The following is a 99947-nucleotide window of genomic DNA, read 5'->3' as shown; positions in this document are numbered from 1 at the left end:
ATACATCGACTGACATTATGACGACCGCCAGGAAGTGATTCGATCAGCGGCCGGAGGATCAAAATAGACAGGGCCGCTTCGCCGGATCAAGGGCGCGTCGCTTCAAAAAACTGAAATAAAGACGTTGACTCGGGAATCCCGCAGAAAACCGCAGATTCACAAATTATGGCTATTTTTCAGTGAATTACTTGGCGACGATTCTGGCGATCTGGCTCGAATCGTGAGAAATTCGCGGGTCAGGGAAATGACTATTCCGTGACTCCAGCAGAAAAAGCCCGCTCCGGCGATCCGGAGCGGGCTTTTCAGATAAGCGGGTAGCTTAACGTAAGGCTTAGGCGATCGCGCCGACGGCCTTGGTCAGACGACCGAACTTACGAGCGGCGGTGTTCTTGTGCAGAACGCCACGGGCAACGCCGCGGGCCAGTTCGGGCTGGACAGTCTGAAGCGCGGTCGCAGCAGCATCCTTGTCACCGGCGAGGATGGCGGCTTCCACCTTCTTCACCAGGGTGCGGATCCGGCTGATGCGGGCGCCATTGATCGCGGCGCGACGCTCATTGCGACGGATGCGCTTCTTGGCTTGCGGCGTATTGGCCATTCTATTCCTCGGTTCTCATCAAATCTCGGGAAGAGGCCCGTCGGATTCGCCAACCAGCCTCGTGAAGGTGCGCCCCTTACAGCTGTTCCGGGGTGCCGTCAACCAGCGAGCCCCCCGCTATTTCTGGCATTTGGGGCAATGGAAGGTCGATCGCCCCCCATCGACTCGGCGTTGCACGGTGCCGCCACAGGGACAAATCTGTCCCTCGCGCCCATAGACTCGCCATTGGTTGGAGAAATAGCCCAATTCGCCATCCGGCCGCGCATAATCGCGCAGGGTGGAACCGCCGGCGACGATGGCGGCGGACAGAACCGTGCGAATCGCCTCCACCAGCGAGCCGAGCCGGGGCTTCGAGATGCGCCCCGCCGCTCGAGTCGGGGCGATGCCCGCCATGTTCAGCGCTTCGCATACATAGATATTGCCCAGCCCCGCGACGATGCGCTGGTCGAGCAGCGCCGCCTTGATCGACGTCGCCTTGCCATCCAGCACCTTCGCCAGATAGGCCGCGTCGAAATCCGGCCCCAATGGCTCCGGCCCCATGCGGGTGAAGGGGGCATAGCCCTGCCAGACATCACTGCGCACCAGATCCAGCGAGCCGAAGCGGCGCGGGTCGTTGAGCGAGAGAAGATGCCCGTTGCCCGTCTCCAGCAACAGATGGTCATGCGCCCCGATTTCCGCCGGATCGATTCGCCATCGCCCCGACATGCCGAGGTGGAAGATCATCATGTCGCCGCGATCGGTTTCGATGAGGCCATATTTGGCCCGGCGCGACAGTCCCGTGACGGTGGCGCCGGTCATACGCTGACGCAGGTCCACCGGAATCGGGAAGCGCAGATCGGCGCGGCGCGGCTCGACCCGTGTGAGGGTCGCGCCCTGCAAGACGGATCGCAGGCCGGAAACGGTGGTTTCGACTTCGGGAAGCTCTGGCATGGCCCCTATGTAGGATGCCGGATAGCGGAACGACAGGGGCGTTTACACCCAGCGCCCAACCCATGCCTTCGCGCCGGACTGACGCTGAAACTGCGTAATCACACAAGAGCGGGATTCGCCGCATCGCGTGAGCGCGCATAGCGCTTCCATCTGGCACGATCAGGCTCTAGAGCGAACCGCATGAGCGAAACAGCATCTTTCGGCTATCGCGACGTCGATGCCGCCGAGAAGGCCGGCATGGTCCGCGCCGTATTCTCCAATGTCGCCGCCAAATATGACCTGATGAACGACGCCATGTCGGGCGGCGCCCATCGGCTGTGGAAGGACCAGTTCGTCAAGCGAGTGAAGCCGCAGCCGGGCGAACAGATATTGGACATGGCCGGCGGCACCGGCGACATCGCCTTTCGCATGCACAAGCTGGGCGCGCACATCACCGTGTCCGACATCAATCCCGAGATGCTGGCCGTTGGCGTCGAGCGGGCGCAGAAGAAGGGCTATGAGGGCCTCATCTGGTCGGAACAAAATGCCGAGACGCTGACCTTTGGCGACCGGGAGTTCGACGCCTATACGATCGCCTTCGGCATCCGCAACGTCACCCATATCGACATGGCGCTGCGCGAGGCTCACCGCGTGCTGAAGTTTGGCGGCCGTTTCTTCTGCCTGGAATTTTCGACCACCACCTGGCCCGGCTTTTCCGACGTGTATGACAGCTATTCGCACAAGCTGGTGCCACAGCTGGGCAAACTGTTCGCCAATGATGCCGACAGCTATCGCTATCTGATCGAATCGATCCGCCGCTTCCCGCCCATGCCCAAGTTCGAGGGCATGATCCGCGACGCCGGTTTCGTGAACACCAAGGTCGAGCCGATCCTGGGCGGGCTGGTGGCGATCCATTCGGGCTGGAAGATCTGACGCCCGCATGACCACCCACGCGACTCATATCTGGCGGCTCCTGAAATGGGGCCGGACACTCGCACGCCATGGCGCCCTCACTGGCATCGAACGCGATCCGCTGACGCCGACGCCGGTGCGCCGGCTGGTGCGCCTTGCCCGTTTTGGCGCGCGCGTGCCCAAGCAGCCACGCTATGCCGATGCGTTCCAGTCGATCGGCCCGGCGGCGATCAAGCTGGGCCAGACGCTGGCGACCCGCCCCGACCTGGTCGGCGAGGAAGCGGCGAACGATTTGCTACGGCTGCAGGACGCCCTGCCCCCGGTTCCGTTCGACACGATCCGCGCGCAGGTCGAGCAGAGTTTCGGCCGGCCGCTGGAGCAGGTCTATGCCCGCTTCGACGAGCAGCCCGTCGGAGCCGCGTCAATCGCGCAGGTCCATCGCGCCGTTACCAGCGACGGCCGTGAGGTCGCGGTCAAGGTGATCCGGCCCGGCGTGATCGACCAGTTCAACCGCGACATCCAGACCTATGAATGGGCTGCCGCCCATGTCGAGATGCTGGGCGGCGAAGTCGCCCGCCTGCGCCCGCGCCTGGTCATCGCCAATATGAAGCGCTGGACCGCGCGCGAGCTGGACCTGCGGCGCGAAGCGGCATCGGCATCGGAACTGGCCGAAGCGATGGAAGCGATGCCCGGCTATCGCATTCCCGCCATCGACTGGGATCGCACGACCGGCAAGGTCATGACGATGGAATGGATCGACGGCATCAAGATCTCCGATCGCGATGCGCTGATCGCCGCCGGCCATGACCTCAAAGACATCGCCGCGCGACTGGTCAACGCCTTCCTGCGCCAGGCGATCGCCGAGGGGTTCTTCCACGCGGACATGCATCAGGGCAATTTGTTCGTGAAGGGCAATGGCGACATCGTCGCGATCGATTTCGGCATCATGGGCCGGATCGATCGGCGCGCCCGCATGTGGCTGGCCGAGATTCTCTATGGCCTGATCACCGGCAACTACAAGCGCGTCGCCGAAATCCATTTCGAGGCGCAATATGTGCCCGGCCATCATAATGTCGACGAGTTCGCTACCGCGTTGCGCGCCGTGGGCGAGCCGATGCGCGGCAAGCCGGCGAGCGAATTGTCGGTCGGCGGTATGCTGGACGGACTGTTCGCCATCACCCGCGATTTCGACATGCAGACCCAGCCGCATCTGCTGCTGCTGCAGAAGACGATGGTGATGGTCGAGGGCGTCGCCCATCAGCTCGATCCCGAAATCAACATGTGGGAGACGAGCGGCCCCTATGTGAAGGAATGGCTGCGCACCGAATTGGGGCCGGAAGCCAAGGCCGCTGATGCGCTGATCGAGAATTGGCGCCTGATTCAGCGGCTGCCGGCGCTGGTCCGCCGCATCGAAGACGCCTTCCCCGAAAAGGGCGGTGCCCCGCCGCCGCTGCCGCTGGGCGACGTGAAGCTGATCCAGGTGGGCGGCGGCTGGCGCTATGGGCTGGTTGCGCTGCTGGCGGCGGCGATCGGCGCCGGGGCGATGGCCGCCGCCACGACCTTCTTCTAAGTCGGCGACCGGGCTGGACAAGTCCCGGTCGCACGACCAAATGTTGGCCATGACCCAGCGTGTCCTTCTCATCGTCTCCGGCGGCATTGCGGCCTATAAGTCGCTGGAACTGGTGCGCCAGTTGCGCAAGCGCGGCATCGCCGTGCGGGCGGTGCTGACCCAAAGCGCGCAGCAGTTTGTCACGCCGCTGAGCCTGGGCGTGCTGACCGAGGATCATGTCTATGGCGACATGTTCGACCTCAAGGAGGAACGCGAGATCGGCCATATCCAGTTGTCGCGGCAGGCGGACCTGATCGTCGTCGCGCCGGCCACCGCCAATATCCTGGCGAAGATGGCGGCGGGCATCGCCGATGATCTTGCCACCACCATCCTGCTCGCTACCGACAAGCCGGTGCTGGCGGTACCGGCGATGAATGTGCGCATGTGGCACCACAAGGCAACGCAGCGGAACCTGGCGCAACTCCATGCCGATGGCGTCCACATCATGACGCCCGACGATGGCGAGATGGCCTGCGGCGAATATGGCAAGGGCCGCCTGCCCGAGCCGGAAGCGATTGCGGCGGAAATCGGGCGCCTGTTGGCTGCCCCTCCCCTGCCCGATCCGCTGGCGGTTCAGCCTGATTTCGCGGGCGCAGATGAACCGCTGACCGGACGGCATATATTGGTGACAGCCGGGCCGACCCATGAGCCGATCGATCCGGTGCGCTACATCGCCAATCGGTCTTCGGGCAAGCAGGGCTTTGCCATCGCCGCCGCCGCTGCGCGTGCCGGGGCGAAGGTGACTTTAGTGGCGGGCCCCGTGCATCTGCCGACGCCCGCAGGGGTCGACCGCATCGATGTCGAGACTGCATGCGAGATGTTGGCCGCAGTCGAGGACGCGCTGCCCGCCGATGTCGCGATCATGGTTGCCGCCGTCGCCGACTGGCGTACCGCCGACGCCGCCGAGCAGAAGCTGAAGAAGGATGGCTCCGGCCAGCCCGCGCCGCTCGCGCTGGTCGAGAATCCCGACATATTGGCAACGCTGGGCCATCATGCCCGCCGCCCCCGCCTGCTGATCGGCTTTGCCGCCGAGACGCAGAAGATCGCCGAACATGCGCAGGCCAAGCTGACCCGCAAGGGCGCCGACTGGATCGTCGCCAATGATGTGTCGGGCGACGTGATGGGTGGCGACAGCAACAGCGTCCAGATCGTCACATCCACCGGCATCGAAAGCTGGGCCGCCATGGCCAAGAGCGATGTCGCCACCAAACTCATCGAAAAGGTTGCCAATGCCCTCTCCGCTGCCGCCGATTGATATCCAGCTCATGCGCCTGCCCAATGGCGAGGGCCTGCCCGTCCCCGCCTATGCCACCGCGCACGCCGCCGGCATGGATGTGGTGTCAGCCGAGGAGATCATCCTCAACCCCGGCGATCGCCATCCGGTCGCGACCGGTTTCGCGCTGGCTATCCCCGAAGGCTATGAGATTCAGGTGCGGCCGCGGTCCGGCCTGGCGCTGAAACATGGCATCACCCTGCCCAACGCCCCCGGCACGATCGACGCCGATTATCGCGGCGAACTCAAGGTGCTGCTGATCAATCATGGCGCCGATCCCTTCCCGATCAAGCGGGGCGATCGCATCGCGCAACTGGTGGTCGCGCCGGTTCAGCTTGCGAGCTTCGTCGAGGTCGATATGCTCGATGATACCGTCCGGGGACAGGGCGGCTTCGGTTCTACGGGAGTGTGACCATCATGATGACGCCACTGCTTTCGCTGATGCTTGCCGCCGCCACGCCGCAGGCTGCGCAACCCATGCCGCAGGATCTGAGCGAAGTACCGGAAATTCCCGACTGGCTGGGGCGCAAGAATTCGCCGCAATGGTCCGAAGAGGTCGCCAAGCTCTATCGGCGTGGCGCGTGCAGCGGTGCGGTCAATCGCCAGGGATCGCAATATCTGGAAATGGACATGCTGTTCCTGCTGAGCGGGGACGGCAAGCTGATGAAGATCGCCCCTGTCAATGCCAGTTGCCCGGGCGTGGAAAAATTCGTCAGTAACCGCATTCTAAGTTCGCTCGGCCGCAGCTTCCCCAAGACCGGCTCGGCCGAACCGGTGTGGATGCGCTCGCAGGTACGCTTCCTCTGGTCGGATGCGCCGTGACGCTGAGCGACGACCAACTGGAGCGCTATGCCCGCCATATCGTGCTGAAGGAAATTGGCGGCGCCGGCCAGGCCAGGCTGCTGTCGGCCGATGTGGCGGTGATCGGCGCGGGCGGTATCGGCAGTCCGGCCATCCTCTATCTGGCGGCCGCCGGCGTCGGCACGATCCGGGTGATCGACGATGACGCCGTCGCCCTGTCCAATTTGCAGCGACAGATATTGTTCGGCACCGCCGAGATCGGCACGCCCAAAGCGGAAGCGGCGATGGCGGCGGTCGCCCGGATCAATCCCGATATCAAGCTGATCCCGATCAACGCGCGTATCAATGCGGACAATGCCGCGATGCTGCTGCGCGAGGCCGACGTCGTGCTGGACGGGTGCGACAGTTTCGCCACCCGGCTGGTGGTGGCCGATGCCGCGCAGGCGCTGCGCATGCCGCTGGTGTCGGCGGCGGTCGGCCCGTTCGAGGGACAACTCGCCACCTATCGCGGCTGGGAGAAGTACAAGCCCTGCTATCGCTGCCTGGTGGGCAGCCCGGTCGACGCGCCCGAGCGCAATTGTTCGGAAACCGGCGTGATCGGCGCGCTGACCGGGGTGATGGGCAGTCTGGCCGCGCTGGAGGTGATCCGGGCGCTGGTGCCCTTCGGCGCCGACATGGCGGGGCAATTGTTGATCGCGGACCTGCTGGCGATGCGGTTCCGCACGCTGGCCGTGCCCAAGGATCCGACCTGCCCAGGTTGCGCGGCGGAACTATGCGCGCACTGAGGATCGTCGTCATGACGGCCGATGCGGAGCGACTGCGCGGCGCATTGGTGATCGCGACGGCGCAGGCAGCGTTAGGCGGCGCGGCCAGCCTGTTCCTGCAACTGGATGCCGTCGGCCTATTAGCACGTCCAATGGCTGCACCACAGGATGATGCGCATCATGCGGCAGGCCTGCCTACGCTCGCCGAATTGGTGAACGAAGCGCTGGACATGGGCGTCGCAATGATCGCCTGCCAGAGCGGCCTTGCACTATCTGGGCTATCCGCCGACACCCTGCCCACAAGTGTAGAAGTCGGCGGCCCACTCTCCTTCCTGCAACAGATGGACGCAGAAGCCCGGCTGCTGATCGCCTGAGTCAGTCGCGCAGGAAGATATCCTCGATCTTCAGACCGAACAGGTCGGCGATGCGGAAGGCGAGCGGGAGCGAGGGGTCATATTTGCCGGTCTCGATCGCGTTGACGCTCTGGCGCGAAATGCCGAGCTGGGCGGCGAGATCGCTCTGGTTCCAGTCGCGTTCCGCCCGCAAGACCTTGAGCCGGTTCTTCATGCGCGGCCACCAGGCAGGATCGGCGCCAGCAACAGGCCCAGGTTCCACAGGATGAAGGCGGCATAGGCGGGCGCATGGGGGGCAAGGCCCGATCCTTCGAGTAGGCCCCAGACGGTGGTGATCACCAGCATGAAACCGGCCGCGATCAGAGCGCGCCGGGCATGGACCATGCGCAGATATTCGTCGCTCTCCTCCACCAGAAGGCGTCCCATCGCCCAGATGAAGCCGATCAGTGGCGGCGCCGGCAGCAAGGCGACGAGCACGGCCCAGATGCCCGCCGGATGCCATTCGCGCTGGATGGTGATGGCCGCGACCACGGTGACGATATTGGCGATCATCAGCGGCACGACCCGGCCGATATAGCGGGCGATCGCCGATCCGGGCACGCCCCGCGCCAGCCGCATCGCTTCCCAGATGAGCCAGCCCAGCGCCAGCAGGCCCGGCACCATCAGCGGCAATTTGCCGTTGCCGCTGATGGTGAAAATATTGGCGGCGACGGCAGCGGCGACCATCAGCACCGTGAACAGCGCGGCGGCCGCGCAGATGCGCCAGGGAAAGGGGTGGATGGGTTCCGGGGCGATCATGACTCGTGCCTCCTGCTCTGAAAGGGTCAAGTGTCCTTTACAGAAGCAGGAAGCAATGAGTCAACTTACCTTTACATTTTATCGTGTATCCTTGTCAGAACTGGCCATAGCGCTCATTACCGACAAAGCCGAGCTTGGTGACGCCGGAACGGCGGATGTCGGCCAGGGTCTGGTCGACCACCAGATAGCGGGCGGCAGCATCCGGCTGGAATTGCAGTTCCGGCTCGACCGGCAGAGCCAGCGTCTGGGCGAGATAGCGGCGCAGCGTCAGGGCATCGACCGCCATGCCGTTCCAGCGAACCACGCCCGATGCGTCGATCGTCACCTTGTTCTTGATCGGATCGGGTTGGGGCAGGCTGGTATCGACCGGCGCCTGGGGCAGGTTGATGCCCACGCTGTGGGTCTGGATCGGGATGGTGATGATGAACATGATCAGCAGCACGAGCATGACGTCGATCAGCGGCGTCGTGTTCATCTCGCCCATCGGCGCTTCATCCGGCGCGCCACGGGATTTTGCAAAGCTCAAAGCCATAAGTCCCTCCTGTGCTGATAATGATATATCAGCACATAAAACATGCGCCCCTGGGTGACTCTTGGCAAGAGGGCTTCTATTGACAGGGCAGACCGCCCATTTATGGGGAAGGCGCGGCTTTTTCGGCCGCGCAACCTGAACATTTCACAGAAAGACCCCCCGTGTCCGCCATGCTCAAGATCACCCTGCCCGATGGTTCCGTGCGTGAAGTCGCGCCCGGCACTACTCCGGCGGACATTGCAGCGGCGATCGGGCCGGGCCTGGCCAAGGCGGCGATCGCCGCAAAGGTAGACGGCGAGCTGCGCGACATCATGCGCCCGCTGGAACAGGATTCGCAGCTGGCGCTGGTGACGGCGAAGGACGAGGCCGACGCGCTGGAACTGGCGCGCCACGATTTCGCCCATGTGCTGGCCGAAGCGGTGCAGGCGCTGTTCCCCGGCACGCAGATCACCTTCGGCCCGGCGACCGACGATGGTTTCTATTATGATTTCGCGCCCAAGGATCGCCCTTTCACCGAGGAAGACCTGCCCGCGATCGAGGCGGAGATGCGCAAGATCATCGCCGCCAACAAGCCGCTGCGCCGCGAAGTGATCGCCCGCGACACGCTGATCGCTCAGTGGGAAGCCGCCGGCGAGACGTTCAAGGCGCAATGGGCCGCCGAACTGCCGCAGGGCGAGGAACTGACCGTCTATCATAGTGGCGACGGCTGGTACGACATGTGCCGCGGCCCGCACCTTGCCTCGACCGGCAAGCTGGATCCGGCCGCCTTCAAGCTGACCCGCGTGTCGGGCGCCTATTGGCGCGGCGACCAGAAGAATGCGATGCTGAGCCGCATCTATGGCACCGGCTGGCTCAACAAGAAGCAGCTCAACGAGCATCTGACGCGGCTGGAGGAAGCGGGCAAGCGCGACCATCGCAAGCTGGGCGCGGAGATGGACCTGTTCCACCTGCAGCAGGAAGCACATGGCAGCGTCTTCTGGCACCCCAAGGGCTATCTGATCTGGCGCGAGCTGGAAGCCTATATGCGCCGCGCGATCGACGATGCCGGCTATCGCGAGGTGAAGACCCCGCAGGTGATGGACGCGCGCCAGTGGGAGCAGTCGGGCCATTGGGGCAAATATCGCGAGAATATGTTCGTCATCCCCGACGAAGTGCCGAATGTGGCGGACGAAGGCCCGCTGGTGTCGGACGATGTCGACTGGATGGCGCTGAAGCCGATGAACTGCCCGGCGCACATCCTGATCTTCAAGCAGGGCATCAAGAGCTATCGCGACCTGCCCTTACGCTTCTACGAAAATGGCTGCTGCCACCGCAACGAGCCGCATGGCGCGCTGCACGGCCTGATGCGCGTGCGCCAGTTCACCCAGGATGACGCCCATATCTTCTGCCGCGAAGACCAGATCGTCGAGGAAGTGCGCGCCTTCTGTGCGCTGGCGGACCGGATCTACCGGGATTTCGGCTTCACCTACTCGATCAAGCTGGCGCTGCGCCCGGAAAAGCGCTTCGGCACCGAGGAAATGTGGGACAAGGCGGAAGAGGAACTGCGCAACGCGGTCGCCGCCGCCGGCCTCAACACGCCCGAATATGGCTGGGAAGAACTGCCCGGCGAAGGCGCCTTCTATGCGCCCAAGCTGGAATGGCACCTCACTGACGCGATCGGCCGCACCTGGCAGGTCGGCACGATCCAGTCGGACCGCGTGCTGCCCGAGCGGCTCGACGCCAGCTACATCGCCGAGGATGGCGAGCGTCACCGGCCGGTGATGCTGCACCGCGCGATCTTCGGCAGCTATGAGCGCTTCATCGGCATCCTGATCGAACATTATGCCGGCAAGTTCCCGCTGTGGCTGGCCCCCGTGCAGGCGGTGGTCGCGACGATCGTGTCGGATGCGGATACGTATGCGCTGGACGTGGTCGAGAAGCTGCGTGCCGCCGGCATTCGCGCCGAAGCCGATGTGCGCAACGAGAAGATCAACTACAAGGTGCGCGAACATTCGCTGGGCAAGGTGCCCAACCTGCTGGTCGTCGGCCGCCGCGAGGCGGAAGAAGGCACGGTCGCGCTGCGCGAACTGGGCAAGGATGGCCAGACCATGCTTTCGCTGAGCGAAGTGATTGCGCGCCTTGAAAAAGAAGGTCGCGCACCCGATATGGATTGAGGCAGCAATGCCACAGGGTGCGTGATTCCGTTACGACGGAGGCACGCACCCCTTTCGGTTTTGTAGAAAAGCCGCTAAGAGCCACTCGGTTTTAATAGACTCAGGAGAAGCTGCTATACGTCCCCCGATGATGCGCCGCCCACTGGCGCCGCCGCCGAAGTCCGGCCCCCGGTATAACGAATTCATCACCGTGCCCAAGGTGCGCGTGATCGATGACGAAGGCGAAAATCTGGGCGTGATGTTTACGCAGGAGGCGATCGAACAGGCCGCCGACGTTGGCCTGGACCTGGTCGAAGTGTCGCCCAACGCCGATCCGCCAGTCTGCAAGTTCCTGGACATCGGCAAGTTCAAGTACGAGGCCCAGAAGAAGGCGAACATCGCCCGCAAGACCCAGAAGACGCAGGAACTCAAAGAGATCAAGATGCGTCCGAACATCGACGATCATGATTATGATACGAAGATGAAGAAGGTCCATGATTTCATCGGCGATGGCGACAAGGTGAAGATCACCCTGCGCTTCCGTGGCCGCGAACTCAGCCACCAGCAGCTGGGCATGAACCTACTGCAGCGCGTGGCGGAAAATGTCGCCGAGATCGCCAAGGTCGAAGCCTATCCGCGCATGGAAGGCCGCCAGATGCTGATGGTGCTCTCGCCGAAATAAGCGGCGGGGCGACATCGAAGAACATGCGTATCGGGCGGGGTCTGGCGATAGACTCCGCCCGATACGCATTTGAGCGCGGCTTAGTCGATCAACGACGTGTCAGGCGTGGCGCGCGCATCCAGTGTCAGTTGCAGGAAGGCCAGGTCGAGCCATCGGCCGAATTTCATGCCGACCTGCGGCAGCAGGCCGACCTGGGTGAAGCCCAGTTGCTCGTGCAACCGGATCGACCCGATATTGCCGGCCTCTATGCCCGCGACCATGACATGTTTGCCGATCGTGCGGGCGCGATCGATCAGGGCGAGCATCAGCGTCTTGCCGATTCCCGCCCCACGCTGATCGGCGCGGACATAGACCGAATGTTCGACCGTGTTGCGATAGCCATCCCAGGCGCGCCAGTCGCCAAAGGCGGCATAGCCAACCACATCGCCCAGCGCATCGACCGCGACCAGCACCGGATAGCCCTGCCCCTGCCGCTCCGTCAGCCAGGCGCGGCGATTGGCGGCGTCGACCTGATGCTCGTTCCAGATCGCCGTCGTGTTGACGACCGCGTCATTATAGATGGCCGCGATGGCCGGCGCATCGGCCGGGCTGGCATCCCGAATGGTCATTGGCGCAGGTCACTCCTTGATGGGTTCATATAAGGGCTCAGGCCGGGTTCGGCACGATCAGATATTTCTCGCCGGTGCGGCGGGCATTATAGGCCAGCACCGCGTCGCGCGTCAGCGCATCCCTGAGCGACAGGCGCGCCTTATAGTGGCTGGCGAAGAGGCCGGTGAGATTGTCGCGGACGCGGGCGCGCATCCGCTCCACCGTTTCCGCCCCCGCCTGCGCCAGGAAGGGCGTCAGCAGCCAGCCGCCGACCCGCCAGCTGAAGCCGAAACTGCGCGTCAGCAAGGTCGGCGACAGGTCGAGCGCGCCGTAGATATAGGCCTGCTTCATGGTGGCGGAGCCATAGCGGCTATAGACAGCGCCCGCACTCGCCACCTGCTCCATCGCGCCCAATATCCGGCTGACCAGCGATCCGCCGCCAATCGCATCGAAGGCGATGGTCGCCCCCGTTTCGGTCAGCGCAGCGACCAACAGTTCGGCAAAATCATCGGCCGTGCTGTCGAGCACATGGCGCGCCCCCAAATCGCGCAGCAGGGCGACCTGCGCCGGGCTGCGGACGATATTGACCAGCGGGATGTCGTCCGCCTGGCAGATTTTGACGAGCATCTGGCCAAGGTTGGAGGCCGCCGCGGTATGGACCAGCGCCTTGTGCCCCTCCGCCCGCATGGTTTCGACGAAGCCGAGCGCCGTCATCGGATTGACGAAGGCCGATGCCCCCTGCTCCGCCGTGGCGCCATCCGGCAAGACCATGCAGGCACGTGCATCGACCAGCCGATATTGGGCATACATGCCGCCCGGCACGCAGGTGACGCGCCTGCCGAGCAGCGCCTGCGCTTCCGGCGCTTCGCCTGCTGCGATCACCGTGCCCGCCCCTTCATTGCCGACCGGCATCGCTTCACCCAAGCGCGAGGCCATGACGCGCATCGACGCCTCGGGCATCTGCGCCACCAGATAGCCATCGCCATATTCGGCATGTTCGACATCGGCCGACCCCAGCAGCAACCCGAGATCGGATGGATTGATCGGCGCCGCCTCGACCCGCAACACGACCTGAGATCCGGTCGGCGCTGGCAGGGTCTGTTCTGCCAATGCCACGGTCAGGCGGCCATCGGGCGCGAGGGTCGAGAGAAGGTGCAGGCCGGTGATGTCGGACATGAGGAGGCTCCCTTGGCGGCGATGACATTGGCGGCGATGATTGGGGCTTAGCCTGCCACACCGCCATCGACCAGCACCGGCGCGATCAGGCGGCGGGAACCACGCGGTAGAGCGTGGGATACATGGCGCGGAACGCCTTGAGCTTGGGCATGTCCCAGCGCTGGATATAGGGGTGGTAGGGATAGCGGGCCATGAAGTCCTGATGATCGGCCCCGGCATCCTGGAAGCCGGTGAAGGCCTCCACCTTGGTCACGATCGGGTCGCGCCACAGCCCGGCTTTCTGCAACTGCGCCAGATAGGCGCGCGCTGCCCTGTCCTGCTCGGCATTGAGCGGGAAGAGCGCGCTGCGATATTGGGTGCCGCTGTCGGGCCGCTGATAATTGAGCGTGGTAGGATCGGTGATGACCGAGAAGAAGATGCGCAGCAGCGTGCCATAGCTGACTAGCTTCGGATCATAGGTGACCCGGACCGACTCGGCGAAACCGGTATCGCCGCCGCTGACCATGTCATAATCGACCTTGCGGTCGCGCGGGCCGCCGGCGAACCCTGCCACGACGAGCCTGACGCCCTTCACATGGGAAAAGACGCCCTCCACGCCCCAATAGCAGCCGCCCGCGAAGATCGCGGTTTCCAGCGATCGGGTCGGCTGCGCATCCAGCGCCGGAATCGGCGCGGGGACGGCAGGTTCGGCATGCAATGGGGAAGACGCGGCGGCGAGCGCCGCAAGGGGGAGTAGGAAAAGGCCCTTAGAGCGCCGCACTGCCGACAGGGGTCGCGGTCGACGCGATCGCGGTCGAGGTCAGCGCCGGCGGCTCGTTATTGGGCTGAAGCGCGAACATCGCGACCGCCCCGATGGCAAAGCCACCCAGGAAGCGGAAGAACAGTTCGGATTTCAAAAACGCCAACATGGCCAAGCCTTTCTGTCGCGATATCTTCGCGATCGTCGCCCGGTAGGACATTGCGCCTTGCCCCTGTCTGAACATGATCGCGCCGAACAGCGGCTTTCGACCAAGGACGGGAGTGGAGCGACGAAATGCCACCGCACATAAGTTTCTTTACGCAACGGGCATATAGCGCCTGCGGCGTCAATCACAAGACGCTGCAGTGCGAAAAAGACCGTTTCAATTTCTGAGACAATGGAAAAATCCGGCCGCGATAGACAGTATAGCGACCGGATTTTCAAGAGCTTATTGCAGGCCGACGATCATCGGCTGGCGCTTATTTCAGCGCTGCGCAAGCTTCCTGGATGCGCACGCAGGCGGTCTTGAGCACCTCTTCCGAGGTCGCATAGCTGATGCGGAAGGCCGGCGAGAGGCCGAAGGCGGCGCCATGGACGGCCGCGACCTTCGCTTCGTCGAGGAAATAGCCGATCAGCGCTTCGTCGCTGTCGATCAGTTGGCCCTTGGGCGTCACCTTGCCGATCACGCCGCTGGCGTCGGGATAGACATAGAAGGCGCCTTCAGGCGTCGGGCAGTCGAGGCCCGGCGCGTCGTTCAGCATGGCGACGACCATGTCGCGGCGCTTCTTGAAGGCGGCATTGCGCTCTTCGAGGAAATCCTGCGGGCCGGTCAGCGCAGCCACGGCAGCGGCCTGGCTGATCGAGCAGGGATTGCTGGTCGACTGCGACTGCAGCTTGCCCATCGCCTTGATGATCCATTCGGGACCGCCGGCGAAACCGATGCGCCAGCCGGTCATCGAGAAGGCCTTGGAACAGCCGTTGACCGTCAGGGTGCGGTCATAAAGGTCCGGGCACACCTGGGCGATGGTGGCGAAGGGGGTCGGCGCGTACCAGACATGCTCATACATGTCGTCGGTCATCACCAGCACATGCGGGTGACGCAGCAGCACATCGCCCAGCGCCTTGAGTTCGGTCGCCGAATAGGCGGCACCCGACGGGTTGGACGGCGAGTTGAGCATCACCCACTTGGTGCGCGGGGTGATCGCGGCGTCGAGCTGCGCCGGGGTGATCTTGTAGCCCTGGCTGGCCGGGCCTTCGATGAACACGGGCGTGCCGCCAGCGAAGTTCACGATGTCGGGATAGCTGACCCAATAGGGCGCCGGGATGATGACTTCATCGCCCACGTCGACGGTGGCGACCAGCGCGTTGAACAGCGTGTGCTTGCCGCCCGAGTTCACGCTGATCTGGCTGCGCTTGTAGATCAGGCCATTGTCGCGCTTGAACTTGAAGGCGACGGCTTCCTTGACGTCGGCAGTGCCGTCGACATCGGTATAGCGGGTCAGATTCTTGCGAATGGCCTCGATCCCCGCCTCTTTCACGAAATCGGGCGTGTCGAAATCGGGTTCGCCGGCGGAAAGACCAATGACGTCCACGCCTTCGGCTTTAAGGGCATTCACGCGCGCGCTCATCGCCAGGGTGGCGGAGGGCTGGATGCGACCGAGGGCTGCGGAAGTCTGGCTCATGGCAATGATCTTTCTCCAGAGCGATGCCCAAACGGACAAAAGAGTCCGCGCTCGACGGCATCGCGACAAAAAATAATATTATCTCCTTGCCTGCCGCGCAGGCAGACGCGGCGGTCCTTAGTGCGCAAAGGACGCCGGAGCAACCGCCAGTTGCCGGTTATTGGCTTGTGCGCGTCCTAGGAAAACTATCGGACCAGCGAGGCCGCGACCATCCCGCGCGACGCATTGCCGATGAAGAAGCCGCGTTCCAGATCATGGATGCGCAGATCGCCCTCCACCGCCTCGCCTATGTCGAGCAGGCTCTGACGCAGGATTCCGCGCAGCAGCCCGCGCGAGGCCGGCGGCGTCACCAGCTTGTCGCCCCGCTCCACGAAGATGGAGGAGAAGCAGCCTTCGGTCAGATAGCCCTGTTCGTCGGTCATCAGCACCTCATAGGTGCCGCCGCGCTGCAGCGCGTCGCGATAGAGGGAACGGTCGGTGGTCTTGTGCTCCAGCCGGGGATCCGTGGCGGCGGCGAGTCGGGGCACGACCTTCACCTGCATGATCGCCTTGGGCCAGGTGCGATGTTCGCGCACCTCGATCGACACCGAACCCTGGCGCGACACCAGCAGCCGCACGCGGCTGAGTTCGCGCAGGCGGAAAGTGGCGGCCTGAAGCTCGTTGCGCACGCTGTGGCGGTCGAAGGCGAAGCCCAGCGCCTGCGCACTGTCCTTCAGCCGGCCCAGATGCAGTTCCAGCAGACGCACGCCTTCATGCGGATCGAAGGCCATGGTCTCGAGCAGATCATATCGTCCGTCAGCCACCGACATCGAACCTATTCACGCCCCACTGCAATCATCTTTCATCCCAGCGACAGGAAGCGCCCCTTGGCCAGGCATTCCGCCCATTCGGCCGACGCATCCGAATCCGCAACGATGCCGGAACCCAGGCCCAGGCGACCGATACCGCTTCCTTCTTCGACGCAAATGGTGCGAATGGCAACATTGAAAGCCGCGTCCCCCGCCGGATCCATCCAGCCCATCGCCCCGGTATAGACGCCGCGGGCGAAAGGCTCGACCATGTCGATGATCTCCATCGCCCGCACCTTGGGGGCGCCGGTGATCGATCCGCAGGGGAAAAGCACCCGCAACACGTCGACCGGCGCCAGCCCCGGCAGCACCCGACCGCGAATGGTCGAGACCATCTGATGGACGGTCGGATAGGTTTCGACCTTGAACAGGTCGGGGACCGTGACCGACCCGGCCCGTGCCACCCGCGACAGATCGTTGCGCAACAGGTCGACGATCATCAGATTTTCGGCGCGCTGCTTGGCATCGCGCGCCAGCTCGGTCGCCAGGGCGGCATCCCGTTCCGGATCATGATCGCGCACGGCGGTGCCCTTCATCGGCCGCGCCGTCAGTTGCCCGCGCACCTGGGTGAAGAAGAGTTCGGGCGAGAAGGACAATATCTGATGCCCGCCGATATTGATGATGCCGCCATAGCCAGCCTGCGCGCGCGGACGCAGCGCTGCATAGAGCGCCATCGGATCGCCGGCGAAGCGCAGTTCGCACGGGAAGGTCAGATTGACCTGATAGATGTCGCCGGCACGGATCAGTTCCTGCACCTGGTCGAACTGCGCGCGATAGTCGGCCTCGCTGACCAAAGGCCAGGGCGCATCGACGCTGATCGCCGCAGGATCGGGCAGCAGGTCCGCGACGCCATCGGCCGGGATGAAGCGGCACCCTTCGAACAGGCCGAACCAGAGCAAGGGCATGGCCTGCGGGCCGCCCTTGGGCGGGCGGTGCGCGATCGGCGCCAGCCGCTCCTCCAGCGCCAGCCCGGCTTCATAGCTGATATAGCCGGCGGCATGCAGGCCGGCCTCGCGCGCCTCGGCGATGCGGTCGAGCGCGGGCTGCACTTCCTCCATCCGCCAGGCCGCGATGACCGACACCGGATCGCGATACAGCCGCGCGGGCGCTGCCCCCTGGACGCGCGCATCGTCGAACAGGGCAAAGGCTTCGGTGGGACCAGGCAGGCGCATGGCGTCCTCTTAACAGGCTTTGGCGCGCACGAAAGAGCGATGCAGGTGGCGCCATCATTGCCCGGCGGGGCAAAGCTGGCCTAGACAGGGGTCATGTCCGACCAGCCCCCTGCCCCGACCAGCGAACCGCGTCCGTTCAAACCGGCCTTGCTGCTGGGGCTGCGCAGCCGCTGCCCGGCCTGTGGCGAGGGCAAGCTGTTCGCGCGCTTCCTGAAACCGGTGTCGGCGTGCAGCCATTGCGGCCAGCGCTGGGACGGGCATCAGGCCGATGATTTCCCGGCCTATATCGTCATCCTGCTGCTCGGCCATCTGCTGGTGCCGCTGATGATCGAGGTCAATGCCGCGCTGGCCATCCCATTGGGCTGGCAGGCGGTGCTATGGCCGACGCTGGCGGCGATATTGGGGCTGGCGATGATCCAGCCCGCCAAGGGGGCGGTGCTGGCCTTCCAATGGTCGCGCCGGATGCACGGCTTCGCCTGACGGCGCGCCGGGCCTTATTCCGCCGGCTTGCGGATGAAGTTGAGTTCCATCGCTTCGCGCAGCGTGTCGTCGATCGAGCGACGCCCCTCGGCGCCATGGGTGACGACGGTGGTGTCGCAGGTGGCGACGCATACGCCCTTCTGGAAGCCGGCCGAGCTGATCGTCCAGCTGGTGCGGCCGATATGGCCGATCGCGCAATGCACCTCGAACGGATAGGGGAAATGCGATTCCTCGATGAAGTTGAGGTTCACATTGGCCACCAGCCAGCGCACGCCCTGTTCCTGCGGGTGGCGGCCCATATGGTGATGAAAGCGGATACGGGCCGTTTCGAAGATACCGGAAATGGCCACATTGTTGATGTGCCCCATGGTATCGAGATCCTGGAAACGCGTATCGATGCTCGTGATGAAGCGATATGCGTCGGGACTGAACCGCCAGGATTCGGGTTTGGCCATGTCCTGCTTTCCTTGAAATTGTTTTTTTCGCTCTTAGCCCAGCGATCTTGCGATGCAATGTTCGCGGCGAAAATGCCGCGACTGCGACCTTTATGACACAGACAAAATCATAACGATATTGTCACGAAACTGACGCCGCAGCGTCGCGATAGTCACATTGCAGTGCAACATGCCCAGCCTAGAGCGCCCGCCAATCACATATGATTGGGGGATTTCACCATGCGCCACGCACTCAGCCTGCTGCTCGCTTCGACCGCCTGCATCGCCGCACCCGCCCTTGCCCAGGACATGGCGCCCGCCGCCGATGCCGCGGCCGACGCGGACAGCGCCGGCATCATCGTCTTTGGCCGGGGCGAAACCCGCCAGGTCCAGGAAATCACCACCCGCGACCTCGTCACCCTGACGCCCGGCACCAATGCGCTCAAAGCCATCGAGAAGCTGCCCAGCGTCAATTTCCAATCGTCCGATCCGTTCGGCAGCTATGAATGGTCGCAGCGCGTCAGCATCCGCAGCTTCAACCAGAACCAGCTCGGCTTCACTTTCGACGGCATTCCGCTGGGCGACATGAGCTATGGCAATCATAACGGCCTGCACATCACCCGCGCCATCAGCAGCGAGAATATCGGCACCGTCCGCGTGTCGCAGGGCTCGGGCTCGCTGGGCACCCAGTCGACCGGCAATCTGGGCGGCACGGTCGAGACCTTCTCGATGGATCCGGCCGATGCGCTGGGCGCACAGGGCAACCTCACCTATGGCAGCGACGAGACCTGGCGCGCCTTCGCCCGGCTGAACATGGGCAGTGCCGACGGCATTCGCGGCTATGTCTCTTATGCATACGGCTCGACCGACAAGTGGAAGGGCCAGGGCACGCAGGACCAGCATATGGTCAATGCCAAGGTCGTGATCCCGGTCGGCGACGGCAAGCTGGATGGCTGGCTGAGCTATTCGGACCGCCGCGAGCAGGATTATCAGGACATGTCGATGGAGATGATCAACCGCCTGGGCTGGAAATGGGACAATACGTCGCCCGACTATGCCAAGGCGGTCCTCTATGCCGACATCGGCAATAATCGCGGCGAAACCGGCGCGCCGGTCAGCAACGCCGCCGCCGGCACCGTCTATCCCGACAATGTGACGTCGGTCTGGGACGCCTATTATGACGCCGCCGGCCTGCGCGAGGACTGGCTGGGTGCGATCGGCTACAGCACGCCGCTGGGCGATCATGCCAATTTCAAGATCAAGGGCTATTATCACAGTAATAGCGGCATGGGCCTGTGGGCGACGCCGTCCGTCCCCAGCCCCACCGGCGGTTCGCCGCTGTCGATCCGCACCACCGAATATGACATGGATCGGATCGGCGCCTTCGGCAGCGTCGATGCGACGATCGGCGTCCAGACGCTGGAAGCCGGCGCCTGGTACGAGAATAACAAGTTCAACCAGGCCCGCCGCTTCTATGCGTTCAAGAGCCGCACCGAAGCCGGCCTGTCCTTCCGCGACTATCCCAAGAACCCGTTCGCGACCCAGTGGGAGTTCGACTTCACCACCGACACGATCCAATATTATGTCCGCGACAAAATCGATCTCGGCATGCTGACGATCAACCTGGGCTGGAAGGGCTTCAAGGTCACCAACGAGGCCGAGGCGGTCGTGTCGAGCAGCTTCCCCGAGGGCAAGATCAAGGCCGAGAACTGGTTCCAGCCGCATGCCGGCTTCGCCGTCGAACTGAGCCCCGAGGCGGAAATCTTCGGTGGCTTCACTCAGGTGACCAAGGCCTTTGCCAGCGCCACCACCACCGGCCCCTTCTCCACCAACCAGGCCGGCTTCGACCAGATCCGCGACGACCTGAAGCCGGAAAGTTCCGACACTTACGAACTGGGCCTGCGCTACAACACGTCGCGCTTCAACGGCACGCTGGGCGCCTATCTGGTCAATTTCCGCAACCGCCTGCTGGCGGTGCAGGTCGGCAGCCCGATCCTGGGCCTCGCCTCCGCGCTGCAGAATGTCGGCAATGTCCGCGCCGTCGGCATCGAGGCGGCGGGCGACCTGAAGCTGGGCCAGGGCTTCGGCCTCTATGCCAGCTACAGCTACACCGACGCCACCTATCGCGACGATGTGCTCAACAGCTCGGACGGCACGCTGGTCGCGGCGATCAAGGGCAAGACCGTGGTCGACAGCCCCAAGCATATGCTGCGCGGCGAACTCAATTATGACCAGGGGCCGCTGTTCGGCCGGATCGGCGCTAACTATATGTCGAAGCGCTATTACAGCTACACCAACGATGCGTCGGTCAATGGCCGGGTGATCGTGGACGCCTCGATCGGCTATCGCGTCACCGACCAGATCGAAGTGCAGCTCAACGCCAGCAACCTGTTCGACAAGAAATATATCAGCACGATCGGATCGGGCGGCTTTGGCAATAGCGGCGACGCGCAGACGCTGCTGATCGGTGCGCCGCAGCAATTCTTCGTCACCCTCAAGGCGGGCTTCTAAGATGAACAAGGCCGCGCTGCTTGCCTCCGCCCTGCTCGCCATCACGCCGCTCCCGGCGCTGGCCGAGCCGGTGCTGCTGATCTCGATCGACGGGCTGCGCCCCGGCGACGTGCTGGAGGCGGACAAGCGCGGCCTTGCCTTGCCCAATCTGCGCCGGTTCCTGACCGATGGCGCCCATGCCTCGGGCGTCACCGGCGTATTGCCGACCCTGACCTATCCCAGCCACACCACGCTGATGACCGGCGTGTCGCCGGCCAGACATGGCATCGTCAGCAACAACAGCTTCGACCCGATGCAGATCAACCAAGGCGGCTGGTACTGGTATGCGCAGGATGTGAAGGTGCCGATGCTGTGGGATGCGGCGGCAAAAGCCGGGCTTTCCACCGGCAATGTCCACTGGCCGGTCAGCGTCGCCGCCAGGGGCATAAGCTGGAACCTGCCGCAAATCTGGCGCACCGGCCATGCCGATGACGCGCGATTGCTGGACGCGCTGGCGACGCCGGGGCTGAAGGCGGAGCTGGAACGGGCGGTTGGCCAGCCCTATGCCATGGGGATCGATGAAAGCCTGTCCGGTGACCAGAACAGGGGTCGGTTCGCCACCGCCCTGATCGCCGCGCACCAGCCTGATTTCCTGACCGTCTACCTCACCGCACTGGACCATGAGCAGCATGGCAGCGGCCCGGATACGCCGGCCGCCAAAGGGGTGCTGGAAAAGATCGACGCGATCGTCGGCGACCTGGTCGCCGCCGAGCGCAAGGCCCATCCCGACGCGCTGATCGCGCTGGTCAGCGACCATGGGTTCGAGGCGACGCATAGCGGCCTCAACCTGTTCCGCCCCTTCATCGACGCCGGCCTCATCACCCTGGGCGCGGACGGCAAGGTCGCGGCCTGGCAGGCCATGCCCTGGATTGGCGGGGGATCGGCCGCGATCATGCTCGCCCGGCCCGACGACAAGATGCTGGCCGACAAGGTGAAGGCCTTGCTCGACAGGCTGGCCGCCAATCCCGCCAACGGCATCGAGTGCATCGTCGACCGGGCGGAAATGGCGAAGCTTGGTGGCAATCCGCAGGCTGCCTTCACGATCAACCTCAAGCCCGGCTTCGTCACCGACATCTTCCGCGGTGCCAATGCGCCGCTGGTCGCGCCGACACCGGTCAAGGGGATGCACGGCTATTTCCCCGGACCGGCCAATCTGCGCGCCACCTTCATGGCGATGGGACCGGGGGTGAAGCCGGGCAAGGATCTGGGCCTGATCGACATGCGCGCGATCGCGCCCACCCTGGCCAAGGCGATGGGCGCCAGCCTGCCCAACGCGGAGGCGGCGCCGATCGACCTGCACTGATCCACCCGGCAACGGATCGTTTCCGGCTGCGACGATGGACTTCATTACCCCCGCGACATAATTTTGCGCCCAATCCAACAGGGTCATTTTCGGGGTAGTCCATATGCCGCAGCGTTACAGCCTGGCCGCCATCACCTTGCACTGGGCGATCGCCGCCCTGCTCGCCTTCCAGATCGCCGTCGGCTGGGCGCTGGGCAGTTTGGGCGCGCGCGGCTTTGCGCTGTTCCAGTTGCACAAGTCGATCGGCATCACCGTGCTGCTGCTGACCCTGCTGCGCATTGCCGTGCGCTGGTGGAAGCCGCGTCCGGCCAAGCTGGAGGGCGGCTGGCAGGGCGCGCTCGCCTCCGGCGTTCATGTCGGCCTCTATGCCTTCATGCTGGGCGCGCCGCTGACCGGCTGGGCGCTGGTATCGACCGCCAAGGTCAAGGTGCCGACCCTGTTCTTCGGCGTCATTCCCCTGCCCCATCTGCCGCTGCCGATGGCGAGCCATGGCCTGGCCGAAGGCGGCCACAGCCTGCTCGCCTGGATCGGCATCGCGCTGGTCGCGCTGCATGTCGCGGGCGCGCTGCGCCATCATGTGCTGATGCGCGACGGGCTGATCTGGCGGATGGTGCCGGGCCGTTCGACAGCCTTGCTGCTGGGATTGCCAGCCTTGATTCTGGCGGGCTTCGCTCTGGGCCGGGCGATCCTGCCCGGCGCAGCGCCCGCTGTGCCCGTCACGCCTGCGGCCAATGCGGTCGAGGCAGACGCGGCGCCGGTCGAGGATGAAGCCGTCGAAGCCGCGAGCAATGCGAGCGCCAATGCCGCCGCCCCGGCTGCGAACGAGACCGCCGCCGTCGCCGAGGAACCGGCCGGCCCACCGCCCGCATGGGCCGTGCAACCCGGCGGCCGGATCGGCTTTTCGGTCGGCAACAGCGGCGAGACGATCAGCGGCAGTTTCTCGAAATGGACCGCGAAGATCGTGATGGACCCCGACCATCCCGAAAGCGCCGACATCAAGGTAACGATCGACATGGCATCGGCCAGCGTCGGCGACGCCTATAAGGACGGCATGTTGCCGGGCGACGAATTCTTTGGCAGCGCCGCCCACCCGACCGCGACCTTCGTTGCCAAAGGTGCGGAGAAGAGCGGTGCCAACGGCTATCGCGCCCATGGCACGCTGACGCTGAAGGGCGTGGCCAAGCCGCAGGCGATCCGCTTCACCCTGTCGGGCAGCGGCACAAGCCGCAAGGTCAGCGGATCGGCCAGCGTCGCCCGCCTGCCCTTTGGCGTGGGCAATGGCGACAGCAGCACCGGCCTTGATCCCAAAGTGATGGTGACCTTCAGCTTTGACGCCAAGGCGCAATAAGGCCATGCGATGCATGGATTAACATAACGGTTTCTGCCAAGAAGCGGACATGGAAAGACAGAGCCGGCATCGCCGAACGCAGATTGAGGATGGGGTGTTCGTCGCCCTGGTGGTGCTGGTTTCCATCGCCTTCGCGCTGGTGGTCGAGCCCTTTTTCGGGGCGATCCTCTGGGGCGTGATCGTCGCCATCCTGTTCATCCCGGTGAACCAGGGGCTGCTCAAGCTGATCCCCGGTCATCGCAACAGCGCCGCGCTGCTGACGCTGCTGCTGATCATCGCGATCGTCATCGTGCCGGCCATCATCCTGTCGATCGCGCTGGTGCAGGAAGCGACCGCGCTCTACGCCCAGATCAATGTGGGGAAGATCAACATTCCGCACATGTTCGCGCAGTTCCAGGCGGCGCTGCCCGACTGGGCGTCGATCGGCCTGCGGCGGCTGGGCATATCCAATTTCGCGGCGGTCCAGCGGCTGCTGACCGACGGCCTGACCGCCAGTTTCCGCACCGTCGCGGCCCAGGCCTTCCTGATCGGCCAGGGCGCCTTCAGCTTCATCATCGCGCTGACGGTGATGCTCTATCTCACCTTCTTCCTGTTGCGCGACGGGCTCGACCTGACGCGCAAGCTGGACCGGGCCGCGCCGCTGCGGGTGCTGCATCGCCGCGCGCTGATGCGGCAATTCGTCATCGTCATCCGTGCGACGATCAAGGGCAGCATCGTCGTCGCCATCCTGCAGGGGCTGATCGGCGGGCTGGTGTTCGGCGCACTGGGCATTTCCGGCGCGCTGCTGTGGGGCGTGATGATGGGCTTCTTCTCGCTGCTGCCGGCCGTCGGCACCGGCCTCATCTGGGCGCCGGTGGCGATCTATCTGCTGGCGACCGGCGCGATCTGGAAGGGGCTGATCCTGATCTTCTGCGGCATGTTCGTGATCGGCATGGTCGACAATCTGCTGCGCCCGATCCTGGTCGGCCGCGACACCCGCATCCCCGACTATGTGGTGCTGATCACCACGCTCGGCGGGCTGCAATTGTTCGGCTTCAACGGCATCGTCATCGGGCCGGTGATCGCCGCCCTGTTCATCGCCACCTGGCAGATCGTGATCCGCACCCGCTCCAACGAAGCGGGCGCGCCACCGCTGACATTCTAGACCCTGATCGTCTGAGGTGGAAGCGCTCCGCGCTTTCACCGATGGCGTGAATCAGGGTCTAAAGCCGGAGAATCAGCCCGCTTCCAGCGCGGCGCCGGCTTCCATCCAGACTTCCTCGGCCGCTTCCAGCTTCTTCTCCACCGATGCACGCTTCACCATCAGTTCGCTGGTGGTCATCTTCGCCTCGGCGCCGGTTGCGCTCCTGGGATCGGACAGTATGGCGTCGATGCGCTTGCGCTCGGCGATCAGCGTGGACATCTCGCGCTCGGCCTTGTTGACGGCGTTCTTGAGCGTCTTCTGCTTCTCGCGCCATTCGGCGGCAGCCTTCTTGTCCGCCTTGCGATCGACCTTGGGCGCATCGCCGCCCGACGGATTGCCGTCCGCCTTGCGCAGGATGATGTCGGTATAGTCATCCAGGCTGCCGTCGAACGGCTGGGCCGTGCCATTGTCGACCAGCACCAGCCGGTCGGCGACCAGTTCGATCATGTGGCGGTCGTGACTGACGATGACGACGGCGCCCGAATATTCGTTGAGCGCCTGCACCAGCGCCTCGCGGCTGTCGACGTCCAGATGGTTGGTCGGTTCGTCGAGGATCAGCAGATGCGGCGCATCGCGGGTGATGAGCGCCAGCGCCAGACGCGCGCGCTCGCCACCCGACATGGAGCCGACCTTCTGCGTCGCGCGCTCGCCGGAAAAGCCGAAACGGCCAAGCTGGGCACGCACCGCACCGGGCGTCGCGCCCTTCATGACGCGGGTCATATGCTCCAGCGGCGTGTCGGTGACGTCCAGTTCCTCCACCTGATATTGGGTGAAATAACCGACATTCATCTTGGCCGAACTGTTGATGGCGCCTTCCATCGGCGCCAGCTGCGCCGCGATCAGGCGGGCCAGCGTGGTCTTGCCGTTGCCGTTGCGGCCGAGCAGCGCGAGGCGATCGTCGGGATCGATGCGCAGATTGACCCGGCGCAGGATCGGCGTGTCGTCATAGCCGACCGAGGCCATGTCCATGGTGATGAGCGGCGGGCGCAGTTCGGCGGGGCTGGGGAAACCGAAATGCAGGCTGGGGTCTTCGATCGCAGCGGCAATGGGCTGCATCTTGGCCAGCGCCTTGGCGCGCGACTGGGCCTGCTTCGCGGTCGAGGCGCGGGCCGAGTTGCGGGCGACATAATCCTGCAGCTTCTCGCGCTCGGCCTGCTGCTTGGCGCGCGCCGCTTCCTGCTGGGCCAGCCGTTCGGCGCGCTGGCGCTCGAACGCGTCATAGCCGCCGGGATAAAGGGTCACCTTCCCGCCTTCGAGATGCAGGATATAGTCGACCACATTGTTGAGCAGATCGCGCTCATGGCTGATGATGACCACGGTGCCGCGATAGGCCTTGAGGAAATTCTCCAGCCAGAGGGTCGCTTCGAGATCGAGATGGTTCGACGGTTCGTCGAGCAGCAGCAGGTCCGGGTTGGAGAAGAGCAGCGCCGCCAAGGCAACGCGCATCTTCCAGCCGCCCGAATAGCTGTCGAGCGGACGGCCCTGCATTTCCTCGTCAAAGCCCAGGCCAACGAGGATGCGGGCTGCGCGCGCAGGCGCGGTATAGGCATCGATCGTGGTCAGCCGCTCATAGATATGGCCGAGCCGATCGGGATCTTCGGTATGCTCCGCCTCCGCCATCAATTCGGCGCGTTCCTTGTCGGCGGCGAGCACGGTGTCGAACGGGGTCGCGGTGCCCGAGGGGGCTTCCTGGGCGATATAGCCCAGACGGGTGTCGCGCGGCATGTCGCAACTGCCCTCGTCCGGGTCGAGCTGGCCGATCATCACCTTCATCAGGGTCGACTTGCCCGCGCCGTTGCGGCCGATGAGGCCGACGCGGCTGCGCGGCGGCAGTGCGGCGCCGGCGCGGTCGAGGATGGTGCGGCCGCCCAGGCGCACGGTGATACCGTTCAAGTTAAGCATGGCCGCGCCTGTAGCAGAGCTGCGGCGGGGGGTGAAGCGGCTTGGCGCGCTTGCGAAAGCTGCAAAATATATAGTGTCGCAGAGGACGCATTTGCGCCGCTGCCGGTCCGCAGTCACGACTTCGCAATAGGAGATTTTTGCGAAGTCGCGCGATCGACGCGCAAAAAATGGGGGTGGGCAAGGGCCCACCCCGCAAGTGTCAGAGGCCGTCGACGGCCTTGCTGACGAGGATATTGACCGCGACGCGGCGATTCTGCGCCTTGCCCTCGATCGTGTCGTTGCTGGCCACCGGATCGGCCTCGGCCATGCCGGTGGGGGTCAGCATGCGATAGGGCTTCCAGCCGCACGCCTGCTGCAGATAATTGACCACGCGCGAGGCACGCTTTTCGCTCAGTTCCTGATTCAGCTCCTCGCCACCGGTGGAGTCGGTATAGCCCACGACCAGCAGCAGCGCGTTGCTCATGCCATTGGCCGAGGTCGCCGCGGCGCAGAGGTCATTCTTCGCCTGATCCGACAGTACCGCCTTGCCGGTGTCGAAATTGACGTTGGTCGTGCCCTTCACATTATACTGGTCGATCTCACCCATGCGGCCGCGCAGCGCCTCGGTCGCGGCGGTCTGTTCATCGAACCGCTGGGCCGTGCCGTTGTTGATCATCGACGCGGTCTTGAGATCCTTGTTCTGCAGGGCGATCTTGCTGGCAAGCAGCCCTTCGCCGGCCTGCAGGGTCTTCACCGTCACCGGCAGACCGTTCAGCAGTGACGTCGCGGCCAGATGGTCGCGGCCAAGGCCGAACAGGCCCTTGCTGGCGCTGATCTTGGTATCGTCATTGATGGTGATGACGCTCTTGCTGCCGTCGGCGGCGGTCACCTGCATCCGGTCGCCGCTGCGCGCGGAGATGATGCCCTTGATCTCGGGCCCCTCCGTCAGTTCGGCGGCCGGCATGGCGACGCTGGCCGACACATCGGCCGGCGGCGCGTCCTGGGCCTGGTCCTGCGCCACGACGGCGGCCGGGGCAGCCCCGGCCAGCAGGGCAAGCATCACAAGATATTTTTGGTTTTTGAACATGATAGGCATCACGCTGCTCCTTCACTTCTCGATCGGTCGGGCCTGCAGCATTGCAGCTTGTCGTCCGACGGCGGCCGCCTGGTGGCGTTTCCGGCCGTCAGAACCCCCTTCTTCTGACCTTCATAAATTTTGACGTCTTGGCGCCGTGGGATGCGCCAGACACATTGCCTGTTCGTGTCCGGCTTTCTGCTGCATGAACAGCCCGTGTTCCGGCCGTGTTGCGCAGGCCAGATGAGCGGATGTTGCGACGAAACGAAGGCGAAGACGGAAAGTGTTAACGCGATCCACTTGAGTCAGGACAGCTATAGATTTCCAACACACTTCGCCATGACGCACCCTGTTGTTGTGAAACAAAAATCAGCATCCGCGTGGAACAAATTCCGAATTTCTATTTTTGCGCTTTCATAACATTGACTTGAAACATTATTTGACGATCCGGTTTGCGTGCGCGCGCGGAAGCAGGCCGAGGGATGCTTCGACCGACCGCACCCGCAACGCGCATCACCCGCCAGTCAACGGCACTGGCTGTGGCAATATGGTCACAGAGGGAAATATTCGCATATTTTGCGCAAAATAGCATTGCGACGCATTCGCATTATTGTTGCGATCGCCTCGCAGCATCCCTTAGGACGACGCCCAATTTCCTTCCAGAAAACAGGGGTCTTCATGCTGTCCAAATATCACTGGCTTGCCGGCGCCGCGCTGTGCGTCGTCGCCCTTCCCGCCGCCGCCCAGACCAATGCCGCACCGGCCGATGAGAATCGCGACGACCAGATCGTCGTCACCGGCACCTATACCCTGCCCGACAAGATCGACACCGCGACCGGCCTGGGCCTGACGGTCCAGGAAACGCCGCAGTCGGTCAGCATCATGACCGCGCAGCGCATCCTCGACCAGAATCTGATCAGCGTGAAGGATGTCATCACCAATGCGGTGGGCGTATCCGCCAACGAAGTCGATGACGTGCGCAACAGCTTCTTCGCGCGCGGCTTCGAGATCCGCAACACCCAGGTCGACGGCGTGCCCGCCGCCTGGACGCTGGCCGGCGGCAATGGCGAGACCAGCATCGACGTCTCCATCTATGAACGGATCGAGGTCGTGCGCGGCGCGACCGGCCTGCTGTCGGGCGCGGGCGATCCGTCCGCATCGGTCAACCTGGTGCGCAAGCATGCCGACGCCACCGACCTGACCGGCTATGTCAATGCCAGCATCGGCAGCTGGAACACCTGGCGCCTGTCGGCCGACATTGGCGGCGCACTGACCGCCGATGGCCGCATCCGCGCCCGGCTGGTCGGTCGCTATGAAAAGGGCGACTATTTCATCGACATTCAGGACCGCAAGAAGTGGGTCCTCTATGGCGTGGTCGAGGCCGACGTCACCGATAGCACGCTGGTCCGCGTCGGCATGAGCCACCAGGACAGCAAGCCCAAGGGCGCGACCTGGGGCGCGCTGCCCACCTTCTACACCGACGGCACGCTGACCGACCTGCCCCGGTCGCAGACCACGGCGGCGGACTGGACCTACTGGAACACCACCAACCAGAATATCTATGCCACGGTGCGCCAGGAATTTGGCGATCGCTGGAACCTGACCGCCAATTACAACCGGCTCAAGACCACCGGCGATACGCAGCTTCTCTATCTCTATGGCGGCGTCGACAAGGCGACCGGCACGATGGACGGCACCAACCCCTACAAGTCCAAGGGCGAAAGCATCCAGAACAGCATCGACGCCCAGTTGAAGGGCCAGGTGGCGCTGTTCGGCCGCGATCATGAGGTCGTGCTGGGCGCGCTGCACAGCGTGCTGAAGCGGCACACCGACAATTATGTGGCGCCCTCGCCCTGGCTGACGGACGTGCCGGTGATCGGCCAGGAAGGCGTGCCCTATCCCGAGCCGGTCTGGGGCACCGACGCGGTGCGCAACGAACAGGAACGGATCGAGCAGACCGGCTATTATGGCGCGTTCCGCCTGAACGTGGCCGATCCGTTCAAGGTCATCCTGGGCGGCCGTATCGCCAGCTGGAACCAGCGCGGCTTCGCCTGGAGCGGGCCGAGCGACTATGGCGACGACAATGTGTTCATCCCCTATGTCGGCGCATTGTACGACATCACGTCGAACCATCGCGTCTATGCCAGCTATACCAAGATCTTCCAGCCGCAAAACCGCTATGACCGCGAACAGCGCCTGCTCGATCCGCTGAACGGCGCCGCCTATGAAATCGGCCTGAAGAGCAGCTTCTTCGGCGATGCGCTGCAGACCTCGATCGCGCTGTTCCGCATCGAGCAGGATAATGTCGGCGAGATGGACGGCCCGGAAATCATCCTGAACAGCCAGACCTTCCAGCCCTATCGCGCGGTCGAGGGCGTGACGAGCAAGGGCTTCGAACTGGAAGCCACCGGCCAGCCGCTGCCGGGCTGGAACGTCAATGCCAGCTACAGCCAGTTCAAGATCGAGGATCCGGACGGCAATGACGTGAACACCGCGCAGCCGCGCAAGCTGCTCAAGATCTTCACCACCTATGACCTGCCCGGCGTACTGACCGGCCTGACCATCGGTGGCGGCGTCAATTATCGCAGCAAGGCCTATTCGGACGGCACCATCCCCGGCACCACGCCGGCCGTGCCCTTCCGCTTCCAGCAGGACGGCTATACGCTGGTCAGCCTGATGGCGCGCTATGCCGTGACCGAGCAGCTGCAGCTCCAGGCCAATGTCGAAAATCTGTTCGACAAGAAATATTACAGCCAGGCCGGTTCGTTCAGCCAGTATCGCTACGGCGCCCCGCGCAATTTCACGATCAGCGCGAACTACAAGTTCTGATAAAAGAAGGGCGCCGTGGGAGACCAGGGCGCCCTTTTTGTTTGGGGGCGGATGGATGCTGGCGCAGGTCCAGCACAGGAATGACGCAACGTTGTTTTGGGGTGGGAAGCGGGCCACCTGTTTCATAGAGCCATCCCCGCGGAGGCGGGGATCCATCTCGCCAGCGTCGGACCAGATACAAGGTCAGGAGATGGATTCCCGCCTGCGCGGGAATGACGGAAGGGGTGGATGGCGGACGGTCCGGTTAGCCGTTGCTAATCCAAATTAGCAGACATCATCAGAGTTCAACCGACAGCGTTATCGCAACGAGGTGCATCCTTGGGCGTGACTGAGTTTAGATACAAACCGAACTGATACCCGTCCTTTGATTTATATCGTTTCACGCATTCCATCTTACATAACAGCGGCTTGTGAAAAACGTATCCTAAGTCGATATGCCGCACGTCATAGCATTTCCTTCCGCTCTTACGCGGGTCACATGCACGTGCCTCATTCGCGGGCTTGTCCGCTAGAGATGCATTAAAAGTATTAGGAGGGAGGCCACAGCGTTTTTCGACCTCTTCAATAGCCGCTATCCTCTTAGCCCGTGTGTCCTCGCCATTACAGGAGCAAATGGCAAATGCGGTGAGAACGAAAGGGGATATCCTCAAGCGTCATTCCTACCGCGTGTGATGTTGACTGGATCATAGGCCGAAACAACGAATATCTGCAATTGTCGAAAGCGTTTGTTGGACCGAATGACTAAAAATGGTCGTTAGCCGTCAGGCTGCTACACAATGCACCTGTCGGCATATCGCTAACAGATCTGCACCATAGGACGGGACAATCACCAGTAACTGAGCTTCCCCGCGTTCGATCCGCTCCACTTGCCCATTTAAAAAAGAGGCGTATTTCTCGTGATATTGCGGGGTCGCCGCCGGATGTGGCGGCTCATAAAGCCGGTCAAGGGCATTGGCACTCAGCAAGCGCCCTGCGATAATATCGACGTGCGATATGATATTGCCCTGCCGAAAATCATCGATTTGCAGCGCCTCGAGGTCTTCAAGGATCATATTGAAATCTGCGCCATCTACTTGCCGCAAGTAGAGCGTAGCGCCACCTTCGCGCACCTTTAACCCTGTCACGTAGCCATCGTGGAAGTTCGGGATAGACTGGATCATTTGCTGAGCTTAGCCCCGGATCCGCAGCATCCGCAATTGGGCGAGCGTCGAGACCATGCGAATGACAAAAAATGGTCGCTTCCGGCCAATTCGATCCGAAGAACCCGGCGTCGCCCTGCGCCGCCGGGTTCTTCATTTTCAGAAGCGGTCCGCGTTCATGACCTTGGTCCAGGCGGCGGCGAAGTCGGTGACGAACTTCTCCTTTGCGTCATCCTCGGCATAGACTTCGGCCACGACGCGCAGTTCGGAGTTGGAGCCGAAGATCAGGTCGACCGGGGTCGCCGTCCACTTCGCCGCGCCGCTGGCCCGGTCCTTGCCGTCATAGAGGCCCGGCGTCGCCGACTTGCTCCACACCGTGTCCATCGTCAGCAGGTTGACGAAGAAGTCGTTGCTGAGCGTGCCCGGACGGGTGGTCAGCACGCCATTCTTCGATCCGCCGCTATTGGCGCCGAGCGCGCGCATGCCGCCGACCAGCACGGTCATTTCCGGCACGGTGAGGTCGAGGGCATCGGCCTTGTCCACCAGCGCGTCGGCCGGGCTGACCTCCGCCCTGGGGCCATACCAGTTGCGGAAGCCGTCCGCCTTGGGCTCCAGATAGGCGAAGGAGGCGACATCGGTCTGTGCCTGCGCGGCATCGACGCGGCCCGGCGTGAACGGCACGGTGATGCTGTAGCCGCCCTTCTGCGCCGCCTGCTCGACCGCGGCGTTACCGCCCAGGACGATGAGGTCGGCCATCGACACCTGATTGCCTGATTTCGCGAAATCCTTCTGTATCGCAGTCAGCTTGGCCAGCACCTTGTTCAACTCCGCCGGATCGTTGACCGCCCAGCCGCGCTGCGGATCGAGCCGCAGGCGCGCGCCATTGGCACCGCCGCGCATGTCGGTGCTGCGGAAGGTCGCGGCCGACGCCCAGGCGGTGCGCACCAGTTCCGGCCCGGTCAGGCCCGACGCCAGCACAGCGGCCTTCAGCTTGGCCTGATCGGCGGCGCTGACGGGGGCGAAGCTCGCCTTGGGCAGCGGATCCTGCCAGCTATAGGTTTCGGACGGAATGTCCTTGCCGAGATAGCGAACCTGCGGGCCGAGATCACGATGGGTCAGCTTGAACCAGGCGCGGGCGAAGGCCTTGCTGAACAGCTCGGGATTCTTCTGCCAGCTTTCCAGTACCTTGCGGAAACCGGGATCTTCCTTGAGCGCAATGTCGGTGGTGAACATGATCGGCGCGTGCCGCTTGTCCTTCACATGCGCGTCGGGGACCATGCTGGCGGTGGCGGGATCGGTTGGGATCCACTGGGTCGCGCCGGCCGGGCTCTTGGTCTTCACCCAGTCGAAGTTCAGCAGATTGTCGATATATTGGGTGGTGAACTGGGTCGGCGTGGCCGACCAGGCGCCCTCCAGGCCCGAGGTCAGCGTATCCTCCGCATTGCCCTTGCCGCACTTGTTCTTCCAGCCGAAGCCCTGATCCTCGATGCCGGCGGCGGCGGGTTCCGCGCCCAGGCATTCCTCGGGCTTCTTGGCGCCATGCGCCTTGCCGAAGGTGTGGCCTCCCGCGATCAGCGCCAGCGTTTCCTCGTCATCCATCGCCATATTGCCAAAGGCGCGGCGGATGTCGGCGGCGGCGCCCTTGGGATCATGATTGGCGCCGGGGCCTTCGGGGTTCACATAGATGAGGCCCATGGTGGTCGCGGCGAGCGAACGCTTGAGCGAGCCGTCGGGATTGGAGCGCTCGGTCCCCATCATCTTGGTTTCCGGGCCCCAATAGACGACGTCCGGCTGCCAGGCGTCGATGCGGCCGCCGGCAAAGCCCACGGTCTTGAAGCCCATATCCTCCAGCGCGACATTGCCGGACAGGACCATCAGGTCGCCCCAGCTCAATTTGCGGCCATATTTCTGCTTGATCGGCCAGACCAGGCGGCGGGCCTTGTCGAGGCTGACATTGTCGGGCCAGCTGTTGAGCGGATCGAACCGCTGTTCGCCACCATCCGAGCCGCCACGGCCGTCGCCGACGCGATAGGTGCCGGCGCTGTGCCAAGCCATGCGGATGAAGAAGGGGCCATAATGGCCATAGTCGGCCGGCCACCAGGGCTGCGACGTGGTCAGCACCTTGCGGATGTCGACCTTGACCGCTTCGAGGTCGAGGCTGTTGAATTCCTTCACATAATCATAGTCGGCGCCATAGGGATTGGCGCGGGTCGCCTCATGCTGGCGCAGCGCGGTAAGGTCCAGGCGGTTGGGCCACCAGTCCTTGTTGGTCATGCCGCCGGGCTTTTCGGTGACGGGCGGCTTGGGCGCCTCGGTCACGGTGTCGGCCTGCGGCGCCGGCTTGGGCTTGGGATCGGCGGCGAGCGCCGGGCTGGCGAGCAGCGCGCACGCCAGGGCGAATGTGGAAATGCGGGTCGTGGACATGTTTCTCTCCCCTGTCCTGTTCTGCCTGTTCAAGGCGCGAAAAGGGGTAGTCCCGTGCAGCGGCGGATCGAAACGAATCGATTCCGTCACAGTGATCGGATTTTCCTATGAGAGAGGGTGGATCGGAGAAGGCGCCCACCTCTACCCGTCACCCCGGGCTTGACCCGGGGTCCCGCTACTGCGTCAGACAATCTGGTCGAACAGATCCTGCCAGTCCGGATTGGCGCCTTCGATCAGGTCGAACTTCCATTGCCGGCGCCAATGTTTGAGGCGCTTCTCATGGGCGATGCAGCTCAGCATGTCGTCGCCATGCTCGGCCCACACAAGCCGGAATAATCCATAGCGGGCGCAGAAGTCGGCCCCCGTACCGGATCGATGTTGATGGATTCGGGCAGCAAGATCGGCGGTCACGCCGACATAGAGGGTGCCCCGATACCGATCGGCCATGATGTAGACCCATCCGCCCTGCCGTTCGCGCGCCATGTTGCGAACATTTGCAAAGCGGGACCCCGGGTCAAGCCCGGGGTGACGAGGACGTTGGAGATGCCGCGTAGAGGGTGAACTGGCCGTGCAGGCCGCCGGTCGAGGACTGGCCGACCCACAGGTCGAACAGGCCCGGTTCGGCGAGGCGGCGGTTGCCGGCGCCGACAAATTCGAGGTCGGTGCGCGACAGGGTGAAGCGGACCTGGGTGGAATCGCCCGGCGACAAAGTGACGCGCTGGATGCGCTTCAGTTCGCGGATCGGGCGGGTGCGGCTGGCGACGCGGTCGCGGATATAGAGTTGCACCACCTCGCTGCCCTTGCGCTTGCCCTTGTTGGTGAGGCGCGCGGTGATCTCCACCGCGCCGTCCCAGCGCAGCGCGGTGTCGGAGAGCTTCAGGTCGCTGAGGGCGAAATCGGTGTAGCTGAGGCCATGGCCGAAGGGGAAGCGGGCGCTGTTGTCGGTGGTGGCATAGCGCGCCTTATATTCGGTGCTGCCATTGTCCACCGTCGGTCGGCCGGTCGACTTGCGATCGTAGAAGAAAGGCTCCTGCCCGCTTTCCCAGGGGAAGCTGACCGGCAGCTTGGCCGAGGGATCGACCTTGCCGAACATTATGTCGGCCAGCGCATGGCCGGTTTCCGACCCCAGGAACCAGGTCGCCAGCAACGCCTGCGCATTGGCGACACCATCATGCAAAGCGAGCGCGCGGCCATGGCGCAGCAGCACGATGACCGGCTTGCCGGTGGCGGCGATCGCATCGGCCAGTGCCTGTTGCGAGGAGGGCAGCTCGATCATCGTGCGCGATTGCGCCTCGCCCGACATCGCCTGGGATTCGCCAACCGCCAGGATCACCACGTCCGCCGCCTTCGCTGCGGCGACGGCACGGGCGATCCCGTCCTTGATCGGGCCGTTGACCGCGCAACCCAGTTCGACCGTCAGCTTTGCGGGATCGGGCATCGCCGCGCGCAGGCCGGTGGCGATGTCGACGCCCTTGTCGGGATCGCCGTAAAAGGCCCAGGGGCCGTAGAGATTGGCCTTGTCCTCGCCGAACGGGCCGATCAGCGCGATCCTTTGCCCGGCAGCGGGATCGAGCGGCAGCACCCCGTCATTCTTGAGCAGCACGACCGATCGGGCCGCCGCCTCGCGCGCCAAAGCATGATGGGCGGGCGTGCCGATGCGCGCCTTTTCAACCTCTTCGTCGAGCGAGCGATAAGGATTGTCGAACAGCCCCATCGCGGTCTTCACATAAAGGATGCGGCGCACCGCGACATCGACCGTCGCCATCGGCACCGCGCCGCTCTTCACCAGATCGGGGATGTGGCGGATATAGAGGCCGCTCTGCATCGACATGTCGACCCCGGCCAGCACCGCGAGGCGGGCGGCGTCGCGCTCATCCTCGGCAAAGCCATGGGCGACCAGTTCCTCGTCGGCGGTGTAATCGGAGAAGACGAAGCCGCGAAACTGCATCTCGCCGCGCAATATGTCGGTCAGCAATTCGCGGTCGGCGGTGGCGGGCACGCCGTTAATCTCGTTGAAGGCGGCCATGGTGGTGAGCGCACCGGCGGCAAAGGCCTTGCCGAAGGGCGGCAAATGGGTTTCGCGCAGCGTCTCGTCACTGATGTCGACGCTGCCATATTCGAGGCCCGCGGCGACCGCGCCATAGGCGGCGAAATGCTTGGGACAGGCGAGCAGCGAATCGTCGCGGCGCAGGTCGCGCCCCTGAAAGCCGCGAATCCGCGCCGCCGACAACAGGCCGGTCAGATAGACATCCTCGCCCGCGCCTTCAACCACCCGGCCCCAGCGCTGGTCGCGCGCGACATCGACCATCGGCGCGAAGGTGAGGTGCAGGCCGGCCGCCGTCGCCTCCACCGCCATGACCCGCGCGGTCTTTTCCACCAGCACCGGATCGAAGCAGGAAGCCTCCCCCAGCGGCACGGGAAAGATGGTCTTGAGGCCGTGAATCACGTCGCCCGCCAGCAGCAGCGGGATGCCCAGGCGGCTGTTCTTGACCGCCATCTCCTGCGCGCGGCGCCCACCGGCAACGCCGATTCCGTTGAACAGGCAGCCGACCCGGCCCTTGCGAATCTCGTCGGCCAGGCGCTTCTCGTCCTGGATGCCGGCCGCCGGGTTGGGCGGGTTGAAGGGACGGAAGCTGTCGGCCAGGCAGGTCATCTGCCCAGCCTTTTCCTCCAGCGTCATCTTCGCGATCAGCGCATCGACGCGGGCGACGTCGGCCTGCGCCAGCGCGCGGCGGGGAATGCCAAGGGCGAGGACACCGCCCAGGGTGCGGATGAGGAGGTCGCGGCGATCAAGAGTCATGCGGGGGAGAGCGTAACCGGGGAAGAATGAACGGGGCTTGTCCGAAGACAAACGGACTTCCGCCGTTTTTGTTGCGCTGCGGCAATAAGCCTGCGGCGCGACGCCCCGATCCCGCGATCAGGCCATGCGCCGAATCATGTTACGCGAATCAGGAGAAGCAATCACGCCTGGGCCGACAATTTGGTGCCGACCACGCCGATCACGATCATCGCCATGAAGCCGATCTGGGCCATGTTGACCCGATCCCCATAGAGAATCATGCCGCCGATGATGACGCCCACGGCGCCCAGGCCCGTCCAGATCGCATAGGCGGTGCCCGCCGGCAGATCGCGCATCGCCAGCGCCAGCAGCCCCATGTTGAGGAAGCTCAGGGCAATGGGCACGACGGAAGCCTGCCAGCTGCCGACGGTGGCGGCCCATTTCAGGCTCAATGCCCAGATGATTTCGGTGAATACGGCGATGCCGAGAATGACCCAGGCCAAGCGGCGTTCCTCTTGCGGTAACGGGCTCGGCTGGAGCGGCGCGCGGACCGGAAACCCGAAAGAGGCGGCGCGCCGATGAGGGCAGTGGTGGACAGGGCTGGATTCGAACCAGCGTACGGAAACCCGGGCAGATTTACAGTCTGCTGCCTTTAACCACTCGGCCACCTGTCCAGTGCCCTACGCGGTGGAAATTTGCTGTCCCGCCGCGCTGGAGGCGGCTCAATGGCGAATGGAGGCTTGCCTGTCAATGGGGTGATGTGAAAAGAGCGAAAACATGAAAAGAGGACATCGTACCGGCAAGCCGAAAGGCGCCTTCCCCCGCTTCTACGGACGCCACGCCATCACGGCTGCGCTCGCCAATCCGAACCGCGTCGTGCGCAAGATATGGGGCACGCGCGAAGCGATCGGCGCGCTCGACCTGCCGCCTGTGCTGCCGATCGTCTATTCCGACGTCGCCGACATGGGCCGCATGGTGCCGTCGGATGCGCCGCATCAGGGCATTGTCGCCGAAGTCGAGCCGCTGGACGATGTCTGGCTGGGCGACGTGCTGGAACAGGGACGGGACGACCAGCGCCCGATCCTGGTGCTCGACCAGGTGACCGATCCGCATAATGTCGGCGCGATCCTGCGTTCGGCCGCCGCCTTCGACGCGCTGTGCATCGTAACCCAGGACCGGCATGCGCCGCCCGAATCGGGCGTGCTGGCCCGCGCCGCGTCGGGCGCGCTGGAAACCGTGCCCTGGGTGCGGGTGGTGAACCTGGCCCGCGCGCTCGAAGAGATTGCCGAAGCCGGTTACTGGCGCATCGGCCTGGACGGCGATTGCGACACCGTGCTGGCCGACGCGATCGGCGAATCGCGCGTCGCGCTGGTGCTGGGCGCCGAGGGTGAAGGGCTGCGCCACAACACCATGGCGCATTGCGACATTATCGCTAAGCTGCCGATCAGCCCGCGCATGGAGAGCCTGAACGTCTCCAATGCGGCAGCGATCGCCCTGTACGCCGCCACCAGCCGGTAAGCGGCCGCCGGGCACCATCTTGCGACGATGTGGGCGGGGCGCCCTGCCCCGCTCGCATCGTCGCGCAGACGAACGGGGGTTCGCCATGGTCCTATTGTCCCGCGCGGCGGGCGCACTGGCGGCGCTGCTGATGCTGCCCGGATGCCTGGTGACCCCCGGCAGCTTCACCTCCACCCTCGACATCCGCGCCGACCGCAGCTTCGCCTTTGCCTATAAGGGCGAGATATTGGCGTCGGACATGGACAAGGCGCTGGGCGGCCTCAACAGCGATGCCGAGGACGATCCGCTGGAAGGCGTCGCCCCGCCCGAGGGCGAGGAGGCCGTGCTGCAGAAGGTGGCGCAGAGCCAGAGCAAGACGCCTACACCGCCCGCCGAGCCCCAGTTCGACAAGACCAGCGGCGACGATACGCAGATGCAGGCGATGGCGAGCGCGCTCACCAAGGAAAAGGGGTTCCGGTCGGTCCAGTATCTGGGCGATCACAAATTCGCGATCGACTATGCGATCAGCGGAAGGCTGGACCATGCCTTCCTCTTCCCCTTCAACATCGACGCGCAGATTGTCCTGCCCTTCGTCGCGGTGGAAATGCGCGGGGCGGACCGGGTGCGGGTGAAGGCACCGGGCTTTGCCAACGGTTTCGACAAGAGCCAGGGGCCGGCCGGCATGGGCGGCGGATCGGGCGACGCCGCCGCCAAGGCGCTGAACGGCACGTTCACGCTGACCACCGATGCGGAGATCGTCAGCCAGAATCAGGAAGATGGCGCCACCACCGTGCCGGAGGGCAAGCGCATCACATGGACCATCACGCCGCTGACCGGCGATGCGCCGGCCGCGACGTTGCGGGTCAGGCCCTGAAATAAGGGATCAGTCTTCCGGCGCGATGGTGACGCGCAGGCCGTCAAGCGCATCGCTCAGTACGACCTGACAGGACAGGCGGCTGGTCTCGTTGCGATGATCGCTGCTGTCGAGCAGGTCATTCTCGTCCTCGCTCATCGCCGGCAGGGCGTCGGCAAAGGCCGGGTCGACATAGACATGGCAGGTCGCGCAGGAGCAGCAGCCGCCGCACAGCGCGAGCAGTTCGTCAAAGCCATGGTCGCGAATGACTTCCATCACCGAGAGACCCTTGTCCCCCTCAACAGTCTGTTCGGCACCATCACGGTTGACCACGATCAGCTTCGGCATCTACCCATTCCTTTTGGACTTATCCCCGCCGCTCTGACCGACAGCGGCGGCGAAATCAAGGGCTGGACGGGCGGACATGGTAAGCACGGCGGAAGAATTGCGCGTCAGCCTGGACTTCATCGCTGCGGCGGAGCCGGCATTCGGCGCGGCGATCGCCAGCGTCGGCTATCCGGTGCCGCGCGTGCGCGAGCCGGGATATGAGACGTTGCTGCGCACCATCGTCGGCCAGCAGGTCAGCGTCGCCTCCGCCGCGGCGGTCTGGCGCAAGCTGGAGGCGGAGCTGGGCGTGGGCTGCACACCCGAAGCGCTGCTGGCGCGCGATTTCGATACGTTGCGCGCCTGTGGCCTGTCGCGGCAGAAGCAGGGCTATGCCCGCAGCCTGGCCGAACTTGTGGTGGACGGCACGCTGGACCTCCACGCCCTGCCCGCCGACGATGAGGCCGCGATCGCGCAACTGGTGCAGATCAAGGGGATCGGCCGCTGGTCGGCGGAAATCTATCTGCTGTTCGCCGAAGGCCGCCCCGACATCTGGCCGGCCGGCGACCTGGCGGTGCAGATCGCGGTCGGGCGGATATTAGGCCTTGGCGAGCGGCCGAGCGAGAAGCTGACCCGCGACCTTGCCGAAGCCTGGCGGCCGCATCGCGGCGCCGCCGCGATCATGGCCTGGCACCATTATAATAAAGGGCAGGACATGCTGCAGAGCTGAGACGCGGCGGGGCACAGGCCCCGCCCGCCTGCCCGCGATTCAGCCCAGCAGGGCGATGTTGAAGACGATGCCCAGCACCGCCGCCAGCGCCAGCGCCAGCAGACACAGCGCAATCACCAGCGTCACCGAGATCGGGAAGCGGCTGTCGGAGTGAATCAGCCCATCCTCCGTCATGATCTTGCGCCGATCCCGCAATTCCGTCGCGAACTGGACATGGCGCACGATGCCGCCGGCCAGCAGCACGATGCCGAACACCAGCAGCGCCACGCCGAAATTGCGCGGCGCGTTGACATTCTGGATGCTGCCCGCGTCCTGCATCTTCTGGAATGCCTGGTTGATGGTGAAGCCGAAGCCGATCAGCGACAGCGCGGTGCGCATTTCCGACATCAGGGTCCGGTCCGCGCTCATCCGGGTCCGCTGGAACGACATGCCGGTCCGGCGCATCGACATTTCGGTGCGATGCCCGGAAAGGTCGGTGCGATATTCGGACAGGTCGGTGCGATGTTCCGACAGGCCCGTGCGATGGCGCGACAGGCCAGTGCGGAAATGCGAATAGGCGGTCGATGCCCCTTCGGGATCGCTCATGTCGACCGACGGAATGGGCGGCACGGGCTCGCCCACATTGCGGGCCGGGCGGATGGGCGCGCCCCTGGTTTCCTGCGATTCGGCCATATGCTCCCCTCCTGTCAGTTCGGCTTGATCGGCGGCGGGAAATTGGCGAGCACGGCGGTCACCGCCTTGTCGATTGTCGCCTGGTCGGGGCTCTTGCGGCTGACCTCCTGCGTGGCCGTGCCGTGCCAGACCGGCTGTTTCGTCCCGGTGTCATAAATGTCGACCGTCAGCGTGCCGTCGGTCACGTTGCGCACATCGACATTGCGATAGCCGCCCCAGCCGGCCCACCCGCCCCAGGGACGATAATAGGTGGCGTAGGGACCGAAATCGGTCACCTCCACCCGATCGCGGGCGCCCAGGGTGAAGCCGATGGCAAATTCGCCGGGTTCAGCCTGGCTATAGCCGCGCGCCGCGAGCGCGCTGTCGATCGACGCCTTCACCCGCTGGAACAGCAATGGGTTCATGCCCTGCGGCACATTGATCGACGCCCAGCTATAGCTGCGATAGCTGGCGAAATTGGCCGCGGGATCGGCATCATAATTGACCCGTGGCGTGGTGGCACAGCCTGCCAGCGCCAGCAGCAGACCCGTGACGAATATGCGCCTGATCATATCGCGACCTCCCTTTGAATATCCCTGGGCATAGCCAAGCGGACGCCGGGCCAGCCATCGGGATTCTCCCCTAGGGAGCGCCCCGGATATCCCTAGCCAATGGCGTGAAGCGACTCACCCGTCCGACCCCCGGAAAATCCGCTATGGCGCGATGCCCGCGAATGCGCGATCATCCCTTATTCCAGCGGTCGGACGGGTGAGTCGCGGCGCCAATCGCGAAACTTTTCCTGCCGATCGCAGCCCAGCAGAGGGAGCTGTGTGCGATGGTAAGAGACTGGCCTGCAATGGTCGCAGCGGGCGCCGGCATTTGTGTGGCACTGGCCACGGCAAGCAGCATTGGCACGCCGCAGGATGCAACCCCCACCGTCAGACTGGCGCCACCGGCCATGCCTTGGCTCGACGATCTGACCGCGGACAAGCCGGCGGCGCGCGCCGGGCAGCAGCTCGCCAGCAACCGCTAGCGCGGCCATCATCCGAGCCGGACGGGCCTGCGTTGAACGGGCTGACGGATTCACGCTCAACCGGCCCAACTGAACCGGGAAACATTCGGCCGGGGCGGCACCAACGCCTGCCCAGCCCGCCTGCACAACCCTGCCCGGCGGCACGCCCCTGCCCCGGCGGCGGGATGCCAGCCTTCCTCATGATCGGGAGCGTCGATGGATTTCCTACGCCTGTTCCAGTCGCTGGAAGAATTTCTCTATGAGGCGATGAGCTGGCTGGTCTTCTATCCCCGCACCCTATGGCGGACCATCCGCCACCCGATCCAGATGCTGCGCTATTCCGACAAGGAACTGGAGGATGCGCCGGACCAGCAATTCACCGACATGCTGAGCCCGCCCCTGTTCCTGATGCTGACCATATTGCTGTCGCACCTGATCGAGGTGGCGTCGCACCAGAAGATGCCGGAGGTCGCGACCACCGGCATCGGCAAGGAAATCACCGCGTCGGAGATGAACCTGCTGGTGCTGCGCGCCTTCCTTTTCGCCATTTATCCGCTGATGTTCGCGGTGCGGCGGCTGAAGGCGCAGGGCCTGGCACTCAACCGCGACACGCTGCGCCGCCCCTTCTACGCCCAATGCTATATTGCCGGGCCGGCCGCGCTGGTGCTGGGCATCGCGTCGATCCTGGCGCGCCTTGGCGATGTCGGCTGGGCGATCGCCGCGCTGGTCATCATGCTGGTGACAATCAGCTGGTATCTGCGGATCGAGACGATCTGGCTGCGCAGTCGCACCCGGAAATCGACCGGCAAGGCGTTCCGATCGGCGTTGGGCACCTGGCTGCTCGCCTCGCTGATCAACAGCGGGGCGAGCTTCCTAATCCTGGGCGGCTGAACCGGCTATTCGCCGTCCGGCGTCATCGCCATCACGTCAACGAAGCGGCGCTGCGCATCGAAGCGGCAACGGAAGCGCTTGATCCCCTCGCTGCCCTTGTCGACCGTGCCGTCGATGAAGAAGCCACCGGGCGCCTTGGCGATCGCGCCGGTCTTCACATAGGTCGGACGGGTGCCATATTGGCCGGACACTTCCCCCCGACAATAAGCGGGCATGTTGCCGGGCGTCAGCGCCGGGCCGGTCGCCGCCGGCATCACCTGCGCCGCGGTCGCCGCCAGCGCCTGCACGCTGACGGTCAGGGTATAGTTGGCGACTTCATTGCGGCGGGCGGCATTGCGCATAAGATAGACGCGGATGCGATAATCGCCATTGGCGGGCAAGCGGCCGGAAAAGCTGTTGCCGGCGGACGAGCCGACGAACATGGCGCTATTTCCTGCACCGGGCGCGATCACGTTGAAATAGCTGGAGGCGTTGCTGGTCTGAAGCCGGACATTCATGGTCTGGCCGGCCCGCGCGCCGACCAGATAATCGACCATGTCATAGCCCTTGAGCGACGCCTTGATGACCTTCGACGCGCTCCCCCTGGCGAATTGCACCCGCTCGCTGCGCACCGGGGCCTGGGCGATGGCTGGCATGGCCAACGCCGACAGCGCGACGGTCGCGATCATGGCATTCCTCATGATGCATCCTTTCGTTCAATAGGGGTCCATCGACATCACATTGCCGTTGCCCGTCACGGTGCAGCGCGAACGATAATGGCCGGACGCAATGATGATCTCGTAGCGATCCCCACCTTGCGGATAGACGCTGACCGGCACGGAACTGCCCGCCGGCACGTTCTGGAACTCGTCGCCGCGCCGGGCACAGGCCCGCTGCGCCGCCGCCGGCGCGCCCCGCACGATCTGGCTGTTGGCGGCAAGACGATTGCTCCGCTCCGCATTGCCCGCCGAAAAGCCCGAATGATAGGCTTCGCTGTCGTTGCGATCATAGTCACCGCCATACAGGCCGTCATGATAGCCGCGCTCATATTCGCTGTCATGCTGAGCCGAACTGTCATTATGGCTCTTCTTGTGGCTGGCAAGCGCCGCGATCAGGCCGATCGCCGCAACGCCGGCTACTGCCGCGGCGGCCGTATTGCCGCCGCCATGACCGCAATCGCCGTCCGACGCGCTGTCGATCGCATCATAGCGGCCATTATAGGTGACGACGCGGATGCACTGGTCCTTCGCGCTGTTCCACCAATAGTTGGTGAGGCCATTCTGCTTGGCGATGCGATAGCCGCGCGATTGCAGCGCATTTTCCCCCGAAGAGCCCCGCGCGCCGACCAGATCATCGACATCGCGCGGCGGCGCCGCATGGGCCGGCGAGATCGGGAGGGCAGCCGCCAGCAAGGCGGTCACCGACAACAATGTCGAAAAACGCGTCATCCTCATTTCCCCTGTTCCTGCGATGCCGGAAAGCGGAGTCGCAGACGGCCGCATGCTATAGCAACGCTGGCGCGGCGCATTCGGCAAAGCCGTGGATAGGGCTCAGGGAAAATACCGAGAGATAAAGTCCGGGAGCGATGCAAGCACCGCTCCCGGACGGCCATGGTGCCCACCGCGAAAGGGGTTAAGCGGCGGCACGGACCCGCGCGCCGATTGGGGCGACGCGCTTATGGCAAAATTCAGACGACCAGCTTGGCCGCGTAGATCAGGCTGCCCCGGCCCAACTGGGCCATGACCTGCGATCGAACGCTGTCGCCGACCGCGAAACAGCCCTGGCTGCGCCCCAGCTTGCCGCGCGCACCGGCCAGCGTGGGTTCGGCATACCAGGCACCATGCAGCACGATCGCCCGGCTCATCGCATTGTCGTTGGTCGGATCGAGCCCCTGCAAGCGCTGCGACGGGCCATGTTTCCCGACATAGGGATCGGCCGTCAGAAACGCGCCCGAACAGGAGGCGTTGGAACCGGGCGCATTGGAAAAGCGCTCCAACCAGCCGCTATGATCCGGGTCCGATCCGCTGCCATGCGCCACCAGATAGGAGGTGGTGGTGCCATCCAGCAGGTTGACGATATGCAGCCGCGGCTCCGACGAGGGCGCAGCAAAATCGACCAGCGCCATGCGGTGCCGATTGACGATCTGCGGATGCCGTTCCAGCGCCGCGCGGGCCTGTGCAAACAAAGCGGGCTTCACCAGCGCCGGCGGGGTCGGCGTGGTGACCGGCGCGATCGGCTGGGCCGGCACCATGGGTTTCAGCGCGCGCATCGGCCCCGGCGCGGAGGCACGCGCGGTGCCAACAGCGCCCGCGACCAGAACGGAAGCGGAGAGGAGAAAACGGCGACGATCGGGGTTCATGGATGGTGCAACTAGGGTGCAGGCCCCGCCAAGGTCTTTGCCGGAATCGGGCGCCGCGCACAAAGTCTTGCGCACATCCATCCAGCCCGGCATTTTTGTCGGGCGAGGCACGTCGAAGCGGGAGAAGCGAGACATGGCCGGAACGCGGCTATCGAACGGCATCTATCGGGAAGCGGTCGCCACCATCGTGCGGCGCATCCAGAAGGCCCATGGCCTGTCCGACAGCCAGCTGGCGGAGCGGATCGGTTGTTCGGCCGGCACGGTCAAGAATGCGCGCAACGAGGCGAGCAACCTGGACGCCGTGACCCTTGCCAATATCGAGCAGGTTTTCGGCCCCGGCGCGATCGACCCCTATCTGGCGCTGGCCGATGTTCGCGCCGTGCCGCTGGCCGCGCCCGTCTCGGTCGAGCGGCTGCACCCAACGCTGGCGATCGTCGAGGCGCTGCACCGGATCATCGAGAAACAGATGCCCGACAGCGAAGGGGGCACCCGCATCACCTCGCACGAACTGCTGACGATCCTGAGCGAATTGCGCGAGGCGCGCGGCGTGTTCGACGCCCTCATCATGATCGCCGATCCCGCGATCGACAGCGGCGAGATCCGCTTCCGCGACAAGGGGCGCAAGCGGCTGGCCGTGGTCCACAGCCAGGGCGGCACCATCACCCGCGCCGACATCATGCACAGCGAGGACGAGGACTGAGCCTTAGCGGCAGTCGATATGCGCGCCGTCCAGCCGGCGCAGGCGCCATGCCTTGCCGCGCGGTTCCGCCGTCACGAAAGGGCGCCAGGACGATCGGGGCTTCGGCAGCCCCACCGCGACCAGCCGGCTGTCATCGCGGATGATGGTCGCCCCCTCTAGCGTGCCGATCCGCACCGCCATCTCGCCGCATTGCTTGGCCCGGTCCGGTGCGGGGTCATGGGCCAGTGCCATCAGCACGGCGCTGCGCTCGGCATAGGCGTCGCGCAGGCAGGCCGGCTGGTCGGGCGCGAAGGCGCAGCGGTTGCGGCGCTGGAACCAGGCGTCCTGCCGCTCAACATAATCGGATGCGGCATCCAGCAGCTTGGACTGATCCGCGCTGGGCACCCGGACGCGGGCATCGGCCGCCTTGAGCGCCGGGTCGGCGCAGACCAGCTTGTCCACGACGAAGGCCGATCCTTCGCAGCCGGCGAGATCGGCCGGGGTCGGCGGCGGCATGGCATCGGCCGCAACCGGCGTCAGGAACAACAGTAGGGAGCAGTGCCGGGCACGCATCATGACGTCAGCCTTTTCACGCGGGGCGCCGCGACCATAGGCCAGCGACGCCCCGCCCGGCAATCGCTCGTCGTCAGTGCGCCGTCTTGGCAATCTCCGCCGCGTAGATTTGCGGCGCGCCGTCCATGTTGGAGCGGAAGATCATCCATTTGCCGTCGGGCGTGAAGGTGATGTTCGGCTCCAGCCGATAGTCATGCTTGCGCATGTCGACGATCTTCTCGACGCCGAAGGTGCCCGGCGCGATCAGGTCGGCGGCATTGTCGGCATGGATGCCGGCGACATCGGGAATGGCCTGGGGCGTGAAGAGATAGAGATATTTGCCGTCGGGAGCATGGGCGACCATTTCGCTGTCGCCGCCGTCGCCGGAGAAATGCTGGAGGTCGGGCGCCTGGTTGTAATGGACCGACCATTGGTTGCGGTCGACCTTGAACCATTGGCGATGCCCGGTCGCCAATTCATAGCCGGCGAGCCAGAACACCTCGCCACGCGGCGTCTGGAGATCATACCAGATCCACTTGCCGTCGGGCGAGAAGAACTCGTGGCCGGCGATTTCCATGTTCATGCTGCGCTTGTGGACCAGTTGCTGGCCGCTGCCGTCGGTGCGGATCGTCCAGATCCGGTCGACCTTGTGCCAGGGGCCTTCATGGCAATACATGATGAGGCCTGGGTCGGTCGGCGAGAACTGGATATGGTTCAGCCAATCGGTCGAGGCGACCACCACCTTTCGCTCCCCGGTGCGGATGTCGATGGTGAATATCTCCATCGGGATGCGCGCCTCCAGCCGTTCATTGAGGCGCACTTCCTTCGCCTCGGCAAAGCTGAGCGGCTTTCCGTCCGGACCGTTGGCGGCATAATTAGCCTGGCCGAACTGCTGCTTGATCTCCGGCGCGGCGCGCTTCTGGGTGCCGTCAGGCTGGAGCGGCTTGTCGCTTGCCGCCCATTGACCGAGCAGCAGCGTCTCGTCCGCATTGATCGAGCCGATCGATCCGCGATCGACGGTCGCGATCTTGCGGACCTTGCCGCTGTCGATGTCGGCGGCATAGAGGGTCGTGGCCCCCGCACCATCGTCGCGCTTGTGGCTGGCATAATAGGCGGTGCGCGTCTTGCGCCCGGTGAAGAGCAGCTGGATATCCTTGCCCTTGACCAGCGGCCTGATGCTCCAGTCGGCCAGCGTCAGCACCGAAATGCCGTCGGGGGTGGAGATCACCATCTTGTCGCCCTGCGGCGTATAGCTGTTCTGGTGGAAATAGAGGCTGGCGCTGCCCGGCGTATCGGTCAGCCGCAGAACGCGGTGGCCGGTGGTCTGGTCGACCCATTCGGCCACGGGCTTGGCCAGCGCCGGGGTCGCCGCGCTTACGGTCAGCGCCGCCATCAGGCCAATCATCATCGTCTTCATCTTATGGCCCTTCATCACTTGGCAGCATCGGCTAGCGCGTCGGGAATGAGCGCCAGATTCTCGATCGCAGCAAGACCCCATTGCGACGCCGCATTGGTGGACACGTCCGGCCATTCGACGATCGGGCGGACATAGGCCGGCCCCTTCAGCGCCACGCGCGGATCGCCGTTCGACAGGCCGAGGCCCGCGTCGCCGCCGAGGAATTCCTTCCAGGCGCGCACGGCCAGTTCCCTGTCGCCGGTCTCGCGCGCGACATAGGCGGTCAGGCGCGAATGGCCTTCCTTGAGGTTGCGGCGGCCGAAGGGCTGGTCGAACTTCGCCTTCCACTCCTGCGGCGAGGCGTTGAACCAGCGGCAATAGTCGAGCCAGGCGGTGCGATAGCGCGGCACGTCAAGCAGCTCCAGAAGCTCGGCATTCACCTCCAGCGCGCCGAACACGGCATTGAGGTGCGAGATGGAAATCTTGTCCCCCGCCCCCATGAAGCGCCCGGTCTTGAGGTCATAGGGGGCGCTGCCCGCCAACCAGCCATATTTCAGCCGACCGATGCTATCCATGCCGTTGAGCAGTCGCTCGCGCCAGCGCTTGTCGCCAGTCCGCTCCCATTCGGTGAGCCAGGCCGAGGCGACGGAACACCACATGGTGCCGAAGCTCAGATCAATGACGCCGGCGGGCAGCGGATTACGCTGCGCCCCCGGCACCTTGCGACCGATCTCGACATGCTCCAGCGACAGGTCGGACGTGACCAGATCGCGCATCAGGTCGCCGGCCCGCTCGTCGGCGGTCAGATAATAGAAGATGCGGCGATACATAGCGTTGCTGACGCGCGGCTGCTTGCTGCTGTCGCTCCAGTGCTGGACGCCATGGCGCGTGCCCAGCCCCTTGAACCGGCCGAGATGATAGACATCGACCTCGCCGGTATGGCGGGTCAGCGCCTCGGCAAAGCGGAAGGCGGCGGCATTGCCGGTGCGCAGCACGCTGGTCCAGAACCACAGGTCAGGTGACAGCTCGCTATTGTCCCAGGCGAAGCCACCAATGTCGTAACGCCAGACATGCCGGTCGAAATCATAGGTGTGCATGATGTCGCCATGGTTCCAGAAACCATACCAGCGGCGGCGATCCACCTCACCGACATAGAAGTCGACGAGGTTGGTATTCTGGTCCTCGATCCGCGCCTTCATGGGCGTCGAGCGGTCCGGCAGGCTCCAGATGCCGAACACGCCGGCTTCATGGATACGTTCGGGCGTCACCATCAGTTGCGGCGGCACGGCGTTCGCCTGCGCCATCGCGGCGAGCGCATCGGCCGAGGGGGTGGTGGCGCAGGCCCAGAGGGTCAGTTCGCTGGTGCGGGCGACGCCGGTCGCGGCATCCCAGCCGGGCTCATAATCCTCATAGGTGATGTCGAGCCCTTCATTCTGGGCGTCATAGCCCTCCATCCCCAGGACGCCGCGATAGGAGCGCATGTCCATCGGCTTGGCGTCGGGCGACCAGAGCCAGGCGGTCAGCGTCGCGGTGTCGCTTTCGGCGTCACGAATGCTGATCTGGGACGGGTGGCGCTGCCAGAAATAGCGGGTGGCGATCGCCGCGCCGCCCTGGGGCGATCCGACATAGCCCAGGCCCTGAGATCGGCTGCCGGCGACGGAATCGACCCAGGCATGGCCGTCCTGCGTACGCTTGGCGATGGCGAAACCGTCGGCCGACAATTGGGTCAGGTCGAAATCGCCCCAGGTCGGAATGCGATCGAGCAGCTTGGCGACGCCCGGCGCCATGGCGTCCATCGGCACCGCCTTGCCGGCGATCTGCGCGGCGCGCACCGCCTTGCCCGGATCGCGGCGCAGGCCGGTAAGCGGTCGCACCGCTTCGCTGAACAGGCCGTCGTCGGCAGTGGCGAGGCGGACATGGCGGTCGTGCGGTGCGCCCGCCATCGGCACGGCGGCGGTCAGGCCGATGCCGCTGATGAAATCCTTCGCCGGATCGCCGTCGAAGATGAAGCTGTGGACTATGCGCAGATGGTCGCCGCCGGCATGGGCGTAGAGGCGCAGGGTGAAGGGCAATATCTGTCGCCCCTGCCCTTCATGCACGCCGGTGAGCTTGACGACGGCGCGGACCGGCCCCTTGTGCTCGACCGTCGCGCTGGTGATGCGGCCGGTGAAGGGCGTGCGGGTGCCACCTTCGGGCGCGCTGTCGACGCTGGCGACCAGCGTCAGGGGACCAACGACGGTGCGACCGCCCTGCTGCGCCGACTGGATGATCGCATTGCCCGAGCGGCCGATGCTCCAGCGCAGCGCGCCGACCTGAATCTCGATCCGGTCGGCGAGTTCGCGCACCAGTACCGGCGCCTGCGGCGCGGCGGGCTTGCCCGACACCACGCGCAGCGCGCCGGGCTGGCCGGTGCCGGCGGGCAGTGCATGAGCGGTCCATTTGATCGACCCGTCGGGCCAGGTGGCGAGTGTCCAGTGCTGCGAGGGCAGAGCGGTGCCATCGGCGCCCTGCACCGACAGCGGCTTGCCCGCGCGCAGCACGCCGCGCGGCCATGGCACGCCAAAGGTCTGGCCGAGCGAGAGCGGCGGGGCGGCATCGTCGATCCAGCGCACCGGCGTTTCCGGCATGGCGCCGCCGCGCGCACTGGTCGCCGCCTGCGCCGCGCCCGGCAGCAGCGCAGTCGCGCTCGCCATCAATCCCGCCTTCAGGCTGTCGCGCCGGCTGATCCCCGCCCTGATATCCATGCTGCTCTCCCTTTTTATGTTGTTCAGATCTTGGTGATGGTGAAATTGCGGACCTGAAGATGGCTCTGCGTCGTGCGCAGGCCGAAATGGCCGCTGCGATAGGGATCGGGATCGTCGAGCGTGAACAGGGTCGCCCCGTCCCGCTCCACCGCGACATGAGACCCGTTGGCGATCAGGCCGATCGAAAACCACTGATTGGGCACCAGCATCGCCGCCTTGTCGGTGCGGTCATGTTCCGGCAGCAGCGGGCGATGGCCCGGCTCCCCCACATAGCGGCGCATCCGCGTGGTGCTGTTCCGGTTGCCGCCAATGCCGACATAATAGGTGCGGAGGCTGTCATACTCCTCGAACGTGCCGCTGCGCGTGCGGCCGAGCGCCGATCCGCCGGCCGCCGCCGGGTCGCGCGCCATCCAGAAGGCGTTGACGTCGCTGACCTCGTCATAGGGGCCGCCGTCCGACACGGCGCGCACATCATAGCGGATCGCGACCGGGCCGCTTAGTTGCTTGCGGAACCAGAGCGTTAGCCCCTTGGGCGCGACGATATCGAGCAGCCCGTCCTGCGCGGTCACGCGCGCATCGCCCACCGCCTCCAGCTGCCATTGCTTGAGGCCATGACGGAAATCGTCGCGCCAGAGCGGCCCCCGCGCCGCAGCGTTCAAGGGGCCGGCGATCGGCGCGAGGACCAGCGATGCAAGGAGGGTGCGGCGAGAGAACATGGCGACCTGTCCCGCTTGATCTTGAAAACATGATGCTGCGGGTCGGGCATATCCCGACCCGCAGCCTGTCTCATGACCTGGGGGAGGCCAGGCCATGAGCGCCAATCAGAGCTTGAAGCGGATACCGCCATAGACGCGGCGGCCGACCGTCTCGATGATGGTGCGGCGTTCGACGCTGTTGGCATTTTCCTTGCGCGTCGCGTCGAGCAGGTTGACACCCTCCAGGAACATCGAGATGCCCGGCATCAGCGTGACGTTGAGCGACGCATCGAGCTGGCCATAGGCTTCGCCGAACTCGGGATTGTTACCGCGGCCCTGCGCCGTGATCAGATATTTGGACCGCCAGTTATAGGCGCCCCGCAGGCTGACGACGTCGTCTTCATAATAGGCCGAGATATTGTAGGCATGGCGCGACAGACCCTGGAAGGGCAGGGAATCGCCGGTAAAATAATCCTTCCCTTCGTAGCCGCTATCCTTGGAATAGGTATAGTTGGCGACCACGCCCATCTGCTTGAGCACCGGCACGTCGATGAAGTCGAACGCGATCTGCGCGCCGGCTTCCACGCCGTTGATCGTCACCTTCTGCGTGCCGTTGGTGGGCACGGTGATGGTGTAGGTGACGCCGCTGGCATCGGTGTAGGGCTCGGTCGTGTTCTGGATGAACGAGCTGATTTCCTTGCGGAAATAGGTGACCGACGCGAAGCTGGTGCGGTTGATATAATATTCCAGGCCCGCATCATATTGGCGGGCGCGGAACGGCTGCAGATCCGGATTGCCGCGCGAACCCGACAGGCCAACGACGTCGATGGTGAAGCGCGGGGCCAGCTGCTGCGGCAGCGGACGGGCCATCACTTCGGTCGCGGTCGCACGCGCCATCAGCTTGTTGGGGATGAGTTCCGCCTTCATGTTGATCGAGGGCAGGAATTCGGTGCTGTTGCTGTCATAGGATACGGGCGAGATCACGCCGCCGGTGCTGAGATAGCCCGAGGTGTTGACCTTGGTATTGACGACGCGGGCGCCGATCACGCCGCTGACGGGCACGGCCCCGACGTCGAAGGCGAAGCTGGCCTGGCCATAGCCGGCCAGGTTGCGTTCGCCGACCTTCCAGGTGTCGGTATAGACCTGGCAGGTGCCGTCGGCATTGGCCGGGCAGCCGCCTTCCGCGAACGGATCGGGAATGCCGACCGCATCGGCCACGCCCTGGGTCATGTTGAGCCAGCCGCTATAATCGCCGGTGAAGCCCAGATTGCCGGTGTGGAAGAAGGGCGAGGTGCCGAGCGCCGCATTGCCGCTGACGATGCTGTTGATCTGCGCCTGCACCGCCGGATCGCTGAAACCATTGAGCGTCGTGGTGCGGGTGTAGAAGCGGCTCTTGACCGTCAGGTCGCGATACTGGCCACCAATCTTGAACGAGGTGAACAGGCCGCCGTCGGTCTTATATTCCGCGTCCAGCTTGGCCATCTTCTCGGTCTGGTCGTCATAGCGCGGACGGCGCAGCACGGTCAGCTGGTTGATGCCGGCCGTGGTGGTCGGATCATTGGGCAGGATGATGTTCGGCGCATTCTGGCCGTTGCTATAGTCGACGATCAGGCTGGACATGCCGGTAACGGCCGCGGTCGCATTGATCTCGTTATTATAAGCCTTGGCCTTGGACAGCGAGATTTTCGGCGTCAGCGTCAGGTTGCCGGTCGTCCAGTCAGCGCCCAGCGCGACATTATAGGTGGTGCGCTTGATGTCGCCCAGAATGTTGCGATAGGACACGCCCAGCTGGCTGGTCTGCGCCTTCGACGTATTGTTGGTCATCACCAGATATTCGACCGTATTGTCCGGGCCGATGATGGTGTTTTCCGTGTCGACGATGCCGCCGCTGGTGCCGGTCTGCAGATATTGCGAGGTCACCGACTGGATCGACTTGGTCCAGTTGCTTTCGACATAGGCCTTGAAATCGTCGCTCGGGCGCCATTCCAGGATGCCGTTCAGCGCATAGCGGCGGGTTTCCAGGCGGTTGATGACATAGCGCGGAATGTCGGGGAAGAAATCGCCGACGCCGTCATTGTTGAGGTCATAGGCCTGCATGCCGGCCGTATTGGGATCGCTGTCCAGCTGGACCCAGCCGGTGGTGCGCGCCTGATGGCTTTCGACATTGCGGTTCTCGAACGTGCCCGACACCAGCACGCCGATCGTGCCATTGGCGAAGGTGTCGCTGCCGATCAGCGCCAGGCGCGGGTCCATATGGTCGCCGATATCGGCATAGATGGCCTGGGCGGAACCGGCCAGATATGGCTTGCCGCCATTGTCGAACGGCCGGCGGGTGATGACGCGCACGGTGCCGCCGACGCCGCCTTCGGTCATGTCGGCGGTGGCCGACTTCACAACTTCCAGGCGGTTGACGAATTCGGAGGGCAGATCGCGGAAATCGACATCGCGGCCGCCGCCCACGGTGGTGGACAGGGCGGTGACGCCGTTGATCTCGACGCGGTTCAGTGACGGATCGGCGCCGCGGATGGTGATGCCGGAGCCTTCACCGTCGGAACGGGTCAGCTGGACGCCGGTCACGCGCTGCAGCGCTTCACCGACATTCTTGTCCGGGAACTTGCCGATATCCTCGGCCGAGATGGCGTCCAGAACCTGGGCTGCATTGCGCTTGGCGTTGAGCGCGCCCTGAAGGCTGGAACGGATACCAGTGACGACGATATCCTCGCTGCTCGCTTCGGGCGCCTGCTGGGGCTGTTCGGGCTGCTGCTGGTCTTGTGCCGCGGCCGGCATGGCGCCCAGCAGGACGGCGGCGACGGCCGACGTCGACAACAAGGCGCGATAATTGGAAAACCTCACTTAAACATCCTCCCTATGCGTGCCCCCCCGTTTGGGCACGGGTTTGAGGTCGACCGCGACCAGACCCCGCCGCGACAACCCTTTGATATCCCATATATTGGGTATTCATATCTATATATGGACACGCGAGGATGGCGCCGCCTTTGCGACGAAACGAGCCATATCATCGATGAATGACATGATAACGAAACAGGGTTCCACGATATGGAACCTTGTCAAGACAATGGCTTGATGGAGGACGGCTGTGGCGACAGCGGGATTCGCGCCGGCAGCGCAACATGCCCCCGCCGCCGGAGCAGCGGGAAGCCAGGCATGATAATGGCGAAGACCTGTCACCTTCGCCGTCAATCTTGCGGTGCGGACTAGCCCGCCAAGCCCTTGATATCCGCGGTCAGATCCAGCACCTGCGCCGCCTCGAAACTGGCGACCGGATAGGCGCAGTAATCGGCGGCATAATAGGCGCTGGGGCGGTGGTTGCCCGACGCACCCAGGCCGCCGAACGGCATCGCGCCGCTGGCGCCGGTGGTCGGCCGGTTGCGGTTGACGACGCCGGCGCGGCTTTCCAGCAGGAACCGGTCCCACAGCGCATCGTCGGCGGATACGAGGCCGGCCGCCAGGCCGTAGTGGGTCGCATTGGCCGCCGCGATCGCCGCGTCGAAATCGGCGACGCGGATCACCTGCAACAGCGGCGCGAAAATCTCCTCGTCGGGGGCATCCACGCCGGTCATGTCGATGATACCCGGCGTCAGGAAGGCACCGCCGAGGTCTGCCGGCTGTTCCAGCGGCAGCAACTCTACACCGCCAAGCGCCAGCAATGCCGCATGGCGCGCCTTGGCATGAGCAGCCGCCTCGGCGGAGATCAGCGCACCCATATAAGGCTCAGGCTGGCTGTCCCATGCCCCGATCGTCAGCCGCCGGGCCAGCGCCACCGTCGCGTCCAGGATCGCGTCGCCCGCCGCGCCCTGCGGCAGGATCAGCCGGCGCGCGCAGGAACAGCGCTGGCCCGCAGTGATGAAGGCCGACTGGACGATGATCGAGGCGACCGCCTGCGCATCACCGTCCCAGGCAATCAGCGGATTATTGCCGCCCAGTTCCAGCGCCAGGATCACGCCCGGCCGGTCGGCCATCACGCGCGAGAAATGCGCGCCCGCCGCCGCCGATCCGGTGAACAGCAGGCCGTCGATATCCTGTGCGATCAGCACCGCACCAGTATCCCGCCCGCCCTGCAGCAAGGTGAAGACGCCATCGGGCAGGCCCGCGTCGCGAAACGCCTGCGCCATCAGTTCGCCCACCAGCGGGGTCAGTTCGGACGGCTTGAAGATGACCACATCGCCTGCCAGCAGGGCCGGCACGATATGGCCGTTGGGCAGATGGCCGGGGAAATTATAGGGGCCAAGCACCGCCATCACGCCATGCGGCTTGTGGCGCAGCACCGCTCGGCCGAACGGGGTAGCCTGCTCGCGCGATCCGGCGCGTTCGGCCTGCGCCGCGATCGAGATGTCGACCTTGCCGATCATCGAGGCGATTTCGGTCTTCGCCTCCCATAGCGGCTTGCCGGTCTCGCGCGCGATCGCCTTGGCAAAGGCATCGCTGCGGTCCGACAGCAGCGCCTTGTAGCGCCGGACATGATCCTCGCGTTCGGCCTGTGGCAGTGCCGCCCAGGCCGGGAAGGCAGCGCGGGCGCGCGTCACGGCCGCTGCACAGGTCGCGGCATCGGCCGCCTCCCCTTCCCACAGGAGCGTGTCGCTGGCCGGGTCGATCGAACGGAAAATCATATGGCCTCCAGAAAGCGGGACAAGGATAGCGCACCCTTTTCCAGCCTCCTAGCGTCATGCGGGCGCGACGGGATAATGAATCCCGCCGCGCCCTTCATGCCGATCCGGAATAAGCGGCGCTTATTCCAGATAGGTGGTGCGCAGCGCCGCAATGTCCACCGGCGTCAGGCCGATTTCCTGAGCCAGATAGGCATCGACTGAACCCCAGCGCTTGTCGATTTCGGCGAAGGCATAGGTCAGGAAGGGCGTGCCGTCGGGCAGCACCAGCGGATTGGCCTTGGCCATCGCTCCGCCCTTCTGCATCTGTGCGAACATGCCGGCGATCGGGCTGCTCTGCGCGACGGCATCGCTCATCGGCGGGACTTCATATTGCGGGCGGCGCGACGGCGTCGAGAGCACATAGTCGCGATAGATGACATCGCGCGGTACGCCCAGCGCCGACAGGATCATCGCGCTGACAAAGCCGGTGCGGTCCTGCCCGGCCGAGCAATTGTAGAGCAGCGGCCCGTCCTTCGACAGCAGGCGGGCGAAGACGATACGCAGTTGCGGCTTCAACTGGGTCGCCATGCCGCGATAGGTGCCGGCATAGGCTTCAGCCTGCTTGGCCATGTCCATATTCTTGGCATCGAACTTCATGCCGCTCATCATCGCGGCCATCGAATAGCCAACCGCATTATAGGCGATGCCGTCCAGCTTGGTCGGCGCGAACAGCCGTTCCTCGTCCGAGCGCAGGTCGACCAGATTGGCAACGCCCAGCGCCTTCACCTGCGCCACGTCGGCCGGGGTCAGCATCGCCTGCCCGCCCGACCGGTAGATCCGGCCCCAGCGGACATGCTTGCCACCGGCCGCCGGATAGCCGCCCAGATCCCGGAAATTGGAGGATTGCTCCATCACCAGCACACGCTCGGCCACGCGCGTCACCGCGCCGCTCTTGCTGTCGCGCAGCAGGAAATAGGGGCGGGTGCCCGGCGCCACCTGCACCTCCTGCACGCCGTCCTTGTCCCCGGCCGCCACCAGCGTAGCATTGGCGATGGGGGCATCGGGGCGGTCGACCTGCAACAGATCGACCGGATCGGCATCCTGCCAGCGGATCGTCAGCTTGTCGGGCGCCACCCGTTCCACCACCGGATCGGCGATGGTGCCGGCGAAGGCTGCGGCCGGCATCGTCAGGGGCAGCGCCGCCAGCGCGGCGCGGATCATCATCTTGCGCATAATCTTTCTCTCTCCCTCTATTTTAGAAGCGCACCATGGCTTCCAGGCCATAGGTGCGCGGTTCGTTGAAAATGCCCAGTTGCAGCGACGAAGAGCCGGTCTGGAAGAAGGTGTGCTGTTCGTTGAACAGGTTGCGCGACCAGGCCGAAATCTGGAGCTTGGCGTCGCCCTTGAGCGTGATGTCGGCGAGCGACAGGCGGGCATTCACCAGGAAGGAAGAGTCGGTCAGCGCCGCGTCGCTGGACTGGGAATGATAGCCATCGCCGCCATTGGCATCGACATGGGCGCGCAGCGTCGCCCAATTGAGCGGCAGGCTATAGTCGATCGCGCCGCTGAAGGCGTTCTTGGGCGTGTAGACCACGAACACGGTCTGCAGCGCATTGCCGGCAAAGGGGTTGGCCGCCTGTGCCAGATCGCCCTTGGTATAGGCATAGGCGGCGGTCAGCGTCAGCCCCTCGACCGGCATCACCACCAGATCCGCCTCGAAGCCCTTGATCGTGCCATGGCCATCGACATTGACGGTCTCGATCGTGGTGCGGGTCGGACCGCCCGGCACTTCGGACAGCACCGCGTTGAAGTCGATCTGCTGATTCTTGTAGATCGTCTTGTAGGCCGCCAGGTTCAGCCGGACATGACGGTCGAGGAACTCGCCCTTGAAGCCGATTTCAGAGGTTTCGACCTCTTCGGGCTTATAGGCGCGATAGGTGACGGAGCGGGAATTGGCGCCGCCGGCGCGATAGGCGGTCCCCCATTTGCCATAGAGATGGATATTGTCGGTCGCGTCGAACGCCAGAGTGACGGTCGGGTCGATCCGGCTGCTGGAAATGTCGAAACGGAAATCCTTGTCGACGCCATTGACCTTGAACAGGTCGCCGCTCTTCTTGTCACGGGTGTAGCGCGCGCCGCCGGTCAGGTGCAGCGCATCGTCGAGGATCGCCGGGGTCCAGGTCGCCTGCCCATAGAGGGCGAAACTGTCCGCCTTGGCGTCGCTGGCACGGTCCGGATAGGGCGTGACCTGACCGGCTTCCAGCGTCGGCAGGCGGGTCGGCGCATCGGCCGCGGTTGCGCCCCACTGCATGGTATAGGGCGCCCAGGCCCAATCCTCGCCCTTTTCATGATAATAATAGGCGCCGGCGACGAAATCGACGCGCGAGAGCGAACCTACCAACTGCACTTCCTGACTGAACTGATTCTGGTCGAGGCCCGCCAGGCTGTAGCGCGCAAACTTGGCATAGGGGGCGAAGGCACCCTGATGCGCGCCGCCATTGTCATATTGGCTCTGGCTCAGCTCACGATAGGAAGTGATGGAGCGCAGGTTGATGCCATCGGCGACCTGCCAGTCCATATGCAGCGCATGGCCATGGGTCTTGCCGATGCTCTTCTGGATCGGCACGCCGATGTCCGCGGTCCTGGCCCGATCGGGCTGGACCTCGACCATGTCCGCGACCGGCAGACGATCCGACTTGCCCAGCATCTGGAAATAATAGGGCGTGCTGGCGTCATAGGAGGTGTCGAAATCATATTGGGCGGAGAAGCGGCTGCTCGGTTCCCACAGCACTGCGCCGTGCATGCCGCGCTGGTCGAGCTGGTTATAATCCTCCTCGCCCGCCATCGGATTGTCGGTGGTGCCGCCGCGCTTGGTGACGAGCGCGTCCAGCTTGACGCTGACATTGGCGAAGCTGGGCAGGTCGAGATGGGTTTCGACCTTATAGCCGTCATAATTCATGACGCCCATGGTCTGGCTGAGGTGAAACTCGCCGCCCGGCTTCCTGCTGACGATGCTGAGCGCGCCGCCGGTCGAATTGCGGCCGAACAACGTGCCCTGCGGCCCCTTCAGCACCTCAATCCGTTCGATGTCGAACAGGGCGGTGCCCAGCCCCTGCGAGCGGCCGAGATAGACGCCGTCAATATAGATGCCGACGCCCGCGTCGCGGCTGGGCTGGTTGGCGTCGAACGGCACGATGCCGCGAATGCCGACGGTCAGCGCTGAATTGCGCGACGCAAAGGGGGCGATGCGCAGCGACGGCACCGCCCCGTCGCCCAGATCCTTCAGGCTCACCACGCTGCGCGCCTTGAGATCATCGCTGCCCAGCACCGAAATGGCGATCGGCGTCTTCTGCAGATTGGTCTCGGTCTTCTGTGCGGTGACGACAATCGAACCAAGGCCGGCATCCCCTTCGTCAAGCGGCGCGTCCTCCGCATGGGCCTGAGCCACGAAGCCCGCCCCCATCAGCATGGTGCCGGCCAGAATGAGTGCGCGACGGCGCAGGACAGACGAACATTTCATGATGCGTATCCCCCGAATGATATTGAATTCGGAGGGGCAGTTAGAACGCCTGTATGCAGCCGCAGTTACATATGTATCTCAGTTTGATGACAGGAACAGCGGCAATATGACAGCGGCGAGACACGGATATCGCCCCGACGCAGCCTTTGCCAGTTTGGCGGGATATGGCATAAAGGACGCTATGGCGACGGCGGCACATTCAGAAAAAACATCGGAAATCGGCGCAATGGCGCGGCTTATCGAGGCGGTTATCGATCTATGGGAACGTGATGGCGCGAGCGGCACATCGGCCCGCGCGATCAGCCGCCTGGCCCAGACCCCCGCATCCGGAATCTATCACCACTTCGGATCACTGGAACAGTTGTTTCTTTCCAGCCACGAACAGGCCCAGCGCGAGTCGGAACGCTGGTGCGCGGCGCGGCTGGCGGAACTGGAGGGCGCCGCGCCCCTGTCGCGTGACGCCTTTGCGCCCCTCCTCGCCGCGCTGATCGACCAATGGTGCGAGGAACAGCGCCGGCTGGCCTTCGCCTGGCGCGAATGTCAGCTGATCGCCGCGCGGGAGGATCGCTATGGCCCGGTCGCCCAACGCTGGACGACGATGTGGCGCAATTTCTGGGAAGAGGTCTGCGCGCGCTGTGGCCATCCGGGCCGGGGCGCCTTCACCGCCTATCTGTTCGATGGCGAAGCGACGCTGCACCTGATGCGCTGGCGCCGACCGGTCGACCGCGCGGGACTGGAAGAGTTGTGCGCCGGCTGGAACGACTGGCTGTGCGGGCGTCCGGTGCGTGCCGCCCATTGGCGTCAGTTCGCCCGCGAACAGGCCGACCTTGCCCTGCCCGAACAGACGATCAGCAGCGGCACGATGGAACAGATTGCCGAGGCGGCTGCCGATGTGCTGGCGCAGGACGGCATGGCGGCCCTGACCCATCGCGCCGTCGCCACGCGGGCCGGCCTGACGCTGGGCGTCGTTTCCTATAATTTCCGGTCCAGCGCCGAACTGGTCCGCGCAGCGTTCGAGATGATCTATCGCAAGGCGGTGGAATCGGGCGGCGGCACCGTGCCGGAGGCAGTGACATTGACCGACGAGCAGTTGCTCGCGCGCTATTCCAATCCCCCGCCCCGCAACGACCGCATCCTGCCGGCGATCGACGAACTGATGCTGGCCGCCGCGCGCGATGGTGACCTGCGCGATTTCGCCCCCCAGTTGCGCTATCGGCGCGGCCGCACCAGCGGCGGCCTGCTCCGCGCGATCCTGGGCCGGGAGGTCGCGCCGCTGGAGGCCGCGCTCTTTTCCGGCGTCATATCGGGTCATCGCAAGACCTGTTTCGGCCTGACGCCGGCCGAGGCCGCCAGAGCCGGCGCCCAGGCCATGCTGGACCTGCGCACGATGGTGCGCGCCGCTGCGGACGGGGCTCAGTCCAAAAGCGCCTGAGCCCGCGCCGTCAATATATCCTCCAGATGGTTGACCGGATCACCGGCCACCACTCCGCCCTCGACCGGCATGGCGATGCCAGTGATCTGCCGCGCCCGGTCGCTGGCCAGGAACAGCGCCGCCTGTGCCACGTCGTCCGGCACGCCGCGTCGCTTCAAGGGCTGGTTGGACAGGTAGACCGCATCGATCGCGGCATCGACCCGCGCCGCCCGGTCCGCCTCTGCCCCCTGGGCGCTGAAGGAGGACAGGCTGGTGCGGATATGGCCGGGCACCAGGCAGTTCACGCGGATGCCATGCTGCGCCAGGTCGATCGCCACCGATTTGGAGAATTGGATCAGCCCCGCCTTGGACGCGCGATAGCTCATCATCGCCTGCCCGGCGAGCAAGCCTGCGATCGAGGCATTGTTGAGGATGACGCCGCCACCATGATCCTTCATGTGCCGTGCCGCCGCCTGCGTCCCCAGCATCGGCCCCAACAGGTTGACGCCCATGACCCGGTCGAAATCGGCCAGGCTGTCGTCCAGGAAGTGTGGGAAGGGCGCGCAACTGACCCCGGCGTTGTTGAACAGGATGTGCAACCCGCCAAAGGCATCGACCGCGCGCGCGACCATCGCCTGCACCTGGTCCCGATCGGCGACATCGACGGCCATGAACAGCGCCGATGGCCCGAGCGTGGCGGCCAGCGCGGTGCCGGCCGTCCCATCGCGGTCGGCGATCAGCACCTTGGCCCCTTCGGCCACGAACAGCTCCACCGTGGCGCGGCCGATGCCGCCCGCGCCGCCGGTGACGATGGCGACCTTGCCCGCCAGCTCCCCTGCCATGCCGCTCAACCCCGCCGCGTAAAGCGGATCGGCAGCCGCTCGATCGACTGGGTCGCGACCGTCGGCAGATAGCGGATATCCTCTGGCGAAATCGCCAGTTCGATATCGCCGATCCGCCGGATGATCTCGCGCGCGGCGACCTTTATCTCCATCCGCGCGAGCGCGAGGCCGATGCAGCGATGGACGCCGCCGCCAAAGGACAGGTGTCGGCCGATATTGGGCCGGTCGAGGTCGAAGCGGCGCGGATCGGGGAACACATCCTCCTGGTCATTGGCGGAGGCATACATGAGCAGCAGATGCGCGCCAGCGGGCAGCGTCTTGCCGCCCAGTTCCACTTCGCGCGTGGTCATGCGCGACAGGCCGCGCACCGGCGGCTCGATCCGCAGCAATTCCTCGACAAAGCGGTTCATCAGCCGGTCGTCATCCACCGACGCTTGGAGCAAATTTGCAATCTCCGGCCGGGTCGCGAGAATATAGAAGAGATTGCCGAGCGCGGTCGCCGTCGTCTCATTGCCGGCGATCAGCAGCGCCCGGATCAGCGATACAGCCTCGGCAAACGTCAGCGCCTGCCCCTCGGCATCGCGGGCATGGACCAGATCGGAAATCATGTCCTCGCGCGGGTCGGCCTCGCGCTCGCGCATCTTGGCGATCAGATAGTGCTGCAGGTCGCAAATCTCGCGCGCATGGCCCAGCATCTGTTCCCGATCCTGCATCCGCCCGATCTGGGCCGTCACCGCGATCGACCAGCGCGCGATGCGATCCTTCATGTTCCAGTCGAGGCCGAGTTGCTCGCAGATGATGCGGACCGTCAACGGCACGGCGAAATCTTGCACTGCGTCCGCCTCGCCCCGGTCGGCGACGCTGTCGATCAGGTCGATCACGACCTTCTCGATCCGCGGCTCCAATTCCTTCACCCGATGGGCGCTGAACGCCTTTTCCATCAGCTTGCGGATGCGGGTGTGGTAGGGCGGATCGGACATGATCGCGTCGGGGAAATAGCCGCCGCCCTCGCGCTCCAATATCTGCTGGAACTCCTGCTGGAAGCCCTTGGCCTGCTGCGTGTGATAGCCCTTGTTCACCGAATAGGTGATCGGATCCTGCTGGATCGCGGCGATATCCTCATAGCGGGACACCAGATACATGCCGAGCTTCTCATCCCAATGGACCGGGTCGAGCCACCGCATCGCCGCATAATAAGCACGCGGCCGGGCCGAGATGATCGGATCGGTCATCGACGCGGTGTCGAGCAGAGTGCGCGCTTCGGGCGCCAGGGTGTCTTGCGTCATTGCTGCGCCACCACGACCCGCAGGCCATCAAGCGCCGACGTCAGGCGGATCTGACAGGCGAGGCGACTGGTGTCGCCAGCGACATCGGACACCATGTCGAGCATCGCATATTCGACATCGTCGGGTGCGCCGGTGCGATCGACCCAGGCCGGGTCGACATGGACCAGGCATGTCGCGCAGGAACAGGCGCCACCACAATCGGCCGCGATCCCGTCGATCCCGTTCGCCTTGGCCAGTTCCATCAGCGACAGGTCGCCCTCCCCGGCGACCGCCTGCTCCACGCCATGCACATCCACAAAGGTGACCCGCACCATCGACATCCTTCTCCTTATGAAGGGGCAGGATGGCCGATGGCGCCAGACGCGGAAAGGCATGGCGCCGCGCAGCCGCTTGACTGGCGCGGCAGACCGGGCGGCGGCGAGAGGAAACGCCAAGTGCGCGTGCAGTCATTGGGTCAGGAATGGGCGCGGCCTAGTCTTCACAGCAGAAGAGGATGCCATTCGTGCCGACGACGCTCATCGCCAACGCCACCATCTGGGACGCCACCGGCAGCCCTGCCTTTGCCGGCGACCTGCTGATTGAAGGCAACCGCATCCTTGCGGTCGAGCCGGATGCCAGTGCCGGCCGCGCGCCGGCCGATCAGGTCATCGACGGCAGCGGCAAGACGCTGATGCCCGGCCTCACCGAAGGCCATGCCCATATCTCCTTCGGCGATGCCGCCTCGACCGAGGATCTGATTGCGCCTTCGCCCGAAGCCCATACGCTCATCACCGCGCGCATGGCCGGCCGCCTGATCGATCAGGGGTTCACCAGCTGCTATGGCGCGTCGGCCGCCAAGCTGAAGCTGGACGTGGCGGTGCGCGACGCGGTCGATGCCGGCCATATCCCCGGCCCCCGCATCCGCGCCGGATCGACCGAGATCACCGTCACCGGCGGCATGGGCGACGAAAGCAAGCTGCACAATCCGCGCATCGGCATTTCCTGTGTGATCGATGGACCGGAGGAGATGCGCCGCGCGGTGCGCCTGGCGATCCGCGAGGGCTGCGACAATATCAAGCTCGATGTCTCGGGCGACCCCTTCTATCCCGGCAGCCCGTCCCATGTGACGCCGATGGCGTTCGAGGAAGTGCAGATGGCGGTCGACACCGCCCACGCCTTCGGCCGCAAGGTGAACGCCCATAGCCGGTCGATAGAGGGCAGCAAATATTGCGTCCGCGCCGGGGTCGATGGCCTGTTCCACGTCGAATATGCCGACAGCGAATTGCTCGACATGCTGGAGGAAGCGAAGGACCGGATCGTCATCGCGCCCTCGATCGGGCTGTTCCATGCGATGATCCATCATGGCGAGCCGTGGATCAGCCGGGCCGCCTGCGACGCGATGGGCATAGCCGCGCTGATCGAGGCATCGGTCGAGACGCATAGCCAATTGCGCAAGCGCGGCATCCGCCATCTGATCGGCGGCGATTATGGTCTGGCCTGGAATCCGCAGGGCACCAATGCCCGCGATATCCAGTTGATGATCGACTATTATGGCTATGACGCCGCCGGCGCGCTGACCTGCGCCACCCGCAATGGCGGGCAGGCGATGCGCGACCAGGGCGATCTTGGCACTTTGGTGCCCGGTGCGCTGGCCGACATGCTGCTGGTGGACGGCGATCCACTGGCCGACGTCACCATCCTCGAAGACAAGAACCGGCTGGCCATGGTGATGAAGGACGGCGCGATCCACCGCATCGCGCCCGGCCTGATCGACAGCGCCATGCCCGCCCAACGGAGAGTTGCATGAACATGGAAAGCGGCCCGATGGCGGCGGGCGATGCCCGCTGTCCGGCGATCAGCACGCAGGATATCATCGCCCGCGACAAGGTCGCCGCGCCCGGCTGGGTGCGCAGCGAATCCTATGCCTTCCTGGGCAGCGAAGACATTTCCACCGATCGTTATATCGACCCCGATTTCGCCCGGCGCGAGATGGACAGCCTGTGGACGCGCACCTGGCAATTCGCCTGCCGCGAGGAACATATACCGGAAATCGGCGACTATCAGGTCTATGACATCGGCCGCCACAGTTTCATCATCACCCGCGTCGCGGCGGACGATATCCGCGCTTATTACAACGCCTGCCTGCATCGCGGCACCAAGCTGCGCGCGTCGGGATCGGCCGGCTGTGCCAGCGAGTTCAAATGCAGCTTCCATGGCTGGAGCTGGAACGTAGATGGGTCCAGCAAGAGCATCACCTGCCCCTGGGACTTCCCCCATGTCGACCCGGCCAACAACAGCTTGCCGCAGGTCCGCGTGCAGACGCTGGGCGGGTTCGTGTGGATCAACATGGACCCCGACGCGCCCAGCCTGGAGGCGTATCTGGGTGCCGAGGCGCTGGCCCATATCCAGGCCTGGAAGCTGGAGGATCGCTATATCCACCTCCATGTCCAGAAGAGCTTTCCGGCCAATTGGAAGCTGACGATCGAGGCCTTCATGGAGGCCTATCATGTGATCGAGACCCACCCGCAGGTCGCCCCGTCCAATGCCGACGCGAACAGCCAATATGATGTCTATGGCGATCATGTGAACCGCTTCATCTCGTGCCTGAGCGTCGCCTCGCCGCATCTGGAGGGGCGCTTTTCCGAGCAGGATATTCTCGACCAGTTCACGGTCGGCGACGCGTCCGTGCTGAGCGAGGATCGCCCGCAGGTGGGCGATGGCACCGCGCGCCAGGCGATGGCCGACCTGTTCCGCACCATGTTCGGCGCGGCGACCGGCAGCGACCTGAGCGCCACATCCGACAGCGAGATACTCGACTGTTTCTCCTACACGCTCTTTCCCAACACCTACATCTTCCCCGGCGTGTCGCTGCCGATGGTCTATCGCTTCCGCCCGGACCCCAGGGATCATCGCCGCTGCATCTATGAGGTGTTCTTCCTGCGCCCGGTGCCGGACGGCGGCACCCGCCCCGAACCGGCCGAGCCGATCCTGCTGACCGACGAACAAAGCTTCTGCGAGGCGCCGGGCATGGATGCCGGCTTCGGCAAGATTCTCGATCAGGATACCGATAATCTGTTCCTGCAACAGGAAGGGATAGAGGCGAGCATCAAGCGCGGCCTGACGCTGGGCAATTATCAGGAAATCCGCATCCGCCATTTCGAGCAGGCGGTCGACCGCTATGTCGCCATGGCGCCGCTGCGGCCTGGACGCTGAGGCAGGCTCATGTCCTTTGCCCTCAACGCGCAACTGGCCGCCAAGCGCCCGCCCCTGCCGACCACGACGGCGATCGATCCGGTCACCGCCAGCATCATTCGCGGCGCGCTGGAAACCGTCTGCTATGAGGCGACGACCCATCTCGGCCGCGCCGCCTCCTCGCCGATCATCAACCAGTCGAACGAGCGCAATGCGGCGATCGTCGACGCCCATGGCCGGCTGGCCATGGGGTCGATCGGCACACCCCATCTGACCTTCGTGTCGCAGCTCACGGTCCGTTATGGCCTGATGCAGCAGCATGACTATGACTGGGGACCGGGCGACGTCTTCGTCGGCAATGATCCCGATTATGGCGGCGGCCACCTGCCCGACTATAATGTCTATGCGCCGGTCTATGACGCGGCGGGCGAGTTGGTGCTGGTGCAGGCGCTGCAGGCGCATCAGGGCGATACCGGCGGCAAGGATCCGGGCGGCTTCACCCTCGACGCCACCGACATCTTCACCGAAGGCCTGGCCATTCCCTGCCTGAAGCTGGTCCATCGCGGCGAAAAGCGGCGCGACGCCATCCATCTGCTCGAACGCAATAACCGCTTCCCCAGCTTCGCCGGCGATCTCGCCGCGATGATCGGCGCGGTCGAAAAGGCGACCGTATCGATCCGCGCGATCCTCGACAAATGGGGCGCCGACATGGTGCGGGCGGCGGTCAATCATGCGATCGACCAGTCGGAACGGCAGATGCGCGCCACCGTCTCCGGTTGGCGCGACGGCCATTATGGCGCGACCGTCCATATCGATCATGACACGATGGGGACCAGGGATATCCGCGTCCAGGTCGGCTGCACCGTGGCCGGCGACCAGCTGACCGTCGACCTCAGCGGCACCGACGATCGGCAGGATCTGGTCGGGGTGTGGAACACCTTCGCCAATTCGCGCGGCTATATCATGACCCAGGTCGCCGCCAGCATCGACCCCGACATCGTCAAGAATGAAGGGCTGTTCAACGCGGTCGAGATCATCCTGCCCGAAGGCTGCATCGCCCACCCCGCGCCCAACCGCCCCGCCGCGCTCGGTTCCTTCCATCCCGCCTGCGAAATTACCGAGGCGGTGTGCGTCGCCCTGTCGCAGGTCGCGCCCGACCGGTCCGCGCCACAGGTCTACAAGATCGGTATGCCGAACGCCGTGATCGGCTTCGACGCGGCGGGTCAGATGTGGATGGACCAGGGCGTCGATTGCCGGTCGATGGACGTGTCCGCCGTGCAGGGCATCGATGGCTGGGGCAGCTGCCCGGTCTCGCTCGGCAATTTGCTGCTGTCCCAGGCGGAGGATGGCGAGGCGCGCTTCCCGGTCATCAACATCAGCCGCGAACTGGTCACCGACAGCGGCGGCGCGGGCCAGTGGCGCGGCATGCCGGGCAGCCGCAATGTGAAACGAATATTGGAACCGGCGCTGGCGATGGCCTGGATGGTCAGCCATGACCATCCGATCAGCGGCCTGGCCGGGGGCGCCGACGGCACCCCCTATCTCAATCATTTTCAGGTCGGGACGCCCGATGAATATCGGGTCGAACTGACGGCGCGGGCGCAGCTGCCGGCGGGGGCCGTCATCGCCTATCAGCATGGTGGGGGGGCGGGCTTCGGCCCGGCGCTGCGCCGCGATCCGCAGGCGGTGTGCGAGGATGTGCTGGACGAACTGGTGAGCATCGCCGCCGCCCGTGACCTTTATGGCGTGGTGCTGACCGGCAGCCTGGAGGATTACAGCTTGGCGGTGGACCATGCCGCCACGGCGGCGTTGCGCGGGGAGCGGATTGCGGCATGAGCTATCGCGTCGGCATCGACATTGGCGGCACCTTCACCGATTTCGCCCTGTTGAAGGATGGGTTGAAGGATGGGTTGAAGGATGGACAGGTCATCCTGCACAAAAATCTGAGCACCCCGCAGGATCGCTCGATCGGCGTGATGGAGGGGCTGGAGACGCTGGCCGGCAAGGAGGGGCTGTCGCTGGGCGAGTTCCTTACTCGCTGCGAGGCGATCGTCCACGGCACCACGGTCGCCGACAATATATTGATCGAGATGGACGGTGCCGTCACCGGCCTCATCACCACCCAGGGTTTCCGCGACGAAATGGAATATCGGCGCGGCTATAAGGAAAGCATCTGGGACGTGCGGCTGGAGCCGCCGATCCCGATCGTGCCGCGCCGCCGCCGCCTGACCGTGCCCGAACGGGTACTGGCCGATGGCAGCGTGCATGAAGAACTGGACGAGGCGGCGGTCCGCGGGGCCTGTGCCAGGCTGCGCAAGCAAGGGGTCGAATCCGTCGCGATCGGACTGATCTTCGCTCATGTGAATGGCGATCATGAGGATCGGGTGGCGCAGATCGTGGCGGAGGAGATGCCCGGCATCCCCGTCTCGCTCGGCCACCGCATCCTGTCGCGCGCGCCGGAATATGACCGGATCAGCACGACGGTGGTGAACGCCTATGTCGCGCCGCGCGTGAATGCCTATCTCGAACGGCTGGTCAGCCGTCTGGCGCAGGCCGGCTATGCCCGCCAGTTGATGGTGATGCAGGCGTCCGGCGGGGTCATGACCCGCGCCTATATCGAAGCCGCGCCGATCCGCCTGCTCGCCTCCGGCCCGGCCGGCGGCGTGATCGCATCGGCGCGCACCGGCGGCGCCAAGGGGTATCGCAACCTGCTGTGCGTCGACATGGGCGGCACCAGTTATGACATGTCGGTGGTGCGGGACGGCGCCGCCCCGGCCGAAGCGGGATGGAACATGCATCACCGCTATCTGGTCGGTGTGCCGATGGTGCAGGCGGAAACGCTGGGCGCGGGTGGCGGATCGATCTGCCATATCGACAAGGGCGAATTGAAGGTCGGCCCTGCCTCCGCCGGCGCGGCGCCGGGGCCGATCTGCTATGGCCGCGGCGGGTTGCGGCCGACCGTGACCGACGCGCTGCTGATGCTGGGCATCCTCTCCACCGGCGAGGGTTTCGCCGGCGGAAGCTTCCGCCTGCGCGACGAGGGCGTGGCGGAGGCGTTTGCGGCATTGGGCGCAGAGCTGGGCTATGATGCGCAGCAGGCGGCGTTCGATTGTTGGCGTCTGGTCAACGCCAATATGACCCAGGCGGTGCGGCGCACGACGGCGGCCAAGGGCATGGACCCGGCCGACATGATGATGCTCGCCTATGGCGGCAATGGCCCGGCCTTCGCCGCGATCCAGGCGCAGGATCTGGGGATCAGCCAGGTGCTGGTGCCCCGCGCTTCCCCCACTTTCTCGGCGCTCGGCACGCTGGTCGCCCATCCGGCGATCGACGAGGAACGCTCCTGCAGTGCGCCCGCCGATGCGCTGGACCTCGACCGGCTGCGTGGCCTGTGGGCCGACCTGGCCGCCGATGCCGCCGAGCATTTCGGCGAGGCAGGCTTTTCCGCCGATGCGGTGCAGGCGCGCTGGCGGGTGGCGATGCGCTATGCCGGGCAGAATTGGGCGCTGACCTTCGACCTGCATGAAGGCCGCGGGCTGGATGATCTGGGCTTCGTCGACGACACCCTGTCGGCCCGCGCCATCGCCGCCTTCAACGCGCGGCATCTGGCCGAATATGGCCATGTCCGCGAGGGCGAGGTGCCGGAAATCACTGGCGTGCGCCTGACCGCCCAGGTCGAGACGCCGATGCCGCCCGCCGGCGGTGGTTTCACCGCGCCGGTCGTGGAGCCGGCGCCCCATGGATATCGCCGCGCCAATCTGGGCGATGGCTTTGCCGATGTCGCGATCCACAAGGGGCCGGACCTGCTCCCCGGCGCGCGTGTCACCGGCCCCGCGATCATCGAGGAGGTCTTCACCACCATCGCTATCTATCCCGGTTGGCAGGCGCGGGTCGATGATGTCGGCGACTATCTGTTGGTGCGCCAGTCGTGACGGCGCTGGCCGGGCTGGTGATCGTGGAGACGGCGGAGCGAGTGGTGGGCGAATTTGCCGCCCGCCTGCTCGCCGATTTCGGCGCGGAGGTCATCAAGATCGAACGGCCGGGCGGCGCCCCGACCCGCGCCATGGGGCCGTTTCATGACGGGCAAAGCACGCTGTTCCGCTATCTCAACAGCAACAAGAAGTCGGTGCTGCTCGACCTCGATGCCCCGCAGAACCGCGCCCTGCTCGACCGCCTGCTGACACGCGCCGATGCGCTGATCGACGATCATGCGCCGGACTGGGCGGCGCAGCACGGACTGGCGCTCGGCAGCCAGCCCGATATCGTCCATTGCGCCATCACCCCCTTTGGCCAGGACGCCCCGCCCCATTGGCAGGTCGCGCGGCCGATCAATGTCATGAATGCCGGTGGCTGGGCCTGGCACACGCCCAGCGAGAGCGCGTCCGACCGGCCGCCGCTGATGGGGGCCGGCCGCTTCATGAGCGATTATGAGGCGGGGCTGGATGCCGCGCTCTGCACCGCCGCGTCGCTGCTGCGCAAACGGCGGACCGGCATGGGACAGGCGATCGACATCAGCGAGGTCGCCGTCCAGCTGTCGCGGGCCGACTGCGTGCTAGGACGGATGTTGGCGGGCGATGCGGAGCCGGGACCGGAGCGCACCCGCTATGACATGGGCGGGCCCGGCGCGGCCTTTGCCTGCGCCGATGGTCATGTCTATCTGCTGATGACGACGCGCGCGCACTGGCGCGGGCTGTGTGCGCTGATGGGCGATCCCGACTGGGCCGTCGCCTTCCCGGAGGATTGGCTGGAATATCATTGCACGCCCGACCGGGTCGCTGAATTCCGCCGGCATTTCCGCGTCTGGATCGCGACCCAGGCGAAGGATATCGTGGCGCAGGCTGCGCAGCAGGCCGGCGTGCCGCTGGTGCAGGTCAACAGCGCCGCCGACCTGATCGACCATGCTCAATATCGGCATCGCGGCTTCTTCCAGTCGCTGGGCGGTGCGCTGCATCCGACTGTGCCCTATCGCATGAGCGCCTCGCCGGTGCGGCTGCACAGCCCGGCCCCCGCGCCCGGCGCCGATCAGGCGATGCTGGCATGAGCCGGGGCGGACCACTCGCCGGTGTCCGTGTGCTGGAGATCGCGAAAGTCTGGGCCGGCCCCTATGCCGGCAAGCTGCTCGCCTTCCTCGGTGCGGAGGTCATCAAGGTCGAAAGCCGCGCCAATCTGGACGAGATGCGCGCCTATGGCGGGGTCGATATCGACAGCGCCCCCTATTTCCGCAGCATCAACCAGGAGGTGCTGAGCGTCCAGCTCGACATGAAGAGCGACGAGGGCATGGCCTATCTGCGCGCGATGATCGCCGCGTCCGATGTGCTGATCGACAATCTTCGGCCCGGCGCGATGGAACGATCGGGCCTGGGCTATGAGGATGTCCGCGCGATCCGACCGGACATCATCCAGCTGTCGATCAAAATGTATGGCAGCGACGGGCCGCTCGGCTACCAGACCGGCTATGCCCCCTGTTTCGCGGCGCTGGGCGGGCTCAACGCACTCGTCGGCCATACCGGCGAGACGCCGGCGGGGATGAATATCCGCTATGGCGACTCCACCGTCGGCGCCGCCGCCGCGCTGGCGATCATCGCCGCGCTCCATCATCGCGAGACGAGCGGCGAGGGACAGTTTATCGACCTGTCTGCGGTCGAGACGCTGTCGATGATGGTCGGTGACAGCCTGTTCGCCTATGGCCTGACCGGCGAGTTGCCGCAGGCGACCGGCAACACCCATGCCGACATGGCGCCCCATGGCTGCTATCCTTGCGCTAACGGGCAATGGATCAGCCTCGCCATCGCCGATGACCGGGAATGGCGCGCCTTCTGCACCACGATCGACGCGCAGGCGCTGGCCGCCGATCCCCGCTTCGCCGATGCGGCCGCCCGCATCGCCAACCGGGATGCGCTCGATGCGGCGATCGCCCAACGTAGTCCCGAATGGGACGCCGAAGCGATGGCGCAAGCGCTGCTTCTCGCGGGCGTGCCGACCTTTCGCAGCCAGTCCTCGCTCGACCTGATCGGCAGCGAGGCGCTCTGGGCACTGGGCGCCTATCGCATGGTCAGCGACGCCAAGGGCGAGCCGCGGCCGATCATCGGGCCGGGCTGGCGCATGACACCGAACGAGGCCAGCATCACCCGTGGCGCGCCGTTGCTCGGCGAGCATAACCATCTGGTCTATGGCGAGATATTGGGATTTAGTGACAGCGAAATTGACGACCTGATCGCCCGTCGCGTCATTTGGTGACTACCCGCTCTTGCAAGTTGATCGCCAGCCATTAGATTTTTGCGAACGATTCGCAAAAGGAAAGAAGATGGCGCAGCCCAATGTCTATCAGGTGTCCGACTGGAACGGATCGAGCGGCGAACGCTGGGTCACGCACCGGCAGCGGCTCGACGCGATGCTCGCGCCCTTTGGCGATGCGGCGATGGCAGCTGCCGCCGCCCGGCCGGGCGAGCGCGTGCTGGACGTGGGCTGCGGCGCGGGCACCAGCAGCATCGCCCTTGCCCGCCAGGTCGGCGCGACCGGCGAGGTGCTGGGCCTCGACATTTCCGGGCCGCTGATTGCCTTGGCTCAGTCGCAGCAGCCCACCGACCTTCCGGTCCGCTATGCCCTGGCCGATGCCGGCAGTGCGACATTGACCACCCATGGCTTCAACCTGCTCTTCTCCCGCTTTGGCGTGATGTTCTTCGACGATCCCGTGGCCAGCTTCGCCCATATGCGGCGCTGGCTGCGGCCGGGCGGACGGATCGCCTTCGTCTGCTGGCGGGCGGCGGCAGACAATGACTGGGTGCGCCTGCCGATGGGCGCGATCCGCGACATCGTGCCGCCGCTGGCGCCGCCCGATCCCGAAGCGCCCGGCCCCTTCTCCTTCGGCGATCCGGCACGGGTAACGCGCATCCTGACCGACGCCGGCTTTGCCGAAATCGACCTAGCCCCGATCGATGGCGTCATCCCCTTCGGCCAGGGCGCCGATCGCGAGGCGGCGCTGGACGATGCACTCGCCATGGCGTTCGAGGTCGGCCCGCTCTCCCGCGCGCTGGCCGATCAGCCTGCCGATGTGCGGGATCGCGCCGCCCAGGCGGTGCGCCAGGCCTTCGCCGCGCGGCCCGGCGAGACCGCGATCCTGATTGACGGCGCCGCCTGGATCGTGACCGCCACCAATCCGGGCTAGAGTAGCCGCACCGGCCGGGATATAGGCGCGCCATGACCGAGCATCCCGCCTATCGCCAGATCGGCCTCATCGGCACCGGCCGGGTCGCGCGCGCGCTGGGGCTGGCACTGGCGCCGCACAGCGCTGCGCCGATCCTGGTGCAGGGTCGCAATCCGGATCATGCCGCCGCTGCGGTCGAGGCGATTGGCCGTGCGCAGGCCGTTGCCCTGTCAACTTCGCTGTCACCCCATTGCGACCTGATCCTGCTGGCGGTGGCCGACGACGCCCTGCCGGCGGTGATCGCGGACCTGGCTACCATGCCGCTCGCCGCCACCATCTGCCATGTCAGCGGGCGCAGCGGCGCGGCGCTGCTTGACCCGCTGCGAGCGCAGGGCGCGATCACCGCCGCCGTCCATCCGGCGATGACCTTCACCGGCGATCCGGCCGCCGAAGTCGCGCGGATGCAGGGCGCCCGCTTCGCCATCACCGGCGCCGATGCGCCGGCTATCGCGGCGGCGCGCAGGCTGGTCGCGCTGCTGGGTGGCGTGGCGGTCGAGGTCGCGGAGGCGCATCGCGCCCTCTATCATGCAGCCCTCTGCCATGCGGCCAATCATCTGGTGACGCTGATCGCCGGCGCGTCCGACGCGCTGGTTGCGGCCGGCGTGGTGGAGCCCGGCGCGCTGCTGGCGCCGCTGGTCCGGGCCGCGCTCGACAACAGCCTGGATCGCGGGATCCATGCCCTGTCCGGCCCGCTGCTGCGCGGCGACCGACAGACGATCGGCAACCATCAGACGGCGCTGCGCGCGCACGCACCCGCGCTGCTGCCAGCCTATCGCGCCATGGCGCTGGCGACGCTCGACGCGCTGGAACGGGACGAGGGCGCGCTGCGCGACGATCTCAGCCGATAAAGCGGCTGTTGATCATCCGGGTGGTCGACCAGCCGCCATCCACCGCGATCACCTGGCCATTGATATATTCGCCTTTGTCGGAACAAAGGAAGGTGACGACATGGGCGACATCCTCCGGCGCGCAATCGCGGTAGAAGGGGGTCAGCCCCTGGTTGATCCGCTGGAAGGCGGGATAGTCCCAGGCCGCGTCGGTCATCGGCGTGCGCACCACGGTCGGCGCGACGATGTTGGAACGGATGCCATGTTCGCCATATTGCGCCGCCATCGTCTGGGTAAGGCCGGTCAGCCCCGCCTTCACCGCGCAATAGATGCCGCCATCCATCCCGCCCATGATGCCGAAGGTCGACCCGATGGTGACGATCGCCGACCCCATGCCCATATGCGGCAGGGCGGCCCGGCACAGGCGGAACGGCGCGCGCAGCGACAGGCCGATCACTTCGTCCAGCATGGCGTCGCTGGTGTCATGCACCGGCGCCCACACCCCCGCGCCGGCATTGTTGACCAGATGATCGACCCGCCCGAAACGCGCCAGTGCCTCCGCCACGATCCTGTCCGGCGCATCGTCATCGCCAATGTCGGCCGCGACGAAGGCAAAGGCAGCGTCCTGCGGCAGCGCGGCCGCCAGCGCCGCCAGCTTGTCCGCGCTGCGGCCGGTGCCCAGCACGGCCACGCCATCGGCGCACAGGGCGCGCACGATCGCCGCGCCAATGCCGCCCGCCGCGCCGGTGACGATCGCGACCTTCTGTTCCGTCATGCCATCATCCTCTGTTCGTCGTTCGCCCGCACTGCAATGTCCTCGGCTGCGACAAAGCTGAAGGTCAGCGCCGGACCGATCGTCGCGCCAGCGCCGGGATAGCAGTCGCCAAAGGGACTCGCGGCGCAATTGCCGGCGGCATAAAGATGCGGGATCGGCCGACCGCCGCCATCCAGCACCCGCGCCTGTGCGTCACAGCGCAGCCCGCCCTTGGTGCCCAGATCGCCATTGTTGATCGGCACGGCATAGAAGGGCGCGGTATCGATCGGCCCCAGATTGGGATTGGGCGTGACGCCGGGATCGCCGAAGAAGCGATCATAGATATTGCCGCCCCGGCCAAATTCGGGATCGACGCCGGTCTGCGCATAGCCGTTCATCACCTGCACGGTTTCACTCAGCGCCTGCGGCGCGATGCCGATCGTGCGCGCCAGTTCTTCGATCGATCCGGCGCGGAAGACATAATGGTCCCACCAATGGCCGGGGATGCGATGATCGGGCGTATGGACCGTGGGCATCAGGCCGCCGACGCTGAACTTTGCCCGGAACTTGGCGTCGAAGATCAGCCAGCAGGGCATGTTGGCGCCAGTCTTCACCTGATCCGCCACCATCGCCTGGCCGAACCTGTCATAGCCGGTCGCTTCATTGACGAAGCGCAGGCCCAGCCGGTTGACGCACACGCTCCACGGCCGGCCGACATCGAAAGCGGCCTGGTGGATTTCGTGGAAATTGGCGGCACCCGGCGCCGGCAGGGTCATGGTCGGTATCCACCAGCCCTGATCGGTATGGGCAAGCGAGGCGCCGATCGCTTCCGCCGCGATCAGTGCGTCGCCGCGATTGCCTTCCTCCGGGGTCGAACTGTGGCGGGCGAGGCCCGGAACCGGGTAGAAACGGTCGCGCAGCGCCTGATTCCATTCAAAGCCGCCCGCCGCCAGCACCACGCCATAGCGCGCGCCAAGCTGCTGCACCTGACCGAAGCGGCGGACGGTGATGCCCGACACGCGGCCGTCGGCGGCGAGCGTCAGCCCCTCCAGCGCGGTTTCCAGCCGCAGTTCGACGCCGCGGGCGAAGACCTGCTTGTAGAGCGCGCCCATCAGCCCCGCCCCCTGGGTGAAGCGCCGGTCCCGCGCCGACAGCCGCCGCGTGCCGATGTCGAGCCAGTAGCGCGCGATCATCTTCGCCGCGGTCCAGCGCCAGCCGCGCTGTTGCATCATCAGCGCGAAGGTCTGTCCAAGGTCCATCGCATAGCGGCGGAACAGCGTGAACCGGCTATATTGCGCCCGCATCAGCGGATAGCGATCATCCCCCAATTGCCGCCCGTCGAAGGTGGGGCAGATGATCGAGCGATCCGCCCGCGCGCCTGGCGCATCGGGAAAATAATCGGGCCAGGCCGCCGCCATCACCGGCACGCCGCTGTCCTTGAGGAAGCGCAGCATTTCCGGCGCGCGATCGACATAGGCGGCCAGCCGTTCCTGATCGACCGATACGCCGATGACGCTGCGCAGATAGCGCAACGCCTCGGCCGCGCTGTCGCCCTGGTCGCCGTCCAGCCCATGGCCGGGCACCCACATCACACCGCCCGAGGTGGCCGACGTGCCGCCAAATTGATGCGCCTTCTCCACGATCAGGACGGAGAGGCCCAGATCGGCGCCCCGCAAGGCTGCCATGGCGCCGGCGGCGCCCGATCCGACGATGATGAGGTCGAAGCTTTCCATCATCAGAAGCTCGGCACCGCTTCGAGATGCGATCCGGGCGGGAAGCAGAAATATTCTATGAAATGCCCCAGATCCGCCCGCGCATCGAAATAGGCATAGGTGCCGCCCATCGTGTCCCAGGCGATCGGCATCGCCCAGCGCGCTTTGGCCGCCGCGACCGCCGCGTCAAAGGCGGCGCGAGCGCCGAAATGCCGGCCCTGATGATGATAATGGAGGCCAAAGCCCTCCGCCGGCAGGCCCCATTGATAGACGGCGATGTCGCCCGACAGGGGCTGGATGATCTCGAACTGCAGTTCATCCCTGGTCGCCAGCGCGAAATGGGCGACCGCCTGCCGGTCCTGCCCGGTGTCGAACAGCGCATCGGGCATTTCCATATAATGGCCGATGCCGTGCAGTGCGCCGATCTCGTCCATCGCCCGGCGCCAGTCGGTGGTCACATAGGCATGCTGGTAATAGTCCCGGCGCACGGATCGCCCTCTCCCGCTCTGTTCTTCTGCCGGCCACTATCGAAGGCGGGGCAGTGAAGCGGAATGACCCCGGCGGCAGCGCCGCTTGCACCGGTGCGCGCATCGGGTTGCGGGCAATTGCCGTGCCCGTCGGCCCATGATGAATGGGGCCATGACCATGCTGACCTTCACCGCTGTCGCCCATGTCGACGATGTGCCGCCGGGCACCACCAAGGCCGTCGATGTCGACGGCGAGAGCATCCTCCTGTGCCACAGCAATGGGCGGCTGTTCGCGGTCGCCAATCGCTGCTCCCATGCCGACGAGCCGCTCGCCTGCGGCCGGGTGCGCGCGGGCTGGATCGCCTGCCCGGTCCATGGCGCGCGGTTCGATCTGGAAACCGGCCGCGCCATGAACCCGCCGGCGAAGGCACCCATCAGAGTCTATGAATTGCGGATTGTGGACGGCTGGATCGAGATCGCGCGCTAGTCCCTGCGCGGCTGCATCAGGGCCAGGAAATCCGCCAGCGCCAGTCGTGCGTCGAGCTGGGTGAAGAGGCGGATCGAGCGGCCGGGGATTTCCGCGCCATAGCGGGAATCGTCCAGCAGGCGCCGGCCCGAGATGATCGACGAGGCACTGCTCTCCGCAGACACGGACGTCAGCAACACCATCGGACTGTCGCCCAGGGTGATAGCGCCGCCCAGCTGAACGAAAGGCGGCAGATCGGCATAGCGGCCATAGAGCCAGTTCGTCGCGGGCGACATCGGCCGCAAGGTCGCCGTCATTTCCGCCACCGACATCTGCAACTGGCGATAGGCGCCGGCGGGAATTTGCCAGATCGGCATGCGGCTCCGTTCGATCACGGCGCGCGCGGCCTCCAGATCGGTGGACAGATTATATTCGGTGCCGCCCTGCGGATAATCGGCGCCGCCGATCCAGACCAGGGTCATGCGATCGGCGATCGCCGGCTCCAGCTGCAACGCCTGGGCGAGATTGGTGAGCGGCCCGCCGCAGGTGAAGAAGAGCGGCAGCGGATCGTCCCGCATCGCCTCCGCCACGATCGCCCGTGCCGCCGCCGACGCCTGTGCCCCGGCAACGCCGAACTGCTCGCTGCCGGCAATCACCGGGCAGAGATTCGTCAGCCCCATGATCTGCATCAGGTCGATCGCCGCCTCTTTGCCCGCCGCGGCAGTTGCGCCGGCCGGTTGTCCGCCCAGCGCCGCCAGCTTCGCGTCGAGCGCCGATGTCGTGACCAGCACCGGCCGGGCCGCCTTCGTCGCCAGTTGATGCGCGAGCGCGATCAAGCCGTCGGGATCGCCGGCAAAATCATTGTCGATGATGATGCGCGCCTTGGGCGCCTGCCGGATCACCGGCAGGGCGGATCGGGCGGCGCTGCCGATCATCAGGCTGGCGCCCGCTGCGATGAACCCGCGCCGATTGATCACAGTCCGCATGCCTCTCCCCTGTCTGGGCCGAGGGCTGGCATGGAGCGATCAAAGGGTCAAATAGCGATTTGCGGGTATCCCATAGGCCAGCGCTATGGATGGCTGAGCCGCGCCACCGCGACCGCACGAATGTCGGCGGCCTTGGCCTTTTCATTGCCGGTCAGGGCGAAATCCGCCTCGTCCAGCAGCAGCACCCGACGCGGCACCTTGAAGCTGGCCATGCGCGCCTTGAGATGGGCGATCAGGTCGCTTTCCGTCACCCGCGCGCCATCGACCGGGACGATGCAGGCGACCACCATCTCGCCCAGCAGATCATCGGGCACGCCGACCGTCTGGCTGCGCTTGACGCCGGGGAAGGTGGCGATCACCGCGTCTACTTCCTCGGGCGCGACATTGGCGCCGCCAGTCTTGATCATGTCGGTCAGGCGACCTTCCCAGAAGAAGCGCCCCTGTTCATCCACCCGTCCGCCGTCGCCGGTGCGGTAATAACCTTCTGCGTCGAAACACTCCTCCGGCGCCTTGCCCAGATAGGCGGTCATCAGCGTCGGCCCCTTGATGCACATTTCGCCATGCTGGCCGACCGGCAGGATCGCGCGGGTCAGCGGATCGACGATCTTGAGGCTGTTGCCGGGCAGCGGCGCGCCCGCGCTGCCGCCATAGTCCGCGTCGGACGTGTCCGCGTCGAAGGCGGTGCAGATCGTCATCGTCTCGGTCGTGCCGAAGGCCATGGGCGTGGTCCAGTCGGTGTCGACCGTCGTATGTTCACCGATCAGCTCGCCCTTGGTCACATATTTGAGGCTGGCGAGGTCCGCGCTGGCCCAATTGTCCGCCGCCTGCACCCGCGCCCATTGATGCGGCCGGCCGGTGAGGAAGGTGACGCGCTCCTGCTCGATCACGTCCAGCGCGGCGGCGGCGTCGAACACCGGTTGCAGTACCGCCGTCCCGCCGGTCGACAGCGCGGTGCCGATCACCAGGCTGATATTGCCTGACCAGAAGAGGCCATTGCCGGTCCAGCTCACCACCGGCTCACGCATTGCGAAGACCCGCGGCCAGCGCCACCACTGGATGCAGAAGGCGCGCTGGGCGTGGACGATTCCCTTGGGCAGGCTGGTGGTGCCGGACGAGAAGAAGATGCCGCCATGGTCGGACGGGGTGACGGCGGCAGCGCGCTGCGCCACCTGTGCATCGGGCACCGCCGCGCCGCTGGCCAGGAAATCGTCCCAGCCTTCATAGCCCGGCGCTGGCGGATCGGCATCGGTCACGCTGTCGAGCTGGATCAGCCGGTGGAGAAACGGCCCCTTGTCGATGCCGGCGAGCATGGCGGCGAAATCCTTCTTCATCACCCGCGTGTCGAAAAGGAGGATGCCGATCGCCGAGGCCTGGACCAGATGCTCCAGTTCCTCCGCGCTCGAAAAGCTGCTGAGCGCCACGGTGACGCCCCCCGCCATCGCGATGCCGAAGACGCTGGCCAGATATTCGGGCCGGTTCGCCATCAGCACGCCGACCCGGCCATCCTTGCCGAGACCGGCCGCGATTAGCGCCCTGGCCACCGCCACGGACCGGGCGTGGAGTTCGTCATAGCTCCAGCAGATGCGCCGATCCGCCGTCCGCATGATGACCGCATCGCGCGCGCCGTGCCACGCCCGCACCGCGTCCAGATAGGCCGGGATGGTCTGCGCCCCCTGCCCCGGCTCCTGCGCCAGCGGGGGGCCATGAACCAGCGAAAGCGGCGCGCTCAATAGGGCAACTCCACCTGCGCCGTGCCCTTCAATATCTCCTCGCCATCCTGGGTGGTCATGACCGTGCGGACCTTGACCACCGGCATGCCGAAGGGGGAACGGTCGATCTTTTCCACCACCTCGCCATCGACCCAGGTGACGTCACCCTCGAACGCGGGGGAGCGGAACTGGGTCTTGCTGTGCCAGACATAGCCGCCATGGCCGGCCCAATAGGCGACCGTGTCGAGGTGCCAGGCATTCATCGACGCGCCATAGCCATAGGCGCCGCCCATGCCGACATTCTCCGCCTTTTCGGCATTGATATGGCCCGATGACGGGCCGTGATACAGGCCGTCGCCCATCCGCGGGTCGATCTTGCGCGCTTCATGGTCGTAGGACATGTCGGCGCCGAAGCCGGCATCCTCGGTCGCCGGATCATGCACGCCATCCGGCACGTTCCACGCCCAAGTCCCCCAGATATTCTGGCGATGGGCGCGGCATTCATTGGCGAAGCTCACCACCGAATGCGGGCCGATCACCCGGCGCGGCAGCCGGTCGCCGATCTTTACATCGCCATAGGCGGGCGAATGGCCGTCGCGGTTGGATAGGATCCAGTCGTGGCGCGCCTTGTGGACGTCCGCCAGTTCCGCCTTGGTCCAGCGCCGGGGGCTGCGCTTCTCCTTGGCATAGATGCCGCGCCTGTTCGCTTCCTCGACCAGATAGCGGATCGCGGTTGCCTGTTCCTTCGCCACCAGCGCGCCATGCTGGTTGCGGTGGATGGTGTCGCCGCGCGCGAACATGGTCGGGCCGGCAAAGCCGGTCTCGGCAATCGAATAGCCGTCGAAGCGGCGGCTCTGCACCAGCTTGTCGCCGGGGCGAACGGGTGTGCCGTAAAACCACCATTCCTCGCCGGCAAAGATCAGGTGGGTGCCCGGCACCTTGCCGACGCAGGCCGGATGACAGCCATGGCCATAGTCCATCGCCACGGTGAAGCTCTGCGGCGCGACGATGCCGCCGAAGCGCGAGGCGCGGGCAAATTCCTCATCCCAGTGGATCGGATTGGGATAGTCCATCGCCTGCACCCAACGGCGAATGTCGGTCGCGTTGCAGGCGTCCCACATCTCGGCGAAGATGACCGGCTTGCCGATCCATTGGTCGACGTCGCTGGTATCCAGCACGGCGCTGGCATTATGATGTTCCATGTCGGCCATTGAACGTCCCTATTCGATCGGTTGCGGCGCGCCGGTGCCGAGATAGTCGGCCAGCACGCGGTGGAAATTGATGATCGCCCGTTCCTCGATCGGGCTGGGCCGCAACCCGTCGCAGCCACGCGAGCGCAGGCCGCGCTGCACCGCGCCCATGTTGGAGAAATCCTGGCACAGCACCTTGCGCCAGCTTGCCTCGTCCATGTCGGGCCTGTGGAGATTGGCGGGGCGCGGCTCGGTGCCTTCGGGGAAACGTTCGAGCGTATAGACCTCGAAGATGCAGCGATTGGGATCATGGCCGTCGGGCCGGGCGCGATAGCAGAGCGCGAAGGTCGGCCCGTGGATGATCACCGTGTTGGGGAAGATGTGCCAGACATTGCCCGCCGCCGCGAAATGGGCCGGGTCGATGCGCGGCCAGTTCACCCCGCGCCTGGCATCCTCCTCCACCGTGCGGCGCATCAGGTGCATCTGCACCTCGGCGGGCGGCGTCCCTTCGGGCAGTTCCTCGACCAACAAATTGGCGACCCGCACCATCGTTTCGGTGGTGGTGCCGTTCACTTCCTCCCACAGCTGGTTGAGTGAATCCGCCAGCCCCTGGCGCATGTCCGCCGCGCCGGCCGCGCCGGCGGTCGCGCCGCCCGTGCCCTCGCGCGCCTGCGATCCGAACACGCCATGGATGCCGCGCCCATCGCTCCAGGTCGGCTTGGGCGAATATCTGGTCAGTTGCGGATGGGTGCCGGCAACATGATAGCCCTCGTTGAACGCCTCGATCGCGACCTTCCAGTTGCACGGAAAATGCAGCCATTGGCGCCAGCGATAGCGCATCTGCTCCAGCTCGAACGGGTCGAGCATCGATGCCGCCGGCTCCAGATAGTCACGCAGCGGCGGCGCGTCCGGGTCCATGCAGACGAACACCCAGCCGCCCCATGTGTCGACACGCACGTCGCGCAGCCGCAGCGCATCGGCCTTCAGGCCGTCGCCCTAGGCATCCTTGCGGACGACGCCGACATTATTGCCGTCCAGATCCCAGCTCCAGGCATGGAAGGGGCAGACCAGCCGCTTCGCATTGCCGCACCCTTCGGTCAGTTGCCGGCCGCGATGGCGGCAGACGTTGAAATAGGCGGCAATCCGGTCGGGCGCGGCGCGCACGACGATGATCGAGTCATCGACAATGTCATAAGTGACATAGTCGCCGACCTCCGGGATTTCCTCTTCCCGGCAGGCGACCTGCCAGACTTTGGGCCATAGTTTCGTGGCTTCGGCATCGGCATAGGATTGCGAGACATAGGCGTCATTGCCGATCAGCACCGGTGGCTCAGTGATGCTCCCTTGCATGGTCATGCGCCCCTCCCGCTCAATGCAACGCAACCGGCGGCGGCGGCGCAGCCTCCGCGCGATAGTCGCTGGGGTTGCGGGCATAGACGCGCTTGAACATGCGGCTGAAATGAGCCGGGCTCTTGAAGCCGACGGCATAGGCGATCTCGCTGATCGAGATGCTCGCTGCGTCGGATCGCGCCATCCAGGCCCGCGCCTGCTCCAGCCGGCGCTGCCAGATCAGGTCGGAAAAGCTGGTGCCATTCTGCTTGAGCAGGGTGGTGAGATAGCGCGGTGAAATGCCGCAGCCCTTGGCCGTCATCGCGGCGGACAGGCCCGGATCGGACAGATGCACCTCGACGAAGCGGCGAACATCAGCAAAGCGCTTTTCCGCGACGGAGGGACGCGGCGGCACCGCGCGCACATCATGGCGCAGCCCCTGGCCGATCACCGCCAGCGCCGCCTCCACCAATGTCCGCGTGGTTTCCTCCGCCACATCGGCGTCGCGCTGGAACAGGCCGGCCAGGATGCCGTCGGCGATCCCCAGTTCCGCCCGCTGCATCGGCAGCAATATGCCCGCCCCGGCATCGCAATCGACGAAGCCGCGCAGCACATGGGTCGGCACCGTCACATGCAGCACCTCATGCACGCCCTGCGCATCGGGCTGGCATTCGATCAGGAAGGGCGCGGTCGAGCGCGTCATCAGGAAATCGCCATATTGGGCGGCCCGACTGCCAAGCTGGTTGGAAAAGACCAGTCGGCCCCGCTTCACGAACCACAGGACGGTGAGGTCGGTGCCATCCTCGCGGATGTGCTGGCGGGTGCGGCGGAAGAAGAGGCGGGTGGCCGATCGCAGCAGGATCGCCGCGCTGGGGCCGGCGGACTTGCGCCGTGCCTCCACGTCGATGATGGAGCCTTCCTCCATCCAGTAATCGCCGCGATAATATTCCTGCTCGCGCTCGCCGCGAAACAGGTGCTGGCATTCGTGATAATTGCCTCGGTCGAGGCTGAAGAGCGTCTCGATCATCGCATCCGCTCCTTTCAGCGCTGTGCCCGGCCGGCGCGGCTCAGCCGCCATTCCGGGGGATAGTTGAGGTCATTATTCTTGACGGTGTGGGCGATGCCCTGGTCGAAGCCGCCAGCGCCCAGATCGATATCGGTCGGCCGGTCGCTCTTCATCAGCGGCAGCATGCCTTCCAGCCAGCCGGTGAGCAGGCTGCCCATATATTCGCCGCGATATTGCTTATAGGCCTCGATGAAGGTCTTTTGCGCGACCACCACGTCGAGCGGCCGGGTGCGGGCGCAGGCATCGGCATATTTGTCGGTCTCCGCCTCCAGCGCGTCGCGCGGCACGACGGCGTTGACGAAGTTGCAGTCCATCATCTCGGCGGCGGTGAAAGGGCGGCCGGTGAACAGCATTTCGGAAAAGCGGCGAATGCCGACCATTTCCAGCCATTGCCACATACGCGGGCCCCAGCCAGCATAGCGGAAGGAGGGATGGCCAAAGAGCGCGTCGTCGGACGAGACGATCAGGTCGGCGTCGGCGCACTGGTAGAAATGCCAGCCATAGCAATAGCCCTTGGCCTCGACGATGCTGATCTTCTTGAATTCCTGCAGCGGCCGGTTGCCGGCATAGCCCTTGGCATAATGGTCGGTCAGGCCGTGGAGGAAGCGATAGGAGCCGGGCGGCGGATAGCGCACGTCGGGATCGTCAATCTCCAGGTCGGGCAGGAAATCATCCTCCGCGCCGGGATGCAGATACATGTCGCCATGTTCGTTGATGTCGCCGCCCGATCCCAGATCCTGGCCGGCGCCGCGGATCACCAGCACCTTCACATCATCGTCGATATTCGCCTTGTGGATGATCTCGCCGAACAGCAGGCGCATGCCGATCGTGGTCGTGTTGGCCTTGCCCGGCCGGTCGAAGGTGATGGTCGCGATCTTGCGCGCCCGGTCCTTCTCATAATGCACGAACTGCGCCGCCTCGCGCTTGAGCGCTGCCGCGCTTGCCCTGGCCATGCTGCTCTCTCCCATCTCTCTTATGCCCGGCAGGCTGGCATGGGGCGGCGATGGCGTATTGGCATTAGGCGCAGCTTTATCGATATGATACGCAGCGACGCGACAAGCAGGCAGACAGGCGCGCGATGGAGGAGCAGGATTTTTTCTTCGGGCTGGAAGGCCCGCTGGAGGCGGTGCCGGCCGCCGGCCAGATGCGCGCGGCCAATCTGCGCGGCTTTTCCGATTATGTCCGCGCACGCGGTGGGGCGCCGCGCCGCATTCTCGCCCAGCATGGCCTCGACCCGATGGTGCTGGCCGATCCCGACAGCCATATCGCCTGCCAGCAGGTGGCGGCGATGTTCGAATATTGCAGCCTGTTGTTCGACGATCCGCTATTCGGCCTCCACCTTGCCGCGACCCAGGACGCCGACATTTTTGGCGGCGTCACCGCCGTCTGCCGCGCCGCGCCGGACCTGCGCGCCGCGATCGCCAGCCTGATCCGCTACCTGCCGGTCGCCCATTCGCCCGAGGCGCAGCTGGAACTGGTGGAAGAAGGCGGCATGGCCGAACTGCGCTGGGTGGTCGGCGCCGATCTCGGCTTCAACGACCAGGCCAATTATCAGGCGATGATGCTGATCCTGCTGCTGTTGCGGACCGTCAGCGGCCAGCGCTTCCGCGCCGCCTGGGTGCAATTTTCCGCTGATCCCAGCCCACGCGAACTGATCGAGATAGAGGCGTTGCTGGGCACGGCCGTCCGCCCGCGCGCGCCGGGCAGCGCGATCGGCTTTTCCGCCGCCTTGCTCGACCTGCCGATCGCAACGGCCAATCGGCTGACCTATCGGCTGGTCGGCGGCTATCTGGGTCGGCTGCGCCTGTTCAACCATGCCGACATGGCGGAACGGGCGCGATCCTATGTGCGCGGCGCGCTGCCGGCAGGCACCTGCGCGATCGAGCGCTGCGCCGACCGGATGGGCCTGTCGGTGCGGACGCTGCAAAGCCGGCTCGCCGCCCATGGCCTGCATTTCAGCGATCTGGTCGAGGAACAGCGCGAGCAACTCGCCCGCATCTATCTGCGCCAAACGCCGATGCCGATCGACGAGGTGGCGGAGCGGCTGGGCTATGCCGAACAGACCAGCTTCGGCCGCGCCTTCAAGCGCTGGACCGGGCAGACGCCAAGGCAATTCCGTAACGCCTAGCGCAGCAGCCGCACCCAGGCATCCGACAGCGCATCCAAGCCGAAATGGTCGATCCGGTCGCCGGGGCGGATCGCGGTGGCGAGGTCCAGTTGCCGTGCCAGCGCATCGGCCATCGCCGCCGCATCGGCCGGATCGACCAGCAGTCCGCACCGTCCATCATCGAGCAGGTCGACGGCGTTGCCGGCGCTGCGCGACGCGACGATCGGCACATCCACGGCCATCGCCTCCAGCAACACATTGGGCGATCCCTCCCACCAGCTCGGCAGGACGAAGGCATCGGCATGGGCCAGCCAGGGGAAGACATTGTCGACCGTGCCGGGCAGGTCGATATGCGCGGCCACGCCCAACGCCGCCGCCTGCGCCCGCAGGCTGTCACAGGCGCGGTCGCGACTTTCGCCCAGGATGATGAGGCGCGCCGGCCTTTGCCGCCGCAGGATCGCGAAGGCCGCGAGCAAGGTGGCGAAATTCTTCTGCGGCGCCAGCCGGCCGATCGCCAGGATCACCGGCGGCGTGCGCCCCATCCAGCGATGCGGCACCGGCCCGTCCGCCAGGAAGCGGGCGGCATCGGCATCGATGCCATTGGGGATCACCGCCACCTTGCCCGCCCGCGCCGCGCCGGCAAAAGCAGGCGTATCCGCCAAGGTCGGCGACACCAGCACCAGATGATCGGCGTCGCGCGCCAGCAGCCGCGCCATCGCGGTGCGGCCGATGCGCCCAAGCCCGCCCGACGGCGCGCCCGCCGCGTTGCGCATGAGATCGTTGCTGATGCGATAGATGCGCCGCACGTCGCGCAGTCCCTGGCTCGCCGCCCAGGCCGTGCCATGGCCATGATTGCCCGCCGAAATCAGCGTCGCTTGTCCCCGCGATCGCAAATGCCGCCGCAGCGCCGCGATCGCCTGCAGCTTTTCGCGCGGGCGCGACGGGTACGGTCCGGCCAGCAGCGCATGATGCGGCACGCCGGTCACGCCCTCGCCACCCGGCAGCGCCGTCACCAGTTCGACCGCCAGACCGCGCGCCGCCAGTTCGGCGGCCAGGATACGGACATTGCGCACCACGCCGGTCGCGGCCAGCGCATGGACATAGAGGATGATCACGCCCGGCGCGGGTCGCGCTCGATCGCGCCGGCCGCCTGCCAGCGCTGCGGCGGCAGATGGCGCAGATGATGGCAGTAAAGCGCGCCCAGCCGGCTGTCGGCCAGCCCCCGGCCGCTCACCAGTTGCATGATGTCGGTGCCGGGGTTCCAGTTGCCTTCGACCAGCACCGGGCCGTCCGGCGTCAGGCCAACATCCCAGCCGATCACGGTAAAGCCCGATCGGAAAGCGAGATGCGCCCGCAGCGCCAGCGCCACGGCGGCATCCAGATCAGGCACCGGCCGGCCGCTGATAAGTGCGCCGGTCAGCGGATGCCGGTCACAGCGGATCGGCGCGCCGTCCGGTCCCGCCTGCCACACCGGCCCGCAATGCCCGTCGGCATCGACCGACAGCACCAGATTGCCGGCGTTGAAATTATCCACAGGGCGCCCGCCGCCGGCCGACAGGCGCAGCGCCAGCGCGCAGGCCTCGGGCGTGCCAACCTCGTCCAGGCAGGTGACCACGCGCAAGGTCGGCAGCGCGCCCGGCGACATGTCCGCCAGCGCTTCATGGGTAGCCAGGCAGCGCTGGATCACCCCGCCGGCCGCCCACAGCGCCAGCAGGCGCGCGCGCAGCGCGTCGTCGGCGATCGGCCCTTCGGCCCCTTCCCAGCGTCCGCCCTTCTTTTCGAAGCGCACCACACCCTGCCCCTTGGAGCAATAGCTGGGCTTGGCGATGATGACGCTCTGGCCGTGCAGCCAGCTGGCGATATCACTCGTCTCCAGCGCGAAACTGTCGGGCACCGGCAGGCCGGCGGCAGCGGCATGGCGGGCGAAAAGCTGCTTGTTCTTGAGCGGATTGGCCTCGGCCGGAAAGGCACCGGGATTGAGCAGCCGATGCAGCCCCTTGCGATCGCGCATGCTGAGCCCCTGCGCCCGCACCGTCTCGCACAGCAAGCGTCGTTCCGATGCCGCCCAGCCGCTGCGCCCGCTCGCCGCGATCAGCCGCGCAACCGTTCGCCGGCCCAGCGGCCAGTGGCGACGCAATCCGTCATGATAGGCCGCCAGCAGGACATTGCCGTCGGCCGGGGGCAACGCACGCAACGTGAACAAGGGTCAGGCCGCCTCGACCCGCGCCAGCCGCCGCTCCAGCAATTCGCTTGCCACGCCATGGCTGCGCGCATTGTCGACGTCGATCGCGACCGCACCGTCGCTCAGGATCACCGGCGCGATCACCATGCGGAAGCGGCGGGAAAAGCGCGCAAAGGCCTGGCCCAGCGTGCCGATGCCGAAGCGGAAACGGATCAGGTTGATCAGGCCGAAGGCGCCGATGATCCGCATCGGATGCTTCACGAACTGCCCGCCCGAGCGGAAGGTCTCGGCCGCTGCCAGCGCCTTTGCATCCTTCAGCCAATAGGTGTTGCAGTTGGAAAATTCGTCGTCGGCGAAGCGATAGAATTTGCGCTGCCCCTGCGGATGGGCCGCCAGCACCGACGCGCGGCGGGTGAAAGCGACGCCGGCATTAGCCCCTTGCGCCGCGCAACCGTCCAGCATCTCGGCCAGTGCATCGGGCGTCAGCAGCACATTGTCGGCGGTGGTGATGAGCAGCGGGAAGCGCGCGCCGTCGGCTGCGGCCAGCACGGAATCGACCAGATTGGGCCGGGCCGGAATCGCGACCAGCCGCCCGGTGTTCCGCAGGCCGCGCAGTTGCGGCAGGGCATCGAGCACCGCCACATCCTCAATCGCGACCCGGATTTCGCCAATGCGCGGGCTGGCCGCCAGCGCCTCGATCACATGAACCAGCATCGGCTGGCCAGCGACCGGGACAAGGCATTTATGCGTGACATCTGCTGCCAGCGCGAGCGGATCGGTCGCTCCATCGCGCTTGCCGGCCAATACCAGTGCCGTCGCTGTCCCCGGCATCAGGCAGCCTCCAGCACCGGCATTTCGGTCAGCAGGCCATGGCGGGCCAGGCTGTGCGCGACGATGGTTTCGACCAGGCTCTGATGATCGACGCCGATCGACGCGGCCGAGCGCGAGATCGTCTTCTTCGACCAGAGATTGCAGGACAGGTTCACTTCCATGAACAGCAGCTCGCCCGACGCCGGATCGTAGCGATACTCGAACCGGCCATAGTCGAACGGCCAGAGTTCGGGCAGCAGGCGGCGGGTCATATCCTCCAGCCGCGTCCGCAGGTCATGGTCCTCGACCAGGATCAGCGGATCATCGCCCGCATCGATCAAGCCGCGCTTCTCCTCATAGCTGCGTTCGCGATGCGGATCGGCCGGCACATACATCATCGGCGGGAGAATCCAGGGCTGGCCACCGCTGCCGCCGACGACCGGCACGGCCACGTCGAGCAAGGGCGCCCAGGCCTCGACCAGCACGTCATGGCCCAGGCCATGGAGATGATCGGCATGGGCATGGGCCTCCGCCCAGCTGTCGACCATTGCGAGGCCCCAGGAGGCCGAGGACGCGTTGGGCTTCACCACCAGCCGTTCCGCCTGAAATTCCGGGCCGGCCGGCATCGCGCCGCGGCGCAGGATGCGCGCTGGCATGGTCGGCACGCCATGGGCGCGGGCGATCAGCTTGGAGAGATATTTGTCGTCCGACACACCGCGCAGGATCGGACTAGCGCCCAGGAAGGGCACGCCGCGCCAGGACAGCAGGAGCGGCGCCAGCATCTCGCTATTCTGGAAGCCGCCGCGATTGAGCAGGGTGACGACGAAGTCGACATCGGGCTTGTCGAACAGCGCATCATAGCTGTCGGCGACCGCGACATGGAGGCCGATCGCCTCCAGCGTCGATCGCATCTCATGATGATAGACGGCATGATTGCCATCCACGCTGTCGGCGCCGCCGCCCTTGCAGGCATGTTTGGCCAGGAACAGGAGGCGCAGCCGGGCCTTGTCGGCCGGGGAGATGCGCATGCAACGGTCGATCGGGTTCAGCATGGCGCCGCAATAGCGCCCGCCCGTTACGCTGGATTGACGGTGCGATGACGCCGAAGGGACGAAGACGGGTCAGGGCCGTGACGGCTTCATGACCGGGCGATGTCAAACCCGTCGCAGATCAGGACTGGACCATCTGAACCGCCACCGCCTCGGCCACCTTGATGCCGTCGATCGCCGCCGAGAGGATACCCCCGGCATAGCCCGCGCCCTCGCCCGCCGGGTAGAGGCCGGCAACGTTGAGGCTCTGAAAATCCTTGCCGCGCGTGATGCGGATCGGCGAGGAGGTGCGGGTTTCCACGCCGGTCATCACCGCGTCGGGATCGTCATAGCGGGCGATCTGGCGACCAAAGGCCGGCAGCGCCTCATGAAACGCCTCGATCACATAGTCGGGCAGGCAGAGCGACAGGTCGGTCGGCGTGACCCCCGGCTTGTAGGAGGGCACGACCGATCCCAGCTGGGTCGAAGGCCGATGCGCGAGGAAGTCGCCCACCGTCTGCCCCGGCGCCCAATAGGAAGAACCGCCCGCGACATAGGCCAGGCTTTCCCAATGGCGCTGCAGTTCGATCCCGGCCAATGGCCCCTCCGGGAAATCGCGCGCCGGATCGATGCCGACGACCAGCCCCGAATTGGCGTTGAATTCGGCGCGGCTATACTGGCTCATGCCATTGGTGACGACGCGCCCTTCCTCCGAAGTGGCGGCGACCACCCGGCCACCCGGACACATGCAGAAGCTGTAGACGGTCCGCCCATTGGCGCAATGATGGGCGAGGCTATAGGCCGCCGCACCCAAATCGGGATGGCCGGCGCAATTGCCATAGCGCGCCTTGTCGACCCAGCTTTGCGGATGCTCGATCCGCACGCCGATCGAGAAGGGCTTGGGTTCGATATGCACGCCCTTGCCGTGCAGCATCTCGAAGGTCGGGCGGGCGCTGTGGCCCACCGCCATCACCACATGATCCGCCTCGATCACGCTGCCGTCATGCAGCACCAGCCCGCGCAATTTCTGCGTGCCGTCGCCCTGCCGTTCCAGCACCAGATCGTCGACGCGGTGCTGCCAGCGATATTCGCCGCCGAGCGACTCGATCTGCTTGCGCATCGCTTCGACCATCGAGACCAGGCGGAAAGTGCCGATATGGGGGTGCGCTTCCCACAAGATATCGTCGGGTGCGCCGGCGGCGACGAACTCCTCCAGCACCTTGCGGCCCAGGAAGCGGGGATCCTTCACCCGGCAATAGAGCTTGCCGTCGGAGAAGGTACCGGCGCCCCCCTCGCCGAACTGGACATTGGAATCGGGGTTGAGTTCGGCCCGGCGCCACAGGCCCCAGGTGTCCTTGGTCCGCTCGCGCACCACCTTGCCGCGATCCAGGATGATCGGCTTGAACCCCATCTGCGCCAGGATCAGGCCGGCGAACAGGCCGCACGGCCCCGCCCCGATCACCACCGGGCGCTTGCCCTGCCAGCCGTCGGGCACATGGGCGACGAACTTGTAGCTGGTGTCGGGCGTCGGCCGGACATCATGGTCCTTGGCAAAGCGCTCCAGCACCGCGGCCTCGTCGGCCACGTCGATGTCGAGCGTATAGACCAGCTGGATCGCGCTGCGGCGGCGCGCATCATTGCCGCGCCGCACGACGCTGTGGCCAAGCAGTTGCTGCGGCTCCAGCCCCAGGCGTTCGCAGATGGCGACGGGCATCGCCTCGGCCGAATGGTCGAGGGGCAGTTTCAAACCGGAAAGACGGATCATGGCGCCGCCCATAGTCGCAAATCGCCCGAAATGCTATTCCCCGAGGCCGTGGCACGGCCGATCGTCCTGCGCATCTTCTAACCTTGACGTAAACGTAAAGCCGTCATAGTCTTTGCTCATGAACACGCGCACCAGCATTGCCGGCATCGAGCTTCCCGATGACCGTGACCAGCAGAGCTACAGCATCACCGACCTCAGCGAGGAGTTCGGCGTCACCGCCCGTGCCCTGCGCTTCTATGAGGATGAAGGGCTGATCGCACCGGAGCGCCAGGGCCTGGCCCGCGTCTATTCGCGCCGCGACCGCGCCCGCCTTGCCTGGATCCTGCGCGGCAAGCGCGTGGGCTTCAGCCTCAACGATATTCGCGAGATGATCGACCTCTACGACGCCGACGAGGGGCATGAGGAACAGCGCCGCGTGACGATCGACAAGTGCCGCGCGCGCATCGACCTTCTGACCCGCCAGAAGGACGATATCGATGCCGCCATCGCCGAACTGGCGAGCTTCATCGGAACGATCGAGAAATAAGCCGGAGCCGCATCGTCGGTTCCCCCGCAGCAGAACAAAAACGCCTGGAGAAGATTCATGCCCAGCTACAACGCCCCTGTCCGCGACACCCGCTTCGTGCTCGACCATGTCGTCGGGCTGGAGCGCTACGCCAATCTGCCCGGTTTCGAGAATGCGACCCCCGACCTGGTCGAGGCGATCCTGACCGAAGGCGGCAAGATCGCGTCGGAAGTGCTGTTCCCGATCAACGCCGTGGGCGACAAGGAAGGCTGTACCCGTCATGCCGACGGCAGCGTCACCACGCCGACCGGCTTCAAGGCGGCCTATGACCAGTTTGTCGAGGGCGGCTGGACCACGCTGCACGCGCCGACCGAATTTGGCGGCCAGGGCCTGCCCAATGTCGTCGCCACCGCTGTCACCGAATATGTGCTGTCGGCCAACCAGGCGTTCGAAATGTATCATGGCCTGACCGCCGGCGCGATCGCCGCGCTGATCGCCAAGGGCAGCGACGAGCAGAAGGCCACCTATCTGCCCAACATGGTGTCGGGCGTCTGGACCGGCACGATGAACCTGACCGAGCCCCATTCCGGCACTGACCTCGGCCTCATCAAGACCAAGGCCGTGCCGAACGGGGATGGCAGCTTCGCGATCAGCGGCACCAAGATCTTCATCTCGGCCGGCGAGCATGACCTGGCGGAGAATATCATCCACCTCGTCCTCGCCAAGACGCCGGGTGCGCCCGACAGCAGCAAGGGCATTTCGCTGTTCGTCGTGCCCAAGTTCATCGTCAATGAAGATGGCTCGCTGGGCGATCGCAATGCCGTGTCCTGCGGCTCGCTCGAACACAAGATGGGCATCCACGGCAACGCCACCTGCGTCATGAACTATGACGGCGCCAAGGGCTGGCTGGTCGGCGAGGAGAATAAGGGGCTGGCCGCCATGTTCATCATGATGAACGCCGCGCGCCTGGGCGTCGGCTTGCAGGGTCTGGGCCAGGGCGAGATCGCGTTCCAGAACGCCGTCCATTATGCCAAGGACCGTCGCCAGGGCCGCGCGCTCACCGGCCCCAAGGAGCCGGAGGAAAAGGCCGACACGCTGTTCGTCCATCCCGATGTCCGCCGCATGCTGATGGAAGGCAAGGCGCTGACCGAGGGCCTGCGCGCGCTGATCCTGTGGGGCGCATTGCAGCATGACCTGTCGCACAGCGCCGCGACCGAGGAAGAACGTCAGGCGGCCGACGATCTGCTGCAGCTGCTGACCCCGGTGATCAAGGGCTATGGCACCGACAAGGGCTTCGACGTTGCCGTCTCCAGCCAGCAGGTGTTCGGCGGCCATGGCTATATCTGGGAAAATGGCGTCGAACAGTATGTGCGCGACGCCCGCATCGCCCAGATCTACGAAGGCACCAATGGCGTGCAGGCGATGGATCTGGTCGGCCGCAAGCTGCCGATGAATGGCGGCCGCGCGCTCCAGGCCTTCCTCAAGATCCTGGCCACCGAAATCGCCGAGGCCAAGACCAACGAGAAGCTGGCGAGCTTCGCCGATGCGCTCGAAAAGGCCAAGGGCCAGCTTGAAGCGGCGACCATGTGGCTGATGCAGAACGCGATGAAGAACCCCGACAATGCCGGGGCCGGCGCGCATCATTACATGCACATCCTGGGCATCGTCGCCACCGGCCTGATGTGGCTGCGCATGGCGAAGGCCGCCACCGGCCTGATCGATGCGGGCGAGGGCGATGCCGGCTTCCTGGAAGCCAAGCTGGTCACCGCGCGCTTCTTTGCCGAGCGCATCATGCCCGACGCCGGTTCGCTCCGCCGCAAGATCGAGGGCGGCGCCGACACGCTGATGGCGCTAGACCCGGACATGTTCCTGGCGGCCTAATCAGCCTTAATCCCGCCCTGCCGCGCCTTCGGGCCGGGAGGGCGGGCATTCGCCGATGCGGCGGCCGTTGAGTAGGTATCGCGCCTCGCCACGAGCGTTATCCATGTCGATCGCAGCGAGCATCACCCCTTCGATCGCGTCGGCCGACAAGCGCGCGCTCAGCCGCATGTCCATGGTGCCGTAACGCGACGGACAGGATCGGGTGACGCTGAGACGCCCTTCCTCCACTTCCATGCGTGCCAGCATGCAGCCCTTGAGCCCCTCGCGCTCGAAATGATCATCGACAAATTGCTGCAGCGTCTCCGCATCACTACGGCTGAGGCATAGTTGATATCGATAGCCCGGTGGCGCGGGCGGTGTTCCATTGGCCCGACGAGCACCCGGTAACTTGAACCCCACCATCTGGCCGAACATCCGCCCCTTCTCGATCTCCCACAGGCCCGGCCTGATCCGGTAGCGCGATCCGGTCACGAGGATGTCCGCATCCCGCTCGGCCGGCGGCAGGCTGATCTGCGGACCGGGCAGCGCGACCGAAGCGACCGGTTGTCGCGCCTGTTCCAGCGCCGCGGGACGGACGAGGACCACATCCTCCGCCTCCATATCCGCATCGACCAGCGCCGCGATCCGGTCGCTGACGCAGGCCTGTGCCTCGCGCCGTCGGCCATGACCATCGGCGACGCACTGGCGCACGAACTCGCACATCGCCTGATCGACCCGATCTTCGCCGCTGCTGCGCGTGATCGTGCAGCGGACAAGATCGCGGCCGCGCACATCATAGTCGATACCGACCTTGCGCAGCTTGGCGGCAGTGACGACGATCGGATCGTCCGCATCGGCTGCGACGAGCGACGAGGACAGAAGCATCAACACGCCTATCGCGATCGGTCGCATGTCCCGCCTCTCCTGCCCTGTCCTCGGCCAAGGATCACCCGAAGCGCGCCGCCATGCAAGTCCGAACGAAGGCGCAACGATCCGCTCTGGCCCTGCCCCCTTTTCACCGATAGACAGGGATGATGGACAGCCCGCCGCCGGCACAGGATGTGATCCCCCACCGCCCGGTGCGGACGCTGGGGCTCGCCGCCTGCATAGCGCTGGTCATGGGCAATATGATCGGATCGGGCGTGTTCCTGCTGCCCGCTGCGCTCGCCCCCTTCGGCTGGGATGCGGTCGCCGCCTGGGTGTTCACCATCGCCGGCTCCTTGATCCTGGCCTTCGTGATCGCCCGGCTGACCGTCGCCATGCCCGATGCCAATGCCGCGCAGATGAGCGCGCGCGCCTATGGCCCGTTGGCCGGCTTCGCGATCGGCTGGATCTACTGGCTGTCGATCATCATCACCAATGTGACGATCGCGGTCGCGGCCACCGCCAACCTGTCCAGCCTGCTGCCGGTGCTGAACCGGCCGGGCATGGGCGCGCTCTGCTCGATCGGCTTCATCTGGCTGACCACCGCGATCAACCTGCGCGGCGCCCATGCCGCCGGCACGGCGCAACTGGTAACGACGATCATCAAGGTCGTGCCGATCCTGGTCGTGCTGGTGCTGCTGGCGCTGACGATCGGGCGCGGCACGGCGGAAATCGTGCCCTTCCCGGCCCAGGGCTTTACCGGCAGCGGCATCACGGCAGCGGCGGCACTGACGCTGTGGGCCCTGCTCGGTTTCGAATCCGCCTCGGTCGCGGCCGACAAGGTCAAGGATCCCGCCCGCACCGTGCCGCGCGCGACGATGATCGGCACGGCCGTCACCGGCCTGCTCTATCTGTTCGTCTGTTCCGGCATCGCACTCACCCTGCCCGGCGCGGAAAGCCAGACCGGATCGCCCTTCGGCGCCTATGTCACCCATTATTGGTCGGCCGGTCCCGCCAGCCTGATCGCGACCTTCGTCGTCATCAGCTGCCTTGGCGCACTTAATGGCTGGACCCTGTTGCAGGGTGAGGTGCCGCTGGCGATGGCGCGCGCAGGCGAACTGCCGGCCTGGCTGGCGGGCACGGATGCGCGCGGTACGCCGGTGCGCGGACTGATATTGTCGAGCATCCTTGCCAGCCTGCTGCTGGTCGCCAACAGCCTGCAAGGGCTGGTGGCCTTGTTCACCGCCATGGCGCTGCTCGCGACATCGGCTACGCTGTGGCTCTATGTGGGTTGTGCGCTGGCCGCGCTGCGGCTGCGGATTGCCGTGCCGGCGGCGGCGATTGGCCTCGCCTATGCCTGCTGGACTTTATGGGGCGCCGGCCTCATTCCCAGCGGCGCCAGCTTCCTGCTGATGGCGGGCGGCCTGCCCTTCTACTGGTGGGCGCGGCGCACCAGCGCCACGCCCTGACCAGTCCTGTGGGGAGGATCAGTCCCCCCACAATTCCTTGAGCTTGCCGAAGAAGCCGCTCGATTGCGGGCATTCCTCGCCGGTCTCGGTCTCGCGGAAGGCTTCGAGCAACTCGCGCTGCTTGGCCGTCAGCTTGGTCGGCGTTTCGACATCGACCTGGACGACCAGGTCGCCCTGACCGCGGCCGTTCAGCACCGGCATGCCGGCGCCACGCTGCTTGATCTGCTTGCCCGACTGGATACCGCTCGGGATCTTGATCTCGTGCCGCTGGCCATCGAGGCCCGGCACTTCGATCATTCCGCCCAGCGCCGCCGTCGTGATGCTGACCGGCACGCGACAGAATAGCGTGGTGCCATCCCGTTCGAAGATGCTGTGCCGCTTCACATGCAGGAAGATGTAGAGGTCGCCTGCCGGCGCGCCACGCGCACCGGCCTCGCCCTCGCCCGACAGGCGAATGCGGGTGCCTTCGTCAACGCCCGCCGGGATATTGACCGACAGCGTCTTGGGCCGATCGACCCGGCCTTCGCCGCGACAGGATTTGCAGGGGCTTTCGATCACCTGGCCCGCGCCATGACAGCTGGGGCAGGTCCGCTCCACCACGAAGAAGCCCTGCTGTGCCCGCACCTGGCCATGGCCATGGCAGGTGCCGCAGGTCTTGACCCCGGTGCCCGGCTGGGCGCCCGAACCTTCGCAGCTGTCGCAAGCGGCCGACACCTCGATCTGGATCTCGGTCTTCTTGCCATGATAGGCTTCGTCCAGCGAGATTTCGAGATCATAGCGCAGGTCCGCGCCACGGCGCTGCTGCTGGCGTCCGCCACCGCCGCCGCCAAAGCCGGCCTGGCCAAAGATCGTCTCGAAAATATCGCCAAGGTCGGAGAAACCACCGGCGCCGCCGTGGAATCCGCCACCACCGCCGCCCTGTTGCTGCTGCTTGAACGCGGCATGACCGAACCGGTCATAGGCCGCCCGCTTCTGCGGATCCTTCAGGCAGTCATAGGCTTCGGAAACGGCCTTGAACTTGGCCTCGCTGTCGGTGCAGCCCCCGGTCTTGTCCGGGTGATATTTCATCGCCAGCTTGCGATAGGCGCTCTTGATCGCGGCCCCGTCGGCTGTGCGTTCTACTTCGAGCAGTTCGTAATAGTCGATTTCGGTCGTCATCTCGCCCTCGGCGCGCACGGTCCCCGGCCTCGCTCCGAACGGATGCACTGGTCAGAAACCAGCCTGTCCGCCCGAAGCGAAGTCGAGGAGCGTTTCATGGGGCTTACGCCTTGTTGTCATCCACTTCGGAGAATTCGGCGTCGACGACGCCGTCATCGGCCTTCGGCGCTTCGGCCTCCGGCGAGGCCGCAGCAGCCTGCTCCTTCTCGTAGATCGCCTGGCCCAGCTTCATCGCGACGGTCGCGAGTTCCTGCGCCTTGGCCTTCATGGCTTCGGCGTCGCCGCCTTCGATCGCCGACTTGGTTTCGGCAATCGCGGCTTCGATCTCGCCCTTCAGCGAAGCGTCGACCTTGTCGCCATGTTCGGCCAGCTGCGCCTCGGTCGTGTGGACCAGGCTTTCGGCGTTGTTCTTGGCTTCGGCCGCTTCACGACGCTTCTTGTCCTCTTCGGCGAAGCGCTCGGCATCCTTGACCATCTGGTCGATGTCGGAGTCGCTTAGGCCGCCCGAGGCCTGGATGCGGATCTGCTGTTCCTTGCCGGTGCCCTTGTCCTTGGCCGACACGTTGACCAGGCCGTTGGCGTCGATATCGAAGGTGACTTCGATCTGCGGCACGCCGCGCGGCGCCGGCGGGATGCCGACCAGGTCGAACTGGCCGAGCAGCTTGTTGTCCGCCGCCATTTCACGCTCGCCCTGGAACACGCGGATGGTCACCGCCTGCTGATTGTCGTCGGCGGTCGAATAGACCTGCGACTTCTTGGCAGGGATGGTGGTGTTGCGGTCGATCATGCGGGTGAACACGCCACCCAGCGTCTCGATGCCGAGGCTCAGCGGGGTCACGTCGAGCAGCAGCACGTCCTTGACGTCGCCCTGCAGCACGCCGGCCTGAATGGCGGCGCCCATGGCGACGACTTCGTCCGGGTTCACGCCGGTGTGCGGTTCCTTGCCGAAGAATTCCTTCACGGCTTCGCGCACCTTGGGCATGCGGGTCATGCCGCCGACCAGGACGACTTCGCTGATCTCGCTGGCGGTCACGCCGGCGTCGGCCAGAGCCTTCTTGCAGGGCTCCATCGTGCGCTTGATGAGGTCGGCGACCAGACGCTCCAGATCGGCGCGGGTGATCGTCTTCACCAGATGCTTGGGACCATTCTGATCCGCGGTGATGAAGGGCAGGTTGACTTCGGTCGACTGGGCCGAGGACAGCTCGATCTTCGCCTTTTCAGCGGCTTCCTTCAGACGCTGGAGGGCCAGCTTGTCCTTGGTGAGGTCGATGCTTTCCGCCTTCTTGAAGTCGGCAGCCAGATATTCGACCAGCTTGGCGTCGAAATCCTCGCCGCCCAGGAAGGTGTCGCCGTTGGTCGACTTCACTTCGAACACGCCATCGCCGATCTCCAGGATCGAGATGTCGAAGGTGCCGCCGCCAAGGTCATAGACGGCGATGGTCTTGCCGTCCTGCTTGTCGAGGCCATAGGCGAGCGCGGCCGCGGTCGGCTCATTGATGATGCGCAGCACTTCGAGGCCCGCGATCTGGCCGGCGTCCTTGGTCGCCTGACGCTGGGCGTCGTTGAAGTAGGCGGGAACGGTGATGACCGCCTGCGTCACGGTTTCGCCCAGATAGCTCTCGGCGGTTTCCTTCATCTTCTGCAGGATGAAGGCGCTGATCTGCGACGGGCTATATTCCTCGCCACCGGCCTTGACCCAGGCGTCGCCATTCGGGCCCTTCGCGATGTCATAGGGGACGAGTTCCATGTCCTTCTTGGTCATGGGATCGTCGAAGCGGCGGCCGATCAGGCGCTTCACCGCGAAAATCGTGTTGTCCGGATTGGTGACAGCCTGACGCTTGGCCGGCTGGCCGATCAGACGTTCGCCATCCTTGGCGAAGGCGACGATCGACGGCGTGGTGCGCGCACCTTCCGCATTCTCGATCACCTTGGGCTTACCGCCGTCCATCACAGCGATACAGCTGTTGGTGGTGCCAAGGTCGATACCGATAACTTTTGCCATTTGTGTCCTCTTTGAACCCCAAAATAAATTCAGCGGTTGACGGCCCCATACCTCACGTAAGCGCCAAGGCAAGGCCGGTTTGCGCAAGGGATATAGGCGCGCTTTCGCTTGGCACAAGGATCAGGCGCGATTAGTCAGGCATTGACCGGAAACGAGACAGTCACGGAGCCCTGATCCATGCGTGCGCCCCTTGCCCTTATCGCCCTCGCCGCGCCGCTGGCCCTTGCCGGCTGCGGCGACCCTGCGCCGAGCTATGTCGACCAGGCCTGGGTCCGGCTGTCACCCAACATGGATACGC

At 65.4% G+C, this 99947-nt stretch carries 91 protein-coding genes and 1 tRNA gene (1 of these 92 cut by a window edge); 36 read left to right on the top strand and 56 right to left on the bottom strand.

Annotated features, from left to right (window positions below):
- Nucleotides 1–331: 331 nt before the first annotated feature.
- Both rpsT and mutM read right to left on the bottom strand, forming a co-directional pair.
- Nucleotides 332–595: a 30S ribosomal protein S20 gene (gene rpsT, locus HH800_RS25265; protein ID WP_010335635.1), complete on the bottom strand. Its 264-nt coding sequence runs from the start codon at nucleotides 593–595 to the stop codon at nucleotides 332–334.
- Between the two features lie 117 nt (nucleotides 596–712).
- Nucleotides 713–1525, bottom strand: a complete 813-nt coding sequence (gene mutM, locus HH800_RS25260) for a bifunctional DNA-formamidopyrimidine glycosylase/DNA-(apurinic or apyrimidinic site) lyase (RefSeq protein ID WP_169863146.1) — start codon at nucleotides 1523–1525, stop codon at nucleotides 713–715.
- Nucleotides 1526–1705: 180 nt separating this feature from the next.
- Here mutM and HH800_RS25255 point away from each other — a divergent pair, with 180 nt between their 5' ends.
- From HH800_RS25255 to HH800_RS25225, 7 genes are read left to right on the top strand one after another with little or no spacing between them, the layout of a single operon-like run.
- Nucleotides 1706–2437 (top strand): class I SAM-dependent methyltransferase, encoded by a 732-nt coding sequence (locus HH800_RS25255; RefSeq protein WP_010335632.1) that lies wholly within the window; start codon nucleotides 1706–1708, stop codon nucleotides 2435–2437.
- Nucleotides 2438–2444: 7 nt separating this feature from the next.
- Complete coding sequence (gene ubiB / locus HH800_RS25250; protein WP_125985636.1) at nucleotides 2445–3986, top strand: 2-polyprenylphenol 6-hydroxylase; 1542 nt, start codon at nucleotides 2445–2447, stop codon at nucleotides 3984–3986.
- 49 nt (nucleotides 3987–4035) lie between these two features.
- Nucleotides 4036–5280 (top strand): bifunctional phosphopantothenoylcysteine decarboxylase/phosphopantothenate--cysteine ligase CoaBC, encoded by a 1245-nt coding sequence (gene coaBC, locus HH800_RS25245; RefSeq protein WP_169863144.1) that lies wholly within the window; start codon nucleotides 4036–4038, stop codon nucleotides 5278–5280.
- Complete coding sequence (gene dut / locus HH800_RS25240; protein ID WP_004210314.1) at nucleotides 5255–5710, top strand: dUTP diphosphatase; 456 nt, start codon at nucleotides 5255–5257, stop codon at nucleotides 5708–5710. The genes coaBC and dut overlap by 26 nt, the downstream gene beginning before the upstream one ends.
- Before the next feature lie 5 nt (nucleotides 5711–5715).
- Entirely contained in the window at nucleotides 5716–6120 is a 405-nt protein-coding gene (locus HH800_RS25235) for a hypothetical protein (protein WP_169863142.1), read from the top strand.
- Entirely contained in the window at nucleotides 6117–6884 is a 768-nt protein-coding gene (locus HH800_RS25230; protein WP_169863140.1) for a HesA/MoeB/ThiF family protein, read from the top strand. Before HH800_RS25235 ends, HH800_RS25230 begins: the two co-directional genes overlap by 4 nt.
- Nucleotides 6872–7237, top strand: a complete 366-nt coding sequence (locus tag HH800_RS25225) for a DsrE family protein (RefSeq protein ID WP_169863138.1) — start codon at nucleotides 6872–6874, stop codon at nucleotides 7235–7237. The genes HH800_RS25230 and HH800_RS25225 overlap by 13 nt, the downstream gene beginning before the upstream one ends.
- Before the next feature lies 1 nt (nucleotide 7238).
- Here the strand turns inward: HH800_RS25225 and HH800_RS25220 are convergent, their stop codons facing one another.
- The 3 genes from HH800_RS25220 to HH800_RS25210 form a co-directional block, all read right to left on the bottom strand.
- A complete protein-coding gene (locus tag HH800_RS25220) occupies nucleotides 7239–7430 on the bottom strand; it encodes a helix-turn-helix transcriptional regulator (RefSeq protein WP_169863136.1) in 192 nt (63 codons plus the stop codon).
- A complete protein-coding gene (locus tag HH800_RS25215; RefSeq protein ID WP_004208911.1) occupies nucleotides 7427–8014 on the bottom strand; it encodes a hypothetical protein in 588 nt (195 codons plus the stop codon). The genes HH800_RS25220 and HH800_RS25215 overlap by 4 nt, the downstream gene beginning before the upstream one ends.
- A gap of 94 nt (nucleotides 8015–8108) precedes the next feature.
- The gene (locus HH800_RS25210) at nucleotides 8109–8546 is read right to left on the bottom strand and encodes an ExbD/TolR family protein (RefSeq protein ID WP_169863134.1); all 438 of its coding nucleotides are present in this window, start codon (nucleotides 8544–8546) and stop codon (nucleotides 8109–8111) included.
- A 170-nt stretch (nucleotides 8547–8716) separates the two neighbouring features.
- Here HH800_RS25210 and thrS point away from each other — a divergent pair, with 170 nt between their 5' ends.
- Both thrS and infC read left to right on the top strand, forming a co-directional pair.
- Nucleotides 8717–10699 (top strand): threonine--tRNA ligase, encoded by a 1983-nt coding sequence (thrS, locus tag HH800_RS25205; protein WP_169863133.1) that lies wholly within the window; start codon nucleotides 8717–8719, stop codon nucleotides 10697–10699.
- Nucleotides 10700–10826: 127 nt separating this feature from the next.
- Nucleotides 10827–11360, top strand: a complete 534-nt coding sequence (infC, locus tag HH800_RS25200; RefSeq protein ID WP_029547879.1) for a translation initiation factor IF-3 — start codon at nucleotides 10827–10829, stop codon at nucleotides 11358–11360.
- An 80-nt stretch (nucleotides 11361–11440) separates the two neighbouring features.
- Here the strand turns inward: infC and HH800_RS25195 are convergent, their stop codons facing one another.
- The 7 genes from HH800_RS25195 to pabB form a co-directional block, all read right to left on the bottom strand.
- Nucleotides 11441–11968, bottom strand: coding sequence for a GNAT family N-acetyltransferase (locus tag HH800_RS25195; RefSeq protein ID WP_169863132.1), 528 nt, complete (start codon nucleotides 11966–11968; stop codon nucleotides 11441–11443).
- A gap of 37 nt (nucleotides 11969–12005) precedes the next feature.
- Nucleotides 12006–13124: a zinc-binding dehydrogenase gene (locus HH800_RS25190; RefSeq protein WP_169863130.1), complete on the bottom strand. Its 1119-nt coding sequence runs from the start codon at nucleotides 13122–13124 to the stop codon at nucleotides 12006–12008.
- Between the two features lie 85 nt (nucleotides 13125–13209).
- Nucleotides 13210–13884 (bottom strand): peptide-methionine (S)-S-oxide reductase MsrA, encoded by a 675-nt coding sequence (gene msrA / locus HH800_RS25185; protein ID WP_169863128.1) that lies wholly within the window; start codon nucleotides 13882–13884, stop codon nucleotides 13210–13212.
- On the bottom strand, nucleotides 13871–14083 hold the full coding sequence (locus HH800_RS25180) for a hypothetical protein (protein ID WP_010335623.1): 213 nt from the start codon (nucleotides 14081–14083) through the stop codon (nucleotides 13871–13873). Before HH800_RS25180 ends, msrA begins: the two co-directional genes overlap by 14 nt.
- Nucleotides 14084–14342: 259 nt before the next feature.
- Nucleotides 14343–15545, bottom strand: a complete 1203-nt coding sequence (locus HH800_RS25175) for a pyridoxal phosphate-dependent aminotransferase (RefSeq protein WP_169863126.1) — start codon at nucleotides 15543–15545, stop codon at nucleotides 14343–14345.
- A 185-nt stretch (nucleotides 15546–15730) separates the two neighbouring features.
- Nucleotides 15731–16354, bottom strand: a complete 624-nt coding sequence (locus HH800_RS25170) for an aminotransferase class IV (protein WP_169863124.1) — start codon at nucleotides 16352–16354, stop codon at nucleotides 15731–15733.
- A gap of 32 nt (nucleotides 16355–16386) precedes the next feature.
- Complete coding sequence (gene pabB, locus HH800_RS25165; protein ID WP_169863122.1) at nucleotides 16387–17565, bottom strand: aminodeoxychorismate synthase component I; 1179 nt, start codon at nucleotides 17563–17565, stop codon at nucleotides 16387–16389.
- A gap of 93 nt (nucleotides 17566–17658) precedes the next feature.
- Here pabB and HH800_RS25160 point away from each other — a divergent pair, with 93 nt between their 5' ends.
- A complete protein-coding gene (locus HH800_RS25160; protein ID WP_169863120.1) occupies nucleotides 17659–18045 on the top strand; it encodes a DUF983 domain-containing protein in 387 nt (128 codons plus the stop codon).
- Nucleotides 18046–18059: 14 nt separating this feature from the next.
- Here the strand turns inward: HH800_RS25160 and HH800_RS25155 are convergent, their stop codons facing one another.
- The gene (locus tag HH800_RS25155) at nucleotides 18060–18500 is read right to left on the bottom strand and encodes an acyl-CoA thioesterase (protein WP_004210293.1); all 441 of its coding nucleotides are present in this window, start codon (nucleotides 18498–18500) and stop codon (nucleotides 18060–18062) included.
- A 219-nt stretch (nucleotides 18501–18719) separates the two neighbouring features.
- Between HH800_RS25155 and HH800_RS25150 the strand changes: the two genes are divergently transcribed.
- The 4 genes from HH800_RS25150 to HH800_RS25135 all read left to right on the top strand — a co-directional run bounded on the left by HH800_RS25150 (nucleotide 18720) and on the right by HH800_RS25135 (nucleotide 24824).
- Nucleotides 18720–20990, top strand: coding sequence for a TonB-dependent receptor (locus HH800_RS25150; RefSeq protein WP_169863118.1), 2271 nt, complete (start codon nucleotides 18720–18722; stop codon nucleotides 20988–20990).
- A 1-nt stretch (nucleotide 20991) separates the two neighbouring features.
- On the top strand, nucleotides 20992–22332 hold the full coding sequence (locus tag HH800_RS25145) for an alkaline phosphatase family protein (protein WP_169863116.1): 1341 nt from the start codon (nucleotides 20992–20994) through the stop codon (nucleotides 22330–22332).
- A gap of 103 nt (nucleotides 22333–22435) precedes the next feature.
- Nucleotides 22436–23680 carry a YceI family protein gene (locus tag HH800_RS25140; protein ID WP_169863114.1) on the top strand — a complete coding sequence of 415 codons (1245 nt, stop codon included), beginning with the start codon at nucleotides 22436–22438 and terminating at the stop codon, nucleotides 23678–23680.
- A 49-nt stretch (nucleotides 23681–23729) separates the two neighbouring features.
- Complete coding sequence (locus tag HH800_RS25135; protein ID WP_048936390.1) at nucleotides 23730–24824, top strand: AI-2E family transporter; 1095 nt, start codon at nucleotides 23730–23732, stop codon at nucleotides 24822–24824.
- Between the two features lie 72 nt (nucleotides 24825–24896).
- Here the strand turns inward: HH800_RS25135 and HH800_RS25130 are convergent, their stop codons facing one another.
- Both HH800_RS25130 and HH800_RS25125 read right to left on the bottom strand, forming a co-directional pair.
- Complete coding sequence (locus HH800_RS25130) at nucleotides 24897–26765, bottom strand: ABC-F family ATP-binding cassette domain-containing protein (protein ID WP_169863113.1); 1869 nt, start codon at nucleotides 26763–26765, stop codon at nucleotides 24897–24899.
- A gap of 199 nt (nucleotides 26766–26964) precedes the next feature.
- Nucleotides 26965–27840: an OmpA family protein gene (locus tag HH800_RS25125; RefSeq protein WP_169863111.1), complete on the bottom strand. Its 876-nt coding sequence runs from the start codon at nucleotides 27838–27840 to the stop codon at nucleotides 26965–26967.
- 657 nt (nucleotides 27841–28497) lie between these two features.
- Here HH800_RS25125 and HH800_RS25120 point away from each other — a divergent pair.
- Nucleotides 28498–30648, top strand: coding sequence for a TonB-dependent siderophore receptor (locus tag HH800_RS25120; RefSeq protein ID WP_169863109.1), 2151 nt, complete (start codon nucleotides 28498–28500; stop codon nucleotides 30646–30648).
- 761 nt (nucleotides 30649–31409) lie between these two features.
- Here the strand turns inward: HH800_RS25120 and HH800_RS25115 are convergent.
- The 6 genes from HH800_RS25115 to HH800_RS25090 all read right to left on the bottom strand — a co-directional run bounded on the left by HH800_RS25115 (nucleotide 31410) and on the right by HH800_RS25090 (nucleotide 37664).
- Nucleotides 31410–31808 carry a hypothetical protein gene (locus tag HH800_RS25115; RefSeq protein WP_169863107.1) on the bottom strand — a complete coding sequence of 133 codons (399 nt, stop codon included), beginning with the start codon at nucleotides 31806–31808 and terminating at the stop codon, nucleotides 31410–31412.
- Nucleotides 31809–31946: 138 nt separating this feature from the next.
- The gene (gene katG / locus HH800_RS25110) at nucleotides 31947–34211 is read right to left on the bottom strand and encodes a catalase/peroxidase HPI (RefSeq protein WP_169863105.1); all 2265 of its coding nucleotides are present in this window, start codon (nucleotides 34209–34211) and stop codon (nucleotides 31947–31949) included.
- A gap of 183 nt (nucleotides 34212–34394) precedes the next feature.
- Nucleotides 34395–34694: a GIY-YIG nuclease family protein gene (locus HH800_RS25105; protein WP_169863103.1), complete on the bottom strand. Its 300-nt coding sequence runs from the start codon at nucleotides 34692–34694 to the stop codon at nucleotides 34395–34397.
- 31 nt (nucleotides 34695–34725) lie between these two features.
- On the bottom strand, nucleotides 34726–37011 hold the full coding sequence (bglX, locus tag HH800_RS25100) for a beta-glucosidase BglX (RefSeq protein ID WP_169863101.1): 2286 nt from the start codon (nucleotides 37009–37011) through the stop codon (nucleotides 34726–34728).
- A 161-nt stretch (nucleotides 37012–37172) separates the two neighbouring features.
- Entirely contained in the window at nucleotides 37173–37493 is a 321-nt protein-coding gene (locus HH800_RS25095) for a DMT family transporter (protein WP_010338071.1), read from the bottom strand.
- Between the two features lie 85 nt (nucleotides 37494–37578).
- A tRNA-Tyr gene (locus tag HH800_RS25090) sits at nucleotides 37579–37664 on the bottom strand.
- Between the two features lie 103 nt (nucleotides 37665–37767).
- On the opposite strand from HH800_RS25090, the gene rlmB reads away from it, so the two are divergent.
- Both rlmB and HH800_RS25080 read left to right on the top strand, forming a co-directional pair.
- Entirely contained in the window at nucleotides 37768–38508 is a 741-nt protein-coding gene (gene rlmB / locus HH800_RS25085) for a 23S rRNA (guanosine(2251)-2'-O)-methyltransferase RlmB (protein WP_004210274.1), read from the top strand.
- A gap of 85 nt (nucleotides 38509–38593) precedes the next feature.
- On the top strand, nucleotides 38594–39361 hold the full coding sequence (locus HH800_RS25080; protein ID WP_169863099.1) for a hypothetical protein: 768 nt from the start codon (nucleotides 38594–38596) through the stop codon (nucleotides 39359–39361).
- Between the two features lie 9 nt (nucleotides 39362–39370).
- Here the strand turns inward: HH800_RS25080 and HH800_RS25075 are convergent, their stop codons facing one another.
- Nucleotides 39371–39688 carry a 2Fe-2S iron-sulfur cluster-binding protein gene (locus HH800_RS25075; protein WP_004210272.1) on the bottom strand — a complete coding sequence of 106 codons (318 nt, stop codon included), beginning with the start codon at nucleotides 39686–39688 and terminating at the stop codon, nucleotides 39371–39373.
- A gap of 76 nt (nucleotides 39689–39764) precedes the next feature.
- On the opposite strand from HH800_RS25075, the gene HH800_RS25070 reads away from it, so the two are divergent.
- A complete protein-coding gene (locus HH800_RS25070; protein ID WP_169863098.1) occupies nucleotides 39765–40394 on the top strand; it encodes a DNA-3-methyladenine glycosylase family protein in 630 nt (209 codons plus the stop codon).
- Nucleotides 40395–40433: 39 nt separating this feature from the next.
- Here the strand turns inward: HH800_RS25070 and HH800_RS25065 are convergent, their stop codons facing one another.
- Nucleotides 40434–41066, bottom strand: a complete 633-nt coding sequence (locus HH800_RS25065) for a YidH family protein (protein WP_169863097.1) — start codon at nucleotides 41064–41066, stop codon at nucleotides 40434–40436.
- A gap of 14 nt (nucleotides 41067–41080) precedes the next feature.
- Nucleotides 41081–41617, bottom strand: coding sequence for a DUF4136 domain-containing protein (locus tag HH800_RS25060; protein WP_169863096.1), 537 nt, complete (start codon nucleotides 41615–41617; stop codon nucleotides 41081–41083).
- Nucleotides 41618–41880: 263 nt separating this feature from the next.
- On the opposite strand from HH800_RS25060, the gene HH800_RS25055 reads away from it, so the two are divergent.
- Both HH800_RS25055 and HH800_RS25050 read left to right on the top strand, forming a co-directional pair.
- Entirely contained in the window at nucleotides 41881–42078 is a 198-nt protein-coding gene (locus HH800_RS25055) for a hypothetical protein (RefSeq protein WP_169863095.1), read from the top strand.
- Nucleotides 42079–42273: 195 nt separating this feature from the next.
- Nucleotides 42274–42948, top strand: a complete 675-nt coding sequence (locus HH800_RS25050) for a hypothetical protein (RefSeq protein WP_004210264.1) — start codon at nucleotides 42274–42276, stop codon at nucleotides 42946–42948.
- 5 nt (nucleotides 42949–42953) lie between these two features.
- On the opposite strand, the gene HH800_RS25045 is transcribed toward HH800_RS25050, so the two are convergent.
- The 3 genes from HH800_RS25045 to HH800_RS25035 all read right to left on the bottom strand — a co-directional run bounded on the left by HH800_RS25045 (nucleotide 42954) and on the right by HH800_RS25035 (nucleotide 45286).
- Nucleotides 42954–43628, bottom strand: coding sequence for a hypothetical protein (locus HH800_RS25045; protein ID WP_169863094.1), 675 nt, complete (start codon nucleotides 43626–43628; stop codon nucleotides 42954–42956).
- Between the two features lie 15 nt (nucleotides 43629–43643).
- Nucleotides 43644–44375 carry a hypothetical protein gene (locus HH800_RS25040; protein ID WP_169863093.1) on the bottom strand — a complete coding sequence of 244 codons (732 nt, stop codon included), beginning with the start codon at nucleotides 44373–44375 and terminating at the stop codon, nucleotides 43644–43646.
- A 239-nt stretch (nucleotides 44376–44614) separates the two neighbouring features.
- Nucleotides 44615–45286 (bottom strand): murein L,D-transpeptidase catalytic domain family protein, encoded by a 672-nt coding sequence (locus tag HH800_RS25035; RefSeq protein ID WP_037506242.1) that lies wholly within the window; start codon nucleotides 45284–45286, stop codon nucleotides 44615–44617.
- Nucleotides 45287–45419: 133 nt separating this feature from the next.
- Here HH800_RS25035 and HH800_RS25030 point away from each other — a divergent pair, with 133 nt between their 5' ends.
- On the top strand, nucleotides 45420–45986 hold the full coding sequence (locus tag HH800_RS25030) for a helix-turn-helix transcriptional regulator (RefSeq protein ID WP_169863092.1): 567 nt from the start codon (nucleotides 45420–45422) through the stop codon (nucleotides 45984–45986).
- A gap of 3 nt (nucleotides 45987–45989) precedes the next feature.
- On the opposite strand, the gene HH800_RS25025 is transcribed toward HH800_RS25030, so the two are convergent.
- The 8 genes from HH800_RS25025 to HH800_RS24990 form a co-directional block, all read right to left on the bottom strand.
- Complete coding sequence (locus HH800_RS25025; RefSeq protein WP_235681980.1) at nucleotides 45990–46541, bottom strand: hypothetical protein; 552 nt, start codon at nucleotides 46539–46541, stop codon at nucleotides 45990–45992.
- Nucleotides 46542–46611: 70 nt separating this feature from the next.
- A complete protein-coding gene (locus tag HH800_RS25020) occupies nucleotides 46612–47934 on the bottom strand; it encodes an oligogalacturonate lyase family protein (protein ID WP_169863090.1) in 1323 nt (440 codons plus the stop codon).
- Nucleotides 47935–47948: 14 nt separating this feature from the next.
- Entirely contained in the window at nucleotides 47949–50657 is a 2709-nt protein-coding gene (locus tag HH800_RS25015; RefSeq protein WP_169863088.1) for a Tat pathway signal sequence domain protein, read from the bottom strand.
- 23 nt (nucleotides 50658–50680) lie between these two features.
- The gene (locus HH800_RS25010; protein WP_169863086.1) at nucleotides 50681–51373 is read right to left on the bottom strand and encodes a DUF6250 domain-containing protein; all 693 of its coding nucleotides are present in this window, start codon (nucleotides 51371–51373) and stop codon (nucleotides 50681–50683) included.
- A gap of 105 nt (nucleotides 51374–51478) precedes the next feature.
- Nucleotides 51479–54205 (bottom strand): TonB-dependent receptor, encoded by a 2727-nt coding sequence (locus HH800_RS25005; RefSeq protein ID WP_169863084.1) that lies wholly within the window; start codon nucleotides 54203–54205, stop codon nucleotides 51479–51481.
- Nucleotides 54206–54567: 362 nt separating this feature from the next.
- Nucleotides 54568–55980 (bottom strand): succinylglutamate-semialdehyde dehydrogenase, encoded by a 1413-nt coding sequence (gene astD, locus HH800_RS25000; protein ID WP_169863082.1) that lies wholly within the window; start codon nucleotides 55978–55980, stop codon nucleotides 54568–54570.
- A 120-nt stretch (nucleotides 55981–56100) separates the two neighbouring features.
- Nucleotides 56101–57192 carry a tyrosine-protein phosphatase gene (locus HH800_RS24995; protein WP_169863080.1) on the bottom strand — a complete coding sequence of 364 codons (1092 nt, stop codon included), beginning with the start codon at nucleotides 57190–57192 and terminating at the stop codon, nucleotides 56101–56103.
- A gap of 22 nt (nucleotides 57193–57214) precedes the next feature.
- Complete coding sequence (locus tag HH800_RS24990) at nucleotides 57215–59479, bottom strand: TonB-dependent receptor (protein WP_169863079.1); 2265 nt, start codon at nucleotides 59477–59479, stop codon at nucleotides 57215–57217.
- 226 nt (nucleotides 59480–59705) lie between these two features.
- Between HH800_RS24990 and HH800_RS24985 the strand changes: the two genes are divergently transcribed.
- Nucleotides 59706–60911 carry a TetR/AcrR family transcriptional regulator gene (locus HH800_RS24985; protein WP_235681979.1) on the top strand — a complete coding sequence of 402 codons (1206 nt, stop codon included), beginning with the start codon at nucleotides 59706–59708 and terminating at the stop codon, nucleotides 60909–60911.
- On the opposite strand, the gene HH800_RS24980 is transcribed toward HH800_RS24985, so the two are convergent.
- From HH800_RS24980 to HH800_RS24970, 3 genes are read right to left on the bottom strand one after another with little or no spacing between them, the layout of a single operon-like run.
- Nucleotides 60893–61732, bottom strand: a complete 840-nt coding sequence (locus HH800_RS24980) for an SDR family NAD(P)-dependent oxidoreductase (protein WP_169863075.1) — start codon at nucleotides 61730–61732, stop codon at nucleotides 60893–60895. The genes HH800_RS24985 and HH800_RS24980 overlap by 19 nt on opposite strands.
- Before the next feature lie 5 nt (nucleotides 61733–61737).
- Complete coding sequence (locus HH800_RS24975; RefSeq protein WP_169863073.1) at nucleotides 61738–63018, bottom strand: cytochrome P450; 1281 nt, start codon at nucleotides 63016–63018, stop codon at nucleotides 61738–61740.
- The gene (locus tag HH800_RS24970) at nucleotides 63015–63338 is read right to left on the bottom strand and encodes a 2Fe-2S iron-sulfur cluster-binding protein (protein WP_235681978.1); all 324 of its coding nucleotides are present in this window, start codon (nucleotides 63336–63338) and stop codon (nucleotides 63015–63017) included. The genes HH800_RS24975 and HH800_RS24970 overlap by 4 nt, the downstream gene beginning before the upstream one ends.
- Nucleotides 63339–63511: 173 nt before the next feature.
- Here HH800_RS24970 and HH800_RS24965 point away from each other — a divergent pair, with 173 nt between their 5' ends.
- From HH800_RS24965 to HH800_RS24930, 8 genes are all read left to right on the top strand, one after another.
- Entirely contained in the window at nucleotides 63512–64804 is a 1293-nt protein-coding gene (locus HH800_RS24965) for an amidohydrolase family protein (protein WP_169863071.1), read from the top strand.
- Nucleotides 64801–66210 carry an aromatic ring-hydroxylating oxygenase subunit alpha gene (locus HH800_RS24960; protein WP_169863070.1) on the top strand — a complete coding sequence of 470 codons (1410 nt, stop codon included), beginning with the start codon at nucleotides 64801–64803 and terminating at the stop codon, nucleotides 66208–66210. The genes HH800_RS24965 and HH800_RS24960 overlap by 4 nt, the downstream gene beginning before the upstream one ends.
- A gap of 9 nt (nucleotides 66211–66219) precedes the next feature.
- Nucleotides 66220–68025, top strand: coding sequence for a hydantoinase B/oxoprolinase family protein (locus HH800_RS24955; protein WP_169863068.1), 1806 nt, complete (start codon nucleotides 66220–66222; stop codon nucleotides 68023–68025).
- On the top strand, nucleotides 68022–70121 hold the full coding sequence (locus HH800_RS24950) for a hydantoinase/oxoprolinase family protein (RefSeq protein ID WP_169863066.1): 2100 nt from the start codon (nucleotides 68022–68024) through the stop codon (nucleotides 70119–70121). The genes HH800_RS24955 and HH800_RS24950 overlap by 4 nt, the downstream gene beginning before the upstream one ends.
- Nucleotides 70118–71230 carry a CaiB/BaiF CoA transferase family protein gene (locus tag HH800_RS24945; protein WP_169863064.1) on the top strand — a complete coding sequence of 371 codons (1113 nt, stop codon included), beginning with the start codon at nucleotides 70118–70120 and terminating at the stop codon, nucleotides 71228–71230. Before HH800_RS24950 ends, HH800_RS24945 begins: the two co-directional genes overlap by 4 nt.
- Complete coding sequence (locus HH800_RS24940; RefSeq protein ID WP_169863063.1) at nucleotides 71227–72426, top strand: CaiB/BaiF CoA transferase family protein; 1200 nt, start codon at nucleotides 71227–71229, stop codon at nucleotides 72424–72426. The genes HH800_RS24945 and HH800_RS24940 overlap by 4 nt, the downstream gene beginning before the upstream one ends.
- 67 nt (nucleotides 72427–72493) lie before the next feature.
- Nucleotides 72494–73354: a class I SAM-dependent methyltransferase gene (locus HH800_RS24935; protein WP_169863061.1), complete on the top strand. Its 861-nt coding sequence runs from the start codon at nucleotides 72494–72496 to the stop codon at nucleotides 73352–73354.
- 32 nt (nucleotides 73355–73386) lie between these two features.
- A complete protein-coding gene (locus tag HH800_RS24930; RefSeq protein ID WP_169863059.1) occupies nucleotides 73387–74241 on the top strand; it encodes a Rossmann-like and DUF2520 domain-containing protein in 855 nt (284 codons plus the stop codon).
- Here HH800_RS24930 and HH800_RS24925 read toward each other — a convergent pair.
- Genes HH800_RS24925 through HH800_RS24915 form a run of 3 tightly spaced genes read right to left on the bottom strand, consistent with a single transcriptional unit; the run spans nucleotide 74231 to nucleotide 77174 of the window.
- Entirely contained in the window at nucleotides 74231–74995 is a 765-nt protein-coding gene (locus HH800_RS24925; RefSeq protein WP_169863057.1) for an SDR family NAD(P)-dependent oxidoreductase, read from the bottom strand. The two genes, HH800_RS24930 and HH800_RS24925, sit on opposite strands and share 11 nt — an antisense overlap.
- Nucleotides 74992–76710, bottom strand: coding sequence for an FAD-dependent oxidoreductase (locus HH800_RS24920; RefSeq protein WP_169863056.1), 1719 nt, complete (start codon nucleotides 76708–76710; stop codon nucleotides 74992–74994). The genes HH800_RS24925 and HH800_RS24920 overlap by 4 nt, the downstream gene beginning before the upstream one ends.
- A complete protein-coding gene (locus HH800_RS24915; RefSeq protein WP_169863054.1) occupies nucleotides 76710–77174 on the bottom strand; it encodes a hypothetical protein in 465 nt (154 codons plus the stop codon). The genes HH800_RS24920 and HH800_RS24915 overlap by 1 nt, the downstream gene beginning before the upstream one ends.
- A 151-nt stretch (nucleotides 77175–77325) precedes the next feature.
- On the opposite strand from HH800_RS24915, the gene HH800_RS24910 reads away from it, so the two are divergent.
- A complete protein-coding gene (locus tag HH800_RS24910) occupies nucleotides 77326–77640 on the top strand; it encodes a Rieske (2Fe-2S) protein (protein WP_235681977.1) in 315 nt (104 codons plus the stop codon).
- Here the strand turns inward: HH800_RS24910 and HH800_RS24905 are convergent.
- From HH800_RS24905 to HH800_RS24880, 7 genes are all read right to left on the bottom strand, one after another.
- Nucleotides 77637–78605, bottom strand: coding sequence for a nucleoside hydrolase (locus HH800_RS24905; RefSeq protein WP_169863050.1), 969 nt, complete (start codon nucleotides 78603–78605; stop codon nucleotides 77637–77639). The genes HH800_RS24910 and HH800_RS24905 overlap by 4 nt on opposite strands.
- Before the next feature lie 83 nt (nucleotides 78606–78688).
- The gene (locus HH800_RS24900) at nucleotides 78689–80335 is read right to left on the bottom strand and encodes a class I adenylate-forming enzyme family protein (protein ID WP_169863048.1); all 1647 of its coding nucleotides are present in this window, start codon (nucleotides 80333–80335) and stop codon (nucleotides 78689–78691) included.
- Complete coding sequence (locus HH800_RS24895) at nucleotides 80332–81525, bottom strand: FAS1-like dehydratase domain-containing protein (RefSeq protein ID WP_169863046.1); 1194 nt, start codon at nucleotides 81523–81525, stop codon at nucleotides 80332–80334. The genes HH800_RS24900 and HH800_RS24895 overlap by 4 nt, the downstream gene beginning before the upstream one ends.
- 9 nt (nucleotides 81526–81534) lie before the next feature.
- Entirely contained in the window at nucleotides 81535–82461 is a 927-nt protein-coding gene (locus tag HH800_RS24890; protein ID WP_235681976.1) for an SRPBCC family protein, read from the bottom strand.
- A gap of 39 nt (nucleotides 82462–82500) precedes the next feature.
- The gene (locus HH800_RS29180) at nucleotides 82501–82860 is read right to left on the bottom strand and encodes an aromatic ring-hydroxylating oxygenase subunit alpha (RefSeq protein ID WP_235681975.1); all 360 of its coding nucleotides are present in this window, start codon (nucleotides 82858–82860) and stop codon (nucleotides 82501–82503) included.
- Nucleotides 82861–82873: 13 nt separating this feature from the next.
- Nucleotides 82874–83860 carry a helix-turn-helix transcriptional regulator gene (locus HH800_RS24885; protein ID WP_169863044.1) on the bottom strand — a complete coding sequence of 329 codons (987 nt, stop codon included), beginning with the start codon at nucleotides 83858–83860 and terminating at the stop codon, nucleotides 82874–82876.
- A 14-nt stretch (nucleotides 83861–83874) separates the two neighbouring features.
- Nucleotides 83875–84852 (bottom strand): enoyl-CoA hydratase/isomerase family protein, encoded by a 978-nt coding sequence (locus tag HH800_RS24880; RefSeq protein WP_169863042.1) that lies wholly within the window; start codon nucleotides 84850–84852, stop codon nucleotides 83875–83877.
- Between the two features lie 125 nt (nucleotides 84853–84977).
- On the opposite strand from HH800_RS24880, the gene HH800_RS24875 reads away from it, so the two are divergent.
- Nucleotides 84978–86027: an AraC family transcriptional regulator gene (locus tag HH800_RS24875; RefSeq protein WP_037515856.1), complete on the top strand. Its 1050-nt coding sequence runs from the start codon at nucleotides 84978–84980 to the stop codon at nucleotides 86025–86027.
- On the opposite strand, the gene HH800_RS24870 is transcribed toward HH800_RS24875, so the two are convergent.
- The 5 genes from HH800_RS24870 to HH800_RS24850 all read right to left on the bottom strand — a co-directional run bounded on the left by HH800_RS24870 (nucleotide 86024) and on the right by HH800_RS24850 (nucleotide 91791).
- A complete protein-coding gene (locus HH800_RS24870; RefSeq protein WP_169863040.1) occupies nucleotides 86024–87121 on the bottom strand; it encodes a glycosyltransferase in 1098 nt (365 codons plus the stop codon). The two genes, HH800_RS24875 and HH800_RS24870, sit on opposite strands and share 4 nt — an antisense overlap.
- Nucleotides 87118–88209 carry a sugar-transfer associated ATP-grasp domain-containing protein gene (locus HH800_RS24865; RefSeq protein WP_169863039.1) on the bottom strand — a complete coding sequence of 364 codons (1092 nt, stop codon included), beginning with the start codon at nucleotides 88207–88209 and terminating at the stop codon, nucleotides 87118–87120. Before HH800_RS24865 ends, HH800_RS24870 begins: the two co-directional genes overlap by 4 nt.
- 3 nt (nucleotides 88210–88212) lie before the next feature.
- Nucleotides 88213–89019 carry an NTP transferase domain-containing protein gene (locus HH800_RS24860; RefSeq protein WP_169863037.1) on the bottom strand — a complete coding sequence of 269 codons (807 nt, stop codon included), beginning with the start codon at nucleotides 89017–89019 and terminating at the stop codon, nucleotides 88213–88215.
- Nucleotides 89019–90050, bottom strand: coding sequence for a phosphoribosylglycinamide synthetase (locus HH800_RS24855; RefSeq protein WP_169863035.1), 1032 nt, complete (start codon nucleotides 90048–90050; stop codon nucleotides 89019–89021). The genes HH800_RS24860 and HH800_RS24855 overlap by 1 nt, the downstream gene beginning before the upstream one ends.
- Before the next feature lie 118 nt (nucleotides 90051–90168).
- Nucleotides 90169–91791, bottom strand: coding sequence for an NAD(P)/FAD-dependent oxidoreductase (locus tag HH800_RS24850; RefSeq protein WP_169863033.1), 1623 nt, complete (start codon nucleotides 91789–91791; stop codon nucleotides 90169–90171).
- 118 nt (nucleotides 91792–91909) lie between these two features.
- Here HH800_RS24850 and HH800_RS24845 point away from each other — a divergent pair, with 118 nt between their 5' ends.
- Entirely contained in the window at nucleotides 91910–92317 is a 408-nt protein-coding gene (locus tag HH800_RS24845) for a MerR family transcriptional regulator (RefSeq protein ID WP_004210206.1), read from the top strand.
- A gap of 57 nt (nucleotides 92318–92374) precedes the next feature.
- On the top strand, nucleotides 92375–94177 hold the full coding sequence (locus HH800_RS24840; RefSeq protein WP_169863031.1) for an acyl-CoA dehydrogenase C-terminal domain-containing protein: 1803 nt from the start codon (nucleotides 92375–92377) through the stop codon (nucleotides 94175–94177).
- Nucleotides 94178–94183: 6 nt separating this feature from the next.
- Here the strand turns inward: HH800_RS24840 and HH800_RS24835 are convergent, their stop codons facing one another.
- Nucleotides 94184–95068, bottom strand: a complete 885-nt coding sequence (locus tag HH800_RS24835; RefSeq protein WP_169863029.1) for a DUF3617 domain-containing protein — start codon at nucleotides 95066–95068, stop codon at nucleotides 94184–94186.
- Nucleotides 95069–95190: 122 nt separating this feature from the next.
- On the opposite strand from HH800_RS24835, the gene HH800_RS24830 reads away from it, so the two are divergent.
- A complete protein-coding gene (locus HH800_RS24830; RefSeq protein ID WP_125985697.1) occupies nucleotides 95191–96489 on the top strand; it encodes an APC family permease in 1299 nt (432 codons plus the stop codon).
- 18 nt (nucleotides 96490–96507) lie between these two features.
- Here the strand turns inward: HH800_RS24830 and dnaJ are convergent, their stop codons facing one another.
- Together dnaJ and dnaK are read right to left on the bottom strand one after the other, a co-directional pair.
- Nucleotides 96508–97647, bottom strand: a complete 1140-nt coding sequence (gene dnaJ / locus HH800_RS24825; RefSeq protein WP_169863027.1) for a molecular chaperone DnaJ — start codon at nucleotides 97645–97647, stop codon at nucleotides 96508–96510.
- 103 nt (nucleotides 97648–97750) lie between these two features.
- Nucleotides 97751–99649: a molecular chaperone DnaK gene (gene dnaK, locus HH800_RS24820; RefSeq protein WP_004210200.1), complete on the bottom strand. Its 1899-nt coding sequence runs from the start codon at nucleotides 99647–99649 to the stop codon at nucleotides 97751–97753.
- Between the two features lie 177 nt (nucleotides 99650–99826).
- On the opposite strand from dnaK, the gene HH800_RS24815 reads away from it, so the two are divergent.
- Nucleotides 99827–99947: the start of a copper chaperone PCu(A)C gene (locus HH800_RS24815; protein WP_169863025.1), read on the top strand. The gene runs 365 nt beyond the window's last position; only the first 121 of its 486 coding nucleotides appear in the window; the start codon lies at nucleotides 99827–99829; its stop codon lies beyond the right edge, outside the window.

It is taken from the genome of Sphingobium yanoikuyae (assembly GCF_013001025.1).
In the GTDB taxonomy this organism is placed as follows: domain Bacteria; phylum Pseudomonadota; class Alphaproteobacteria; order Sphingomonadales; family Sphingomonadaceae; genus Sphingobium; species Sphingobium yanoikuyae_A.
This window is presented reverse-complemented; position numbering and strand designations above follow the sequence as displayed.

Coding starts and splice junctions, on each gene's coding strand:
- rpsT (WP_010335635.1), bottom strand. CDS start 595: ATGGCCAATACGCCGCAAGCCAAGAAGCGCATCCGTCGCAATGAGCGT.
- mutM (WP_169863146.1), bottom strand. CDS start 1,525: ATGCCAGAGCTTCCCGAAGTCGAAACCACCGTTTCCGGCCTGCGATCC.
- HH800_RS25255 (WP_010335632.1), top strand. CDS start 1,706: ATGAGCGAAACAGCATCTTTCGGCTATCGCGACGTCGATGCCGCCGAG.
- ubiB (WP_125985636.1), top strand. CDS start 2,445: ATGACCACCCACGCGACTCATATCTGGCGGCTCCTGAAATGGGGCCGG.
- coaBC (WP_169863144.1), top strand. CDS start 4,036: ATGACCCAGCGTGTCCTTCTCATCGTCTCCGGCGGCATTGCGGCCTAT.
- dut (WP_004210314.1), top strand. CDS start 5,255: ATGCCCTCTCCGCTGCCGCCGATTGATATCCAGCTCATGCGCCTGCCC.
- HH800_RS25235 (WP_169863142.1), top strand. CDS start 5,716: ATGATGACGCCACTGCTTTCGCTGATGCTTGCCGCCGCCACGCCGCAG.
- HH800_RS25225 (WP_169863138.1), top strand. CDS start 6,872: ATGCGCGCACTGAGGATCGTCGTCATGACGGCCGATGCGGAGCGACTG.
- HH800_RS25220 (WP_169863136.1), bottom strand. CDS start 7,430: ATGAAGAACCGGCTCAAGGTCTTGCGGGCGGAACGCGACTGGAACCAG.
- HH800_RS25215 (WP_004208911.1), bottom strand. CDS start 8,014: ATGATCGCCCCGGAACCCATCCACCCCTTTCCCTGGCGCATCTGCGCG.
- HH800_RS25210 (WP_169863134.1), bottom strand. CDS start 8,546: ATGGCTTTGAGCTTTGCAAAATCCCGTGGCGCGCCGGATGAAGCGCCG.
- thrS (WP_169863133.1), top strand. CDS start 8,717: ATGCTCAAGATCACCCTGCCCGATGGTTCCGTGCGTGAAGTCGCGCCC.
- infC (WP_029547879.1), top strand. CDS start 10,827: ATGATGCGCCGCCCACTGGCGCCGCCGCCGAAGTCCGGCCCCCGGTAT.
- HH800_RS25195 (WP_169863132.1), bottom strand. CDS start 11,968: ATGACCATTCGGGATGCCAGCCCGGCCGATGCGCCGGCCATCGCGGCC.
- HH800_RS25190 (WP_169863130.1), bottom strand. CDS start 13,124: ATGTCCGACATCACCGGCCTGCACCTTCTCTCGACCCTCGCGCCCGAT.
- HH800_RS25180 (WP_010335623.1), bottom strand. CDS start 14,083: ATGTCCTACCGGGCGACGATCGCGAAGATATCGCGACAGAAAGGCTTG.
- HH800_RS25175 (WP_169863126.1), bottom strand. CDS start 15,545: ATGAGCCAGACTTCCGCAGCCCTCGGTCGCATCCAGCCCTCCGCCACC.
- HH800_RS25170 (WP_169863124.1), bottom strand. CDS start 16,354: ATGTCGGTGGCTGACGGACGATATGATCTGCTCGAGACCATGGCCTTC.
- pabB (WP_169863122.1), bottom strand. CDS start 17,565: ATGCGCCTGCCTGGTCCCACCGAAGCCTTTGCCCTGTTCGACGATGCG.
- HH800_RS25160 (WP_169863120.1), top strand. CDS start 17,659: ATGTCCGACCAGCCCCCTGCCCCGACCAGCGAACCGCGTCCGTTCAAA.
- HH800_RS25155 (WP_004210293.1), bottom strand. CDS start 18,500: ATGGCCAAACCCGAATCCTGGCGGTTCAGTCCCGACGCATATCGCTTC.
- HH800_RS25150 (WP_169863118.1), top strand. CDS start 18,720: ATGCGCCACGCACTCAGCCTGCTGCTCGCTTCGACCGCCTGCATCGCC.
- HH800_RS25145 (WP_169863116.1), top strand. CDS start 20,992: ATGAACAAGGCCGCGCTGCTTGCCTCCGCCCTGCTCGCCATCACGCCG.
- HH800_RS25140 (WP_169863114.1), top strand. CDS start 22,436: ATGCCGCAGCGTTACAGCCTGGCCGCCATCACCTTGCACTGGGCGATC.
- HH800_RS25135 (WP_048936390.1), top strand. CDS start 23,730: ATGGAAAGACAGAGCCGGCATCGCCGAACGCAGATTGAGGATGGGGTG.
- HH800_RS25130 (WP_169863113.1), bottom strand. CDS start 26,765: ATGCTTAACTTGAACGGTATCACCGTGCGCCTGGGCGGCCGCACCATC.
- HH800_RS25125 (WP_169863111.1), bottom strand. CDS start 27,840: ATGCCTATCATGTTCAAAAACCAAAAATATCTTGTGATGCTTGCCCTG.
- HH800_RS25120 (WP_169863109.1), top strand. CDS start 28,498: ATGCTGTCCAAATATCACTGGCTTGCCGGCGCCGCGCTGTGCGTCGTC.
- HH800_RS25115 (WP_169863107.1), bottom strand. CDS start 31,808: ATGATCCAGTCTATCCCGAACTTCCACGATGGCTACGTGACAGGGTTA.
- katG (WP_169863105.1), bottom strand. CDS start 34,211: ATGTCCACGACCCGCATTTCCACATTCGCCCTGGCGTGCGCGCTGCTC.
- HH800_RS25105 (WP_169863103.1), bottom strand. CDS start 34,694: ATGGCGCGCGAACGGCAGGGCGGATGGGTCTACATCATGGCCGATCGG.
- bglX (WP_169863101.1), bottom strand. CDS start 37,011: ATGACTCTTGATCGCCGCGACCTCCTCATCCGCACCCTGGGCGGTGTC.
- rlmB (WP_004210274.1), top strand. CDS start 37,768: ATGAAAAGAGGACATCGTACCGGCAAGCCGAAAGGCGCCTTCCCCCGC.
- HH800_RS25080 (WP_169863099.1), top strand. CDS start 38,594: ATGGTCCTATTGTCCCGCGCGGCGGGCGCACTGGCGGCGCTGCTGATG.
- HH800_RS25075 (WP_004210272.1), bottom strand. CDS start 39,688: ATGCCGAAGCTGATCGTGGTCAACCGTGATGGTGCCGAACAGACTGTT.
- HH800_RS25070 (WP_169863098.1), top strand. CDS start 39,765: ATGGTAAGCACGGCGGAAGAATTGCGCGTCAGCCTGGACTTCATCGCT.
- HH800_RS25065 (WP_169863097.1), bottom strand. CDS start 41,066: ATGGCCGAATCGCAGGAAACCAGGGGCGCGCCCATCCGCCCGGCCCGC.
- HH800_RS25060 (WP_169863096.1), bottom strand. CDS start 41,617: ATGATCAGGCGCATATTCGTCACGGGTCTGCTGCTGGCGCTGGCAGGC.
- HH800_RS25055 (WP_169863095.1), top strand. CDS start 41,881: ATGGTAAGAGACTGGCCTGCAATGGTCGCAGCGGGCGCCGGCATTTGT.
- HH800_RS25050 (WP_004210264.1), top strand. CDS start 42,274: ATGGATTTCCTACGCCTGTTCCAGTCGCTGGAAGAATTTCTCTATGAG.
- HH800_RS25045 (WP_169863094.1), bottom strand. CDS start 43,628: ATGAGGAATGCCATGATCGCGACCGTCGCGCTGTCGGCGTTGGCCATG.
- HH800_RS25040 (WP_169863093.1), bottom strand. CDS start 44,375: ATGACGCGTTTTTCGACATTGTTGTCGGTGACCGCCTTGCTGGCGGCT.
- HH800_RS25035 (WP_037506242.1), bottom strand. CDS start 45,286: ATGAACCCCGATCGTCGCCGTTTTCTCCTCTCCGCTTCCGTTCTGGTC.
- HH800_RS25030 (WP_169863092.1), top strand. CDS start 45,420: ATGGCCGGAACGCGGCTATCGAACGGCATCTATCGGGAAGCGGTCGCC.
- HH800_RS25025 (WP_235681980.1), bottom strand. CDS start 46,541: ATGATGCGTGCCCGGCACTGCTCCCTACTGTTGTTCCTGACGCCGGTT.
- HH800_RS25020 (WP_169863090.1), bottom strand. CDS start 47,934: ATGAAGACGATGATGATTGGCCTGATGGCGGCGCTGACCGTAAGCGCG.
- HH800_RS25015 (WP_169863088.1), bottom strand. CDS start 50,657: ATGGATATCAGGGCGGGGATCAGCCGGCGCGACAGCCTGAAGGCGGGA.
- HH800_RS25010 (WP_169863086.1), bottom strand. CDS start 51,373: ATGTTCTCTCGCCGCACCCTCCTTGCATCGCTGGTCCTCGCGCCGATC.
- astD (WP_169863082.1), bottom strand. CDS start 55,980: ATGATTTTCCGTTCGATCGACCCGGCCAGCGACACGCTCCTGTGGGAA.
- HH800_RS24995 (WP_169863080.1), bottom strand. CDS start 57,192: ATGCGCAAGATGATGATCCGCGCCGCGCTGGCGGCGCTGCCCCTGACG.
- HH800_RS24990 (WP_169863079.1), bottom strand. CDS start 59,479: ATGAAATGTTCGTCTGTCCTGCGCCGTCGCGCACTCATTCTGGCCGGC.
- HH800_RS24985 (WP_235681979.1), top strand. CDS start 59,706: ATGGCGCGGCTTATCGAGGCGGTTATCGATCTATGGGAACGTGATGGC.
- HH800_RS24980 (WP_169863075.1), bottom strand. CDS start 61,732: ATGGCAGGGGAGCTGGCGGGCAAGGTCGCCATCGTCACCGGCGGCGCG.
- HH800_RS24975 (WP_169863073.1), bottom strand. CDS start 63,018: ATGACGCAAGACACCCTGGCGCCCGAAGCGCGCACTCTGCTCGACACC.
- HH800_RS24970 (WP_235681978.1), bottom strand. CDS start 63,338: ATGTCGATGGTGCGGGTCACCTTTGTGGATGTGCATGGCGTGGAGCAG.
- HH800_RS24965 (WP_169863071.1), top strand. CDS start 63,512: ATGCCATTCGTGCCGACGACGCTCATCGCCAACGCCACCATCTGGGAC.
- HH800_RS24960 (WP_169863070.1), top strand. CDS start 64,801: ATGAACATGGAAAGCGGCCCGATGGCGGCGGGCGATGCCCGCTGTCCG.
- HH800_RS24955 (WP_169863068.1), top strand. CDS start 66,220: ATGTCCTTTGCCCTCAACGCGCAACTGGCCGCCAAGCGCCCGCCCCTG.
- HH800_RS24950 (WP_169863066.1), top strand. CDS start 68,022: ATGAGCTATCGCGTCGGCATCGACATTGGCGGCACCTTCACCGATTTC.
- HH800_RS24940 (WP_169863063.1), top strand. CDS start 71,227: ATGAGCCGGGGCGGACCACTCGCCGGTGTCCGTGTGCTGGAGATCGCG.
- HH800_RS24935 (WP_169863061.1), top strand. CDS start 72,494: ATGGCGCAGCCCAATGTCTATCAGGTGTCCGACTGGAACGGATCGAGC.
- HH800_RS24930 (WP_169863059.1), top strand. CDS start 73,387: ATGACCGAGCATCCCGCCTATCGCCAGATCGGCCTCATCGGCACCGGC.
- HH800_RS24925 (WP_169863057.1), bottom strand. CDS start 74,995: ATGACGGAACAGAAGGTCGCGATCGTCACCGGCGCGGCGGGCGGCATT.
- HH800_RS24920 (WP_169863056.1), bottom strand. CDS start 76,710: ATGATGGAAAGCTTCGACCTCATCATCGTCGGATCGGGCGCCGCCGGC.
- HH800_RS24910 (WP_235681977.1), top strand. CDS start 77,326: ATGACCATGCTGACCTTCACCGCTGTCGCCCATGTCGACGATGTGCCG.
- HH800_RS24905 (WP_169863050.1), bottom strand. CDS start 78,605: ATGCGGACTGTGATCAATCGGCGCGGGTTCATCGCAGCGGGCGCCAGC.
- HH800_RS24895 (WP_169863046.1), bottom strand. CDS start 81,525: ATGGCCGACATGGAACATCATAATGCCAGCGCCGTGCTGGATACCAGC.
- HH800_RS29180 (WP_235681975.1), bottom strand. CDS start 82,860: ATGACCATGCAAGGGAGCATCACTGAGCCACCGGTGCTGATCGGCAAT.
- HH800_RS24885 (WP_169863044.1), bottom strand. CDS start 83,860: ATGATCGAGACGCTCTTCAGCCTCGACCGAGGCAATTATCACGAATGC.
- HH800_RS24880 (WP_169863042.1), bottom strand. CDS start 84,852: ATGGCCAGGGCAAGCGCGGCAGCGCTCAAGCGCGAGGCGGCGCAGTTC.
- HH800_RS24875 (WP_037515856.1), top strand. CDS start 84,978: ATGGAGGAGCAGGATTTTTTCTTCGGGCTGGAAGGCCCGCTGGAGGCG.
- HH800_RS24860 (WP_169863037.1), bottom strand. CDS start 89,019: ATGCCGGGGACAGCGACGGCACTGGTATTGGCCGGCAAGCGCGATGGA.
- HH800_RS24855 (WP_169863035.1), bottom strand. CDS start 90,050: ATGCTGAACCCGATCGACCGTTGCATGCGCATCTCCCCGGCCGACAAG.
- HH800_RS24850 (WP_169863033.1), bottom strand. CDS start 91,791: ATGATCCGTCTTTCCGGTTTGAAACTGCCCCTCGACCATTCGGCCGAG.
- HH800_RS24845 (WP_004210206.1), top strand. CDS start 91,910: ATGAACACGCGCACCAGCATTGCCGGCATCGAGCTTCCCGATGACCGT.
- HH800_RS24840 (WP_169863031.1), top strand. CDS start 92,375: ATGCCCAGCTACAACGCCCCTGTCCGCGACACCCGCTTCGTGCTCGAC.
- HH800_RS24835 (WP_169863029.1), bottom strand. CDS start 95,068: ATGCGACCGATCGCGATAGGCGTGTTGATGCTTCTGTCCTCGTCGCTC.
- HH800_RS24830 (WP_125985697.1), top strand. CDS start 95,191: ATGGACAGCCCGCCGCCGGCACAGGATGTGATCCCCCACCGCCCGGTG.
- dnaJ (WP_169863027.1), bottom strand. CDS start 97,647: ATGACGACCGAAATCGACTATTACGAACTGCTCGAAGTAGAACGCACA.
- dnaK (WP_004210200.1), bottom strand. CDS start 99,649: ATGGCAAAAGTTATCGGTATCGACCTTGGCACCACCAACAGCTGTATC.